Annotated in this window: 121 protein-coding genes (2 of these 121 cut by a window edge); 59 read left to right on the top strand and 62 right to left on the bottom strand. The window is 65.2% G+C overall.

The genetic code is table 11. The annotated features are described in order from the left end of the window. Positions 1-128: the end of a YidH family protein gene (locus GQO94_RS03930; RefSeq protein WP_156839829.1), read on the top strand. Its footprint begins 241 nt before the window's first position; only the last 128 of its 369 coding nucleotides appear in the window; the start codon falls outside the window, past its left edge; its stop codon occupies positions 126-128. Here GQO94_RS03930 and GQO94_RS03925 read toward each other — a convergent pair. After that, the gene (locus tag GQO94_RS03925) at positions 121-288 is read right to left on the bottom strand and encodes a DUF1289 domain-containing protein (RefSeq protein WP_156839828.1); all 168 of its coding nucleotides are present in this window, start codon (positions 286-288) and stop codon (positions 121-123) included. The genes GQO94_RS03930 and GQO94_RS03925 overlap by 8 nt on opposite strands. A gap of 261 nt (positions 289-549) precedes the next feature. Here GQO94_RS03925 and GQO94_RS03920 point away from each other — a divergent pair, with 261 nt between their 5' ends. The 12 genes from GQO94_RS03920 (at position 550) to GQO94_RS03865 (ending at position 12,979) form a co-directional block, all read left to right on the top strand. Beyond that, positions 550-1,962: a DEAD/DEAH box helicase gene (locus tag GQO94_RS03920; protein ID WP_156839827.1), complete on the top strand. Its 1,413-nt coding sequence runs from the start codon at positions 550-552 to the stop codon at positions 1,960-1,962. A gap of 127 nt (positions 1,963-2,089) precedes the next feature. Continuing rightward, positions 2,090-2,812: a sterol desaturase family protein gene (locus GQO94_RS03915; RefSeq protein WP_156839826.1), complete on the top strand. Its 723-nt coding sequence runs from the start codon at positions 2,090-2,092 to the stop codon at positions 2,810-2,812. After that, the gene (locus GQO94_RS03910; protein WP_332310825.1) at positions 2,779-3,228 is read left to right on the top strand and encodes a DUF2141 domain-containing protein; all 450 of its coding nucleotides are present in this window, start codon (positions 2,779-2,781) and stop codon (positions 3,226-3,228) included. The genes GQO94_RS03915 and GQO94_RS03910 overlap by 34 nt, the downstream gene beginning before the upstream one ends. 39 nt (positions 3,229-3,267) lie before the next feature. Continuing rightward, positions 3,268-4,530: an MFS transporter gene (locus GQO94_RS03905; RefSeq protein WP_156839825.1), complete on the top strand. Its 1,263-nt coding sequence runs from the start codon at positions 3,268-3,270 to the stop codon at positions 4,528-4,530. Between the two features lie 131 nt (positions 4,531-4,661). Further along, positions 4,662-6,011, top strand: coding sequence for a hypothetical protein (locus GQO94_RS03900; RefSeq protein WP_156839824.1), 1,350 nt, complete (start codon positions 4,662-4,664; stop codon positions 6,009-6,011). Between the two features lie 43 nt (positions 6,012-6,054). Further along, entirely contained in the window at positions 6,055-7,155 is a 1,101-nt protein-coding gene (locus GQO94_RS03895) for a phosphatase domain-containing protein (protein WP_156839823.1), read from the top strand. A gap of 11 nt (positions 7,156-7,166) precedes the next feature. Then, positions 7,167-8,528, top strand: a complete 1,362-nt coding sequence (locus GQO94_RS03890; RefSeq protein WP_232332756.1) for a M48 family metalloprotease — start codon at positions 7,167-7,169, stop codon at positions 8,526-8,528. Between the two features lie 9 nt (positions 8,529-8,537). Next, entirely contained in the window at positions 8,538-9,287 is a 750-nt protein-coding gene (locus GQO94_RS03885) for a DsbA family protein (RefSeq protein WP_156839821.1), read from the top strand. Between the two features lie 69 nt (positions 9,288-9,356). Next, positions 9,357-10,529, top strand: a complete 1,173-nt coding sequence (locus GQO94_RS03880) for a sensor histidine kinase (RefSeq protein ID WP_156839820.1) — start codon at positions 9,357-9,359, stop codon at positions 10,527-10,529. Positions 10,530-10,577: 48 nt separating this feature from the next. Then, positions 10,578-11,375, top strand: coding sequence for a LytR/AlgR family response regulator transcription factor (locus tag GQO94_RS03875; protein WP_156839819.1), 798 nt, complete (start codon positions 10,578-10,580; stop codon positions 11,373-11,375). A gap of 42 nt (positions 11,376-11,417) precedes the next feature. Beyond that, positions 11,418-12,278, top strand: a complete 861-nt coding sequence (nadC, locus tag GQO94_RS03870) for a carboxylating nicotinate-nucleotide diphosphorylase (protein ID WP_156839818.1) — start codon at positions 11,418-11,420, stop codon at positions 12,276-12,278. Further along, a complete protein-coding gene (locus GQO94_RS03865) occupies positions 12,275-12,979 on the top strand; it encodes a ribonuclease T2 family protein (protein WP_156839817.1) in 705 nt (234 codons plus the stop codon). Before nadC ends, GQO94_RS03865 begins: the two co-directional genes overlap by 4 nt. A 3-nt stretch (positions 12,980-12,982) precedes the next feature. Here GQO94_RS03865 and GQO94_RS03860 read toward each other — a convergent pair whose 3' ends face one another. The 3 genes from GQO94_RS03860 to GQO94_RS03850 all read right to left on the bottom strand — a co-directional run bounded on the left by GQO94_RS03860 (position 12,983) and on the right by GQO94_RS03850 (position 15,267). Next, on the bottom strand, positions 12,983-13,648 hold the full coding sequence (locus GQO94_RS03860) for a Fe2+-dependent dioxygenase (protein ID WP_156839816.1): 666 nt from the start codon (positions 13,646-13,648) through the stop codon (positions 12,983-12,985). Beyond that, on the bottom strand, positions 13,632-14,690 hold the full coding sequence (locus tag GQO94_RS03855) for a hypothetical protein (RefSeq protein WP_156839815.1): 1,059 nt from the start codon (positions 14,688-14,690) through the stop codon (positions 13,632-13,634). The genes GQO94_RS03860 and GQO94_RS03855 overlap by 17 nt, the downstream gene beginning before the upstream one ends. Positions 14,691-14,808: 118 nt before the next feature. Further along, a complete protein-coding gene (locus GQO94_RS03850) occupies positions 14,809-15,267 on the bottom strand; it encodes a nucleoside deaminase (protein ID WP_156839814.1) in 459 nt (152 codons plus the stop codon). 111 nt (positions 15,268-15,378) lie between these two features. Between GQO94_RS03850 and rpmB the strand changes: the two genes are divergently transcribed. After that, entirely contained in the window at positions 15,379-15,663 is a 285-nt protein-coding gene (gene rpmB, locus GQO94_RS03845; protein WP_156839813.1) for a 50S ribosomal protein L28, read from the top strand. Positions 15,664-15,770: 107 nt separating this feature from the next. Here the strand turns inward: rpmB and GQO94_RS03840 are convergent, their stop codons facing one another. The 3 genes from GQO94_RS03840 to GQO94_RS03830 form a co-directional block, all read right to left on the bottom strand. Further along, positions 15,771-16,658 (bottom strand): esterase-like activity of phytase family protein, encoded by an 888-nt coding sequence (locus GQO94_RS03840; RefSeq protein ID WP_232332755.1) that lies wholly within the window; start codon positions 16,656-16,658, stop codon positions 15,771-15,773. A gap of 230 nt (positions 16,659-16,888) precedes the next feature. Further along, positions 16,889-17,440, bottom strand: a complete 552-nt coding sequence (locus GQO94_RS03835; protein WP_156839811.1) for a hypothetical protein — start codon at positions 17,438-17,440, stop codon at positions 16,889-16,891. A gap of 100 nt (positions 17,441-17,540) precedes the next feature. Then, entirely contained in the window at positions 17,541-17,804 is a 264-nt protein-coding gene (locus tag GQO94_RS03830; RefSeq protein WP_156839810.1) for a hypothetical protein, read from the bottom strand. A gap of 150 nt (positions 17,805-17,954) precedes the next feature. On the opposite strand from GQO94_RS03830, the gene GQO94_RS03825 reads away from it, so the two are divergent. Then, positions 17,955-18,968: a hypothetical protein gene (locus GQO94_RS03825; RefSeq protein ID WP_156839809.1), complete on the top strand. Its 1,014-nt coding sequence runs from the start codon at positions 17,955-17,957 to the stop codon at positions 18,966-18,968. A 99-nt stretch (positions 18,969-19,067) separates the two neighbouring features. Here GQO94_RS03825 and GQO94_RS03820 read toward each other — a convergent pair whose 3' ends face one another. The 4 genes from GQO94_RS03820 to xseA form a co-directional block, all read right to left on the bottom strand. Further along, positions 19,068-21,971, bottom strand: a complete 2,904-nt coding sequence (locus GQO94_RS03820) for a TonB-dependent receptor domain-containing protein (RefSeq protein ID WP_156839879.1) — start codon at positions 21,969-21,971, stop codon at positions 19,068-19,070. A gap of 484 nt (positions 21,972-22,455) precedes the next feature. After that, positions 22,456-23,385: a M23 family metallopeptidase gene (locus tag GQO94_RS03815; protein WP_156839808.1), complete on the bottom strand. Its 930-nt coding sequence runs from the start codon at positions 23,383-23,385 to the stop codon at positions 22,456-22,458. After that, the gene (locus GQO94_RS03810) at positions 23,385-23,588 is read right to left on the bottom strand and encodes a DUF2093 domain-containing protein (protein WP_156839807.1); all 204 of its coding nucleotides are present in this window, start codon (positions 23,586-23,588) and stop codon (positions 23,385-23,387) included. Before GQO94_RS03810 ends, GQO94_RS03815 begins: the two co-directional genes overlap by 1 nt. A 26-nt stretch (positions 23,589-23,614) precedes the next feature. Continuing rightward, positions 23,615-25,090 (bottom strand): exodeoxyribonuclease VII large subunit, encoded by a 1,476-nt coding sequence (xseA, locus tag GQO94_RS03805; RefSeq protein ID WP_156839806.1) that lies wholly within the window; start codon positions 25,088-25,090, stop codon positions 23,615-23,617. Here xseA and purD point away from each other — a divergent pair. After that, the gene (purD, locus tag GQO94_RS03800; RefSeq protein WP_156839805.1) at positions 25,089-26,426 is read left to right on the top strand and encodes a phosphoribosylamine--glycine ligase; all 1,338 of its coding nucleotides are present in this window, start codon (positions 25,089-25,091) and stop codon (positions 26,424-26,426) included. The genes xseA and purD overlap by 2 nt on opposite strands. 6 nt (positions 26,427-26,432) lie before the next feature. Here the strand turns inward: purD and GQO94_RS03795 are convergent, their stop codons facing one another. Both GQO94_RS03795 and GQO94_RS03790 read right to left on the bottom strand, forming a co-directional pair. Beyond that, positions 26,433-26,948 carry a 3'-5' exonuclease gene (locus GQO94_RS03795; protein ID WP_156839878.1) on the bottom strand — a complete coding sequence of 172 codons (516 nt, stop codon included), beginning with the start codon at positions 26,946-26,948 and terminating at the stop codon, positions 26,433-26,435. A gap of 18 nt (positions 26,949-26,966) precedes the next feature. Continuing rightward, a complete protein-coding gene (locus GQO94_RS03790) occupies positions 26,967-27,962 on the bottom strand; it encodes an adenosine kinase (RefSeq protein WP_156839804.1) in 996 nt (331 codons plus the stop codon). Positions 27,963-28,084: 122 nt separating this feature from the next. Here GQO94_RS03790 and GQO94_RS03785 point away from each other — a divergent pair, with 122 nt between their 5' ends. After that, on the top strand, positions 28,085-28,528 hold the full coding sequence (locus GQO94_RS03785) for a hypothetical protein (RefSeq protein ID WP_156839877.1): 444 nt from the start codon (positions 28,085-28,087) through the stop codon (positions 28,526-28,528). 9 nt (positions 28,529-28,537) lie between these two features. On the opposite strand, the gene GQO94_RS03780 is transcribed toward GQO94_RS03785, so the two are convergent. From GQO94_RS03780 to GQO94_RS03740, 9 genes are read right to left on the bottom strand one after another with little or no spacing between them, the layout of a single operon-like run. Continuing rightward, a complete protein-coding gene (locus GQO94_RS03780) occupies positions 28,538-28,894 on the bottom strand; it encodes a HesB/IscA family protein (RefSeq protein WP_156839803.1) in 357 nt (118 codons plus the stop codon). Next, a complete protein-coding gene (locus tag GQO94_RS03775) occupies positions 28,891-29,391 on the bottom strand; it encodes a GNAT family N-acetyltransferase (RefSeq protein ID WP_156839802.1) in 501 nt (166 codons plus the stop codon). Before GQO94_RS03775 ends, GQO94_RS03780 begins: the two co-directional genes overlap by 4 nt. Continuing rightward, positions 29,391-29,906 carry an SUF system Fe-S cluster assembly protein gene (locus tag GQO94_RS03770; protein WP_156839801.1) on the bottom strand — a complete coding sequence of 172 codons (516 nt, stop codon included), beginning with the start codon at positions 29,904-29,906 and terminating at the stop codon, positions 29,391-29,393. Before GQO94_RS03770 ends, GQO94_RS03775 begins: the two co-directional genes overlap by 1 nt. Next, positions 29,903-31,138 (bottom strand): aminotransferase class V-fold PLP-dependent enzyme, encoded by a 1,236-nt coding sequence (locus tag GQO94_RS03765; RefSeq protein ID WP_156839800.1) that lies wholly within the window; start codon positions 31,136-31,138, stop codon positions 29,903-29,905. Before GQO94_RS03765 ends, GQO94_RS03770 begins: the two co-directional genes overlap by 4 nt. Then, positions 31,131-31,895 carry a SufD family Fe-S cluster assembly protein gene (locus GQO94_RS03760; RefSeq protein WP_156839799.1) on the bottom strand — a complete coding sequence of 255 codons (765 nt, stop codon included), beginning with the start codon at positions 31,893-31,895 and terminating at the stop codon, positions 31,131-31,133. The genes GQO94_RS03765 and GQO94_RS03760 overlap by 8 nt, the downstream gene beginning before the upstream one ends. Further along, positions 31,892-32,635: a Fe-S cluster assembly ATPase SufC gene (gene sufC / locus GQO94_RS03755; RefSeq protein ID WP_156839876.1), complete on the bottom strand. Its 744-nt coding sequence runs from the start codon at positions 32,633-32,635 to the stop codon at positions 31,892-31,894. The genes GQO94_RS03760 and sufC overlap by 4 nt, the downstream gene beginning before the upstream one ends. A gap of 2 nt (positions 32,636-32,637) precedes the next feature. Continuing rightward, the gene (locus GQO94_RS03750; protein ID WP_156839798.1) at positions 32,638-33,123 is read right to left on the bottom strand and encodes an endonuclease domain-containing protein; all 486 of its coding nucleotides are present in this window, start codon (positions 33,121-33,123) and stop codon (positions 32,638-32,640) included. Further along, positions 33,123-34,622 (bottom strand): Fe-S cluster assembly protein SufB, encoded by a 1,500-nt coding sequence (gene sufB / locus GQO94_RS03745; RefSeq protein WP_156839797.1) that lies wholly within the window; start codon positions 34,620-34,622, stop codon positions 33,123-33,125. The genes GQO94_RS03750 and sufB overlap by 1 nt, the downstream gene beginning before the upstream one ends. Next, positions 34,619-35,029 (bottom strand): SUF system Fe-S cluster assembly regulator, encoded by a 411-nt coding sequence (locus GQO94_RS03740; RefSeq protein ID WP_156839796.1) that lies wholly within the window; start codon positions 35,027-35,029, stop codon positions 34,619-34,621. Before GQO94_RS03740 ends, sufB begins: the two co-directional genes overlap by 4 nt. Positions 35,030-35,412: 383 nt before the next feature. On the opposite strand from GQO94_RS03740, the gene GQO94_RS03735 reads away from it, so the two are divergent. The 5 genes from GQO94_RS03735 to GQO94_RS03715 all read left to right on the top strand — a co-directional run bounded on the left by GQO94_RS03735 (position 35,413) and on the right by GQO94_RS03715 (position 42,538). After that, positions 35,413-36,441: a quinone-dependent dihydroorotate dehydrogenase gene (locus GQO94_RS03735; RefSeq protein WP_156839795.1), complete on the top strand. Its 1,029-nt coding sequence runs from the start codon at positions 35,413-35,415 to the stop codon at positions 36,439-36,441. Between the two features lie 11 nt (positions 36,442-36,452). After that, positions 36,453-38,231 (top strand): gamma-glutamyltransferase, encoded by a 1,779-nt coding sequence (gene ggt / locus GQO94_RS03730; protein ID WP_408636580.1) that lies wholly within the window; start codon positions 36,453-36,455, stop codon positions 38,229-38,231. A gap of 59 nt (positions 38,232-38,290) precedes the next feature. After that, positions 38,291-40,093, top strand: coding sequence for an AMP-dependent synthetase/ligase (locus GQO94_RS03725; protein WP_156839794.1), 1,803 nt, complete (start codon positions 38,291-38,293; stop codon positions 40,091-40,093). Positions 40,094-40,170: 77 nt separating this feature from the next. Beyond that, the gene (add, locus tag GQO94_RS03720) at positions 40,171-41,301 is read left to right on the top strand and encodes an adenosine deaminase (RefSeq protein ID WP_198045782.1); all 1,131 of its coding nucleotides are present in this window, start codon (positions 40,171-40,173) and stop codon (positions 41,299-41,301) included. Between the two features lie 121 nt (positions 41,302-41,422). Next, positions 41,423-42,538 (top strand): zinc-binding metallopeptidase family protein, encoded by a 1,116-nt coding sequence (locus tag GQO94_RS03715; RefSeq protein ID WP_156839792.1) that lies wholly within the window; start codon positions 41,423-41,425, stop codon positions 42,536-42,538. A 7-nt stretch (positions 42,539-42,545) separates the two neighbouring features. Here GQO94_RS03715 and GQO94_RS03710 read toward each other — a convergent pair whose 3' ends face one another. From GQO94_RS03710 to GQO94_RS03700, 3 genes are all read right to left on the bottom strand, one after another. After that, on the bottom strand, positions 42,546-43,073 hold the full coding sequence (locus GQO94_RS03710; RefSeq protein WP_156839791.1) for a hypothetical protein: 528 nt from the start codon (positions 43,071-43,073) through the stop codon (positions 42,546-42,548). A gap of 118 nt (positions 43,074-43,191) precedes the next feature. After that, positions 43,192-44,202: a sulfur carrier protein ThiS gene (gene thiS / locus GQO94_RS03705; protein WP_156839790.1), complete on the bottom strand. Its 1,011-nt coding sequence runs from the start codon at positions 44,200-44,202 to the stop codon at positions 43,192-43,194. Between the two features lie 16 nt (positions 44,203-44,218). Beyond that, positions 44,219-44,593, bottom strand: coding sequence for a MerC domain-containing protein (locus tag GQO94_RS03700; RefSeq protein ID WP_156839789.1), 375 nt, complete (start codon positions 44,591-44,593; stop codon positions 44,219-44,221). Positions 44,594-44,700: 107 nt separating this feature from the next. Here GQO94_RS03700 and GQO94_RS03695 point away from each other — a divergent pair, with 107 nt between their 5' ends. From GQO94_RS03695 to GQO94_RS03670, 6 genes are all read left to right on the top strand, one after another. Beyond that, on the top strand, positions 44,701-45,756 hold the full coding sequence (locus GQO94_RS03695) for a COX15/CtaA family protein (protein ID WP_156839788.1): 1,056 nt from the start codon (positions 44,701-44,703) through the stop codon (positions 45,754-45,756). A 223-nt stretch (positions 45,757-45,979) separates the two neighbouring features. Beyond that, on the top strand, positions 45,980-46,459 hold the full coding sequence (rplM, locus tag GQO94_RS03690) for a 50S ribosomal protein L13 (protein ID WP_156839787.1): 480 nt from the start codon (positions 45,980-45,982) through the stop codon (positions 46,457-46,459). After that, on the top strand, positions 46,459-46,977 hold the full coding sequence (gene rpsI, locus GQO94_RS03685; RefSeq protein WP_156839786.1) for a 30S ribosomal protein S9: 519 nt from the start codon (positions 46,459-46,461) through the stop codon (positions 46,975-46,977). The genes rplM and rpsI overlap by 1 nt, the downstream gene beginning before the upstream one ends. Before the next feature lie 382 nt (positions 46,978-47,359). After that, complete coding sequence (locus tag GQO94_RS03680) at positions 47,360-47,728, top strand: PadR family transcriptional regulator (RefSeq protein ID WP_156839785.1); 369 nt, start codon at positions 47,360-47,362, stop codon at positions 47,726-47,728. Further along, a complete protein-coding gene (locus tag GQO94_RS03675; protein ID WP_156839784.1) occupies positions 47,718-48,287 on the top strand; it encodes a DUF1700 domain-containing protein in 570 nt (189 codons plus the stop codon). The genes GQO94_RS03680 and GQO94_RS03675 overlap by 11 nt, the downstream gene beginning before the upstream one ends. Positions 48,288-48,302: 15 nt before the next feature. Further along, complete coding sequence (locus tag GQO94_RS03670) at positions 48,303-49,013, top strand: GIN domain-containing protein (protein WP_156839783.1); 711 nt, start codon at positions 48,303-48,305, stop codon at positions 49,011-49,013. A 183-nt stretch (positions 49,014-49,196) separates the two neighbouring features. Here the strand turns inward: GQO94_RS03670 and GQO94_RS03665 are convergent, their stop codons facing one another. The 3 genes from GQO94_RS03665 to GQO94_RS03655 are packed head-to-tail and all read right to left on the bottom strand — an operon-like array spanning position 49,197 to position 51,228. After that, on the bottom strand, positions 49,197-50,057 hold the full coding sequence (locus GQO94_RS03665) for a metallophosphoesterase family protein (protein ID WP_156839782.1): 861 nt from the start codon (positions 50,055-50,057) through the stop codon (positions 49,197-49,199). A 10-nt stretch (positions 50,058-50,067) separates the two neighbouring features. Further along, positions 50,068-50,925: a diacylglycerol kinase family protein gene (locus GQO94_RS03660; protein ID WP_156839781.1), complete on the bottom strand. Its 858-nt coding sequence runs from the start codon at positions 50,923-50,925 to the stop codon at positions 50,068-50,070. Positions 50,926-50,961: 36 nt separating this feature from the next. Then, positions 50,962-51,228 carry a hypothetical protein gene (locus tag GQO94_RS03655; RefSeq protein WP_156839780.1) on the bottom strand — a complete coding sequence of 89 codons (267 nt, stop codon included), beginning with the start codon at positions 51,226-51,228 and terminating at the stop codon, positions 50,962-50,964. A gap of 286 nt (positions 51,229-51,514) precedes the next feature. Here GQO94_RS03655 and GQO94_RS20740 point away from each other — a divergent pair, with 286 nt between their 5' ends. Next, positions 51,515-51,811, top strand: coding sequence for a UrcA family protein (locus tag GQO94_RS20740; protein WP_198045781.1), 297 nt, complete (start codon positions 51,515-51,517; stop codon positions 51,809-51,811). A gap of 75 nt (positions 51,812-51,886) precedes the next feature. Here GQO94_RS20740 and GQO94_RS03645 read toward each other — a convergent pair whose 3' ends face one another. From GQO94_RS03645 to GQO94_RS03635, 3 genes are read right to left on the bottom strand one after another with little or no spacing between them, the layout of a single operon-like run. Further along, a complete protein-coding gene (locus GQO94_RS03645) occupies positions 51,887-52,636 on the bottom strand; it encodes a LytR/AlgR family response regulator transcription factor (RefSeq protein ID WP_408636579.1) in 750 nt (249 codons plus the stop codon). After that, the gene (locus tag GQO94_RS03640; RefSeq protein ID WP_332310818.1) at positions 52,629-54,029 is read right to left on the bottom strand and encodes a sensor histidine kinase; all 1,401 of its coding nucleotides are present in this window, start codon (positions 54,027-54,029) and stop codon (positions 52,629-52,631) included. Before GQO94_RS03640 ends, GQO94_RS03645 begins: the two co-directional genes overlap by 8 nt. A 27-nt stretch (positions 54,030-54,056) precedes the next feature. Continuing rightward, positions 54,057-55,577, bottom strand: coding sequence for a fumarate hydratase (locus tag GQO94_RS03635; RefSeq protein WP_156839777.1), 1,521 nt, complete (start codon positions 55,575-55,577; stop codon positions 54,057-54,059). 231 nt (positions 55,578-55,808) lie between these two features. Between GQO94_RS03635 and GQO94_RS03630 the strand changes: the two genes are divergently transcribed. The 4 genes from GQO94_RS03630 (at position 55,809) to GQO94_RS03615 (ending at position 58,993) form a co-directional block, all read left to right on the top strand. Further along, positions 55,809-56,408 (top strand): protein-L-isoaspartate O-methyltransferase family protein, encoded by a 600-nt coding sequence (locus tag GQO94_RS03630; RefSeq protein ID WP_156839873.1) that lies wholly within the window; start codon positions 55,809-55,811, stop codon positions 56,406-56,408. 2 nt (positions 56,409-56,410) lie between these two features. Beyond that, positions 56,411-57,862: a TolC family outer membrane protein gene (locus GQO94_RS03625; RefSeq protein ID WP_156839776.1), complete on the top strand. Its 1,452-nt coding sequence runs from the start codon at positions 56,411-56,413 to the stop codon at positions 57,860-57,862. 26 nt (positions 57,863-57,888) lie between these two features. Further along, positions 57,889-58,395 (top strand): DUF2497 domain-containing protein, encoded by a 507-nt coding sequence (locus tag GQO94_RS03620; protein ID WP_156839775.1) that lies wholly within the window; start codon positions 57,889-57,891, stop codon positions 58,393-58,395. A 205-nt stretch (positions 58,396-58,600) separates the two neighbouring features. Continuing rightward, the gene (locus GQO94_RS03615; RefSeq protein ID WP_156839774.1) at positions 58,601-58,993 is read left to right on the top strand and encodes a (2Fe-2S) ferredoxin domain-containing protein; all 393 of its coding nucleotides are present in this window, start codon (positions 58,601-58,603) and stop codon (positions 58,991-58,993) included. Positions 58,994-59,029: 36 nt separating this feature from the next. Here GQO94_RS03615 and GQO94_RS03610 read toward each other — a convergent pair whose 3' ends face one another. Beyond that, positions 59,030-59,329 (bottom strand): hypothetical protein, encoded by a 300-nt coding sequence (locus GQO94_RS03610; RefSeq protein ID WP_156839773.1) that lies wholly within the window; start codon positions 59,327-59,329, stop codon positions 59,030-59,032. A gap of 133 nt (positions 59,330-59,462) precedes the next feature. Between GQO94_RS03610 and GQO94_RS03605 the strand changes: the two genes are divergently transcribed. Genes GQO94_RS03605 through xth form a run of 3 tightly spaced genes read left to right on the top strand, consistent with a single transcriptional unit; the run spans position 59,463 to position 61,129 of the window. Then, positions 59,463-59,891 carry a CBS domain-containing protein gene (locus GQO94_RS03605; RefSeq protein WP_156839872.1) on the top strand — a complete coding sequence of 143 codons (429 nt, stop codon included), beginning with the start codon at positions 59,463-59,465 and terminating at the stop codon, positions 59,889-59,891. Positions 59,892-59,942: 51 nt separating this feature from the next. Next, on the top strand, positions 59,943-60,302 hold the full coding sequence (locus GQO94_RS03600; RefSeq protein ID WP_156839772.1) for a HesB/IscA family protein: 360 nt from the start codon (positions 59,943-59,945) through the stop codon (positions 60,300-60,302). Between the two features lie 53 nt (positions 60,303-60,355). Then, positions 60,356-61,129, top strand: coding sequence for an exodeoxyribonuclease III (gene xth, locus GQO94_RS03595; protein ID WP_156839871.1), 774 nt, complete (start codon positions 60,356-60,358; stop codon positions 61,127-61,129). A 42-nt stretch (positions 61,130-61,171) separates the two neighbouring features. Here the strand turns inward: xth and GQO94_RS03590 are convergent, their stop codons facing one another. The 10 genes from GQO94_RS03590 to GQO94_RS03545 form a co-directional block, all read right to left on the bottom strand. Next, complete coding sequence (locus GQO94_RS03590; protein WP_156839771.1) at positions 61,172-61,810, bottom strand: cell wall hydrolase; 639 nt, start codon at positions 61,808-61,810, stop codon at positions 61,172-61,174. Positions 61,811-61,997: 187 nt separating this feature from the next. Further along, a complete protein-coding gene (locus GQO94_RS03585; RefSeq protein ID WP_332310829.1) occupies positions 61,998-62,312 on the bottom strand; it encodes a DUF1491 family protein in 315 nt (104 codons plus the stop codon). Positions 62,313-62,337: 25 nt separating this feature from the next. Next, complete coding sequence (locus tag GQO94_RS03580) at positions 62,338-62,856, bottom strand: PaaI family thioesterase (protein ID WP_156839769.1); 519 nt, start codon at positions 62,854-62,856, stop codon at positions 62,338-62,340. Further along, a complete protein-coding gene (locus tag GQO94_RS03575; RefSeq protein WP_156839768.1) occupies positions 62,831-63,292 on the bottom strand; it encodes a PTS sugar transporter subunit IIA in 462 nt (153 codons plus the stop codon). Before GQO94_RS03575 ends, GQO94_RS03580 begins: the two co-directional genes overlap by 26 nt. A gap of 116 nt (positions 63,293-63,408) precedes the next feature. Continuing rightward, complete coding sequence (hpf, locus tag GQO94_RS03570) at positions 63,409-63,993, bottom strand: ribosome hibernation-promoting factor, HPF/YfiA family (RefSeq protein WP_156839767.1); 585 nt, start codon at positions 63,991-63,993, stop codon at positions 63,409-63,411. A 24-nt stretch (positions 63,994-64,017) separates the two neighbouring features. Beyond that, positions 64,018-64,704 carry a DNA polymerase III subunit epsilon gene (dnaQ, locus tag GQO94_RS03565; protein WP_156839766.1) on the bottom strand — a complete coding sequence of 229 codons (687 nt, stop codon included), beginning with the start codon at positions 64,702-64,704 and terminating at the stop codon, positions 64,018-64,020. Between the two features lie 32 nt (positions 64,705-64,736). Continuing rightward, positions 64,737-65,357 (bottom strand): dephospho-CoA kinase, encoded by a 621-nt coding sequence (gene coaE, locus GQO94_RS03560; RefSeq protein WP_156839765.1) that lies wholly within the window; start codon positions 65,355-65,357, stop codon positions 64,737-64,739. Continuing rightward, positions 65,354-66,184 carry a shikimate dehydrogenase family protein gene (locus tag GQO94_RS03555; protein WP_156839764.1) on the bottom strand — a complete coding sequence of 277 codons (831 nt, stop codon included), beginning with the start codon at positions 66,182-66,184 and terminating at the stop codon, positions 65,354-65,356. Before GQO94_RS03555 ends, coaE begins: the two co-directional genes overlap by 4 nt. After that, positions 66,181-66,765, bottom strand: coding sequence for a Maf family protein (locus GQO94_RS03550; protein ID WP_156839763.1), 585 nt, complete (start codon positions 66,763-66,765; stop codon positions 66,181-66,183). The genes GQO94_RS03555 and GQO94_RS03550 overlap by 4 nt, the downstream gene beginning before the upstream one ends. A 10-nt stretch (positions 66,766-66,775) precedes the next feature. Beyond that, a complete protein-coding gene (locus tag GQO94_RS03545; protein WP_156839762.1) occupies positions 66,776-67,621 on the bottom strand; it encodes a pyruvate, water dikinase regulatory protein in 846 nt (281 codons plus the stop codon). A gap of 369 nt (positions 67,622-67,990) precedes the next feature. Here GQO94_RS03545 and hemE point away from each other — a divergent pair, with 369 nt between their 5' ends. From hemE to GQO94_RS03520, 5 genes are all read left to right on the top strand, one after another. Further along, positions 67,991-69,016, top strand: coding sequence for a uroporphyrinogen decarboxylase (hemE, locus tag GQO94_RS03540; RefSeq protein WP_156839761.1), 1,026 nt, complete (start codon positions 67,991-67,993; stop codon positions 69,014-69,016). Between the two features lie 44 nt (positions 69,017-69,060). After that, positions 69,061-69,504 (top strand): CopD family protein, encoded by a 444-nt coding sequence (locus tag GQO94_RS03535; protein ID WP_156839760.1) that lies wholly within the window; start codon positions 69,061-69,063, stop codon positions 69,502-69,504. Between the two features lie 14 nt (positions 69,505-69,518). Beyond that, positions 69,519-69,863 (top strand): hypothetical protein, encoded by a 345-nt coding sequence (locus tag GQO94_RS03530; RefSeq protein WP_156839759.1) that lies wholly within the window; start codon positions 69,519-69,521, stop codon positions 69,861-69,863. A 192-nt stretch (positions 69,864-70,055) separates the two neighbouring features. Beyond that, positions 70,056-71,312 carry a transcription termination factor Rho gene (rho, locus tag GQO94_RS03525; RefSeq protein WP_156839758.1) on the top strand — a complete coding sequence of 419 codons (1,257 nt, stop codon included), beginning with the start codon at positions 70,056-70,058 and terminating at the stop codon, positions 71,310-71,312. Between the two features lie 21 nt (positions 71,313-71,333). After that, positions 71,334-72,053, top strand: coding sequence for a TerC family protein (locus GQO94_RS03520; protein WP_156839757.1), 720 nt, complete (start codon positions 71,334-71,336; stop codon positions 72,051-72,053). A 27-nt stretch (positions 72,054-72,080) separates the two neighbouring features. Here the strand turns inward: GQO94_RS03520 and GQO94_RS03515 are convergent, their stop codons facing one another. The 3 genes from GQO94_RS03515 to GQO94_RS03505 are packed head-to-tail and all read right to left on the bottom strand — an operon-like array spanning position 72,081 to position 75,371. Further along, positions 72,081-73,049 carry a quinone oxidoreductase family protein gene (locus GQO94_RS03515; protein ID WP_156839756.1) on the bottom strand — a complete coding sequence of 323 codons (969 nt, stop codon included), beginning with the start codon at positions 73,047-73,049 and terminating at the stop codon, positions 72,081-72,083. A gap of 30 nt (positions 73,050-73,079) precedes the next feature. Continuing rightward, the gene (locus GQO94_RS03510; RefSeq protein WP_156839755.1) at positions 73,080-74,669 is read right to left on the bottom strand and encodes an FMN-binding glutamate synthase family protein; all 1,590 of its coding nucleotides are present in this window, start codon (positions 74,667-74,669) and stop codon (positions 73,080-73,082) included. Between the two features lie 3 nt (positions 74,670-74,672). Further along, entirely contained in the window at positions 74,673-75,371 is a 699-nt protein-coding gene (locus GQO94_RS03505) for a dienelactone hydrolase family protein (RefSeq protein WP_156839754.1), read from the bottom strand. Between the two features lie 110 nt (positions 75,372-75,481). Here GQO94_RS03505 and GQO94_RS03500 point away from each other — a divergent pair, with 110 nt between their 5' ends. The 6 genes from GQO94_RS03500 (at position 75,482) to GQO94_RS03475 (ending at position 81,346) form a co-directional block, all read left to right on the top strand. Next, positions 75,482-75,754, top strand: coding sequence for a DUF6489 family protein (locus GQO94_RS03500; RefSeq protein ID WP_156839753.1), 273 nt, complete (start codon positions 75,482-75,484; stop codon positions 75,752-75,754). A gap of 35 nt (positions 75,755-75,789) precedes the next feature. Next, the gene (gene mnmE / locus GQO94_RS03495) at positions 75,790-77,067 is read left to right on the top strand and encodes a tRNA uridine-5-carboxymethylaminomethyl(34) synthesis GTPase MnmE (protein WP_156839752.1); all 1,278 of its coding nucleotides are present in this window, start codon (positions 75,790-75,792) and stop codon (positions 77,065-77,067) included. 64 nt (positions 77,068-77,131) lie between these two features. After that, entirely contained in the window at positions 77,132-78,982 is a 1,851-nt protein-coding gene (gene mnmG, locus GQO94_RS03490; RefSeq protein WP_156839751.1) for a tRNA uridine-5-carboxymethylaminomethyl(34) synthesis enzyme MnmG, read from the top strand. Continuing rightward, a complete protein-coding gene (rsmG, locus tag GQO94_RS03485; protein WP_156839750.1) occupies positions 78,979-79,614 on the top strand; it encodes a 16S rRNA (guanine(527)-N(7))-methyltransferase RsmG in 636 nt (211 codons plus the stop codon). The genes mnmG and rsmG overlap by 4 nt, the downstream gene beginning before the upstream one ends. Next, positions 79,611-80,387: a ParA family protein gene (locus tag GQO94_RS03480; protein ID WP_156839749.1), complete on the top strand. Its 777-nt coding sequence runs from the start codon at positions 79,611-79,613 to the stop codon at positions 80,385-80,387. The genes rsmG and GQO94_RS03480 overlap by 4 nt, the downstream gene beginning before the upstream one ends. Then, a complete protein-coding gene (locus GQO94_RS03475; RefSeq protein ID WP_156839748.1) occupies positions 80,384-81,346 on the top strand; it encodes a ParB/RepB/Spo0J family partition protein in 963 nt (320 codons plus the stop codon). Before GQO94_RS03480 ends, GQO94_RS03475 begins: the two co-directional genes overlap by 4 nt. Positions 81,347-81,365: 19 nt before the next feature. Here the strand turns inward: GQO94_RS03475 and GQO94_RS03470 are convergent, their stop codons facing one another. Then, complete coding sequence (locus tag GQO94_RS03470) at positions 81,366-82,082, bottom strand: glycine zipper 2TM domain-containing protein (RefSeq protein WP_156839747.1); 717 nt, start codon at positions 82,080-82,082, stop codon at positions 81,366-81,368. Positions 82,083-82,215: 133 nt separating this feature from the next. Next, positions 82,216-82,698 (bottom strand): GAF domain-containing protein, encoded by a 483-nt coding sequence (locus tag GQO94_RS03465; protein WP_156839746.1) that lies wholly within the window; start codon positions 82,696-82,698, stop codon positions 82,216-82,218. 61 nt (positions 82,699-82,759) lie between these two features. Here GQO94_RS03465 and GQO94_RS03460 point away from each other — a divergent pair, with 61 nt between their 5' ends. Next, positions 82,760-84,241, top strand: coding sequence for a PQQ-dependent sugar dehydrogenase (locus GQO94_RS03460; RefSeq protein WP_156839745.1), 1,482 nt, complete (start codon positions 82,760-82,762; stop codon positions 84,239-84,241). A 15-nt stretch (positions 84,242-84,256) separates the two neighbouring features. Here GQO94_RS03460 and GQO94_RS03455 read toward each other — a convergent pair whose 3' ends face one another. Beyond that, positions 84,257-85,114 carry a DUF815 domain-containing protein gene (locus tag GQO94_RS03455; RefSeq protein WP_156839744.1) on the bottom strand — a complete coding sequence of 286 codons (858 nt, stop codon included), beginning with the start codon at positions 85,112-85,114 and terminating at the stop codon, positions 84,257-84,259. Between the two features lie 44 nt (positions 85,115-85,158). On the opposite strand from GQO94_RS03455, the gene GQO94_RS03450 reads away from it, so the two are divergent. After that, complete coding sequence (locus GQO94_RS03450; RefSeq protein ID WP_156839743.1) at positions 85,159-86,118, top strand: L-threonylcarbamoyladenylate synthase; 960 nt, start codon at positions 85,159-85,161, stop codon at positions 86,116-86,118. Between the two features lie 3 nt (positions 86,119-86,121). On the opposite strand, the gene GQO94_RS03445 is transcribed toward GQO94_RS03450, so the two are convergent. The 5 genes from GQO94_RS03445 to GQO94_RS03425 all read right to left on the bottom strand — a co-directional run bounded on the left by GQO94_RS03445 (position 86,122) and on the right by GQO94_RS03425 (position 90,676). Further along, entirely contained in the window at positions 86,122-86,454 is a 333-nt protein-coding gene (locus GQO94_RS03445; protein WP_156839742.1) for a hypothetical protein, read from the bottom strand. A 111-nt stretch (positions 86,455-86,565) separates the two neighbouring features. Then, positions 86,566-87,117, bottom strand: coding sequence for a CarD family transcriptional regulator (locus GQO94_RS03440; RefSeq protein WP_156839741.1), 552 nt, complete (start codon positions 87,115-87,117; stop codon positions 86,566-86,568). A 336-nt stretch (positions 87,118-87,453) separates the two neighbouring features. Then, positions 87,454-87,792 carry a ferredoxin FdxA gene (gene fdxA / locus GQO94_RS03435; RefSeq protein WP_156839740.1) on the bottom strand — a complete coding sequence of 113 codons (339 nt, stop codon included), beginning with the start codon at positions 87,790-87,792 and terminating at the stop codon, positions 87,454-87,456. A gap of 17 nt (positions 87,793-87,809) precedes the next feature. Then, positions 87,810-88,130 carry an RNA-binding S4 domain-containing protein gene (locus GQO94_RS03430; protein WP_156839739.1) on the bottom strand — a complete coding sequence of 107 codons (321 nt, stop codon included), beginning with the start codon at positions 88,128-88,130 and terminating at the stop codon, positions 87,810-87,812. Then, a complete protein-coding gene (locus GQO94_RS03425) occupies positions 88,130-90,676 on the bottom strand; it encodes a helicase-related protein (RefSeq protein WP_156839738.1) in 2,547 nt (848 codons plus the stop codon). The genes GQO94_RS03430 and GQO94_RS03425 overlap by 1 nt, the downstream gene beginning before the upstream one ends. Before the next feature lie 173 nt (positions 90,677-90,849). Between GQO94_RS03425 and GQO94_RS03420 the strand changes: the two genes are divergently transcribed. From GQO94_RS03420 to GQO94_RS03395, 6 genes are read left to right on the top strand one after another with little or no spacing between them, the layout of a single operon-like run. Beyond that, the gene (locus GQO94_RS03420; RefSeq protein ID WP_232332751.1) at positions 90,850-92,484 is read left to right on the top strand and encodes a M23 family metallopeptidase; all 1,635 of its coding nucleotides are present in this window, start codon (positions 90,850-90,852) and stop codon (positions 92,482-92,484) included. A gap of 60 nt (positions 92,485-92,544) precedes the next feature. Continuing rightward, complete coding sequence (gene hemB, locus GQO94_RS03415; RefSeq protein ID WP_156839736.1) at positions 92,545-93,540, top strand: porphobilinogen synthase; 996 nt, start codon at positions 92,545-92,547, stop codon at positions 93,538-93,540. Then, positions 93,537-94,091 carry a GNAT family N-acetyltransferase gene (locus tag GQO94_RS03410; protein ID WP_156839735.1) on the top strand — a complete coding sequence of 185 codons (555 nt, stop codon included), beginning with the start codon at positions 93,537-93,539 and terminating at the stop codon, positions 94,089-94,091. The genes hemB and GQO94_RS03410 overlap by 4 nt, the downstream gene beginning before the upstream one ends. Beyond that, positions 94,088-96,301, top strand: a complete 2,214-nt coding sequence (locus GQO94_RS03405; RefSeq protein WP_156839734.1) for a spermidine synthase — start codon at positions 94,088-94,090, stop codon at positions 96,299-96,301. Before GQO94_RS03410 ends, GQO94_RS03405 begins: the two co-directional genes overlap by 4 nt. Before the next feature lie 5 nt (positions 96,302-96,306). Next, positions 96,307-96,870: a gamma carbonic anhydrase family protein gene (locus GQO94_RS03400; protein WP_156839870.1), complete on the top strand. Its 564-nt coding sequence runs from the start codon at positions 96,307-96,309 to the stop codon at positions 96,868-96,870. After that, on the top strand, positions 96,870-97,148 hold the full coding sequence (locus GQO94_RS03395; protein WP_156839733.1) for a DUF167 domain-containing protein: 279 nt from the start codon (positions 96,870-96,872) through the stop codon (positions 97,146-97,148). The genes GQO94_RS03400 and GQO94_RS03395 overlap by 1 nt, the downstream gene beginning before the upstream one ends. Here the strand turns inward: GQO94_RS03395 and GQO94_RS03390 are convergent. The 7 genes from GQO94_RS03390 to GQO94_RS03360 form a co-directional block, all read right to left on the bottom strand. Further along, positions 97,135-97,665: a DUF1993 family protein gene (locus GQO94_RS03390; protein WP_156839732.1), complete on the bottom strand. Its 531-nt coding sequence runs from the start codon at positions 97,663-97,665 to the stop codon at positions 97,135-97,137. The genes GQO94_RS03395 and GQO94_RS03390 overlap by 14 nt on opposite strands. A gap of 83 nt (positions 97,666-97,748) precedes the next feature. Continuing rightward, positions 97,749-98,381 carry a YoaK family protein gene (locus tag GQO94_RS03385; RefSeq protein WP_156839731.1) on the bottom strand — a complete coding sequence of 211 codons (633 nt, stop codon included), beginning with the start codon at positions 98,379-98,381 and terminating at the stop codon, positions 97,749-97,751. Positions 98,382-98,420: 39 nt separating this feature from the next. Beyond that, positions 98,421-98,819, bottom strand: a complete 399-nt coding sequence (locus GQO94_RS03380; RefSeq protein WP_156839730.1) for a group II truncated hemoglobin — start codon at positions 98,817-98,819, stop codon at positions 98,421-98,423. An 81-nt stretch (positions 98,820-98,900) separates the two neighbouring features. Continuing rightward, positions 98,901-100,508, bottom strand: a complete 1,608-nt coding sequence (locus GQO94_RS03375; protein WP_156839729.1) for a cisplatin damage response ATP-dependent DNA ligase — start codon at positions 100,506-100,508, stop codon at positions 98,901-98,903. 162 nt (positions 100,509-100,670) lie between these two features. After that, positions 100,671-101,675 carry a ligase-associated DNA damage response exonuclease gene (locus tag GQO94_RS03370; RefSeq protein WP_156839728.1) on the bottom strand — a complete coding sequence of 335 codons (1,005 nt, stop codon included), beginning with the start codon at positions 101,673-101,675 and terminating at the stop codon, positions 100,671-100,673. Positions 101,676-101,742: 67 nt separating this feature from the next. After that, entirely contained in the window at positions 101,743-104,121 is a 2,379-nt protein-coding gene (gene clpA / locus GQO94_RS03365; RefSeq protein ID WP_156839727.1) for an ATP-dependent Clp protease ATP-binding subunit ClpA, read from the bottom strand. Positions 104,122-104,241: 120 nt separating this feature from the next. Then, positions 104,242-104,460, bottom strand: a complete 219-nt coding sequence (locus tag GQO94_RS03360) for a DUF1192 domain-containing protein (protein ID WP_156839726.1) — start codon at positions 104,458-104,460, stop codon at positions 104,242-104,244. Positions 104,461-104,549: 89 nt separating this feature from the next. Here GQO94_RS03360 and GQO94_RS03355 point away from each other — a divergent pair, with 89 nt between their 5' ends. The 3 genes from GQO94_RS03355 (at position 104,550) to GQO94_RS03345 (ending at position 107,064) form a co-directional block, all read left to right on the top strand. Continuing rightward, a complete protein-coding gene (locus GQO94_RS03355) occupies positions 104,550-105,551 on the top strand; it encodes an NAD(P)H-quinone oxidoreductase (RefSeq protein WP_156839869.1) in 1,002 nt (333 codons plus the stop codon). A gap of 55 nt (positions 105,552-105,606) precedes the next feature. Beyond that, complete coding sequence (locus tag GQO94_RS03350) at positions 105,607-106,221, top strand: glutathione S-transferase family protein (RefSeq protein ID WP_156839725.1); 615 nt, start codon at positions 105,607-105,609, stop codon at positions 106,219-106,221. Between the two features lie 135 nt (positions 106,222-106,356). Further along, complete coding sequence (locus tag GQO94_RS03345) at positions 106,357-107,064, top strand: DUF1013 domain-containing protein (protein ID WP_156839724.1); 708 nt, start codon at positions 106,357-106,359, stop codon at positions 107,062-107,064. A gap of 333 nt (positions 107,065-107,397) precedes the next feature. Here the strand turns inward: GQO94_RS03345 and GQO94_RS03340 are convergent, their stop codons facing one another. After that, complete coding sequence (locus GQO94_RS03340) at positions 107,398-107,820, bottom strand: bactofilin family protein (RefSeq protein WP_156839723.1); 423 nt, start codon at positions 107,818-107,820, stop codon at positions 107,398-107,400. Continuing rightward, complete coding sequence (locus GQO94_RS03335; RefSeq protein WP_332310816.1) at positions 107,807-108,898, bottom strand: M23 family metallopeptidase; 1,092 nt, start codon at positions 108,896-108,898, stop codon at positions 107,807-107,809. Before GQO94_RS03335 ends, GQO94_RS03340 begins: the two co-directional genes overlap by 14 nt. Before the next feature lie 315 nt (positions 108,899-109,213). Here GQO94_RS03335 and GQO94_RS03330 point away from each other — a divergent pair, with 315 nt between their 5' ends. After that, positions 109,214-110,232 carry the 5' portion of a glutamate-5-semialdehyde dehydrogenase gene (locus GQO94_RS03330; RefSeq protein ID WP_156839721.1) on the top strand. 256 nt of this gene lie beyond the right edge of the window, so 1,019 of the gene's 1,275 nt are visible here — the first part of the coding sequence; it begins with the start codon at positions 109,214-109,216; the stop codon falls past the right edge of the window.

Genomic DNA, 110,232 nt, shown 5'->3' with positions numbered 1-110,232 from the left:
CCAGCGCCGTGCTGGAAAGACTGTCCGCGCACCACGCGAGCCCGGTCAATTCGACGAATATCAACTTGATCGCGATCCTGTTGTCCGCGGCCAGTTTCGCCCTCATGGGCGGAATCTGGATCATGTAGCGCGCCGATCCGCCAAACGCGCAAGCAGGGCGCGTTTGCGGTCTCGCGACATCCTCGACCAGTCCGAGATCTCTTCGAGCGTGCGTTGGCAACCGCGACACCAACCCGTGGTGTCGTCGATGCGGCATACGCCATTACACGGGCTCGCCGGGTCCTGCATCAGCGCCTTGTCGCGGGTTTATTACAAAGCGCAACCGCAATTTTCTTGCGCCGAACCGCAATCGCGATTACATCCGCCGCCAGCAACCGGCGCGCGGACCATTTCCGCCGCAGTCCGCGAGCGGCGTGAGGTTCCCGAAACGGAACCGGCCCGGACGAGCGGTTGTGCCTCGAATTGCTTCCTTCTTCACGCAGGGTCGCTCGGTCGAACCCTCGCGACGCGTGCCCTTTCGGCGCGCCTCCCAACCGTATGAGAACATCTTTGTCCTATTTTTCCAAACTCGGCCTAGCCGAGCCTATCCTTCGCGCGCTCGGCGCCAAGGGCTATACCGATGCGACCCCGATTCAGCGCCAGGCGATCCCCGCACTGATGGAAGGTCGCGATCTGCTCGGCATCGCGCAGACCGGCACCGGCAAGACCGCGGCGTTCTCGCTGCCCTCGCTGCATCGCCTCGCCGCCAATCCCCAGCCGCGCAACAACGCGGGATGCCGGATGCTGGTGCTGTCGCCGACCCGCGAGCTTGCGGCGCAGATCGCCGACAACATGCGCGGCTATGCCAAGTTCCTCGATATGTCGGTCCAGTGCATCTTCGGCGGCGTGCCGGCCGGCAAGCAGGCGCGCGCCTTGGAGCGTGGCTGCGACGTGCTCGTGGCGACGCCGGGCCGCCTGCTCGACTTGATCGACCAGCGCGCGCTGACGCTGCGCCATGTCGAGATCTTCGTGCTCGACGAAGCCGACCAGATGATGGATCTCGGCTTCATTCGCCCGCTCAAGCGCGTTGCCGCGCTGCTGCCGAAGGAGCGTCAGAGCCTGTTCTTCTCGGCCACGATGCCCCAGGCGATCGCCGAACTCGGCAAGCAGTTCATCCGCAACCCGATCAAGGTGGAAGTGGCACCGCAGTCGACCACGGCCGAGCGGGTCGAGCAGTACGCGACGTTCGTCAATCAGGCCGAAAAGCAGGCTCTGCTTACGCTGCGGCTGCGGGCGGGACTGGCCGATGGCTCGATCGATCGTGCGCTCGTCTTCACGCGCACCAAGCATGGCGCCGACCGCGTCGTTCGCTTTCTCGCCGGTGCGCAAGTGCCTTCGGCCGCGATCCATGGCAACAAGTCGCAAGGACAGCGGACCGCAGCGCTGGGCGGCTTTCGCAACGGCTCGATCCGGGTCCTCGTCGCGACCGACATCGCCGCGCGCGGCATCGACGTTTCGGGCGTGAGCCACGTCTTCAACTTCGAGCTGCCCAACGTGGCCGAGCAATACGTCCACCGTATCGGCCGCACCGCGCGCGCCGGGGCGGACGGTGTCGCGATCAGCTTCGTCGCGCCCGATGAGCGTTCCTATCTCAAGGACATCGAGCGGCTCACGCGCATTCGCCTCACGCCGATGCCGTTGCCCGAGGATTTCCTTGCCGAAGCCGCGAAGTTGCCCAAGCCGGCCAGCCGCAGCACCGGTAGCGACAATGGCGGGCGGAACGCTGGCGGCGGCAGAAATGCCGGCGGCGGCAGAGGCGCTGGCGGTGGCAGGAATGCCGGCGGCGGCAACAAGCCGCGCGGCGATCGGCCGAAGACCGACCGCGGCCAGGAAGACGGCGAGCAGCAGCGCAAGCGGCGCTTCCGTCCCCGGGGCGCCAGCAACGTCGGCGCGCACAAGGGCGCGGTTCGCCGCACCGGTTGAGCCGCCCCGCGTCGCAAGGTTCGGCATCGCGGCGACAGTGCCGCGATGCCACGCCCTGCCCCAAAATGTAGGCTGCCTGATCAAAGTCTCTGGCCGGTGGCCTTCCGCATCGTCATAAGCGCTGCCCATGTGGGCAACTGTCGCCGCGATCGGAGCATCCGCGCTCGCCATGTCGGCGATCGTGGGCCTGCGCTATGTCGCGTCGAGCGGCTTCTTCGCGTGGCTGACGAAGCGCGTGCGGCCCGGCCAATATGACGGTCTCGGGCCCCAGATCGGCAGCGAAGTGCGCTGGTCCCTGCTTTCCGCGCTGATCTTCGGCATTCCCGCCGGCGTGGTCGCCTGGGGCTGGCAGGAACGCGGCTGGACCAAAATCTACACCGAATGGGATGCCCAGCCGCTGTGGTGGCTACCCGCCTCGGTGCTCCTCTACCTCTTCCTTCACGACACCTGGTTTTATTGGACGCACCGCCTGATGCACCGCCCGAAGGTGTTTCGCGTCGCGCATGCCGTCCACCACGCCAGCCGCCCGCCCACGGCATGGGCCGCGATGAGCTTCCATCCGATCGAAGCGCTGACCGGCGCCGTAGTGATTCCGGTGCTGGTGTTGCTGGTGCCGATCCACGTCGCCATGCTCGGTCTCGTCCTGTTCGTCATGACCGTGATGGGGATCACCAATCACATGGGCTGGGAAATGTTTCCCCGTTCCCTCGTTAACTCGCGGTTCGGCGGCTGGCTGATAACCGCGAGCCACCACAATCGCCACCATGAGCAGTATCGATGCAATTACGGGCTCTATTTTCGCGTATGGGACAGACTTTGCAAGACCGACGCCGGCCTCTCGGCGCCCTGAGCATCCTGCTCGCGGCTCCCATGCTCGTCGGCGGGATTCCCGCCGAGGGCGACGTGGTGGCGACCGTCACCAATTTGCGATCGAGCAAGGGTCAGGTGCTGGCCTGCATGACCGCGCAGCCCACAGCGTTTCCCGGGTGCGACGACGACCCTTCCGCGCGCACGATCATCGTCCCCGCCCACGCCAGGGTCGAGCTCGACTTCGGCGCAGTGCCGCGTGGTCGCTACGCGATCTCGATCGTTCATGACGAGAACGGCAACGGCAAGCTCGATAAGCGGCTGATGATGCCGCGTGAAGGCTATGGTTTTTCGAACGATGCCCCCGTGCGCATGGGGCCGCCCAGTTTCAGCAATGCGGCCTTCGATGTCACCGAATCGCAAGAGCGCTTGTCCATCCGGATGCGCTACATGTTCTGATCCCTTGCTAGGATGCGGCGCGCCACATAAGCGAAGCGTGTGGCAGACGCGAATCTCCGAGCTCCGGATCCCGTAACCGACGTTATCGAACACGGGGCCTTTTCTCCGTTCCGATACCCCGTGTTCCGCGCGATCTGGATCGCGAACCTCTTTTCCAACCTCGGCGCGACGATCCAGGCGGTAGCGGCGGCGTGGATGATGACCGAGCTGACCACGTCGCATCAGCTCGTCGCGCTCGTGCAAGCCTCGGCCACGGTTCCGATCATGCTGTTCGGCGTCTTCGCCGGGGCGATCGCCGACAACTTCGACCGGCGACTGGTGATGCTGGCGGCGCAAGTCGGCATGTTGGTGGTATCCAGCATGCTCGCCTTCCTCGCCTATCTCGGGATTCTCAATCCGACGCTGCTGCTCGCCTTCACGCTTTCGGTCGGGATCGGCACCGCGCTGAACTCGCCTGCCTGGCAGGCCTCGGTCCGCCAGCAGGTGCATCCGCGCGAACTTCCCCAGGCGATCGCGCTGAACTCGATCTCGTTCAACATCGCGCGCTCGATCGGCCCGGCGCTGGGCGGCGTGCTGCTGTCGCTGTGGGACGCATCGTTCGCCTTCGCGATCAACGCGCTCAGCTACATCGGACTGATCATCGTGCTGCTGTGGTGGAAGCCCGAGCCGCGCGCGATCGAACGGCGCGCGATCCTGCCGGCGGTCGCCGTCGGCTTTCGCTACTGCATGGGATCGTCGCCCTTGCGCCGCATTCTGATGCGCGGCGGCTCGCTCGGCTTCAGCCTCGCCGCTTTCCAGGCCCTGTTGCCGACGATCGTTTCGGATCAGCTCAACGGCAACGAGCTGGATTTCGGCATGATGCTCGGCACGTTCGGCATCGGCTCGATCTTGGCGGCGCCTTTTGTGGGCCGAATCCGCCGCAAGCTCCAGCTCGAGGGCATTCTCGCGGTCGGTACGCTGATGTTCGTCTTCGTGCTCTCGCTGCTGGCCGCAGTGCACTCCGTCTATCACGCGCTGCCCGCCGCCTTCGTAGGCGGGATGGGCTGGGTGATGATCCTCACCAGCATCAACACCGCGGTACAGCTGCGATCGCCCGACGCGATTCTCGGGCGCTGCCTTTCGATCTACCAGGCCGTGACATTCGGCGGGATGGCCTTGGGCTCCTGGTTCTGGGGCGCGATCGCCGACTGGCGCGATCTGCCCTTCGCGCTGCACGCGGGATCCGTCTTCCTGGTCGTCTCGTTCACGATCCTGCGGTTTCTCGCCCCGCTGCCCAAGCCCGGCGAAGGCGTGATCGACTAATGACCTCACGCGGAGCGCCCGCGCGTTCCGCCCGTCCCTGCGGCCCCTGCGTAAAGTTTACCCGCGCGACTTAGCGCTTTCTTTACCACGTTGCGCCAGAACGGTCGCGATAGGGACAGTGGAAAGACCGCATGGACAATCTGCACGGCCAATTTCCGGACTACGGCGGACCGTCGGAAGAGCCGAACCGGGGCGAAGACGAAGAGGCCCGCGATCTGCCGCCCGCGTCCATCGGCCGCGACGAGCGCCGGATGCAGGTGCGCGCCTACAATTTCTGGGCGAGCCTGCTGGAAGATCGTCAGATGCCGTCGATCGACGGCCTCAGGCCCGAATCGCTGGGGGACTTCGGCCCCTTCAGCGTGCTGCTCGACTTCTCCAAAGGCATCGAAAACCCCGGCGTCTCGCATCTCGGCGAGCGACTCGGCGCCGAATGCGGTGCCGACAGTGCGATCCGCTGCCTTTCCGACGTTCCGCCGCGCTCGTTGCTCTCGCGGATCACCGATCATTACATGGAAATCCTGGCGAATCAGGCGCCCATCGGGTTCGAAGCCGAGTTCGTCAATCAACGCGGCATCACCGTGCTGTACCGTGGGATTCTGTTGCCCTTCGCGGGCTCGAGCGATGCCATCGAGTACATCTACGGCGTGATCAACTGGAAGGAACTGGCCGACCAGCAGACCGCCGATGAGCTTCTGCTCGAGATCGACGATGCGCTCGAACCACGCTCCTTGCAGCGCCGAGATCCTGTCGAACTGAACAACTGGGCCGACGGCCCGGCAGACTTGCTGTCGATCGATGTGATCGAATCGGTCTTCGATACCGGTGGCGAAATCCCGATGCCGTTCGCGCCGGGGGGCGATTCGGCGACGGACAAGTCCGAGGATCTGGCCGACTGCCTCGCCGCCGCGCGCGAACTGGCGCGTCAGGCGGTCGCCAGCGAGGACCGCTCGCACCAGGCGCTCTACGCCGCGATCGGCCGCGCCCATCAGTTCGCGCTGGCCGCCGCCGACGCTCCGGACGATTTCGCCGCGATGATCGCCGATGCCGGGCTTCCGGTGCAGGACCGCGCGCCGCTGACTCCGCTGGTGAAGCTCGTGTTCGGCGCGGACTATGACAAGACGCGGCTGACCGAATACGCGACCGCGATCGCCCACGCCCAGCGGCTCGAGATCGCGCCCGGGTCTTTTGGCGAATACCTGGCGCGGACCGCGGGCGGCCTCAAGGCGATCGTCGCCGAGGAGCGTCGCTTGCGTCGTGCCGAGGCGGGACCGCAAGTGCAACCTCGCAAGGGGCCGCGCGGCACGCTGCTGCGCCGCTTGCGCGAGGCCGCTCCCGTCACGATCGAAGACTTGCCGCCCAGTGGCGAGGAATTCACGCTGCTCGTCGCTCGCCGGCTGGAGAATGGCGATGTCGTGCTTGTCGGTGAAGTTCCCGATCATCCGCAATTGCTCGAGAAGGCCGCCCGCCGGCTGCTCGACTGACGACAGGCTTGGAATGCCTGGGAGACCCCGCTAGGCGGGAACCATGGCTTCCGACGAAGCGGCCCTGCGGCTCCACCCCTATTTCGGCTACCGCAGCACACGGCAGCTGACGATCACGGTCCGCGCACTTCGCGGCGCCGCGACGGGCTGGGACCACCGTTCGACCTTTGCCCGCATGCGCGCCTTGTGGCGGCACTACGGTTCGCGCGAGGTCCCCGGCGTTCCGCTGACCATCGAGGCGGGCTCGGGCAGCCGGACCGCCCGCGCAACCTGCACCACCGACGACGAGGGCTACTGCCGCTTCGACATCGCGCTCGAACCCGAATGGCCGTTGCCCGCCCGCACCGCCTGGGAAGCCGTCACCTTGCACTGGGTGTCCGGGGGCGAGGCGCAGTCGCTCACCGGCTACGTGCTTGCGCCCGGCACGAACAATCGCATCGCGGTGATTTCCGACATCGACGATACGATTATCGAGACCGGCGCGCACGATCTGTGGCGCAACTGGCGCCGCGTGCTCGCGCAGATGCCGGCCGAGAGACAACCCGTGCCGGGCGCGGCGGAATTCTACGCCCGCCTCGGTGGCGACGTCGCCGGCGCGAGCTATCCGGCGAGCCGGCGGCCGTTCTTCTACGTCTCGTCGAGCCCCTGGAACCTGTTCGACTACTTGCTCGCATTCAAGTCCGCGCACGGGTTGCCGCACGGACCGATGCTGCTGCGCGACTGGGGCTTCAATCGCGCGACCCTGCTTCCGTCCAGTCATGGCGCGCACAAGACCGCTTCGGTCTCCTCGCTGCTGGGATTCTACGATGCCACCCGCTTCGCGCTGATCGGCGACAGCACCCAGTCCGACGCAATCGCTTATGCCGGAGCGGTGCACCGCTACGCCGATCGGATTGCCGGAGTTCTGATCCGCAAGGCTCCGGGAGCAGCGATCTCGGTCGAGGAGCGCGACGCGCTGCGCACGATCGACAAGGCGGGCGTACCTTTGTGGGTGGGCAGCGATTTTGCAGTCGAAGACGATTTCCTGCGTACTCTCGGCCTCGATGCCACGTCCGACGCGCGCGCGATCGTCGATACGATTCACGAGGCGGACCCCGCGCCCGAAACCGCCGCTTCATCGGCGGTTAATGCCGAGGAGCCCTAATGCGCACGCCCATGTCCATCCGACGCCTGTCCGTCGTCCTCGCGGCGTTCCTTGCTCTTTTCGCGCTTGCCGCGCGTCCCGCTGCCGCGCAATCGGTGTTGCGCGATGCCGAGACCGAAGCACTGTTCCGGGACATGTCGCGGCCGCTAATCGTTGCGGCCGGTCTGCGGCCGACGGATGTCGACGTGGTTCTGATCAACGATTCGTCGGTCAACGCCTTCGTCGCGGGCGGACAAGCCGTCTACGTCAACTCCGGGCTGATCAACGAGGCGTCCAGCGCCAACGAAGTGCAAGGCGTGATCGCCCACGAACTGGGCCACGTCACGGGTGGCCACGCGGTGCTGAATTCCGGCGCGCAAGCGGCGTCGCGGATCAGCCTGCTTTCGCTGCTGCTCGGCGCGGCGGCCGTGGCCGCCGGTGGTGGCGAGGCCGGCATGGGCGTGATGATGGCCGGCCAGCAGGCCGCGATGGGCAAGTTCCTGGCCTACAACCGCTCGCAGGAGGCCTCGGCCGACGCGGCCGGCGCCAGCTATCTCTCGCAGGCGGGAATCACCGGCAAAGGCTCGATCGCGTTCTTCAAGAAGCTGCAGAACCTCGAATACCGCTACGGCTACAGCCCGCGCGAGGGGGACGAGTTTTACAGCACTCACCCGATGACCGGCGACCGCATCGCGACACTGCAGGACACCTACCAGGCCGATCCGGCGTGGAACAATCCCAGCGATGCGGGCCTCGAAGAGCGCTTCAAGCTCGTGAAGGCCAAGCTGTTCGGCTATCAGGCCGAGCCGCGCGATGTGCTGCTGACCTATCCGGTCACCGACAATTCGCTTCCGGCCCATTATGCCCGCGCTTACGCCTATCACCGCGAAGCGCACCTCGACCGTGCGCTTGCCGAGGCGGACGCGCTGCTCCTGGCGCAGCCGGACAATCCGTATTTTCTCGAGCTCAAGGGCCAGATCCTGCTCGAGGCGGGCCGCCCGAACGATGCGCTCGACACGCTGCGGCGCGCCACGTCGATGACCGGCAATCAGCCGCTGATCGCGACGCTGTTCGGCCATGCGCTGATCGCCACCGAGGACCGGGCCAATTACAAGGAAGCCGAAGAAGTGCTGCGCGCAGCCGTGGCGCGTGACCGGGAGAACCCGTTCGCCTGGTACCAGCTGGGCGTGATCTACGCGGCCAATGGCGACATGCCGCGCGCGCGTCTCGCCAGTGCGGAACAGCAAGTGATGAACGGCAGTCTCGCCGAAGCGCTGATCAGCGCGCGCACCGCGCAGATCGGCTTGCCGCAGGGTTCGCCCGACTGGCTGCGCGCCCAGGACATCGAGTTCGAGGCCAAGGCCGCGATTGAACGCGCGAAGAACAGGCGTTAGGCCAAGCCGATGGACCCAAACGAACCGAAGGGCGGCGGCCCCATGCGCATCGCGCTGCTGATCGCGCTGGTGGTTCTGGCCGGTTTCGCCGGCTGGTACGCCGAGCGGCTTTTTTCGGGCCCCGCAGCGGGTGACCGCGCCGAAATCGAAGGTATCGTGCGGGAATACATCCTCGCCAACCCGGAGATCCTGCCAGAGGCGATGGAAAACCTGCAGCGCAAGCAGAACAGCGCCAATCTCGGCTCCGTGCGCGAAGCGGTGGAGCGCCCCTACCCCGGCGCGATCCTCGGCAATCCCGAAGGCAAAGTGACGCTGGTCGAGTTCACCGACTTTGCCTGCGGGTTCTGCCGCCGCAGCCTCGATGACGTCGATGCGCTGATCGCCGCCAATCCCGACCTGAAGGTCGTGATCCGCGAGATGCCGATCCTGAGCCCGCAAAGCGCCGATGCCGCGCGCATGGGCCTCGCCGCTGCCGAGCAAGGCAAGTACGCCGCGTTCCACCGTGCCATGTTCGAGGCGGGGCAGCCCGATCCCGCTTCCATCATGGCCGCCGCGAAAACCGCCGGGCTCGATCTGCAGAAGGCGCAGCAAGTCGCCAAGACGCCCCGCGTCGAGCAGGAACTGGCGGCGAACGTCAATTTTGCCGGCAAGATCGGCTTTTCCGGCACGCCAACCTGGATCGTGGGCGATCAGGTCATCAACGGGGCCGTTGGCCGCGAGCAGCTGGCCGCGGCGATCGAGGCCGCACGGGGCGCCTGACCCCCTGCGCGCAACGCCCCGATTCGCGCGATTTCCGCTTTCGATCCGTTTGGGTTAGGACAAGTCGCGATGGCAGTTCTTCCAATCCAGCCCACTCCGTTTTTCGCCAACAAGAACCAGGCCTTCTGGCGGCTGCAATGCGCCGGCTGGGGCGGCGCGATGCTGCTGCGGGCCATGTCCGCCATCGCCAACGATCAGCCCGCGGCCTTCCTCGTCCTCGTCCTGATCGCGACGATCACCGGCTTTTCGATCTCGCTGGTGCTGGCCGTCATCTTCCGGCAGCTGATCGGGCAGAAACCGCTGACGACCTGGGGCATCACCGCGCTGATCCTGCCCTTCGCGGCCGGGTTCCACGCCTTCATCGACGCCTGGGTCATCTCGCTTTACCGGGCCGAGAGCGAGGCGAGCTTCGCGCAGCTGTTCATCGGCGTATTTTACCTCGATGCGACGCTACTCGGCGCCTGGTCGGCGCTGTATTACGCGATCAACCTGTTCCTTCAGGTCGAGGTGCAGAACGACCAACTGATCGAGCTCGAGAGCCAGGCAACGCAGGCCCAGCTCGCGATGCTGCGCTATCAACTCAATCCGCATTTCCTGTTCAACACGCTCAATTCGATCTCGACGCTGGTGCTGCTCAAGCAGACCGAGCCCGCGAACGCGATGCTGAGCCGGTTGTCCTCGTTCCTGCGCTATACGCTGGTCAACAAGCCCTCGGCGCGAGTGACGGTGGCGCAGGAAGTGGAGACGCTGAAGCTCTATCTCGACATCGAGCGCATGCGCTTCGAAGAGCGGCTGCGCACCACTTTCGAGATCGATCCCGAAAGCGAAGCGGCGCTGCTGCCCTCGCTGCTGCTCCAGCCCTTGGTCGAAAACGCGATCAAATACGCCGTCAGTCCGCAGGAGAGCGGGGCCGAAATCAACATCGCCTCGCAGCTTGTCGGGCCCATGCTTCGCATCACCGTCTCCGATACCGGACCCGGCTTGCAAAACAGCGCGACCAACAACAGGCTCCTGGGGTTGTCCTATGATGGAGGTGAACCCGTCTCGACCGGCGTCGGCCTGTCGAACATCCGCGACCGGCTGACGCAGGCCTATGGCGACAAGCATAGCTTCGAAACGATCGAACCGCCCGACGGCGGCTTCGCAGTGATCATCGACATCCCGATGGAGGTGCGGGACTCGGTCGAGGACGATGCTGGCAACACGCGCCCCGTAGCCTCCGCCGTTGGAGCCAGCCGCTGAAACAATCCCTTTCAACCTGCGTTTTCCTACGCTGGAGACTTAGATCGAATGACCATCCGCACCATCCTCGTCGATGATGAGAACCTGGCGATCCAGGGGCTCAAGCTTCGTCTCGAGAAGTTCCCCGATGTCGAAGTGATCGACACTTGTTCCAATGGCCGCGAGGCGATCCGCAAGATCAAGACGGAAAAGCCCGACCTCGTCTTTCTCGACATTCAGATGCCGGGATTCGACGGCTTTTCGGTCGTAAAGGGCGTTATGGAGATCGAGCCGCCGCTGTTCGTGTTCGTCACCGCCTATCAGGAACACGCGGTTCGCGCCTTCGAGGCGAATGCCGTCAACTACCTGATGAAGCCGGTCGAGGAAGACAAGCTGGCCGATACGCTGGCGCGGGTACGCACGCGTCTGGTCGAAAAGCGCTCTGCCGAAGAGGCGGAAAAGCTCAAGTCGGTACTCGCCGAAGTCGCGCCCGACGCGATGGACCAGATGCCCGAAGAGCCCGACGCCAGTGCGGATCGGTATGAGAAGCTCATCAACATCAAGGATCGCGGCCAGATCTTCCGGATCGACGTCGATTCGATCGAGCACATCGAGGCCGCCGGCGACTACATGTGCATTCGCACCGCCGACAATTCCCTCATCCTGCGCGAGACGATGAAGGATCTCGAACGCCGGCTCGATCCTCGCGTCTTCCAGCGCGTGCACCGCTCGACCATCGTCAACCTCAATCAGGTCCGCCAGGTCAAGCCGCACACCAATGGCGAATGCTTCCTGGTGCTCGATTCGGGCCAGCAGGTGAAGGTGAGCCGCTCGTACCGGGACGTGATCGCGCGCTTCGTCCACTAAGCGAGCTTGTGGCGTCGCGCCAATCCCGCGATAGGGCCTCTCATGACCGATTTCGCCATCCCCGGGTTCGACCTGGCCGCCTTCGTCGCGGCCACTCTCGCAGAAGATCTGGGCGAGGGGCTGCCGGGGGGCGGGCATGACGTCACCAGCGAAAGCGTGATCGCCGCCGATGCGCGCTTCGCCGGCGTGATGGACTCGCGCGATCCGATCGTCGTGGCCGGTCTGCCGATCGCGGCGGCCTTCTTTCGCCATCTCGACGCGGCGATGACGATCGAGATTCTGGTCGAGGAAGGATCGTCGGTCCAGCCCGGTACCGATCTGATGCGGCTCAGCGGCAATGCGCGCGCCATGCTCACGGCCGAGCGCAGCGCACTCAACACCGTGCAGCACTTGTCCGGCATCGCGACGATGACGCGCAGCTATGTCGATGCGATGGATCCGGCGGCGACTCTTCTGGATACGCGCAAGACCATTCCGGGCCTGCGGCATTTGGAGAAATACGCGACCCGCATGGGCGGAGCGAGCAACCACCGCATGGGCTTGTGGGATGCCGCGATGATCAAGGACAATCACGTGATGGTCGCCGGCAATGTCGGCGAGGCGGTGCGCCGCGCCCGCGACGCCGGCGTTTCCCGGATCATTTGCGAGGTCGACCGGATCGATCAGATCGAGCCCGCGCTGGCGGCGGGCGCCAATCATTTGCTGCTCGACAACATGCCTCCCGCGCAATTGCGCGAGGCGGTCGCACTGGTCGCCGGGCGGGTGCCCACCGAGGCCTCCGGCGGAGTCAATCTCGAGACGATCGCCGCCATCTCGGCAACCGGGGTCGATTTCGTCTCGGTCGGCCGCCTGACCCAAAGCGCACCGGCCGCGGACATCGGGCTCGACTTCACGCCTCTGTGAGGGCGCTCGCGGCCCTCGGTCTGCTGGCCGCGACGCTATCCGGTCCGGCTTTGGCGCAGGCTTACCAGTGCGCCGTTCCCCGCACGCTGCCGCAGCTCCGCCCGATCACCCCTGATGGTCCCGTCCGCCGGAGTGCGGCGATCGGCGGTTATCTGCTCGCCGCGAGCTGGTCTCCGGAGTTCTGCCGGCGGCCGCAGGATGCCGGTACGATGCAATGCTCGGGACGCAACGGCCGTTTCGGCTTCGTCCTACACGGGTTGTGGCCGCAAGCCGCCAAGGGCGCCGATCCGCAATGGTGCGCGACCGGCCCGCGACTCTCTCCCGAACAGCTGCGCCGAAATCTGTGCATGACGCCGGTCCCCTGGCTGCTCGATCGCGAATGGCTGAAGCACGGCACGTGCCTCACGCGCGATCCGGACAAGTACCTCAAGGTGAGCGGCATTCTGTGGCGTTCGCTGCGCTGGCCCGATGCCGACCGGCTATCGCGCAAGCCCGATCTCACCGTGGCCGACTTGCGCAGCGAATTCCTGCTCGCCAACCCCGGTTTCCGGCGCGATCAAGTGGGCGTCTTCACCAGCCGCACCGGCTGGCTGCGCGAAGTCCGGATCTGCTACGGTCGACGGTTCCGCCCGTCACGCTGCGAGCGGCGCGAATGGGGCGCCGCCGATGCAGCCCCGCTCAAGATCTGGCGCGGGCTGTAGGGCTTACGACCCGATCGCCCAGCGGCGCAGCAGGGCCATCTGGACGCGCTGCAAGCGCACGTAGTTGTCCCAATCCATCTTCAGCCCCTCGAGCGCCGCCACTTCGTTGAGCTCGTACAATAGCTCGCGATTTTCGGGATCGACGATCCGGCTTTCGATGAAACTCAGCCCCACGCGCCGTTCGCCGCGCGTCACTTCGAGCACCTGGTGCAGCGTAGTCGACGGATAGAGCACCACCGATCCCGCCGACAGTTTGATCTTCACGTCCTGTTCGCCGAGCGAAATCTGCAATTCGCCGCCATCGTAGCTGTCGGGATCGGAGAGGAAGACGGTGCACGAAATGTCCGAGCGCATCAGGCTGTTGCCGAGCTGCATGAAGGCGGCATCGGGATGGAGGCCATACTTCATGCCGGGGCGATACGCCGTGATGATCGGCGGCGCGATCACGCGGGGAAAGGCGAAATTGCGGAATTCCTCCGAGCGCATCAGCGCTTCGATGATCATCCGCGCGGTGGTCTCGATCACTTTGCCGTCGTGCAGTTGCAGGTTCTGCTTGGCCTTGTTGTGCGGATTGGAAACCCGGCCGTCGACGAATTGCGAATCGTCGGCGATGCGGTTGAGCTCGGCGACTTCCGCTTCGCTGAGCAGGTCTTCAATGAGTTTGAACATGGTCGCTATCCGGTTCGAGGATGCGCGCAATGCGCGGGTAACGGGCGGCACCGGCTTCGAGCCAGGTCAGGGCTTGCGCGATGGCGGCGCGATGCTCTTGGGCGGCCTGTCGCTGCAAATCGTGGCGCAACTGCGGGGAATAGCTGTGTTCGGGCGCCTTGGAATAGCGCGTCATCAGCGGCCCTTCGACCAGACGCTGCGCCGCAGCCTCGTCCAGCGGCAGCGAGACATGGCGCGCCATCGCCAGCATTTGCCCAATCGGCTCCGCCAGAAACGCATCGAAATCGACCCGATGCACGCAACCGCCCGGCAGCTGGCGCGCGGCATCATCCAGAGTCAGCATCTCGACCAGCCAGCCCAGCGCGATCAGTTCGCCCTCGCGCATCGACCACAAGCGCCAAGGCATGTCCGGCAGCAACTGCTCCAGCCGGACCAGCCGCTTCGGCGCCAGCAGGACGGCTTCCTTGCGCGAGTTCTCGCCGGCTAGGATGGTTTGAAGATAGCTGGCCGCCGAAACCTGCAGGAACAGCGCTTTCGCATCGGGCGCGAGCAGACAGGTGGCGATCTGGCTGGCGAAGCTGGTCGCCTTGACGATCACGCGCTCCCCGGGATGGAAACGCCGTGCCAGCAGCCGGCGCAACTTCGCGATCCGCGCGTCGATCAGAGCCGGGTCCCAAGGGCATTCGACCCGGTGGCGCTGGCTTTCGATCTCGGCGAGACTGCGCAGGATCTGCGGTTCGCGCAGCGCCAGAACGCCCTCTACGGCGCCAAGCAGCCGCGCAATCAGTGTCGACCCGACATGGCCCAGGTGAAAGATGTAGTCCGCATCGTCGGGCGCCTTCGGATCGATCGCAGCCAGCACGGTCTCCAGGTCTTGCCAGGATCCGCGCGGTTGGGGCCCGACGCTGCGTTGATCGAGAAAGCTCGCCTCGCGCAGTGTCTGCTCCTCGAACTGCAGCAGCAGAATGCGCGCGCCGGTTTCGTCGAGCGCGTGCGGTAGCAGCTGCGGCGCGGCCAGCATCTCGGCAAGCGACGCGCTCATCGCGCGCGGCGTCCAAACGAAGGCACCGCTCCGCCAGTGTGTGTGAAGGAATCTGTACGCATCACGTGCCCGCGCATACCCTCACCCGGCGGACGCGTCGAGCCGCTGTGCCGATGCATCAGGTGCGGCGCGCGCGGAAGAATTCGCGCAGCTGGTTCGCCGCCAGGGCCTCGCCGATCCCGGAGTAGACCTCCGGGCGATGCAGGCATTGCGGCTGCTCGAAGACCCGTGCTCCATGCTCGACGGCACCGCCTTTGGGGTCGGACGCGGCGTAATAGAGCCGGGCGAGGCGCGCATGGGCAATGGCCCCCGCGCACATCGCGCAAGGCTCCAGCGTAACCCACAGCTCGCACCCTTCGAGCCGTTCCTGCCCAAGCGCCTGCGCCGCCTGGCGGATGGCCAGGATTTCGGCATGCGCCGTCGGATCCGGCAGCCGGCGCGTCAAGTTGTGCCCCGTCGCGACGACCTCGCCGTCCTTGACCACGACCGCGCCGATGGGCACTTCCCCCTCGCTCGCCGCGATCCGGGCCTGCTCGAGCGCGAGCACCATGGGCTGGGGAAGCGGCCATGCGGTCATTCCGGTCGCGCTAGCGCGTCCCAGGCCTGTGTACAACTTGACCTTGGCCGGGGGAATCGGTATGGGCGCGCCTTCCCGTACAAACGGCACAATTTTCGAGCGAGAAACAGCATGTCCCGCATCTGCGAACTGACCGGCAAAGGTCGCCAGGTCGGCTGCAACGTCAGCCACGCCAATAACAAGACGAAGCGCGTCTTTCTGCCCAACCTGCAGAACGTCACGCTCATGTCGGAAGCGCTGGACCGCAGCTTCAAGTTCCGCGTCTCGACGCACGGGCTGCGCTCGGTCGAGCACAATGGCGGCTTGGACAACTGGCTGCTCAAGGCAGCGGACGGCAAGCTCAGCCCCCGCGCGCTCAAGGTGAAGCGCGAACTGCGCAAGAAGCAGGCGGCCTGAACCGCTGCCGTCCCTCGCGGGGCGGTGCCTGCAGACCAGTCTGACGATGGAAAGGCGCCGGGGTTTTCCGAGCGCCTTTTGTCGTGCTTGCGGTCATGAAGGACGCATCAGCGCGTTAGGTCTTTTGGATCGACGGTGAGCTTCCACAGCAAAGTGCGCTGCAAGGCGCCTTTGTTGTCGTCCGAGATGATCCACACCGCGATCCGGCCCTTGCCCTGCGGCAGAATGGCCATTCCCTCGAAGTTGTCGACCGGAAGCGAGGAACTGAGCCGCGCCACGGCCCGCGCGCGCCAGATCCCGCCAGGACGAATCTCGCGCGGATCGGCGATCGCCAGCCTTCCGGCGAAACGCTGCGGCATCGGCCAGACGAGCCGCCGCATCAGGATGAGCACGCGGCCATCGGGCATTTGCGCCATGTCGGTGGGCGCGAACCGGGCGGGCCCGATGAACCGAAAGGTATGGCCTTTCGCGCCCTCGACCGGATTGCCGTCGAACATCACCGCCTCGTGCTCGTCCGAATCGAAGTAGCCGGCAAAGGCTTCACGCAAGAGGACGACACGGCCGTCCTGCAGCCAGGTCATGGCTTCCGCGCCGCTGTTTTTGCCCCAACCGGAAATCAGCGCAGGCGCGACCTCGCGCGCGCTGCGCCAGCGCCGATCGGTGCTCACAATCGTGTTCGCGCCTTCCAGCCCCATCAGCAGGACCTTGTGCGCGGGATCGAACGTGGCCGATTCGATGTCTCGCGCCCGACCCTTTGTGAACAGCCTGTTGGAGCCTCCGAACTTGGCGTTCGGTTCCCCCTTGCCGGGCAGATTGAAGAGCATGCGGCCACCCTGGTCGGAGATCGCCATCATCCTTCGCCGGTTCACCGGAACGAGCGCGGAATAACCGCCGAACCGCGGCACAGGGCTGTCGAGCTGCCAGATCCCGGCCAGGTGGAAGGCGCCCAGATGCGGTCGCAGGATGGCCGGAGTCGGCAGGGCCAGCGGCGTCATCGTCAGGATTCTGGGACCTGTGCGCGGGGGTGGCCGCTCCGCGTGCGCCCAGGTGAGTGCGAGCAGAACGCCAAGCCCCACTAGCGCGATCGGGCGCGCCCACCGCACCAACCGGTGCAGCGGTCCGGCGTGCCCGGTCGGTTCAAGCGACGACTGTCTCATCGCATCCATGTTAGAGATCGGACGGGCATCAGGTGGCCTTGGCAGAGCGCTGGCCCCCGAACCGGAGTCTATTGAACGCGCTTGCCTTTGACCGCACGTTGGCCTTCGAAGCGGACCCAATAGGACCCGAGCGCGGCGCGTTCGAGTTCGACTTCATCGCCGACCTTGGGCTTGCGCAGAGCCAGCGGGGCATCGGTCGTCTGCCAGGTCGCATCGCCCTCGGCGATCGTGAATTGGTACTTGCCATAAGGCAGCGCGCGGACGTCCGTGATCGTCGTATTGATCAGTTTGACTTCCTCTTGCTCGCCCTTTTCCCTGCCGCCGCCGAACAAGCCGATGCTCGGCAGCGAGAACCCGAACAGCGAGCGCCGGATCGTCTTGACCTCTTCGGTATCGACGACGCGGACCGTGCCTTCCTCGGTCGCGGCGATGAGCGCGGACGCTTCCTTGTCGTAGCAGGCGAGACGCGCAGCCGGTTCGGCGATCGCACGACAGCGCGCAAGTTCGCTCAGGGCCTCAGGCGCTTTTGGATCGGATTCGTCCCGGGCTTGAGCCGGGACGATGGCCATCGTCAGCGCGGCCAACGCTGCCAAGGGAACGCGGAAAAACTGCCGTATCATGTCACCCTCGTCGTCTCGGATCATGCCGAAGCAGGCCGCAGGAATAGGACCGCCGGCTTATCGCGGCGAGAGCGGTGCTTCGGCAATCACGTCCGCGAGGTCAAGGCCCCCCGAGCGAACGCGTCCGGGTGTAATCCTGCAAGTCGCGGGCATAGTCGCTGTTGCCTTCGCGCAGACGACGCCATTCCGCAATCGTGCGGCAGGTTTTGACCTTCTGCGTCAGGCTGCCGGTAACGGAGAGCCTCTTGCACTTGATGCGATCGTCGCCCGTCGGCTCCGCAGTCTCTTCGGTAGGCTGCTTGGTCGCGGGTTCGCCTGCCGCCGCCGAAGCGAAGATCAGGCTTGCTGCTAGGAGTTCGAGCATAAGACAAAAACTTCCTGGTTAGTGGTCTTTGTTGCAGTACATCATAACCGATTGTGTCGCGAATGTGTATGACCAAATCCGGTCTTTCGCTTTCGCCCAGCGGATCGAACGGTTTGCAACGGTGCCGCCGTTCATTAGGGATGACGGAGCATGACCGGAAATCCCGCATTCGCGCAGACCGACGCTGCTTGGCACGCCCACCGCTACGTGCCCGACACGGACAGCATCCAGTTTCGCCTCGTGCCACGCGCGCTTCGCAGTTCGGTGCCGTTTCTCACCGAAGAATGTCTCGGGAGCGAGGCGCAGCGCGTCGAAGTGCCGCGAAGCGGGCTGGAAGGAGCGTTTACCTCCGGGACGGCGTCCGGTCTGCACTTCCTGTTCCATTCGGCCTTCTGCAGCTCGACGATGCTGGCGCACGCCCTTGACCGGCCCGGCCGGACGGCAAGTCTCTCCGAGCCGGTCATCCTCAATGACGTGGTCGGCTTCAGGCGACGCGGCGCGCGGCCGGAGGCTGTCGAAGGCGTCGCTCGCACGGCGCTTCGCTTGTTGGCCCGGCCCTACCCCGGCGAGCAGGGCATCGTCGTCAAGCCTTCCAACATCGTCAATCCGCTGATCCCCGCGCTGCTTGCGATGGTGCCCGAGGCGCGAGCAATCCTGCTCTATGCTCCGCTCGAGGACTTTCTCGCATCTGTCGCGAAGAAGGGATTGTGGTGCCGGCTGTGGGTGCGCGAGCTGTTGCGCGGCTACCTGACCGACGGGTTCGGCAACCTCGGGTTCGGTCCGGAAGAGTTGTTCCTCCAGTCCGATCTTCAGATCGCCGCCGTAGGCTGGCTGGCACAGCAGCAGGCTTTCGGGAAGCTGCTGGAGACGCAGCCCGGGCGCTTGCGCAGCCTGGCGTCGAGCCACTTGATCGAGGAACCCGCTGAAGTGATCGCCGCCAGCATCGCTCATTACGGTTTCGATGCAGCAGAATCCGAGGCGAGTGGCGCGATCGGTCGCGACAGCAAGACCGGCGGCGCGTTCGATGCCGCCGCGTTCCAGACTCAACGCGAGGCGGTTCGCACCGCCCATGGCGACGAACTGGAAAAGGTTTCGCAATGGGCGACGCATATCGCCGGGACTTTCTCGATTCCGCTCGAACTGCCCCGGCCTTTGCTGCCCTGACCGGCGCGACCGCGCCGATCGCGCGTTCCGCCCTTCCTGAACAACAAAAAAAGGGCAGCTCCGAGGAGCTGCCCTTTCTCATGTCCGAAGACGCGATGCTTAGAAGCGGAGCTTCGCGGCGATCGCATAACGGCGACCCAGCGCGTCGTAGGTCGACGGGTAGGTGTTGCCGCTGTTGTAGGTGGTCGAGCCGACATTGCCACCGACGATCGGGGGCTGCTTGTCGAACAGGTTCTGGATCGAGAACGTGAACGAGAAGTGCTCGGTCGCGTTCCAACGCGTGGTCAGGTCGAAGTAGTCATAGGCATCGATACGGTTGAAGTTGACTTCCTTGCCGGCAACCGGACCCACGCTCGCGGGCAGGGTGCCTTCGAAGGCATCGCCGAACTCGTAATCGAAACCATCGATGTGGCGCCACAGCAACGAGACGTCGACCGCCTCGAATGCAAGCGTACCACGGACCGACCACTGCCATTCAGGGGCCAGCGATCCACAGTTCTCCGAGAAGATGCCGATGCAATCGAGCGGCGCCGCCGACGGGCTGGACTGGAACGTCTGGTTGTCGGTCCAGTTGCCGGCCGCGTTCAGGATCAGGTTCGCGAAGCCGATGTCACGCTGATAGCTCAGGTTGAAATCGACGCCCGAAGTCTTGATCTTGCCGAGGTTCGACAGGCTGAGGAACAGACCCGGCGTGGTGGCCGGATCGCCGCTCAGACCACCCGTGATCGGGTCGCGGCCAATCGCGAGACAGGCAGCGCTGGTCGGATCGAGGTTGTCGAAGCAAGCGCTGATCGCGTCACCCGGCGTCGGGGCCGAGATGTAGTCCTTCACCTTGATGTTGTAGTAGTCGACCGTAAGGGTCAGACCAGGAACAACGCGGGGCTGAAGGATGACGCCGGCAGTCCAAGTGCTTGCCGTTTCCGGACCGAGGTCAAGGTTACCACCGATGGTGGCGTTGGCCTGACCCGAGATCGGCTGCGCGATCGAATTGATGTTACCCGCATTCGCACCCTGGGCAAGACACACTTCCCGCAGTGTGCCGCTGGGAGCCGGACGTGGCACGCCATCGTCGAGAACCGGATTGCCCTCGTCGTTGAGCGTGGCGCAGGGGTCGTTCGACAGGTTGGTCAGCACCGTGTTGACCGGCGAGAACAGCTCCGAGATGTTCGGCGCGCGAACCGCGCGGCTGTAGCCACCGCGGATCTTGACGTCTGGCACCGGGGCCCACGAACCGCGAACCGTCCAGGTCGTGGTGTTGTAGGTCGGTTCGCTCGGCGAATCGACTTCATAGTGCGACTGACGGATGCCGGCGTTCAGGGTCAGCTCGTCGAAGAAGGGACGATCCTGAACCAGCGGGATCGCGATTTCACCGAACGCTTCGTAGACCTTGTAGCCGCCGTTGATGTCCGGAGCCGCGCCGCCGGCGCCACCGAGGTCACCCGCCTTGGCGAGCGAGTCGGAAACCTGGCTAGCGTTGTACTCGCGGAATTCCGCACCGATCACGAAGTTGATCGCATCGGACGCCCACGGCAGGGCATACCCAAAGTCGCCATCAAGGCTGGCACGCGCCTGCGCGAGCGAAGACTTGTTGGTGACCTGCGAGGTGTCCGACAGGAAGTCGAGCTGTTCGGGAGTGAAGACAGTCGCCGTCGGGGTGAAGAAGTTCACCGGCACACAGCCGTTCGACTCGTCGAGGCAGGTGTTGGGATTGGTGGCGAGCAGCGACTGGCGAATACGGCTGTTGAGCACGTAGTTCTGGATCTGCTGCGCATTTTCGGATTCGCCGTAGCTACCCGAAATGTCGAAGCCGATCGTGCTGGTGAGATCACCACGCACGCCCAGGCGATAGTCGAACAGCGTCGTCGTGTAGTCCGAGATACGCGGACCGACTTCGACCGCGCGACGGAACAGCGAGGTCGTGATCGTGCGGTAGGCCGGATCGTTCGGGTCGGTCGCCGCGGCGCCGGCGGCGCAATCGGCCGCGCTGATACCGAAGCCGCCGCAAAGCTGATTGCGGATGCCTTCGGTCAGGAACGGGTTCGAGAGCGGAATGTCGACACCAATGCCGAACGAGCCCGAAGGCGCGATGATCGTCGAGACCGTCTGCTTCGAGAACAGACCGCGCGAGTATACCTCGATGTTGTCCGCGACTTCATACTTCGCGCTGGCGAAGATGTTGTAGCGCTCGAACGGCGTGTTGAAGATGTTGAACGGGTTGAAGTTGAACGGCGCGTAGGTGCCGACCAGCGACTGACCGCTGGGCGAGATCTGCAGCGTGCCCGAACCGGGGACCGCGAGACGCGCGGGCACCGCCGTGCCCGAGCCGCCACCGCCGCCCGAGAAGGAATCGATGTTGAACAGCGAGAAGTCGCGCGCACCCTGATAGACCGGGTCCGATTCCTGGTAGCCGATACCAAGAATGACGTTGCCGCGACCATCGTCGAAGCTGGCGCCCGTGGTCAGGTCGACGCGGAACGTGCCGCCATCGCCACGCTCGGTGATCTGGTAGCCACCGTTGAGCTCGAGGCCTTCGAAGTCGTCGTTGATGATGAAGTTGACGACGCCGGTGATGGCGTCGGCGCCGTACGTTGCCGAAGCACCGCCGGTCAGAACGTCGACGCGCTCAACGAGGGCGACGGGAATATTGTTGAGGTCGACGCGGCCGACGATGTCGGACGGAACGATGCGCTCACCGTCGAGCAGGACGATGTTGCGGGTCGAGCCGAGACCACGAAGGTTGACGTAGCTGGCGCCGCCGTTGCCGTTGTTGACCGCGGAACCGATCGACGGGACGATACCCGGAATCTCGCGGAGAATTTCTTCGGCGACGTTGTTCTGCTGCAGTTCGATCGTGTCGGCCGTCGTGACGTTGACGGGCGCCGCGAGTTCAAGGTTCGGATTGGAAATGCGCGAACCGGTGACGATGATCGTGTCAGCGGGCAGCGTTTCTTCCGCAACCTGCGCGTACACCGGGCCAGACATCATGGCGACGCCTAGCACCATCGGCGCCGAACCGACCTTCAGAGCAGTCAGTGTGGTTTTTTTCACGTTTAAGTCCCTTTATAGAAGGGCAGCGGCTGTCGCCGCTTCTTGCCCCCGTGCCAGATCCCCGACTTGGCCTGAGCCAGCCCTCATCATGTGTCCCCTAGATGAGTAGCGCGCCGGAACGGATTGGCCTTTATTGGCGGAACGCCTCTGCCGCAGCAAAGCAAATGAAGGGAGTTCATGACGTTTTGCGGACGCTGTGTCCTTGGCGCAACAGCCGCTAATCGACCCAAACTTCTGGCGATTGAGCCGATGTGTTATTTCTTTGCACCATTACAGAAGCGGCGAAGCCTAAAGTTGCGCTTTGCGAGGAGACACCGAAACTTTCATTTCACAAGCAGATGGCTCGCGCTCCGGTACTCGGAGGCATCGGCCGCGGTTCGATGCAGGCTACTTTGTATGGGTGGCCGTAACTTGGGTTAGGTTGAGCGCCGCAAGCTGCCTAATTCATCGGGCCGGTGAGCAGGATCGGATCGATCCGCGCATCGTTCCATTTCATCGACCAGTGCAAATGCGGGCCGGTGGCACGCCCGGTGCTGCCGATCTTGCCGATCACCTGCCCCTGGCGCACGCTCTCGCCCTCACGCACCAGGATTTGCGAGCAGTGCAGGAAGGCGCTGTTGAGGCCATGACCATGGTCGATCATCAATAGATTGCCTTCGAGCGAGAAGGGGCTCTGGGCGGCCAGAATGACCACGCCATCGGCCGGGGCGACGAACGGCGTGCCGCTGGTCCCGCTCGAGATGTCGAGCCCCGAGTGGTAGCTGCCGGGCTCGCCGCGATAGATCCGCTGCGAGCCGAACCGACCCGAGATCCGCCCCTTGACCGGCCAGATGAAGTCCTGACGCCAGCCATCGGCGCCCGTCCGCTTGGCGCGGGCCGCGACGATCTGGGCCAGTTCGGGCCGGCGGATGCGCATGAAGGCCTCGCTCGGGCCGTCCGTACGCCGAGCGATGTTGACGCGTTCGATCTGCCAGTCGCGCGGCGCGACCGCGAGCGCGCGCGTTACGGTGCGGCCGTCGGCAAGACGGGCGACGAGGCTTGCGGTGGGCCCGGCATCGCGATCGAACGCGGCGAAGAACACGCCGTTCGCGTCGAACGGAATTTCCGTGCCGTTGAACAGCAGCGTCCGGGTCCCGCCCGGCACAGTGCCCTTGATCCAGCCCCCTTGCTCGATTTCGCCGGCAAAGGCGAAGACGGCGGGGCGAACCGGTTCAGGCGGGGGCGCGGGGGCCGGTGTGGCGGGGCCAGGTCGCGGCGCGGCACTGGTGCGCGCGCGCTCGGGTGTCGAGGAACCGCCGGAGACGCAACTGGCGAGCAGTGCGGCGATTCCGCCTGCGCCCAGCAGCCCAGCTAGCAATCCACGGCGCATCAGGCCTGGCCGAGCAGGCGCCTGGTCGCGATTTCGGCCGATGCATAGGCTTCCTGCCGCTCGGCGCTCCAGTAGCGGAGCATTTCCAGCGGAATCTTCTCGCCCGTCACGGCGCATGCGACGTGATCGCCGGTCACGAGAACTCGAAAAGCGTTGGGGCCATAGCTGAGCTTTGCGGCCCGATCTGGGGAGGACATGAGCATGGCGCAGTCTTAGCAGAGGCCTCGATTCAAAACAAATCGCCCTGCCGCGGCACGCTGGGCTTCGAACGCGGCGGCCGAGCCGGCGAACCCGCGGGCGCGACCGCGATCGACCCGTCGCCGAACTCGATGGTCAGCGCCGCTTCCCCGGCGGCCTCGGCGCGCGTACGCACCAGGTTTCCGGTGCCCGAACTGCCCGACCGTATCAGCGCGAAGCCCCGCTCGAGCGGCAGCCGCGGGTCCAGTTGCGGCAGCACGCGTCCGATTGGCGCCAGCGACTGCCGTGCCGTCTGCATCCGCCGTTCGAGCAGGACCGGCCGCAACCCCGCGCGCTCGAGCCGTTCGCGGGCAAGATCGGTGCGATGGCGCAGGAGCGGCATCGAAAGCTTTGCTGTGGTCGCGGAAAGTCGCTCGCGCTGGACGGCAGCACGATCGCGCAATGCCCGACGCAGCCGTTCCGACGCATCGTCGAGCCGCTGCGCGGCGTGCTGCAGCAGCGTTTCGGCTTTGGGCAAACGCTGAGCCCGCGCTTCCAGGCGTTCGCGACCGAGGCTCACCGGTCGCAGCGCGCAGCGCCGTTTGCGCAACGCGAGTTCGTCGAGCTGGTCAAGCAGGTCGGCGAGAACCGGCACCGCGATCTCGGCGGCGGCGGTCGGCGTCGGAGCGCGGCGGTCGGCGGCGTGATCGGCAAGCGTCGTATCGGTCTCGTGACCGACGGCGGAGATGACGGGGATCGTGCTTTCGGCGATCGCGCGCACCACCGCTTCCTCGTTGAACGACCACAAGTCCTCGATCGAGCCGCCGCCGCGCGCGACAATCACCAGATCGGGTCGCGGCACCGGTCCGCCGGGAGCAATGCCCGAAAAGCCGCGCACGGCCTGGGCGACCTGCGCCGCAGCGCCCTCGCCCTGCACCAGCACCGGCCAGACGAGGACGTGGCTCGGGAAGCGGTCATCGAGGCGGTGAAGGATGTCGCGGATCACCGCCCCCGTCGGCGACGTCACGACGCCGATCACGCGCGGCAGATACGGCAATTCGCGCTTGCGCGTGGCATCGAACAGGCCTTCAGCGGCGAGACGCAGCCGCAGTTTCTCGAGCAGCGCGAGCAGCGCGCCCTCGCCTGCGATCTCCATCGCCTCGATCACGATCTGGTATTTCGAGCGCCCCGGATAGGTCGTCAGCTTGCCGCTGGCGACGACCTCGATCCCGTCCTCGGGCCGGAATGCAAGGCGTTGAGCGCCGCCGCGCCACATCACCCCGTCGATGACGGCCTTCTCGTCCTTGAGCGCGCAATAGAGGTGACCCGAAGCCGCGCGCTTCACTCCCGAAAGCTCGCCACGCAGGCGCACGAAGCCGAATCGATCCTCGACCGTGCGCTTCAACAGCGCGGATATTTCGCTGACGGAAAGCGGCGCGGCGTTGTCGCCGCCACGCGCCTTCGCTACGAGCCCTCCTGCGGGACCATCGGCAGCATCGTCGTCATCGAAAGGCAGGGAACCGGGCATGAATATCCTTCTGCTGGGATCGGGCGGGCGCGAACATGCGCTGGCATGGAAATTGGCGCAATCCCCGCGCTGCGAGACGCTCTGGGCTTCGCCGGGCAATCCCGGGATCGACAGTACGATCGTCGAAGTGAACGCGCGCAGCCCCGCTGGCGACGCGATTACATCGGACGGCTTATGCTTCAAGGCCGATTTGAGCGATCACCGCAGCGTCTTCGAATTCTGCGAGATGTACAAGATCGGGCTCGTCGTGATCGGCCCCGAGGCCCCGCTGGTCGACGGACTGGCCGACACGCTGCGCGATGCCGGGATCGCCGTGTTCGGCCCCGGAGCGGCGGCGGCGCGGCTCGAAGGGTCCAAGGGCTTCACCAAGGACTTGTGCGAGAAGGCCGGCATTCCCACCGCCGGCTACGAGCGCGTGCGCAGCGAAGCCGAAGGCCTGGCCGCCATTGCCCGCTTCGGCGCGCCCGTCGTCATCAAGGCGGATGGGCTTGCCGCCGGTAAGGGCGTCACCGTTGCCATGACCATGGCCGAAGCCGAAGCGGCCGTGCGCGACATTTTTGCCGGGCGTTTCGGCGAAGCGGGCGCCGAGGCGGTCATTGAGGAGTTTCTCGAAGGCGAAGAGGCCAGCTACTTCGCGCTGACCGACGGCAGCACCATCCTCGCCTTCGGGTCGGCGCAGGATCACAAGCGAGTCGGCGTCGGCGATACCGGCCCCAATACGGGCGGCATGGGCGCCTACAGTCCCGCGCCGGTGCTGACGCCCGAGCTCGAACGCCAAGCGATGACCTCGATTATCGCGCCCACCGTGAAAGCCATGGCCGATGCGGGATGCCCGTATTCGGGCGTGCTCTATGCCGGACTGATGCTGACGACCGAAGGGCCCAAGCTGATCGAATACAATTGCCGCTTCGGCGATCCGGAATGCCAGGTGCTGATGATGCGGCTCGAGGCGGACCTCGTGGACGTGCTCTCCGCCTGCGCCGAGAACCGCCTCGCCGCGATCGAGCCGCCGCGCTTCTCTCCGGACACGGCGCTGACCATCGTCATGGCGGCGCGCGGCTACCCCGGCACCCCGGAAAAAGGCGGCGCCATCCACGGCATCGCCGCCGCCGAGGCAAATGGAGCCAAGGTGTTCCACGCCGGCACCGCGCTCGTCGAGGGCCAGCTCGTGGCGAATGGGGGGCGAGTGCTCAATGTGACTGCGCGCGGCCAATCGGTCCGCGAAGCGCAGGCCGCCGCCTACGCGGCACTGGACAAGATCGATTTCGAAAGCGGCTTCTGCCGCCCCGACATCGGTTGGCGCGAAGTGGACCGCGAACTGGACCGGCAAAGCTGACACCCCTCAAGGCGTGACGGGCGGGTTCGCTTCCTTCAGAAGACGCACCGTCAGAGCGAGCCGGCTCGCATCGTCGCGCGCAATATGCAGGTTCGGCAGGCGGCGCTCCGCCTCCTTGAGCGCCGCGACCACTTGCTCGCGCGTCCAGCCCTGCTCGAGCATGTATTCGCCGAGATAATGCACCGGAAACGGCATAGGCTCGCCTGCCGCGTCGGCGAGGGTTTCGAGCCAGTAGGCATCAAGATCGGCATCGGCATAGACCGTGCGTCCGCCGGTCATCGCCTTCATTTCCTCAAGCACTTGCGCGGGGGGCAGCCCCTCGCGCTCGAGCATGTCGCGGCTGATGCCGTGCAGCGCTTCGGCCTCGTCGGACCAGGTCCAGAATTGCCATTTTTCCGATGGCTTGATGAGCCAGGTGCGGCTGCTGCCGTCGACGAGGGCCAGCGCGACCTCGATCGGATAGGAAAAGCCGTCCTCCGGCAGGCAGCTTGCCTCGAAATCGATCAGAGCGGGCCAGACCATCGCCACGCGGTGCGCCCCTTAGCCCACCTTCTCGGCGACGAAAGCCTTGAGGTTCGCCTCCGCACGCGCACCATAGTGCGAGATGATCTCGCTGGCGCAGATCGCGCCCAGCCGCAGGCACTGTTCCAACGATTGCCCACGTACGTGGCCGTACAGGAAGCCAGCCGCGAAGAGATCGCCCGCGCCAGTCGTGTCGACGACCTTCTCGATCGGCTCCGCCGGCACTTGCGCGCGCTCGCCATTCGACACGGCGACGGCACCCTTGTCGCTACGCGTGATCACGAGCACCGGCACGTCGTCCGCGATCGCGGCAATGCCATCGTCGAAATCGTCCTTGCCGGTGAGCGTGGCCAGTTCGTGCTCGTTGGCGAAGAGGATGTCGATCTGCCCCTTGGCGATCAGGTCGCGGAAATCGTCGCCATGGCGTTCGATGACGAAGGATTCCGAGGGCGTGAACGCGACCTTGCGGCCGGCGGCGCGGGCGATCTCGATCGCCTTGCGCATCGCGGCGCGCGGTTCCTCGGGATCCCAGAGGTAGCCTTCGAGATAAAGGACCGCGGCGTTGGCGATCTGCTCGTCGCTGACCGAGGCGGGCGGCAAATGCAGCGAAGCGCCCAGAAAGGTGTTCATCGTGCGCTGCCCATCGGGCGTCACGAAGATCAGGCAGCGCGCCGTCGGCGGATCGCCAGCACGCGCCGGGACGGTGAAGTCGATGCCGCCGGCGCGGATGTCATGCGCGAAGATCGCCCCCAGCTGATCGTCGGCGACTTGTCCGACAAAAGCGCACTTCACGCCCAGCGCGGCCAGACCCGCCAGCGTGTTGGCGGCGGACCCACCCGAAATCTCGAGCGCGCTGCCCATCGCGTCGTACAGTTCGACCGCACGATCGGTGTCGATCAGAGTCATGCCTCCCTTTGCGAGCCCGAGCCGTTCGATCGCTTCGTCTTCGCAGCGCGCGATCACGTCGATGATGGCGTTGCCGATGGCGAGGACGTCGTATTCGGGATCTGGCATTCGGGAGGGTCTCCGGATTATCTGAGCTGATGCTGCGCTGCCGCAGGTACAGTGCCGTCTGGCGCGGCGCAAGGCGGGCCGAGTTGACAGCACCTTCGCCCCGCGCGATGGCCCCGCCACATATGGCTTCGTTCCGCGCCCACCTCGTTCCCGCTCGCGCCGTTCTCGGCGTCACCGCGCTGGTCCCGCTGCTGGCCGCGTGCGTCGCGACGACCGCGCCGGGGCCATCGACGCCGGGTGGCAGCGTTCCGGTTCGTCAGCCGGTGCGACCGCCCGTGCAGCAGGCCCTGCGCGAACCGGTCTTCCGGATGGAACCCGGGCTCGAAGGCGTGGTCGGGGTCGACGCCGGCTCGCTGACGCGGCTGTTCGGTCCGCCGCGGCTCGACGTGATCGAAGGCGATGCCCGCAAGCTGCAGTTCACAGGCACGGCATGCCTGCTCGACGTCTATCTTTACCCCAGTTCCCGCTCGCGCGAGCCGCTGGCGACATATGTCGATGCACGCCGCGCTTCTGACGGACGCAATGTCGATAAAGCCGCCTGCGTCGCCGCGCTCAAGCAGCGATAAAAAGAGCGATTAGACGGTGAAGCTCTCGCCGCAGCCGCAGCTGCCGGTGGCGTTGGGATTCTCGAACACGAAGCCGGCGGTAAAGTCGTCCTCGCGCCAGTCCATCACGCTGCCCACGAGATAGAGCACGCTCGCGCCGTCGATGTAGAACACGCCGCCGGGGGTTTCGATCTTCTCGTCGAACGTGTCTTCCGCCTCGACGTAATCGACCGAGTAGGCGAGCCCCGAACATCCGCGGCGCGGGGTCGAAAGGCGCACGCCGATCGCGCCTTCGGGCGCCTGCGACATCAGCTTCGCGATCCGCGCTTCGGCGGATGGCGTCAGCGTTACGGCTGCGGGGCGGGTTCTGCTCTTGGTGTCGGTCATGTCAGTTTCTTTTCCCAGAATTGGGCCGTGCCGGCCTCGGGATCAAGGGCGTAGGCGGCGAAACCGCAGGCTTCGTAGAGCGCCTGAGCCGTGCGGTTGCCGGTCAGGACTTCGAGCGTGACCTTGCAGGCCCCGCGCTTGCGGGCTTCGGCATCGACCGCGGCCATGAGCCGCCGGCCGATCCCCTTGCCGCGATGTCCCGATAGAACCGCAAGGTCGTGAATGTTGACGAGCGGACGCGCGGCGAAAGTCGAAAACCCCGTGAAGCAATTGGCCAGGCCGACCGCGTCCTCGCCTTCGCGCGCGATCAGCGAGAATGCGCCGGGGACCGCGGCCAGCCGCTTCGGCAGGACATCACGTACCGGTTCGTCAAGCGGCGCGCCCGCACCCATCGGATCGCGCGAATAGGCATCGAGCAATGCAACCAGATCGGCGGCATCGCGCGCGTTGCCGTAGTCGGCGAGCGTAATCGTGAGGGTGGGCGCGGCGCTGGCCATCACAGCATGCCGAGCTCGAGCCGGGCCTCGTCGGTCATCTTGCCCATGTCCCACGGCGGATCCCAGACGAGATTGACTTCGCACTCGCGCACGCCGGGGACCGCGGCCACGCGCAGTTCCACTTCGCCGGGCATCGATTCGGCCACCGGGCAATGCGGCGTGGTGAGCGTCATCATCACCGTGACCGCGGCATCCTCGCCGACTTCCACGCCGTAGATCAGACCCAGGTCGTAGATGTTCACGGGAATTTCCGGATCGAAGATCTCCTTGAGCGCCGCGATCACGCCATCGTAGATCGCGCCGCCCGGTTCGCCGGGATCATCCGACGCGGGCTTTTCGGCAAGGAAGCCTTCGAGATAGTCGCGCTTGCGCCCGAGCTTTTCGCTCGCGCTTTCCTCGGGCAGCTCGGCATCGGAAACCCGCGCACGCGGCGGCTTTTCCGCCATCTGCTGCTGCTCCCAAGGTGAGGGCGCCGCAACCGTCTCGGGCTTGTCGGAGCGGTCCTGGTCGTTCATCCGAAAATCCTCCTGGTGCGATCGATCCCGGCAAGAAGAGCCGCGATATCGCTTTCGTCGTTGTAGAGGCCGAAGCTCGCCCGCGCCGTCGCCGGCACGCCGAGCGCGTCCATCAGGGGTTGCGCGCAATGATGTCCGGCGCGGATCGCCACGCCTTCCTCGTCGAGAATGGTGCCCACATCATGCGGGTGAATCCCGTCGAGCGCGAAGCTGACGATGCCCAGGCCGTCGGCGGGCCCGAACACAGTGACGTCGTTGCGCCGGCCCAGTTCCTCGCGCAGCTTGCCCGCAAGGTGACGCTCGTGCGCTTCGGCGGCGTCGAGGCCTATGGCTTCGATCCAGTCGATCGCGGCGGCCAGTCCGACCGCCTCGATGATCATCGGCGTCCCGGCTTCGAACCGCTGCGGCGGCGGGGCATAGGTGGTCTTTTCGAAAGTCACGCGGTCGATCATCGCGCCGCCGCCCTGCCACGGCGGCATCGCCTCGAACAGCTCGCGACGCGCCCACAGCGCGCCGACGCCGGTGGGGCCGTAGAGCTTGTGCGCGGAGAAGACATAGAAGTCGCAATCGAGCGCCGCCATGTCGAGCGCAAGCCGCGGCGCGGCCTGACAGCCATCGACCAGCAGCTTCGCGCCGACCGCATGGGCCAGCTTCGCCGCATGTTCCACGTGGAGCACTGAGCCCAGAACATTCGAAACATGTGCCAGAGCCACCAACTTATGCGCGGTCGTCAGCATACGCTCCGCCGCAGCAAGATCGATCTGTTGGTCCTCCGTTAGCGGACAGACGTCGATTTCGACGCCGGTCCGCTCGCGCAGCATTTGCCACGGCACGATGTTCGCATGGTGCTCGAGCGTCGAAAGCAGGATGCGATCGCCCGCCTTGAGGTTTTCGACGCCCCAGGTCTGGGCGACCAGATTGATCGCTTCGGTCGCGCCGCGCGTGAAGACGATCTCGTCCTCGCGCCCGCCAAGAAACTGCGCCACGCGGCGCCGCGCGGCTTCGTAAGACAGCGTCATGTCCGCGGAGCGCGCGTAGACGCCGCGATGCACGGTCGCGTAGTCATCGCCCATCGCCCGCACCGTCGCATCGATCACGGCCTGCGACTTTTGCGCCGTCGCGGCCGTATCGAGATAGTGCCAGGGCGAACCATCGGCACGCAGCATGCCGGGAAACTGCTCGCGCAGCCTGGGGCTCACCCCCGCAGCCAAGGAGAGGGCCTGATCAGACATGGGCGCGCAGCCTTGCGTGATCGTAGCTGGCCAGTGCCTGCGAGATCATCGTCTCCTGCTCGCGGGTGTCTTCGATGGACCCGAAGGCATCGGCGATGAACGCGCGGATGAGAAGTGCGCGCGCCTCTTCGGGCGGCACTCCGCGAGCGGCCATGTAGAACGCCGCAGCCTCATCGAGCGCGCCAATCGCCGCGCCATGCGCGCATTTGACGTCGTCGGCGAAGATCTCGAGTTCGGGCTTGGCATTGGCCGTCGCGCCATCGTTCAACAGGATCGCGCGGAAGTTCTGCGCGGCATCGGTCTGTTGCGCATCGCGGGCGACTTCGATGCGGCCAAGGAAATTGGCAACCGACCGATCGGCCGCGACCGCACGAACCACTTGCTTGGACATTGCCCCCGGCTCGGCATGGATGACGCGCGTCACGAACTCCCGCGTCGCCTCGCCAGTCCCGAGCACGACGCCGCCGAATTCGAAACTCGCGCCTTCGCCCAGCGTCACTTCGATCTCGCGCCGCGCATAGTCCCCGGCATCGAGCACGGCGAAATGCGCATAGCAGCCACCGGCGCCGACATCGATCCGCCAGCGTTCGATCCCGCCGGTCGTCGGTTCGCCCAGGTGGCGCAGCGTACCGCCCGGCTCGATCTTGAACGTGCGCCATTCATCGACAGCGCCGGGATCGGCCGCCGCGAGCGCGGCACTATCGGCGTAACGCCAGGCCTCGTCGCGCGTGGTGGGAATGGTGACCGTCTGGTTCATGCGGTCACCGCCTCGTAGCCTTCTTCCTCGAGCTGACGCGCTAGGTCCGGCCCGCCAGAGCGGACGATCCGCCCGCCGGCGAGCACATGAACGAAATCGGGCTGCACGACATCGAGGAGGCGCTGGTAATGCGTGATCAGCAGCACCGCCTTGTCAGGGCTGCGCATGATCGTGTTGATGCCCTCGCCGACCACGCGCAGCGCATCGATATCGAGCCCGGAATCGGTCTCGTCGAGAATTGCGAGGCGCGGATCGAGGATGCCCATCTGCACCATCTCGGCGCGCTTCTTCTCGCCGCCCGAGAAGCCGACGTTCACCGACCGCTTGAGCATGTCCATGTCCATTTTCAGCAGCGCGGCCTTTTCCTTCGCGAGCTTCAGGAATTCCCCGCCCGACAGCGGCTCCTCGCCGCGGCCCTTGCGCTGGGAGTTGGCGGCTTCGCGCAGGAACTGCACGAAGGACACGCCGGGGATCTCGACCGGATACTGGAAGCCGAGAAACAGCCCCGCCGCCGCGCGTTCATGCGGTTCAAGCTCGAGCAGGTCCTGCCCGAGGAACGTCGCCGAGCCTTGCGTCACCGCATATCCGGGGCGCCCGCCGAGCGTGTAGCCGAGCGTCGACTTGCCCGCACCGTTCGGCCCCATGATCGCATGCACTTCGCCCGCGTTGATGGTGAGCGAAAGGCCCTTGAGGATCGCGTTGTCGGCGACGGTGGCGTGAAGATTGTCGATCTGGAGCATGGTCATCCTTCAGTGCTCTCGAAACGGGGCGCGCTCGTGGCTCTGCCGCGGCGAGCGGCGCGCGGGTCGAAAGGCTGGTTGGTTTCTTCGCCGATGGCGGCGACGACATCGTCGAGGTCGCTCAGCACATGCGCTTCGTCGAAGCGCAGCACCCGGATTCCGACGTCGGTCAACTTGCGGTCCTGCAGCGCGGCGACTTCGGCGTTGATCCCTTCCGGGCTGATCTGGACGACGATCCAGCGCGCGGGGCAGGCGAAATCGGCGATGGCCGAGCCGACCACGGCATGCCGCGTGAACTTGACGCCGCCGACTTTCGAATCGGACAACCGCTCCCACAGCGCCTGATGCGCGTCGCTGGGATTGCGGCGCAAGTCGCGGGCGCGTTCCTTGAGCTTGTCCAGCCGCGCGCCGGTCAGCGCGAAACCTTCGCGCGCATCCGCCTTCGGCGCGGCGGCGCGGCTGACGCCCAGCGTTCTGCGTTCGCTCATCAGCCGACACTCCCCTCGAGCGAGATGCCGAGCAGCTTCTGTGCCTCGACCGCAAATTCCATCGGCAGCTGTTTCAGCACTTCCTTGGCGAAACCATTGACGATCAACGACACCGCCGCCTCGGTATCGAGCCCGCGCTGCTGCGCGTAATAGAGCTGATCGTCGCTGATCTTGCTGGTGGTCGCCTCGTGCTCGATCTGCGCGGTGGGGTTCTTCACTTCGATATAGGGCACCGTATGCGCGCCGCACTCGGAACCAAGCAGGAGCGAATCGCACTGCGTGAAATTGCGAACGCCCGAAGCAGACGCACCCACCCGCACAAGCCCGCGATACGTGTTGTTCGACTTGCCCGCACTGATGCCCTTCGAGATAATCGTCGAGCGGCTGCCTTTGCCGTTGTGGATCATCTTGGTGCCGGTATCGGCCTGCTGGTAATTGTTCGTCACCGCGACCGAGTAGAATTCGCCGACCGAGTTCTCGCCGTTGAGCACGCAGCTGGGATACTTCCAGGTGATCGCGCTGCCGGTTTCGACCTGGGTCCAACTGATCTTCGAGCGCGCGCCTTGGCACAACCCGCGCTTGGTCACGAAGTTGTAGATGCCGCCCTTGCCCTCTTCGTTGCCCGGGTACCAGTTCTGCACGGTCGAGTACTTGATCTCGGCATCTTCGAGCGCAACCAGCTCGACCACGGCGGCGTGGAGCTGGTTCTCGTCGCGCTGCGGGGCGGTGCAGCCTTCCAGATAGGACACGTAACTGCCCTTTTCGGCGATGATCAGCGTCCGCTCGAACTGGCCGGTGTTCTCGGCATTGATGCGGAAATAGGTCGACAATTCCATCGGGCAGCGCACGCCCTCGGGAATGTAAACGAAGGTACCGTCCGAAAAGACCGCGCAGTTGAGCGCGGCAAAGAAGTTGTCGTTCTGCGGCACGACCTTGCCCAGCCACTTCTTCACCAGCTCGGGATATTCGCGGATCGCCTCGCTGATCGAGCGGAAGATGACGCCGGCCTGCTCCAGCTCCTTGCGGAACGTGGTGGCGACCGAAACCGAATCGAACACCGCATCGACCGCGACCTTGCGGGCGCCTTCGACCCCGGCGAGCACCTTTTGCTCCTCGATCGGAATGCCGAGCTTTTCGTAGACGCGCAGGATCTCAGGATCGACCTCGTCGAGCGAGGCGATCGCTTCCTTCTTCTTGGGCGCAGCGTAATAATACGCCTCCTGATAATCGATCGGCGGCACGTTCAGCTTGGCCCAGTCGGGCATCGGCATCTCGAGCCAACGGCGATAGGCCTTCAGCCGCCAGTCGAGCATCCATTCCGGCTCGTTCTTCTTTGCCGAAATGAAGCGCACCGTCTCTTCGGACAGGCCCTTCGGTGCGAATTCCTGCTCGATCTCGGAAGACCAGCCATGTTCATAGTCGGCGGCGCGCGCGGCGGCCTCGTGCGCAGCGCGATCCTTCAACTGATCGTCGCGGACGGATGTGGTGTCTTCGGTCATCTTGGCTCCTCGACGAGGCTGGTGAGCGCCACTCCGGCCAGGGCACCGCGCATCGCGGCGTTCACCTGGGGCCAGTGCGGGCGCAGAGTGCAAGCCTCTTCAAGCGTGCAGTCATGGCGTCCTTCTTGAACGCAGGCGGTCAGGGCGATCGGTCCTTCGACCGCCTCGACGATGTCCGCCAGCGTCACGGCTGCGGCGGGGCGCGCCAGCTTGAGGCCACCCCCGGCCCCGCGCGTCGAGCGCAAGAGGCCCGCCGCGGTCAGTCGCGAAACCAGCTTCTGCACCGTCGGGACCGGCAGCCCGGTTTCTTCTGCGAGTTGCATCGCGGACACGCGGGCGCCGCCGCAGTGGCGCGCGGCGGCCGCCATTACGAGGACGGCGTAATCGGCCATGCTGGACAATCGCATCGGAGGTGCTTTTCCCGTCGCAGTTCAAATCAGATCAATTTGTTCCGATTTCACTTAGGGAGGCAGCTCGGGTGTTGCAAGGCGCGTTTCGGCGCTTTGCGGCACGGCGCGGCCCCCACGCGCACGTGTCCGTCTTGTCCTTGTGACAAGAAAAAAGGCGACCCCTCGCAAAGCGCGAAGAGCCGCCAGGTGTAAGAACTCGTGCGAAATCGCGACGAGCCCTTCGGGTCGCGAGCGGGGGGATATTGGTGAAACCCCAAAAAGAATTGTAAAAAAGCGACACCCGCGTCATTTCAAACTCGGTTTTGCAGGTAGTGGCGCAAGAACAGCGATGTGTCGGGCCCGTTGAGATCATCGAACGTTGCGCCTAGGACACAGTCCTAATGATTTATCGCCTGCTTCGATCGCCCCTTTTCAAACTCGACCCCGAACGGTCGCACGGCCTCGCGCTGGCGAGCCTCAAGATCATGCCGCGACGGCCGGCAAGGCCCGGGGGACCCTTGTCCAGCGTGGTTGCGGGAATCGCGTTTCCCAACCCGGTCGGAATGGCCGCGGGTTTCGACAAAGACGGCGAAGTCCCTGATTCGCTACTCGGATTGGGCTTCGGATTCGCCGAAGTGGGCTCGCTCACGCCGTTGCCCCAATCGGGCAATCCGCGTCCCCGCCTGTTCCGGCTGGTCGAGGACCGGGCGGTGATCAATCGCATGGGATTCAACAACGGTGGAGCCCAGGCCGCGATCCGGCGGCTGGCGGCGCGCCACCATCGACCAGGCATCGTCGGCATCAATATCGGCGCCAACAAGGACTCCGCGGATCGCATCGCCGACTATGCGACGATGACGCGCCTGATGGCTCCGTTTTCGAGCTATCTCGCGGTCAATATCAGCAGTCCCAACACGCCCGGCCTGCGCGCGCTGCAGGACGAAGGTGCCCTGACCGCGCTGCTCGATGCAGTGCTCGCGGCGCGCGGGCCGGACGGCCCCCCGATATTCCTCAAGGTCGCGCCCGATTTGGAGCCGGCGGATATCGACGCGATCACGCGAATCGCACTCGACAAGGCGCTTGGCGCGCTGATCGTTTCCAACACGACGATCTCGCGGCCTCCGCTGCGCTCGCGCCATGCCGGTGAGACGGGCGGACTTTCTGGCGCGCCGCTGCGCGCGCTGGCACACCAGCGGATCGTCGAATTTCGCCGCGCGACAGGCGGTGCCATCCCGCTGATCGGCGTTGGCGGCATCGCGACCGCCGAGGAGGCCTGGGCACGGATCCGGGCGGGCGCCAACCTCGTACAGCTCTACAGCGCGATGGTCTACGAAGGCCCCGGCATCGCCCGGCGCATCTGCAAGGGGCTGGAGGCGCTGATGCGGCGCGACGGGTTCGGTTCGATTGCAGAGGCGGTCGGAACCGCCTAGCCTCGCCAGCAATGCTGCGACGCTTTCTTCTGGCCCTGACGGGCCCCCTCGCCCTTTCCGCCTGCGCGACCGTTCCGACCGCCGAAAGCCCGCGGCCGGATGCCGCTGCCTCGGCGCCCGGCACGACACAAGGCATGGTCAGCGCTGCCGATCCGCGCGCCGCCGAGGCCGGCATCGCGATGCTGCGCAAGGGCGGAAGCGCCACCGACGCGGCGATCGCGACGATGCTGGTGCTCAACATCGTCGAACCGCAAAATTCCGGGATCGGGGGCGGCCTGTTCCTGGTCCGGCACGACAGCGAGAGTGGCGCGATCGCCACGCTCGATGCCCGCGAGGCGGCACCTGCCGCGGCCGGCCCCGACTGGTTCCTGGGGACCGACGGCAAGCCGCTCCCGGGTCGAGAGATCTATCAGGGCGGACGTGCGGCGGGTGTCCCCGGCGCGCTCGCGGCCATGGCCGAGGCCCACAAGCGCTGGGGCAAGCTGCCCTGGGCCGACCTGTTCCAGCCCGCGATCGCTCTGGCCCGCGACGGCTTCGTCGTCTCTGCCCGCATGCACAACGGCTTGCGCCTTTACGGCAAGCACGTCACCGGCTGGGCGCGCGAAACGTACTGGCCGGCCGGCGAACCGCTCGCCGAGGGCGCGACTCTGCGGCTGCCTCTGGTGGCGAACACGCTCGAACGGTTCGCGAAGGAAGGCCCGGCGCCACTCTACACCGGCGATCTCGCGCGCGAAGCCGTCGCGGCGCTCAACAGCGCCGAGACTCTGCCCTCCAAAATGACCGCGGAAGATTTCGCGGGCTACACGGTGATCGAGCGCGACCCGGTCTGCGGTACGTATCGCGTCTGGCGTATTTGCGGCATGGGGCCGCCGGCCTCAGGCGGGATCAGCGTGCTCGCGATCCTCAAGCAACTCGAACGCTTCGACATGGCGCGGCTTGGAAAGTCGTCTCCGGTCGCCTGGCACCTCATCGCCGAATCCGAGCGCCTCGCCTACGCCGATCGCAATGCCTACATCGCCGATCCCGGCTACGTCGCAGTGCCGGTCGCGGGCCTCACTTCGCCCCACTACCTTGCCGAGCGCTCGCAGCTCATCTCCGAATCGGCGAGCCTCCAGTCGATCGAGGCCGGCAGACCCGAGGGCGCGCCCGCAAAGGTCGCCTCGCGCGGATGGGCCGATCAGGGGACGAGCAGTCTCACCGCCGTCGATGCCGAAGGAAACATCCAGCAGCTCACCACGACGATCAACGGCTACTACGGCAACGGCATTCCCGTCGGCGGGATCATGCTCAACAACGAGCTGCCCGATTTCGACATCGTGCCGCAAAAGAACGGCATCCCTGCGGCGAATCGGGTCGAAGGCGGCAAGCGCCCGCGCAGCTCGCTTTCGCCGACGATCGTCTATGCGCCGGACGGTTCGCCCCGGATCGCGATCGGTGCGGCGGGCGGATCGACGATCATCGCGCAAGTCGCCAAGGCGCTGGTCGGCGTGCTCGACTGGAACCTGTCGGCACAAGATGCGATCGCGATGGGCCTGATCTACGCGCCGGGCACCAAGAAGGCGACGGTCGAGGAAGGCACCGAACTGGCCGCGATGGTCCCTGCCCTGCGCGCGCTGGGCGAAGAAGTCGAAGTCGGCCCGCTCGGACTCAAGGCGAACGCGATCGAATGGGTCGACGGCCGCCTCGTCGGCGCCGCCGATCCCCGCAGCGAAGGCGTGGCCATGGACATTGCCGGCACCATCACCCAGATCAAGCGACGCGAAAACGACTTGAACGGCGCGCACGATTAGGCAGTCACGGGCCCGGCGCCCGGCAACGACGTAATAAAGCCAAAACAAGGAGGGGTTTCATGGACATCGGCGATTTCAGCGCGAGCCCGAACCTCGTCGCTCTGTTTCTCCAGCGCGCGGCGGAGCGCGGGACCCGGCCCATGCTGCAGGCCAAACGCGACGGAGCATGGCAGGCGCTGAGCTGGCGCGATGCGGTACGGCAGGTGTCGCTGCTCGCCGAATCGCTGCGTGCGCTGGGGCTGGAGCCGGGCGATCGCGTCATGCTGGTTTCGGAAAACCGGCCCGAATGGTGCCTTTCGGACCTGGCGATCATGGCCGCAGGCTGCGTCACCGTGCCGACTTACACCACCAACACGACGCGCGATCACATCCATATCCTCGAGAATTCCGGCGCGCGCGCGGTGATCGTCTCGAGCGCCAAGCTCGCCAAGACGCTGTTGCCCGCCGTGTCGCAAACCGATCTGTGTCAGCACGTCATCTCGATGGAGCCGCTGCGCCGGTCGCAGGGCAGCGGCTTCGCGCTGCATGACTGGGCGGACTTGCTGAAGGGCGATGCGACCGCTGCCGAGTCTGCGGTCGCCGCGCGCGTCGCGACGATCGGCCGCGAAGACCTCGCCTGCCTGATCTACACCAGCGGCACCGGCGGCGCGCCGCGCGGCGTGCGCCAGCACCACGGCATGATCCTGCTCAACGTCGAGGGCTGCGCGCGCATCATCGACGAGGATTTCACCTGGAAGGACGAAGTCTTCCTCTCCTTCCTGCCGCTCAGCCATGCCTACGAGCATACCGGCGGCCAGTACCTGCCGATCGGCCTCGGCGGGGAGATCTATTATGCCGAAGGGCTCGATAAGCTCGCGGCCAACATCGAGGAAGTGCGCCCCACGATCATGGTGGTCGTCCCGCGGCTTTTCGAAGTGCTGCGCACACGGATCACCAAGCAAGTCGCCAAGCAGGGCAAAGTGCCGAATCTGTTGATGGAGTGCGCGATCGGCATCGGCTCGCGCAGAGCCAAGAACAAGTGGCGGCCCGGCGATTCGGTGCTTTCGGCCCTGCTGGAGCGGACCCTGCGCCCGAAGATCCGCGCGAAGTTCGGTGGGCGGCTGAAGGCGATGGTCTCGGGCGGAGCGCCGCTCAATCCGGGCCTCGGCGGCTTTTTCCAGTCGATGGGGCTGACGTTGCTGCAAGGCTACGGGCAGACCGAGGCAGGCCCTGTCATCAGCTGCAACCGCCCCGGCGCGGGGATCAAGATGGACACCGTCGGCCCGCCGCTCGACGGCGTCGAAGTGAAGATCGCGGACGATGGCGAGATCCTGGTGCGCGGCGAACTGGTCATGCACGGGTACTGGGCGAACGAGGCCGCCTCGCGCGCGGTGCTGATCGATGGCTGGCTTCACACCGGCGACATCGGCCATTTCGATGCGCAAGGCCGGATCATGATCACCGACCGCAAGAAAGACATGATCGTCAACGACAAGGGCGACAACGTCTCGCCCCAAAAGGTCGAATCGATGCTGACGCTCCAGCCCGAGATTTCGCAGGCGATGGTGAGCGGCGATCGACGGCCTTATCTCGTCGGTTTGATCGTGCCCGACAGCGAATGGATGGATGTCTGGGCCCGCACCAACGGCCAGCCCCAGGATCTCGCGACGCTCGAGGGCGTTCCCGAGTTTCGCGCCGCACTGCGCGCCGCGATCGACCGCGTGAACCTCGATCTTTCGGTGGTCGAGAAAGTGCGCCAGTTCGTCCTCGCCGATGAGGCCTTCAGCATCGAGAACGAGGAAATGACGCCAAGCCTCAAGATCCGCCGACACAAGCTCAAAGCGCGCTACGGCGCCCGGCTCGACGCGCTTTACAAGAGCTGATGCGCGCGGTTCGCGGCAACGTGCCGTGCGGTTTTTGGCGTTTGCGGAGCCGATTCGGCGCCCTTAGCCTTTCACCGGTGATCCGTTTTCGAACTCTTGGCATTCTCGGCCGCCGTGCGACCGCGCTGGCCGCTGCTCTGCTCCCCCTGCCCGCGCTGGCGACAGACGCCGAGACGGAGAAGGCCTTCATCATGGGCCTGCCCAAGGCGGAATTGCATGTGCATCTCGAAGGCACGATGGAGCCTGAACTCTATCTGGCAATCGCCCAGCGCAACGGCATCTTCACGCCTTATGCCACCGGCGAGGATGTGCGTGACCGGCTTCGCGCCGCGCACGATCTGCCCAGCTTCATCGTGATCTACGAGGAACTGATCGGCGCCGCGCAGACCGCACAGGACTTTCACGACATCGCGCTGGCCTATTTCCGCAAGGCCCACTCGCAAGGCGTGGTCTACGCCGAAGTTTACTTCGACCCGCAACTTCACCTCGAGCGCGGCGTGCCGCTGGAAACGCTCTATGCCGGGCTCGCCGCGGCGCAAAGGGATGCGCGCGAAGAACTGGGGCTCGAAGCGCACTACATTCTCAGCTTCCTGCGTGATCGCAGCGCGGCGGACGCGGCGCACGTGCTCGAGGCGAGCCGGCCCTGGATCGGTGATCTCGTGATTGGCGTCGGCCTCGACAATCCAGAAGTGAAGGACTTTCCCGCCAAGTTCGAGGAAGTGTTCGAACGTGCCGGCGCGCTGGGCCTGCACCGCACCTCGCACTGCGATGTCGATCAGGCCGACACCATCGCCAACCATTGGGGCGTGATCGAGAAACTCAAGGTCGAGCGGATCGATCATGGTCTGAACGTGCCGGACGACCCGGCGCTGGTCGCGGCAGTCCGCGCACGCGGGATCGGCCTCACCGGCGCGCCGACCCTGTTCTACACCGAGATTCCGGGGCGAATGGCGTATCGCGCCGGGCGCATACGCCAGCTCCTCGATCTCGGCTTGCTGGTCTCGGTCAACTCCGACGATCCCGGAATGAAGCGCAGCCTGTATGTCGGCGATCTCATGGAACGCGTGCAGGAGGAGACCGGAATGAGTCGTGACGACATCGTCCGGTTGGCGCGCAACAGCTTCGCGATCGCCTGGATCGATGAGGCTGAGCGTGCCGCCTATCTCGGCCGCATCGATCGCTATTTGGCGGACCGGGAGCCGACCTAGGCGCTAGAGCAGGGGCCTCGACGGGAAACGGAACGCGGCGCCATGCGTTAGCCCGCGCAAGCCTCCGTCATTTCAGGGCCCCCGTCATTTCAGGGCCCCCTCATATCAGGATCGCCTCGTCATGCGTGCCTACGCCTGCCCCAACTGCTCCCGCCTCAATCATTTCGAGGTTCGCGTCTGCCCCGGTTGCAACGCGACCGTCGGATACGATCCGGTTCTCGACGGCTTCCGCTTCCTCGCCGACAAGGCCACGGTCTGGCGCGACGGCGCGGGCGAAACGGCCGACGTCGTCGTGTGCGCCAACAACAACGACTACGGCATCTGCAACTGGCTGGTCGAAACGGCAGATTCGACGCCGATGTGCCGGGCCTGCCGCCACAATCGCACGATCCCCGATATCACCCAGCCATCTGTGCCGCCGCGCTGGGCCAAAATCGAAGAGGCCAAACGCCGGCTGTTCCACACCTTGCTGCAGCTCGGCCTGCCGCTCGAGACCAAGGCGGAAGAGCAGCCGGGCCGCCAGGGCCTCGCCTTCGACTTTCTCTACGACCCGGCGGCCGAAGAAGCCGGAAAGCCGCAGATTTCCACCGGGCACGAGAGCGGACTGGTGACGCTCAATCTGATCGAGGCCGACGATGCCGAGCGGGAGCGGATTCGGCACAAGATGGGCGAGCCCTACCGGACTCTGCTCGGCCATTTCCGGCACGAGGTCGGGCACCATTTCTGGTCGCGGCTCGTCGAGACCGACGAGCAGGACTTGGCCGCGTTTCGCGAATTGTTCGGCGACGAACGCGTCGACTACCAGCAAAGCATGAACGCGCATTACGGCGATGGCGGCGGCAAGGTTTGGACCGACGACTACGTCAGCCAGTATGCGACCATGCATCCGTGGGAAGATTTCGCCGAGACCTTCGCGCACTATCTGCACATGGTCGACGTACTGGAAACGGCGCGCGCGTTCGATCTGACGCCCTCGTCTCCTTACGGTCGGCGGCAGGAGTTCAACGTCTCGCTGGATTTCGATCCTTATGCGGCCGATGCCAAAACTCTGGCGGAAACGATGGGACCGATGTCGTTCACGCTCAACGCGATGAACCGCAGCATGGGCCTGCCCGATCTCTACCCGTTCCACCTTTCCGACGCGATCGTGGCGAAGCTCGATTTCGTGCAGCGGGTCCTCGCCAAGGCCCGGCAGGGCGCGCCTCGTCCCGAACGGACGACTCAGCCCGCCCAGTAAGCGCGGTTCAGGCGGCTTCCTGGGCGATCCACTCGGGATAGAAACTGGGCTCGCGCTCGGACCAGCCCGGAGCGGTGGCCGCGGCCTCGCTGATCGAGTGGAGCAGCATCTTGCGACGATCCGGCCGGATCAGCGGCAGCGCGGCGGCGCCACAAAAAGCCCCCGGCAGCCACTGACGCGCACTGGCGCCCAGCAACCGTTCGTAGAGGAAGCGGTAGGCGGAAAAGCTTTCGAGCCGATTCTGCGACAAGTCGAACGCGGTCATCCGCACCAGCTTGCCCATGAACGGTTCGACGCCGTCGAAACCGTCGCCGTCCGGAATCGAGCACCGCAGCGCCTTGAGCTCCTGGTAAGCGACATATTGCGAGCGGATCGCGGCAACTTCGTCGGCATCGCGCGCCCAGAGCTTGAAGGCATCCTGCCGGCCCAGGCCGATATCGAGGCTGCGGCGAATATAGCGCTGTTCGGCGGGCGTGAAGCCGGCGAATTCGCGCAGCTCGCTGATCGTCAGGCTAGCGGTACCGATATATCCCATGGCATTGCCTTTCTGAGAAGCAGGGACCTGCCCGTCCCTGCAACACCAGAAGACCACAATGGCCTTGCCAACCCGTTAACCATCGAAGCGGATCAACCCGGGCGCTGGCAGTAAAGGCTTAGATAAGACCGGCCAGCGGGCTCGACGGATCGGCGTATTTGCGAGTCGCCATGCGTCCCGCAAGATAAGCGTCGCGGCCCGCTTCGACGGCAAGCCGCATCGCCCGCGCCATGCGAATCGGGTCCTTCGCCTCGGCGATGGCGGTGTTCATCAGCACGCCGTCGCAGCCGAGTTCCATCGCCACCGCGGCGTCGGACGCGGTCCCGACACCGGCATCGACCAGCACTGGCACGCTCGCGCCTTCCACGATCAAGCGAATCGTCACGCGATTCTGGATTCCCAGCCCCGAGCCGATCGGCGCGCCCAGCGGCATCACCGCGACCGCACCTGCCTCTTCGAGCTGCTTGGCCGCGATCGGATCGTCGACGCAATAGACCATCGGCGCAAAGCCTTCCTTCGCCAGCACTTCGGTCGCCTTGAGAGTCTCGCGCATGTCCGGGTAGAGCGTGCGGGCCTCGCCCAGTACTTCCAGCTTGACCAGATCCCAGCCGCCCGCTTCGCGCGCCAGCCGCAAAGTGCGGATCGCATCCTCCGCGGTGAAGCAACCGGCAGTATTGGGCAGATATGTGGTCTTCTTCGGATCGATGAAGTCGGTCAGCATCGGCGCATTGGGATCCGACACGTTGACCCGACGGACCGCGACGGTGACGATCTCGGCGCCGCTCGCTTCGAGCGCGGCGGCATTCTGGGCGAAGTCCTTGTACTTGCCCGTGCCGACGATCAATCGCGAGCGAAAGGTATGGCCCGCCACGGACCAGGTGTCGGCACTGCCGGCCTGCTCTGCCGTCGCGACGTGATCGCCGCCACCCACGAAATGGACGATCTCCAGCACGTCGCCGTCGGTCAGCGAGGCAGCGGCCAGCGTCGAGCGCGGCACCACGACGCTGTTGTGCTCGACCGCGACCTTGGCGGGATCGAGCCCGAGCTGCGAGACGAGTTCGGCGATCGTGGCACCCGGAGCGATCCGGCGCGCCTCGCCGTTGACGGTAAGCTGAAAATCCTGCGGCATACTGCGCAGATAGCGCTCAGGCTGAGCGGTGCAAGTTCCAGATGTGCGCGAAAGCGACCAGCGCGACACCGGCCACGGTCAGTACCGCTTCACCCACGCCGTGATGCGTGCCCACCGCGATGGCCATCAGCACAAGACCGGTCGCCCCGACCGCGATCGGACCCAGCCGGCCATGGCGTAGCACGCCATAGCCCAGCGAGATGGCCCCGATGACCAGAGCCAGTACCAGTCCGAATTCGTGAATCGCAGGATTGAGCAGAAACTGTCCGCCCACGCCGAGCAGCGAGACGAGCACGACCGTCAGCACGCAATGCACTGCGCACAGGCCCGATATCCAGACCCCGGTCCGGTCGAGTCGGTCGCGGAAACGGATGAGAGCGCGGCGCGTCATGGCCCCACATGTAATGTTGTATCATGCAATTGCAAGCGCCCTGTGCGCCGCTTCCTGGTCGCTCCCCCCCTTGCACTGGCGAGCCTGACGGAGCAGGGACTGGCCGCATGACTCTGTCCGACAGCCGCCCGATCATCGGGACCAGCGACGACTTGCGGCCCATGCGGCTATGGCTTTTGTGCGTCGCCTGCATGGTGATCGCGATCGTCGCGATCGGCGGGATCACGCGGCTGACCGAATCCGGCCTGTCCATCACCGAATGGAAGCCGGTGACAGGCGCGATGCCCCCGCTCAGCGACGCGCAATGGCAAGCCGAATTCGAGGCCTACCAGCGCATTCCCCAATATACCGAGGTCAACGGCCCGGCCGGGATGACGCTGGCGCAGTACAAATTCATCTACTTCTGGGAATGGCTGCATCGCCTGCTCGCGCGGCTGATCGGCCTCGCCTTCGCGCTGCCGCTGGCGTATTTCTGGCTGCGCGGGACCATCCCGCTCGGCTACAAGCCCAGGCTGCTAGCACTGCTGGCTCTGGGCGGTCTGCAGGGCGCGGTGGGCTGGTGGATGGTGTCGTCCGGGCTCTCCGCCGACGTCAAAGTCAGCCACTTCCGTTTGGCGGTGCATCTGCTGGTCGCGCTGACCACACTGGGCGGACTGGTGTGGACGGCTTGCGACGTTTCCCGGCTCGAACGCGGCCAATCCCCGTCCCGCCTCAGCGGGTTCGGCATCGTCGCGCTGGTGGTGCTGGCCGTGCAGATCCTGTTCGGCGCGCTGGTGGCCGGTCTGCGCGCCGGATATGTCGCGGGTGCGGGATGGTTCAATTTCGATGCCTGGCCGCTGATGCAGGGGCGATTGTTTCCCGAAGGCGTCGAAGGCGGCCTGGGCGCGCTTTTTTCCGACCCCTATCTGGTTCACTTCATCCATCGCTGGTGGGCGTGGGTCGTGGTCGTCGTGCTGGTGATGATGGGTCGACGGTTGCGGCTCGCCATGCGGCGCGACGTGTCGCTGGCGCTGCACTGCGCGTTCGGATTTCAGATCCTGCTCGGTATCGCGACTGTCTGGTCGGGCGTTTCGCTCTGGCTCGCCGTGCTCCACCAGCTTACCGGCGCGTTGCTGGTCGCAGCCACGGTCTGGGGCGCGCATGCGCTCGGTCGGCGGCTGTGATCGAAGGGCTGCTCGAACGGAACTTGATCGCCGGCTGCGCGCGCACCTAGCCCGCTCTCTCCAGTCCCTCTAAACCGGCGCGGTATTATTTTACCTCCGGCCAAATCGCCCGATTTGCTTGACTTGCGCGCGCATTTCCGCAATTGGCGCGCCTTCCCGACCGAGGCGTACGACAACGTGCGCGAGATTCGGTCGCGCACGAACACATAGGGATAGACCAGCCATGAAGGCGCTTACCAAGGTCACCCGGTCGATCAAACCGGCCGAGGTTGAGAAGAAGTGGCATCTGATCGATGCCGAAGGTCTGGTTGTCGGCCGCCTCGCGGTCGTGATCGCCGATCTGCTGCGCGGCAAGCACAAGCCGAGCTACACCCCGCACGTCGATTGCGGCGATCACGTCGTCGTGATTAATGCCGACAAGGTCCGTTTCACCGGCAAGAAGCTGGGCGAAAAGGTCTATTACAAGCACACCGGTTATGCCGGCGGCATCAAGGGCGTGACTGCCGCCAAGGTGCTGGAAGGCCGCTTCCCCGAGCGCGTGCTCGAGAAGGCTGTCGAGCGCATGGTTCCGCGCGGTCCCCTCGGCCGTGACCAGATGCGCGCGCTGCACCTCTATGCCGGTGCCGAGCACCCGCATGCCGGCACCCAGCCGCAGCCGCTCGACGTTGCTTCCATGAATCGCAAGAACAAGGTGGGTGCGTGATGTCCGACACCGATACCGTCCAGAGCCTGTCCGAACTGAAGGACCTCACCGGCGACGCGCCCGAGGGCACCGATGCCCCCGCCGTTCCCGCAACCCCGACGATGCCGCTGCGCGAGCAGGAAATCGATCCGCAGGGTCGCGCTTATGCCACTGGCCGCCGCAAGGATGCCGTGGCCCGCGTCTGGCTCAAGCCCGGCAGCGGCAAGGTCACCGTCAACGGCCGCGATCAGGAAGTCTATTTCGCGCGTCCGACGCTGCGCCTCGTCATCAACCAGCCGTTCGCGATCACCGATCGTGAAGGCCAGTATGACATCGTCGCCACCGTCAAGGGCGGCGGACTTTCGGGTCAGGCCGGCGCGGTCAAGCACGGCATCAGCCAGGCCCTGACTCGCTACGAGCCCGCGCTGCGCAGCACGGTCAAGGCCGCCGGCTTCCTCACCCGCGACAGCCGCGTGGTCGAGCGTAAGAAGTATGGCCGCGCCAAGGCTCGCCGCAGCTTCCAGTTCTCGAAGCGCTAAGACTTCGAGTTATCCGACTGCCGCTTCGGCGGCAAAGTGGGGTCGCGGGCAACCGCGGCCCCTTTTTCTTTGGGCTGCATGGATTCCGGCCCGTCGCTTCTTCGCATTTTCGTCATGCTGAACTCGTTTCAGCATCCATCGCGCGGTCGAGAGCCAAGCGCGCGGGGAGAGATGGACACTGACTCACGTTCAGGGGTGACGATCGGCGAAGGCCTGGTTCCTGGCTCAAAGGCCCATTTTCTGCCGTCCTGCACAACATCTGCATAGCCCAGTAGCTCGCTATAAGCAGGTACCTGTCACTGCATCTGAATCTTTCTTCGCATGGTACCTTGCATCGCACACTACCTTGCGATAGATAATCTCCCATCACAGGAGATGATTCGTGCCAGATCCTATCGAAACTCAGCTGAAGAAGGGGGTGCTCGGCCTTTGCGTGCTCGCTCTTCTGTCGCGCGGTAACAGTTACGCCTACGAGATCGCGAGCCGGCTCGCCGATGCAGTCGATATGGGCGAAGGGACGATTTACCCGCTCATGCGGCGCATGCAGGCCGAGGGCCTCGTCGCGACGTACCTCGAGGAATCGCCCTCGGGTCCGCCGCGCAAATATTACAAGATCACCGAAGCCGGCCACGATCGGCTCGCGGCGCAAGTCGCCGAATGGCGCGCGTTCACCGCGGCCGTCGATGGCCTGATTGTCCCAGACGCCGGGCCGACGCCCGCAGAACAAGCGGAGGAAACCCATGACTCGTAACGACTTCATCCGCCGCTTGAAGGCGGGCCTCAAGGGACTGCCCGCCGAGGACATCAGCGACATCGTCGCCGATTACGAAGAGCATTTCGAGGCCGGCGCCGCCGAAGGTCGCTCCGAAGAGGAGGTCGCCGACGCGCTTGGCAATCCGACCCGTCTGGCGCGCGAACTGCGCTTCGAAGCCGGCATTCGCAACTGGCAGACCGATCGCACCCCCTCGTCCGCGTTTGCCGCCGTCGTCGGCTTCATGGGACTGGCGACGATCGACATCCTCATTCTGCTGCCCATCGTGCTCAGCGTGATCGGGATCATCTTCGCGCTCTACCTGGCGATGTTCGCGCTCTTCATCTGCGGCGGTTTCGTGCTGTTCGTGGGGCCCTTACAGGGTTTTCCGGGAGGTATCGCGGCCGCCATCTTCGCCGGGCTCGGCCTGATGGCCGGATCGATCGCCGTGGGCGCGCTGCTCACGATCCTGTCGATCTGGGTGATCAACGCCCTGCTCTGGTTCGGTCGCCTGCACTACCGGGTGATCGAACCTGCCATCAAGTCCGAAGACGCCTGACCAGGAGGAATGGCCATGACCAAGAAGCTTCTCATCGTCTTCGCCAGCGGCCTCGTGCTGTGCGTGATCGCTTTCAGCCTCGCGTTCGCCACCGGCGGCGAGGAACTGCGCAGCGAGCTCAGCGGCGAAAAGGATTTCCACTGGACGATCGGCGAGGAATACGAGGGTCCCACGAAGGATCGCAGCTTCGCCGTTAACGGCGGGCAGACGCTGACCATGGAAATTCCCGTGGAACTGCATTTCACCCGCGGCGACAAGGCCGAAATGATCGTCAACGGGCCTGCCGAGGCGGTCGACCGGTTGGTGTTCGAGAATGGCCGGCTTTCGCTGCGCGGCCAGAAGAGCCTGCACGCGGGGCTCGACGTCACCATCGTCGCGCCCGAGCTGGCCGCGCTCGACATGGAAGCCCCCGGCGACGTAACTCTGTCAGGCCTCCAGCAGGACCAGTTCCGGCTGAAGTCCGCCGGCGCCATCGATCTCGATGCCGACGGCAAGGTCCGCGCGGTCTCGATCCGGACCGATGGCGCCTCTGACATCAATCTCGACAAGCTCGAAGTCGAAGACGCGACGGTCCTGGTCAATGGCGCGGGCGACGTCAGCATTGCCGCCACCGGCAGAGTCGATGTGGAGGTCAACGGTGTCGGCGCGGTGACGCTGCGCAAGAAGCCCGCGGCGCTGCGCACCCAGATGAACGGCATCGGCTCGGTCAAGCACGATTACGAATAGGAGAGTCGCTCGCCCATCTCGGCGAGCGACATCATGAGGGAGAAACCGCGCCGCATCCCGGCGCGGTTTTTTCGTCAAAGGTCTGGATGACGGATGCGGAAATGACCAAACAGGGGCGGCATGGGAGCGCGGATTTTCGCGATCGGGTTCTGACGATCGCAAGCCCCCTCCGGCCCTCCAGATCTAGTGAACCGGAGGATCGACCGGTGGCACCGAGCCGACGGGCGCGACGGGTTGGCCGGGCTTGCGCGGCGGCATGGCATCTTCGGGCACATCGTCGATCTGCATGTCGGGCGTGGCGACGTGCTCGAGATTGCGCGCTTCGACTTGGACGCCGCGTTCCGTCACCAGGATCTGGTTGAAGCTGGGCGGGGTGGACCGGATGCGCTTCGAAAGCGTGCCCGCGCCGATCATCCGGACCGAACCGCTCGGCGTCTGCTCGACCAGATCGAAGGGATCGTGCACGTGGCCCGTGAGCACGCCCATCACCTTGCGCTTCGCCAGCTCCTCGAGCGCCCGGCCGCCGCGCTTGGTGAGCACGTTGCCATGATGGTTGACCTCGACCAGCGGATGGTGCGCCGAAACCAGCACGCGCGTGCCCGCAGGCAGGGCGTCGATCTGAGCCAGGGTCTTTTCGAGCGCAGGCCGCGTGATCCAGCCTTTCGACCAATTGGTGCGCCATTGCGCGCGCGCCGTCGTCTTGAGCGGAACGATCGCGATATCGCCGAGATCGAGCTCGGCCTCCACGATCGAGCGAACGCCCTGAAAGCGGCGATAGGGATCGAAGAACCGCTCGATCAGATTGAAATAGGGCATGTCGTGATTGCCGATGACCATCGTCGCCGGCACGTCGAGCGCGCCGATCCAGGCGCAGGCCGCCTGATATTCGCGATGCCGCGCGCGCATCGTGAGGTCCCCGGTGATGACCACCGCGTCGGGCCGCTCCGAAGCGATGCAATCCTCGACCCAGGCCAGAGCGGCCGGATCCTCGAGTCCGAAATGAATGTCGCTGATGTGAAACAGCTTCACCGGGCCTTGCCGCATGTCCCGCACCCTACCGTGCATCGGCAGTGGCGACGATGTCGATCTCGCTGGGCACGAGCGCGAATTCTTCTTCCGATTCGCCGTCGAACGGCTCCCCATCGATCAGCAGTCCCATCGGCTCTCCTTTGAGACACGCGAGGCGAATCGTCATGTGCCGCCCCAGGTCGTCATGGGGACCGTTACGGAAATCGTGTTGCAGCAAGGCGACGCCCTGCTTGGCAAAGTCCCCGATCGTGTCGGCGTAGTAGCCGTTCGCCTGCAAGCCGTCGTCCTCGGGACTGATGGTGATCGCCGCATAGCCCTCGTCACGGCCGCAATCGGAATTGAGACACGCCACCTTGGGCCCATTGGCCGACCAGGCGATCGCCTCGGTCGTCGACGTGACGAGTTCGACCAGATCGATGTCTCGCATCGCCTCGCGAACCTCGTTCCACACGGTTCCCGGCCCGGCCAGCACGCCGGTGAGCCCGTCGCCATGGCGCGAGCGGATGATCGAGGGGCGCACTTTGCGGGAGATGCCGTTGCGCAGACGCGCGACGATCTCGGGCGCTTCAGCATCACCGTGCATCCGGCGCGAGAGCATGTTCATCGTCCCGCCGGGGAGCGGCAGGATCGCGCCCTGCCAACCGTAGCGGTCGGTGGTGATCGAACTGATCGTCCCGTCGCCCCCGAAAATTGCGAGGATCTGCACGCGTTCGCGATCGAGCGTGGCGATGTCGGGGGGCGTTTCGTTCGGAAAGCAGGTCTTGCCCGCCATCACGCAGCCGAGGGAATCGAACTTTTCCTCCAGTGCCGCGAGCGACTCCTCGTCGTTGCTGCCGCTGGCCTGGTTGTAGACCAGCCAGATCCGCTCGAATTCGCCCGTCATGGGGGAGAAAATGAGCCAGGAGAGCGCATGTTCCCGTCAGAACCGCCCGGTGAGCATCGCCCAGGCAAAAATACCGTTGAAGCCCGAATAAACCGCATAGGCCCAGACCCAGCCCGGTGAACCCTCCGCGGCAAGGATCATGGCGCCGAGCAGGACCGTGAACTCGACGATCAGGCTGAGCCGCCCGCCAAGCGCATCGAAGAACCATGGCGTCTGCGCCAACAACGGATGGTCGCTCTCGAGAACGGCCTTGTGGGCGGCGAAATTGACGATGCCGAGGCAGAACAGAAACGCAAGAGCCATGGAGCGCGGGATGCTAGCCAGCCGTGGATCGGAAGGCCAGCAGCTTTCACTCCAATGCGGCAGCCGGCCGAAATCGAATCGATCGCGAGCCAGCCCCCGTCACGCAACTTTCATCAAGTCGTTCGTCGTCCCGACACGTCGTTCGTCGTCCTTCGCCGCAGCTTGTCGACCGGGGACGGGCTTGGTCGAGGTCGACGTGAATCACCCGGCGTCCTCCTGCACAAGACAATCATCGAGACGGTCGAAACCCCCACCGACCGGGCTCATTCCAGAGGAGGAACCTACCATGATGAAGCAGACCCTGATCGCCATTTCCGCCGCCGCCGTTGCGCTGTCGGCCACCCCGTCCTTCGCCAAGGACATCGCAGTTTCCTACGGAGATCTGAACCTGTCGAGCATCGAAGGCCAGAAGACGCTGGAGCGTCGCCTCGATCACGCCGCCAAGAAGGCGTGCGGCTACGACGTTGCGATCACCAGCACCCGTATGGCTTCGCCGAAGACGATGGATTGCATGAACAAGGCCAAGGCCAAGGCGCAGACGACCGTCGCCACCCTGGTCGAGGACGCCCGGCTCGGCGGCTAAGGCCGCCGCCGGGGGCCCGGCCCCCCGCCTTTCAACGAGGTCCCATAAGAAGAAAGTGCCAGAAACCTGGTGGGCCTAACGGCCCGCCATTTTTTTTACGCTCGGAAGATACGTGCGGCCGATCCGCAAGGCCTCGCCTTCGCCGGTCTCCGCCGACCAGACTCCCAATCCCTCGTGCCGCAGTCCCTTGACGTGGTCGCGGCGCAAGATGGTCGAGCGATGGATGCGAATGAATTGTTCGGGATCGAGCCGCTCTTCGAGGCTGGTGATCGTCTGGAGCAGCAAATAGCTTTGCGCGCCGACGTGCAGCCGCACGTAGTCGCGCTCGGCATCGATCCGCTGCACTTGCGAGGCGGCGATGCGCACCAGTTCCGAGCGGTGCGGCACCCAGAATTCGTCGAGCCATTCGCTTTCGCCGGCAGCGCCCGCTTCTGGCGGCGTTTCCGCCGTCGCCGCGCGACGCGCGACGACTCGCGCGATCGCGCGCTGCAGGCGATCGGGCGATACCGGCTTCAGAACGTAGTCGACCGCGTCGAGATCGAACGCCTCGACCGCGAACTCGTCGTGCGCTGTGACGAAGATGATCGCGGGCGGACTTTCCTTGGTACCGAGCTGACGCGCAACGCCGAGACCGTCGGTCTCCGGCATGGTCATGTCGAGCAGCACCAGGTCGGGTTCGAGCGCCTCGATCAGACGCAACGCCTGCTGGCCATCGCTCGCGGTGCCGATCACCGAGATGTTCTCCATGCGGGCGCAGATGACTTGCAGTCGCTCGACCGCGAGCGGCTCGTCATCGACGATCAGGGCCTTGAGCGAATCAGCCACGACCGTGCACCATCGGCAGCCGCAGCGTCGTGGCATGGCCGCCCCCGGAGCGCGTGCCGGAAGTCAGCGTCGCGCGTTCGCCAAAGCGCGTCTCCAGCCGGTCGCGCACGTTGGTCAGCCCGATGCCGAAGCCCTTGGGATCGCCGCCGGATGTGCCGGGACCGTTGTCGGCGACGACGATCTCCAGCCATTCGCCATCGGCGCGCGCCTCGATCGAGATCGTCACCGGCTCACGCGTTGCCGCCACGGCATATTTCACCGAGTTTTCGACGATGGGCTGGAGGATCATGCCGGGCACCATCGCATCCGCGGCGGCAGCGTCAATATCGATTTGTATCAGCAGCCGCTTGGGAAAACGCACCGATTCGATCTGCAGGTACAGCTGCTGCAGCTCGATCTCGTCCGCCAGCGGCAAGTCGGTGGTCGGATCGCCCGACAAGGTGTGGCGATAGAAAGTCGAAAGTGTCTGGATCATTTCTTCGGCATCGTCCTGCCGGCCGGTCATCACCAGCGCCGACAGCGAATTGAGCGTGTTGAATAGGAAATGCGGATTGACCTGATAGCGCAGCGACCGCAACTCGGCCGCTTCCGCGGCGCGCCGAAATTCACCCTCGCGCCGCTCCGCCCCGCGCGCTTCCTCGGCCTTGGCAAGCGCGAAGTAGAGCGCCGCCCAGGCCAGGACGAGGAAGTATCGCCCGAACGCGGTATCCGCGATCATTTCGAGCCGCTTTTCGAGGCGTTCTGCGGGCTTCACGGTGATGCGCGGCGCCGTATCGCTCTGCCGCGCGGTCGCTTCGCCTGACGCCTGGTCGCCGCCCTCCGGCGACGGGGGCTGCGGAGGTGAGGGCGGGGCCGTCGGCTCCGGCAAGTCGATCAGGAGATTGCCGTCACCATCCTTGCGGATGCGCACGTTGCCTGAGCGATCGGCCTCATCGTCTTTGGCCAGCTGCTCGTTGATATCGGCGAAAACCGCCTGATTGATCGCCCCGAGCGCGAGACTGACCGGCAGCGCGCCGAGAACGACAATAATGATCTTCGACGCGTTCGAGCGATGATCGAGCAGTTGCAGCAGCGGCCACAGCGCCGCCATCAGCAGCATCGAGATGATGCAGATGGTCAAGCGCCGCGATACCACCGGCCACTCGAAGCCGTAGCCGAAGAAATACCATCTGAGCGTGGCTACGATGAAATAGCAGGCCCACAAAGCCATCAGCGACGCGAGGACCAGCCGGGCGGGCACCCGCGGCTGTTCGATTGTTTCGTTCATGACCTTCCGGAATAAAGTCGGACGAACGATCATGCCAGCGCGCCGGTCGAGGCGAGTCGGCGCTTCATCGAACGGGGTGCCGCCCGGCTCTCCCGCCATTCCCGAAAGATCGCCGGCCAGGCGCACGCCCCGTTCCCCTCGCTTGCCGCCACGTCAGGCCGGAATGCCCTCTTTGGCGATCTTCTCCTGCCACACCCGCGGCGCGAGCCGGTGGACGTTGTTGCCTTGCGAATCGACCGCGACCGTGACCGGCATATCCTCGACCGTGAATTCGTAGATCGCTTCCATGCCGAGATCCTCGAACGCCACGACTTTGGCTTCGCGGATCGCGCGCGCCACGAGATAGGCGGCGCCGCCGACCGCCATGAGATAGGCGACCTGATGCTTGGCGATGACCTCGGTGGCGCCCTGCCCGCGCTCCGCCTTGCCGATCATGGCGAGCAGGCCAAGGTCGAGCATCATGTCGGTGAACTTGTCCATCCGGGTGGAGGTCGTCGGGCCGGCGGGGCCGACCACTTCGCCCACCACCGGATCGACCGGGCCGACGTAGTAGATGGCGCGGCCCTTGAACTCGACCGGCAGGTCCTCGCCTTTGGCCAACATGTCCTGGATCCGCTTGTGCGCGGCATCCCGCCCCGTGAGCATCTTGCCGTTGAGCAGCAGCCGATCGCCGTGCTTCCAGCTCCTCACGTCTTCATGCGTCAACGCATCGAGATCGACCCGCTTGGCGTCCTGGTCGGGCGACCACGAAATGTCGGGCCATTCTTCGAGCTTGGGCCGCTCGAGGAAGCTCGGACCGGACCCGTCGAGCATGAAGTGCGCGTGGCGCGTCGCCGAACAGTTGGGAATCAGCGCGACCGGCTTTCCCGCCGCGTGGCAAGGCCAGTCCTTGATCTTGACGTCCAGCACGGTGGTCAGCCCACCGAGGCCCTGCGCACCGATGCCGAGCGCGTTGACCTTGTCGTAGAGCTCGACTCGCAGCTTCTCGATGTCGGTCTGCGGCCCGCGTTCCTTGAGATCGTGCATGTCGATCTCTTCCATCAGCGATTCCTTGGCAAGCGCGACCGCCTTTTCCGCAGTGCCGCCGATGCCGATGCCGATCTGACCGGGCGGGCACCAGCCCGCCCCCATCTGCGGGAGCATCTCGAGCACCCAGTCGACAATCGAATCGCTGGGATTCATCATCTTGAACTTCGACTTGTTCTCGCTGCCGCCACCTTTGGCCGCGACATCCACGCCCACCGTGTCGCCCGGCACCATCTCGACCGACAGCACGCACGGCGTATTGTCCTTCGTGTTGCGGCGGGTGAAGGCGGGATCGGCGACGATCGAGGCGCGCAGCTTGTTGTCGGGATGCATGTAGGCCCGGCGCACGCCTTCATCGACGACGTCCTGCAGCGACTTGTCCGACTCGAGCCGGCAGTTCTGGCCCCACTTGAGGAAGACGTTGACGATGCCGGTGTCCTGGCAGATCGGGCGATGGCCTTGCGCGCACATTCGCGAGTTGGCGAGCACTTGTGCCATCGCGTCCTTGGCCGCGGGATTGGCCTCGCGCTCCCACGCTTTGCCGAGCGCGCGGATGTAGTCCATCGGGTGGAAATAGCTGATGTACTGCAGGGCATCGGCAATACTCTCGACGAGATCCTGTTCGCGGATCGTCACCATCTCGGCCATGATTCGGGTCGCTCCTCGCGCCTTAGAAAACGATGTTCGGCCAGCCGGTAAACCACGGCCTCGGTCGAGGCCGGTTTGCCGCCGGTCGATCCACCTCTAGGCACAGCCGGAGCAATCCGTCAAAGCGCTTGGCCTCGACGGTGCTATGACCTAGAAGGCGCCGGTATCAAGAGATTGGCAAAAGTTTGGTCTGCCGCAAATAACGCGGGGCCCATGAGGGAACTGAGCAAGATGACCATGACCGAGGAGCGGCCGCTCGCCTCATCGGAAGCGGCGCGCCGCGCCATGATCGATAGCCAACTGCGGCCAAGCGGCGTGAATCAGCCGTGGGTACTTGCCGCAATGAGCACCGTGCCGCGCGAGGACTTCGTTCCCGAAGCGATGCGCGGCGCTGCCTACATCGATCGCGCAATTCCGCTTGGCGAAGGTCGCTGGCTCGCCGCGCCGCTGGTTCATGGCCGCATGCTCGAGGAAGCCGCGCCCCGCGCCGGCGAACGCGTGCTGCTGGTGGGCGACGGCGACGGCTATCTCGCCGCGCTGCTGCGCCCGGCGGTGGGCGCGCTCGACAGCATTGCCCCGGTCGCGGCGCTGGAAGCCGGCGATGGCGGTTACGATCTCGTGATCGTCGACGGCGCGATCGAAGTCCTGCCCGATGCCCTCGCGGACCGAATCGCGGCGAGCGGACGCATCGTGACCGGCATCGTCTCGCGCGGCATCACGCGTCTCGCCGCGGGGCGCAAGGCGGCAGGTGCCGTATCGCTTCTGCCGCTGGCAGAAATGGGCATCCCCGTCCTTCCCGAAATGGCTGCGCCGCAACGCTGGAGTTTCTGACCGTGGCTCGCGTGCCGCTTTGCGCCGGCCTCCTGGCCGGGGCCGGGCTGTTGGTTATTCACGCCGTACCCGCCAAGGCCGACACGCTCCGCGAGGCACTCGCGCTCGCCTACGAAACGAACCCGACGCTGGAAGCGGCGCGCGCGCAGCAACGCGCCACCGACGAATCCGTACCGATTGCCCGAGCGCAGGGCCTGCCCAGCGTGAACGCCCAGGCCGCGTATACCGAGTTCGTCAAGCCGAGCCCGAATTCCTTCACCGCGCCCGCGCGCGCCGTTCAGGCGACGGCTGACCTCGGCGTGCCGATCTACTCGGGCGGAGCGGTCAAGAACCGCATCAAGGCGGCGAAGAACCGTGTGGATGCCGGCCAGGCGGAATTGCGCGGCACGGAAAGTTCGCTCTTTTCGCAAGTCGTCGCCGCCTACATGGATGTGATCCAGAACGAGGCGATCGTCGGGCTCAACCGCAAGAACGTCGCCGTGCTGCAGGTCAACTTACGAGCAACCAGCGACCGGTTCGAGATCGGGGACCTCACGCGTACCGATGTCGCGCAGTCGCAGTCGCGGCTGGCGCTGGCCGAGAGCGATCTGCAAAGCGCCGAAGCCAATCTCGCAGGCGCGCGCGAGACCTATATCCAGCTGGTCGGCAAGGCGCCGGAGGATCTCCAGCCGCCGCCGCCGTTGCCGGGATTGCCCGAAACGCCGCAGCGCGCGGTCGAGATCGCGCTGGAGGACAATCCCGATCTGATCGCCGCGCGCGAGCGGGTCGATGCGGCGAAGTACGACATCGACGTCGCCGGTGCGGGCCGCCTGCCCACCGTGAGCCTGTTCACATCGGGCGCTTACAACAATTACCTCGATACGCTGGGCGGCGCGACCTCGGCGCAGTTCGCGCAGACCGAAACCACCGCGCAAGTCGGCGCGCAGCTGCGCGTACCGATCTTCCAGGGCGGACTGCCAGCGGCGCAGCGCCGGCAAGCGCAGGCCCAGGCGTCCGCCGCGCTCGAGTCCGAAATCGCGGCGGAACGCGACGTGATCGCGCAAGTTCGCTCCGCTTATACCGCCTGGCTCGCCGCGCGGGATCTGATCCGTTCGCAGCAAATCGCGGTGGATGCCGCCGACCTCAGCCTGGAAGGCGTCCGCGCGGAAAATTCCGTCGGCAACCGCACGATCCTCGACATTCTCAATGCCGAGCAGGAACTGCTGAACGCCAGCGTCCGGCTGGTTCAGGCGCGCCGCAACGCTTATGTCGCCGCCTTCACCGTGCTGGCCGCGATCGGCCGCGCCGAAGCGCGCGATCTCGATCTCGGAGTCGAGCGGCTCTACGATCCCGAGATCAACTACCGCCGCGTGCGCGGCAAATGGTTCGATTTCGACGACGATCCCAGTCCCGTGGCACGATCCACAAGCACCGTTGACACGCCGGTGCAGGACGGGGACATTCCGCAACAGTGAGCGAGCACGCGCCAGGGGACAGGGCCATGCGACAGGCGGGTGAACCGACGGTCGAGGAAATACTCGAATCGATCAAGAAAGTGATCGCGCGTGACAATCGCGCGGGCGCGGCAATCGAACGCCAGCGCCGCGCGGACGAAGGTGTCCGCGAAGCCCCCGAGCGCGAGGGGCGCGACGATCTGGTGCCCGATGAAGATGTGCTCGATCTTTCCGCGATGAGGCGATTCGAGGAGGACGAGCCGGTCTCCGAAGATGTCGTGGAAGACGACGAATCCGGCGAAACGGGCCACCTCGATCACCTCGTGAACGCCACGGCCCAGGAATCGATGCGCGAATCGCTGGCGGCGCTCGCCATGCTGGCCAAGCCCGGTGTGCCGCCGCAGATCGTTCGTTCGGGCGAGACCTCGCTCGAAGGGCTGGTGCGCGAGATGCTCAAACCCGCGCTCGCCGAATGGCTCGACAAGAACCTGCCGCCGCTGGTCGAGAAGCTCGTGGCCGCCGAAATCGCGCGGATCGTTGGCAAGAAAACCTGAACCGTGCGAGCGGGCTGGACCTCGGCCCGAGGCATTCCTAAATCCAAGCCATGGCAAAGCTCGATCCTGCCTCGTTTGCGACGGCGCGCTGCTTCACTTGCGATGACACGAGAACGTGATTCGGCGATCTCTCGGTGGACGTTTTCGCCGTTGGTGGGATACCGCGAAGGTATCGCGCTTCAGAAATCGAATGGATGATGGCGGGATGAGCACATCGGCCAAGGAACTCGAACAGGCTCGCAAGGCGCTCGCCAAGGCGGGCGGTTCCGGCATTCATCGACACATTTTTCTGTGTGCCGAACCTCGCAAAGGCAAATGCTGTAAGCCGGAGGTGGGCGCGGCCTCCTGGAACTATCTGAAGAAGCGCCTCAAGCAACTGGGGCTCGATGGGCGCGGCGGCGTTGCGCGCACCAAGGCGGACTGCCTGCGGATATGCGTCGCCGGGCCGACCGCGGTCGTCTGGCCCGACGGGGTTTGGTATCATTCCTGCACCGAGGACGTGCTCGAACGGATCATCACCGAGCATCTTCGCGACGGACGCCCGGTCGAGGAATATCGCCTCCGTCCGGCGCAGGACAGCGATCGCGACGAGAGCTGAAGCACGGCCGGATTCGGTGGTTTGCGCCGCCGGCCCTCAGTCGTTCTTGTGGTTTTCGTCCGAGAGGGGATCGATGATCGATTCGTCGTGGCCCGTCCCGCTCGACAGGAAGATCAATCCCATCAACGCCGAAGTCAGCAGCATGGTGAAGCCGATTCCCAGCGCAGTGCCGATGTAGAGGTGGATCGAGACCATCCCGTTGTTGCGATAGAGAATCCACATCGCCCCGCACACCAGCGTGAGCGTCAGCAGCATCATCCAGCGCATGATACGACGATAACGCGCCCAGGCGTAGGCGGCGTTGTGCGGATCGTCGAGCGGAGAACGCGGAATCATAGCCCTGAGTCTGGCGATGCAAGGCGGCCGCTGCAAGTCCGCGCTCGTCGAGACGCCACAACGCAAGGTCCGATTGGTGATATCGCGGCGGCGTGATACATTGTTGCCACATAGCACAGATGGGAGAGTTGATATGACGATTGGTCGTCTGATCGAAGGCCGCGACTCCACTGTTCACACCTGCGACGTGACGACAACCGTCAGCGACGCCGTCGGCATGCTCGCGGAGCGACGGATCGGCGCGTTGCCGGTGTTCGATGGGACCACCCTCGCCGGCATCTTTTCCGAACGCGACGTCATTTACCGGCTGCGCGATTTCGGCCCGTCAGTGCTCGATCGCCCGGTCGCCGAAGTGATGACAGCGCCTGCCATCACCGTCGAACCTGAAACCGACGTCCTCGAGGCGCTTTCGCTGATGACCCGGCGGCGGTTCCGGCATCTGCCGGTGATCGAAGGCGGACGCATGGTGGCCCTGGTTTCGATCGGGGATCTGGTCAAGTTTCGCATCGATGTGATCGAAAGCGAGGCCGAGGCGATGCGCACTTACATCCAGACCGCCTGATTCCGGCTGCGGCGGCTTGCCGGGAAGCGCAGCGGATCCTACATCGAAACCATGCAAACTTCCGCCACGCCCCCTTCCCCGGTCACGCCCAAGGTCACTCTCAGTCCAGCGGCGGCCGCGCGCATCGCGGCGATCGCGGCGAAGCAGGGGAAGCCTGCGAAGCTGCGACTTTCCGTCGAAGGCGGCGGTTGTTCGGGCTTCCAATACCGCTTCGGGCTCGCCGACAGCATCGAGGAAGACGATGCCGTGAGCACGACCGACGGCGTCGAACTCATCGTCGACAGCGTCAGCATGGACCTCGTCGAAGGCTGCACGGTCGATTTCGTGGAATCGCTCGGCGGGGCGGCGTTCAAGGTCGAGAACCCACAGGCGGCGGCCGGCTGTGGCTGCGGTGCCAGCTTCTCCGTATGAGTAGCCGGGCTGTCTGAAGCGTGGCGGACACCGGCGGTATTAGCAGCGGGGCGATCAAGGTCGCCTCTTTCAACATCAACGGCATCAAGGCGCGCTTGCCGCGCTTGCTCGAATGGCTTGAAGAAACCCGCCCGCAGGTCGCGTGCCTGCAGGAGATCAAGAGCCAGGACGAAGGCTTTCCCGCCGCCGACTTCGAAAAGATCGGCTACAAGGCGATCTGGCACGGGCAGAAGAGCTTCAACGGCGTCGCGATCCTCGCCGATGGCGAACAGCCGGTCGAAGTGCAGCGCGGCCTCGCCGGCGAGCCGGAGGACGATCACTCCCGCTACATCGAGGCCGACGTCTTCGGAATCCGCGTCGCCTGCATCTATCTGCCCAACGGCAATCCGCAGCCGGGCCCCAAGTTCGATTACAAGCTGCGCTGGATGGAACGCCTGCGCGATCGCATGCACGCCATCGCCGCCGAGGAAGTGCCTGCGATCGTCACCGGCGACTACAACGTCGTTCCCAATGACAGCGACGTCTGGTCACCGGCGGCGATGGCCACGGACGCGCTGATGCAGCCCGCCTCGCGCGATGCCTATGCCCGGCTCATGGCCGATGGCTGGACCGACGCCTTGCACACCCACAATCCGCGTGGCGGGGTGTGGACTTTCTGGGATTACCAGGCCGGCGCGTGGCAGCGCGATCACGGCTTCCGCATCGATCATGCGCTGCTCTCGCCCGAATTGGCGGACCGGCTGATCGACTGCGGCGTCGACAAGGCGCACCGCGGCCGGGAAAAGGCCAGCGATCACGCGCCCGTGTGGGTGCGATTGCGCGCCTGAGCGGAACGGCCTGCACTCAGCGGCAGGCCGACTCCTAAAAACTCAGCGATAAAAGACGTGATTGTCGACGCGGGCGAGGCGCGTCAGGCGCCAGTTGGGCGAAACGCGCGCGGCATGGAAGAACAGCGCGCCCTTGGCCGGGCTGTCCCAGCTGCCCTTGTCGGCGATGTGCGCCACCGCGACCGCGCGGCGCCAAGCAGCCGACGAGGTGCGGATCTGCGGCATCGAGCCGCCGCGCACGAAGGAAAACTGCGAACGCTGGTAGACGACGCCGCAATAGGAATTGGGGAAACGGCCCGAAGCAGCGCGATTGACGATCACGCGACCGACGGCGAGCTGACCCGGCAGCGATTCGCCGCGCGCCTCGAAATAGATCGCACCGGCGAGGCACTGCATCTCGCGGCTCAGCGCCGGAGGCACGTCCTGCCCCGAGACCAGCTCTCCCAGCGACGCAGCATCGACCGCGGCCTCGGATACCGGAGCGACTTCGTCCGCAGCTGCAGGCGCCTCAGGCAGAGCCTGAACGACAGGCTCGGCGACGAAAGTGGTGGTGGGTTGCTGTTGGACCGCCACGGGAACGTGTTCCTCGGCGGCCGCGCCCGAACCCTGGGCGCTGAAAAGTGCGGTGCACATCGTGGCAGCCAGCGCGCAGGCGCTGGCCCATGACAATTTCGTTCGCATCTAAACTTTATCTAATGCGGTGAACCGTCCGTCACAGGCGGGAACGAACTGCCTTGCTTAGGCGTATAGCGTTCGAACGTGCCTGCCGACGGTCCCCCGTCTGCGTGCTAGCTGGCGAGCCCCTACGCTGCGCCGGCCGCTTTCGCGTGAGCGAGCCGCCCCCTACGCCCAGTTGCATAACAGTCAACTACGAAGTGGCTATGGGTGCGATGAACCGTTCACCATCTGCGATATCCAGTTCAATCACCCATAAATCGGGGTCCTGAGCCCCGCGATTGGCCAGATAGTCCGAAAATTCATGTGGATTTTCAAGGCTTTGCGATCGGCTGAGAACCCAGGCGCGGGTCCCGTCGAGCTGCGGCATGCGCTCGTAAGCCCTTGAATTCCTTCCGCCTTCGGTAATCACGACCATTAGGGTTCCGGCATCGCGCTCGCCTTTGCTGAGCACCATCGCGAATCCCCCCGCAGCCTGAACCCGCCGCAGCAATCCACCGACTTCGATGTGGGCTGGCAGCCGCGCGTCCAGCTTACGAGCCTGCCGTGCCGGCGTCGGCGTAACCGGGAAGCCCGGAGAGCGCGATTCGCGATCGCATGAAAGTGCCCGTTCCGCGCCCCACTTCCTCGCCGTGCGAATCGCGCAGCACCGCTTCGGCCACCAGCACGCGGCGGCGCCCGCTGACCCAATGACCTTCCGCCGTGACCGGGCCGGCCTCGAGCGGAGACGAGAGATGCATGTTGAATGACGTGGTCAGCAAGAAGCGGTCCGTCACCAGTGTGTTCGCCGCGTAGAACGCCGCATCGTCGAGCATCTTGAAATAGATCGTGCCGTGAGCGGCCCCGGCGGCATGGAACACGCTGGGTTCGACCAGGAAATGAATGCGCGACTGCCCCTCACCCAGGATCTCGAGCCGCGAGGGAAACAACTGGTTGACCGGCGCGGAGGCATAAAGCCCTTCCAACGCCCGCCAGTGCGTCTGCGCGCCGCCGGGATGCCCTGCCGATACTTCCGACAAGGAAGAGTCAGGCGGCGTCGCGGTCGATGACATCGCTAAGGAGGCTATAGATCGCTTCCGGTCCGGGTGCTGCGACGAGCGCCTCGTGCATGCGTTCGTCGCGCATCGTGCGCGAGATCGCGGCGAGCGCGTGCAAATGGCTGGCGCCAGCGCCTTCCGGCGAGAGCAGCCCGAAGATGATGTCTACCGGCTGTCCATCGGCAGCGTCGAACTCGATCGGCGTGGCCATCTGCATGATCGCCGCGACCGGCCGCTTGAGATCGTCCAGCCGAGCGTGAGGGATGGCAAAGCGGCGGCCGAAGCCGGTGGATCCCAGTTCCTCACGCTCGAGCAGGGCCGCACGGACCGCATCGCGGTCCAGTTCATAGACTTCGGCAAAGAGAGTGGACAACCGATCGAGGATCGCATCCTTGCTGCTTTCCGTGGCCGTCATGATGGCCGCAGGATCGAGGGTAAAGAGAGCGTTCATCGTGATCTGACAGTTATCTGGGGTCGGTTGCCATTTGCTTACGCGCTATCCCGGTCCGTTAATCCGGACCGTTTGCCCCACCTCCGAACATAGAAAGCGAAAGGCTCAAACACGCCTCAGGACGGTTCGACCCAGCCGATCGTGCCGTCGCCGCGGCGGTAAACCATATTGTGGCGTCCCGTTCCAGCATTTTTAAAGAACAATGCGGCGGTATTGCGCAAGTCCAGCATCATCACGGCATCCGAAACCGTCGCCTCGGGAATATCGACACGCGTTTCGGCAATGACGACCGGAGCGTCGATCTCTTCCTCATCGTCTTGGTCGGCGCGTTCTTCGAAGATGGTATAGGCGGCATCGGCTTCGGCCATGGCAATGTCTTCCGCCATGGCATGCAAGCTCTGTTCGTGATGATCGTTGAGCCGGCGTTTGTAACGACGCAGCTGCTTGTCGATCTTCTCGGCCGCCTGATCGAACGCCTGATGCGCATCCTGCGCGCTGCCGGAAGCCTTCAACACCAGGTTCTGCATGACGTGCATGATGATGTCGCAGCGAAAGCCGTTGGCCGGCCCGCGGCCGAACGTCACATGCGAAGAAAGCGCGCGGCTGAAGTACTTTTCGACAATCGCGGCCAGTCGCTCGTTGGCATGCGTCTGCAGCGCTTCACCCGTGTCGACCTGATGACCCGAGACGCGAATATCCATGGCGAACTTCTCCTTATGGTAAAGTCATGCGCTCCAGAGCGGAGCTTCGACGGCCTGGGCAAGGAAAGCGGCATGCCGTGCCAGCTCTTCCGCGCTTGCCGTATGCGGGCGGGGTGCCCGGAATGGACGTTCGCGGACGATCCGTGTCCGCGAGGTAACCGTGACGGTCTCGCTGTCTTCGACCAGCTCCAGGCCGATCTGGCGCCCGCCACACAGCTCGACGTAGACTTGCGCGAGCAGTTCTGCGTCCAGCAAGGCGCCGTGCTTGGTGCGGTGGCTGCGATCGATCCCATAACGGGTGCACAAAGCGTCGAGCGAGAGTTTGGCTCCCGGGTGGCGTACTTTAGCCAGGGCCACCGTATCGATCATCCGCGAGCGACACACCGGATCGAGCCCGCACAGCGCCAGTTCGGCATCGAGAAAGCCGAAGTCGAAACTGGCATTGTGTGCGACTAGCGGGCTGTCGGCGATGAATTCAAGCAGTTCGGCGCAGCGTTCGGAAAAGCGCGGCTTGTCCGCGAGGAACGCGTCGCTCAATCCGTGAATGGCCTCCGCACCGGCCGGCATCGATCGCTCGGGATTGAAATAGGCGTGAAACGTCTGGCCGGTGGGCATCCGGTTGAACATCTCTATGCATCCGATCTCGACCATCCGATCCCCGGTCTTGGGATCAAAACCCGTCGTTTCGGTATCGAAGATGATCTCTCGCATCCTACCTCATATCTGCCTCTGCGCGCGTTGGTTCAAGGGCGCGGAAGCGAACCGTCACGATTGCCGAGCCGCGCCGCCAGATCTCGCACTGCCGAGCGTGTCGCGTCCATCGCGACACCCGTATCGATGACGTAATCGGCAAGCGCGCGCTTCTCGGCATCGGGCACTTGCAGCGCAAGGATCTGTTCGAACTTCTCCACCGTCATGCCGGGACGCGCCAGAACCCGAGCGCGCTGCATTTCGGCAGGCGCACTGACGACGGCCACGGCATCGAGCCCCGCCTTGCCGGTCTTCTCGAACAGGAGCGGAATGTCGAACACGACCAACGACGCTTGCGCGTTGTCTTCCATGAAGCGGGCGCGCATCGCCGCCACAGCCGGATGCACGATCGCCTCGAGCCGCGCCAGCGCCGCGCGATCGCCGAACACCGCCGCGCCGAGCTTGGGCCGATCGACGCCTTCGGGCCCGGTCGTGCCGGGGAACGCAGCCTCGATCTCGGGCAAGAGCGCGCCATCCGGACCTTGGAGCTGGTGAACCGCGGCATCGGCGTCGAACACCGGCACGCCGGCTTCGCGAAACATCGCCGCGACCGCGGATTTGCCCATGCCGATCGATCCGGTCAGACCGAGAATGAACGGGCGCGGCGGCGTCATGCCGTCAGGATCGCGCGCAGCCCGGCATCGTATTGGCGCGGGGCGGGCACGCCGAAAAAGCGCTCGAACGCAGCGGCGGCCTGGCCCACGAGCATGACGAGACCGTCCGCCCGCGCCCTGCCCACTTTGCCGGCGGCAGCGAGGAGCGCGGTTTCGAGCGGGGCATAGACCATGTCGAACACCACCGCGCGATCCGCCGTTCGCTCCAGTTGCTCGCCGATCCAGGTCGGCATCGGCGGCTGACCGTCCATTCCGAGCTGCGTGGCATTGATGACGATGTGCGCCCCGCGCATGCGATCGGCGTCAGGATCGAACGGCGCGGCAGTGGCAGTCAGACCGCATTCGTCCGCCACCCGCATGGCCTTCGCCGGATCGCGCGCGATGATCCGGACATCGCGGCTGCCGATTCTGGCGAGGTGCGCGAACGCGGCGCGCGCGGCCCCGCCGTTACCGATGACGACGGCCGAATCGGTGTCTTCAGCGCCGACGAGCGCTTCGGCAACACCCTCAATATCGGTGTTGGTGCCGATCAGGTCGCCGGATTCGCCGCGAAACACGGTGTTGACCGCGCCGATCGCCTGCGCGGCATCCTCCACCCCGTCGAGAAACGGCAGCACGGCTTCCTTGTGCGGGATGGTGATATTGCAGCCTTTCCAGGCCGGGATCGCACGCCGTTCCGCGAAGAACTCGCCGAGACCATCCGTCGTCACGCGGCAGCGCGTGTATTGCGCTTCCAGGCCCAGCTTTTCGAGCCAGAAGCCATGGATGAGAGGCGACTTCGAATGGGCGATCGGATCGCCGATCACTTCGGCATAAGGCAGGCTCATTGCGGCAGGGCTCCTTGTTCGCGCAAGGCCGACAGGACCCCCAGCAACGGCATGCCCAGCACGGTGAAATGATCGCCTTCGATGCTCCGGAACAAGCGTACGCCGCGCCCTTCGATCCGGAACACGCCCACGCATGCGGACACCGCGGGCCATTCCGCGTTGAGATATTCCTCGATGAAAGCTTCGGACAGCGGGTGGACTTGCAGCACTGCCCGGGCGGCTTCGCGCCACACGATTTCCCCGCCGCGCGCCAAGGCCGCCGCGCTGTGCAGCACCATGGCGCGACCGGAGAAGAAGCGCAGGTGCTCGGCGGCCGCCTCGCGGGATTCGGGTTTGTCGAAGCGCCGGCCATCGCATTCGACCAGGGAATCGCTGCCGAGCACCAGCGCTTCGGGCTCGCTCCGCGACACCGCGAGCGCTTTCGCTTCGGCCAGAGCCAGCGCCACCGCTTCCGGCCCCGCCCCTTGCAGCTCGCGCTCCAGCGCGCGTTCGTCGATATCGGCAGGCACCGCCCGATGGGCGACGTCGGCCGCTTCGAGCATCGCTCGGCGCGACGCGCTTTTCGATGCGAGTACGATCACGTCGGCTGAGTCATATCGGCTTCGAACCCGGCGTCGTCTCGCCCGCGGCCAGCCTGCGTTCGTTGTAGATATTGATCACTGCGGCAGCGGTTTCCTCGATCGAGCGCCGCGTCACGTCGATCACCGGCCAGCCGTTGTCCGCGAACATCCGGCGCGCGTACTTGAGCTCGTTCGCGACCCGGTCGCCATTGACGTAGTCGGTATCGGGCGACTGGCTGAGCGAGAGCAGGCGATTGCGGCGCACTTGAATCAGCCGCTCGGGCGCGGTGGTCAGACCCACCACCAGCGGCCGCCGCAAACCGAACAGGGCAGCGGGCGGGGGGCTCTCGACCACGATCGGAATGTTCGCCACTTTGTAGCCGCGATTGGCGAGGTAGATGCTGGTCGGCGTCTTCGACGTGCGCGAGACTCCGGCAAGGACGATATCGGCATCCTCCCAGTCCTCCCAGCTGATGCCGTCGTCGTGGCCGATGGTGTATTGAATCGCATCGACGCGCGCGAAATAGGCGTCGTCGAGCCGGTGCTGCCGACCGGGCCGGCCCGCCGCTTCCTGTCCGAGCAGATCCTCCAGAGCATCGGTCACGCCGTCGAGCACCGCGAACGCGGGCAACGAGAGCGACATGCACCGCTCTTCCAGCTTGGCGCGCATCTCGTTGTTGACGAGCGTATAGAACACGAGCCCCGGGTGGCTGGAGATCTCCCCCATGATCCGTTCGAGATGCTGCTGCGAACGTACCATCGGCCAAAAGTGGCGGATCACGTCGCTGTCGTCGAATTGCGCCAAGGCGGCCTTGGCGATCATTTCGAGTGTTTCGCCGGTCGAATCCGATAGCAGATGAAGATGATAGCGCGCCATCGGCGAGGCGGTCGCTCCTGTCGCTGACGGGCGGCACCGCGAACCCGTTTCGCGACCTTCCCAAACCCTGTGGATGGAGCGAGCATAAACCATGGGACGAACCCGGTGACAACTCGGATCGGCGATTCCGCACCCGCTACCGGACTCGCTCAGGGTAACTTACGGACAGGCAGGCTCGCCCGTGCACAGGCTGGGGATTAGGAGGATAACCCGTGCTTGACGGGTACCATCCGGGGAGTCGCACTCGCGAGCAGGTCTGTTCAGCCCGGGACAATTCGGGCATGGCAGCGCTGTCCCCAGTTTCCACAGGACCAACTACCTTCAGCTACCTTTCTATAAATACTTTATTTTTGTTTGATTGGACTCGAGATGCCCGGCCTTCTCCTCGAAACCCTGCGCGGTCAGCAGAGTGACCGGCGCCCGATCTGGCTCATGCGGCAAGCTGGACGGTACCTTCCCGAATACCGCGCATTGCGTGCCGAGAAGGGCGGTTTTCTGGCGCTCGTCTACGACAGCGACGCGGCCTGCGAAATCACGCTGCAACCGCTGCGCCGGTTCGGATTCGACGGCGCGATCCTGTTTTCCGACATCCTGATCGTACCTTACGCGATGGGCCAGGACCTGACTTTCCTGGCCGGCGAAGGCCCGCACCTCAGTCCGAAATTGGCCGATGCCGCGCTCGCTAGCCTGACCGCGGTGCCCGAACGGCTCGCACCGATCTACGAGACGGTGCGCAAGGTGCGCGCGGCGCTTCCCCCGGAACAGACGATGCTCGGCTTTGCCGGCAGCCCCTGGACCAACGCCACCTACATGGTTGCGGGTGAAGGCAGCCGTGATCAGCACGAGGCGCGCGCGATGGCTTATCGCGATCCCGGCGGCTTTGCCGAGATCATCGAAGCGATCACCTCGGTGACGATCACCTACTTGCGCGGCCAGATCGATGCCGGCGCCGAAGCGGTGCAGCTGTTCGACAGCTGGGCCGGCACGCTAGCGCCGGCCGAATTCGAGCGCTGGGTGATCGCGCCCAATGCCGAGATCGTCACAGCGCTGGCCGAGAGCCATCCCGATGTTCCGGTGATCGGGTTTCCCAAGGGTGCCGGCGAGAAACTGCCCGCCTATGTGCGCGAGACCGGGGTCGGAGCGGTCGGTGTCGACGAGACCATCGATCCGCACTGGATTCACGCCAACTTGCCGGAGGGTTTGCCGGTGCAAGGCAATCTCGATCCGCTGTTGCTGCTCGCGGGCGGTGAGGAGCTCGACCGCCGGGCGCGGCACGTGCTCGAGGCCTTCGCCGGGCGGCCGCATGTCTTCAACCTCGGCCATGGCATCGGCAAGGAAACCCCGATCGCGCACGTCGAGCAATTGTTGTCCACCGTCCGCGGCTGGCGTGGATAACTCCTTGCTGACTCGCACGGCCCTACGGCGCTAAAGTGGGCGTCATGGAACAGACCTTGTCGAACCTCTATCTCTGGCTGAAGGCCGGCCACGTGATCTTCGTGATCTTCTGGATGGCGGGGCTGTTCATGCTGCCGCGCTTCTTCGTCTACCACCAGGAAGCGGAGCCCGATTCGCCGGAAAATGACTTGTGGATTGAGCGCGAGGCCAAGCTGCGCAAGATCATCCTGACGCCCGCGCTGATCATCGTCTGGGTGCTGGGGCTGCTGCTGGCGATCACCACTGGCGCGTTCAGCCAAGGCTGGTTCCACGTCAAGCTGCTGCTCGTGGTGCTGCTGAGCGGCTATCACGGCTACCTCGTCGGTTATGCCAAGAAGCTGGCACGCGGCGAGCGCAAGCTGACCGGGCGCAAGCTGCGGTTGCTCAACGAGGTTCCCGGGCTCGCCGTCGCGCTGATCGTCGTGCTGGTGATCGTCCGCCCGTTCTAGGAGAAGAGCCGTTGATGCTGCTTTCGCTGCTGGCCGCGAGCGCGCTCGCCAAGCTCGAACCCGAAGCGGAAGCGGACTTGCGCTGCATGGCGGTGTTCGCGGCAGGCGCGGCCGAAAAGGAAGAACCCGACGCCGGAACGCTCGCTTCGATCATGTACTATCTGGGCCGGCTCGAAGGCCGACAGCCGGATTTCAATTTCCAGGTCTACATGATCCAGTTGCTGAAATCACCGCGCTACACGCTGGAAAGCGCGCAGGCCGATGCCGAGCGATGCAGCCGCGAAATGTCGGAACGTGCCTCGCAACTGGAGATCGTCGGACGGATGATGCAGGGCAGTGGCGAATCTCGCGGACACTGACCTGAGAATCGCCACTGGCGAGCCTGGCTTCAACAAGACGCGTTGACCGCGAGCGGGTCTACGCCTATCTGAAAGTCGTCTTCCGGCACCGGCTGTCGAAAATCTTCGCGCCCGGATCTGCTTTCCCCAAGCCCAAATGTCCCGCCGGAACGAAATTCTCTTGTTTTTCCATTCCATGCGGAATCCTGCGCGATGCACCTGAAAGAACTCAAAAAGAAAACGCCGGCCGAACTGGTCGAGATGGCGGAAGAAATGGGCGTCGAAGGCGCCTCGACCATGCGCCGTCAGGACATCATGTTCGGCATTCTCAAGGAAGTCGCTGAAGATGGCGAGGAAATCATGGGTCTGGGCACCATCGAGGTGCTGACCGATGGTTTCGGCTTCCTGCGCAGCCCCGAGGCGAACTATCTCGCCGGGCCCGACGATATCTACGTTTCGCCCAACCAGGTTCGTAAATGGGGCCTGCGCACCGGCGATACGGTCGAAGGCGAAATCCGCGCCCCGCGCGACGGTGAGCGTTACTTCGCGATCACCAAGCTGACCAAGGTCAATTTCGACGATCCCGACGTGGTGCGTCACCGGGTCAACTTCGACAACCTGACCCCGCTCTATCCCGACGAACGGCTGCGGCTCGATACGCTCGACCCGACCGTGAAGGACAAGTCGGCCCGCGTGATCGATCTGATCAGCCCGCAGGGCAAGGGCCAGCGCGCGCTGATCGTCGCGCCGCCGCGCACGGGTAAGACCGTGCTGCTGCAGAACATGGCGAAAGCCATCACTGACAATCATCCTGAAGTGTTCCTGCTGGTGCTGCTCGTCGACGAGCGACCCGAGGAAGTCACCGACATGCAGCGTTCGGTGAAGGGCGAGGTCATTTCCTCGACCTTCGACGAGCCCGCGCAGCGCCACGTGCAAGTCGCCGAAATGGTGATCGAGAAGGCCAAGCGCCTCGTCGAGCACAAGCGCGATGTCGTCATCCTGCTCGATTCGATCACGCGTCTCGGCCGCGCTTACAACACCGTGGTGCCGAGCTCGGGCAAAGTCCTGACCGGCGGTGTCGACGCCAACGCACTGCAGCGGCCGAAGCGCTTCTTCGGTGCGGCGCGAAACATCGAGGAGGGCGGTTCGCTCTCGATCATCGCCACCGCGCTGATCGACACCGGCAGCCGGATGGACGAAGTCATCTTCGAAGAATTCAAGGGCACCGGCAATTCCGAGATCGTGCTCGATCGCAAGGTCGCCGACAAGCGCATCTTCCCCGCGCTCGATGTCGGCAAGTCCGGCACGCGCAAGGAAGAGCTGCTGGTCGCCAAGGATCAGCTCTCCAAGATGTGGGTGCTGCGCCGTATCCTCATGCAGATGGGCACGATTGACGCGATGGAATTCCTGCTCGACAAGATGAAGGATTCCAAGACAAACGAAGACTTCTTCGACGCCATGAATCAGTAAGCGAGACACGCCATTTTCGACATGATCACGATGCTGTCCGCCGCGGCTGCCGAGGGCATGTCACTCGGCGGGCCGGCTGACATTTGGCAGCACATCGTCGCCGACTTCTCGAACATCACCGAACCGGCGGCGCTGGCTGCCTTCGGCCAAGTGCTGATGATCGACTTGTTGCTGGCGGGCGACAACGCGATCGTCGTGGGCGCGCTGGCCGCGGGCTTGCCGTCGGAGCAGCGGCGTAAGGTCATCATGATCGGCATCGGCGCGGCGCTGGTGTTGCGCATCGTGTTCGCCTTGATCGTGACCTGGCTGCTCGGCATCGTCGGGCTGATTTTCGCGGGCGGCGTCTTGCTGCTCTGGGTTGCCTGGAAATTCTGGCGCGAGCTGCGTCACTCGGGCCAGAGCGAAGGGTCGCCCGAAATCGAGGGCGATGAAGGCAGCGGGCTGCGTTCGGCGCGCTCGTTCGCCGGTGCGGCCTGGGCGGTGGCGCTCGCCGACGTATCCATGAGCCTCGACAACGTGCTTGCCGTGGCAGGTGCAGCGCGCGAGCATCCCGGCATTCTCATCGTCGGCCTGCTGCTGTCGGTAGTACTGATGGGCCTCGCCGCCAATGTCATCGCCAAATATATCGAGCGGCATCGCTGGCTCGGCTACCTCGGACTGGTGGTGATCCTCTATGTCGCGGGCAAGATGATCTACGATGGCTGGGTCGATCCGCAGCTCGGCATCGGTACGCTTTTCTGAGTAAAAATCGGACGTTGACCGGTTCGATCACACCCTAAGCAAGGTCGAACCGGTCGTTTCGCGTGCCTCCAGCGCGCGGTGGGCTTCGGCGGCATCGGCAAGAGCGTAGCGCTGGCCGATGCGAGGGACGATGATCCCGCGTTCGATCCGGTCGAACAGGCGGGACGCGGTCGTTGCCAGCATTTCCGGCGTCGCGATGAAGTCGCCCATCGTCGGGCGGATGACGAAGAGCGAGCCGGCTTTCATCAGGTCGGTCAGCAGGATCGGCGGCACTGGCCCGGAGGCATTGCCGAACGACACCATCAACCCGCGTGTCCGCAAGCACTGGAGCGAGGCATCCCAGGCATCGGCGCCGACGCCGTCGTAAACGACGTCCGCCGCGCGGCCCCCGGTCGCGTCGCGCAAGGCTTCGGGCAGGGCGTCCAAAGGGCATGAAAGCGCATGCGATGCCGTAACGCTTGCCGCCTTTTCCGGTGTTCCGGCATGCGCGACGACCGTCACGCCCTTGTCCATCAACCAGGGGACGAGGATGGAGCCAACTCCGCCGGCAGCGGAATGGACCAGCGCGATATCGCCGTGCTTCAGATCGATCAGATCTTCGGCGAGGTAGCTGGCAGTGAAACCCTTGAGCATCGTTGCCGCCGCGACATCCGCAGAAATCGCGTCGGGCAAGCGTACTGCATGCGCAGCCTGGATGGTGCGATGCGTGGCATAAGCCGCACCGCCCTGGACGCAGCCCACGCGATCGCCCGCTGCGAAATCGTCTACGCCGGGGCCGACCGCCACGACGCGGCCCGCGCTTTCCGATCCCGGGGTGAAGGGCAGGGGCAGCGGATAGAGCCCGGTGCGATGATACGTGTCGATGAAGTTGAGGCCGATGGCCTCGGTCTCGATCAGAAGCTCGCCTGGACCGGGATCCGGGAAGTGCATGTCCTCGCGTTCCAGGACGTCCGGCCCGCCGGTGGACCGCACGACGATGCGATAACCTTCGACCATGGCGATATTCTCCTGCCGGCCGCGCGGGCCTTAATTGAAGACCTTGCGGAACGTATCCGGGCGCGCACAGGACCAGGCCCGCGCGTAATGCGTCGAATCCGGATCTTCGAGCAACTGGCCCGGCTCGAGGAATTGATAGACATCGTCGAGCGGTCCTGCGCGGGCGCCATCGATACGTTGATACATCTCGTGCTGCGTCAGCTTCCAGGGATCGTCGAGCCCCATGGCGACGACGATCTCGTGGAGCGAATCCAGCGTGGCCTTGTGGAAACGCGCGACTCGCTCCGCCTTGTCCTCGACGATGAGGCCTTGCTGGCGCCATGCGACTTGCGTCGCCACGCCTGTCGGGCATTCGCCGGTGTGGCACTTCATCGATTGCACGCAGCCGAGCGAAAACATGAAGGCGCGCGCGGCGTTGCACCAATCGGCGCCGATCGCAAAGGCCCGCGCCATCCCCGCGCCGGAATGGACTTTGCCCGAAGCGCCCAGCTTGATCTTGTCGCGCAAATTGGTGCCGACCAGCGCGTTGCGCATCAGGATCAGGCCTTCGCGCAAAGGCATGCCCATATTGTCGGTCAGCTCCTGCGGCGCGGCGCCGGTCCCGCCCTCGGCGCCGTCGACGACGATGAAATCAGGCGTGATCCCGGTTTCATGCATGGCCATGCACAGCGCCATGACTTCGTGCGGCATGCCGACGCACAGCTTGAAGCCGACCGGCTTGCCGCCCGATAGTCGGCGCAAGTCGACGATCCATTCGAGCAAACCGACGGGCGTCGAAAAGGTCCGATGCGCAGCGGGCGAATCGCACGATTGCCACGGCTCCACCTTGCGGGCCTCGGCGACTTCGGGCGTGACCTTTGCCCCGGGAAGCACGCCGCCATGGCCGGGTTTCGCGCCTTGGCTCAGCTTGATCTCGATCATGCGGACTTGATCATCGGCACTTTGCTCGGCGAACAAGTCGGGATCGAACCCGCCATCTTTCGCGCGGCAACCGAAATAGCCGGTACCAAGCTCCCATATGAGGTCGCCGCCGTGCTTGCGATGGTATCTCGAGATCCCGCCTTCGCCCGTATCATGCGCGAAACCGCCCATTTCCGCGCCCTTGTTGAGCGCCTCGATCGCGCGGCCCGAGAGCGAACCGAAACTCATCGCCGATATATTGAGCAGTGATGAATTATACGGCTTCGCGCATTCCTCGCCCCCGATCCGCAAGTGCCAGCTTTCCGGTGCGGCTTCGTTCGGCGCAATCGAGTGGCCCAGCCATTCGTATTCGTCCGAATAGACGTCAAGCTCGGTGCCCATCGGGTGGGCGGCAAGATCGCCCTTGGCGCGGGCATAGATCAGCGCGCGCTCGTCGATGCTGAACGGCCGGCCTTCCAGATCGCTTTCGACGATGTAGCTGCGCAGGAACGGGCGCAGATCCTCGAAGAACCAGCGCGTCCGTGCGATCAGCGGGTAGTTGCGGCGGAGCGTGTGCTTGTTCTGGACGAAGTCGTACAGGGCGATCGCCAGAGCCGGCACGGCGAGGACCAGTCCCCATCGCAGCCACGGCACCAGCGCAAAGAGCGCGGTCAGGGCTGCGAGGAGGAGCGGTACGAAATAGCGGGGTGCGAGAGACAATGCTTACGCGAGGTGCTTGGCGAAAAATTCTTCGGTGCGCGAGTCCGCGAGCTGGGCTCCGGCTTGGTCGCGCCTCTGGCCTACTTCCTCGGCAAACCCGTGATCTAGGCCTTCGTAATCGTACAACGTGACCTTGGGATGATCGTCGAGGCCTTCGTGCATCTTCTTCTGCGCTTCGGCGTCGACAAACCCGTCATCCGTCGGAATATGCAGCATGAGTGGCTTGGCGATCGCGTGCTTTTCGTCGAGCATCTGATCGATCGTCACGCCATAATAGCCGACGGAGGCATCGATGTCGGTCCGCGCGGCCGTCATGTAGGCGATGCGCCCGCCCATGCAGAAGCCGACGAGGCCGACCTTGGATACGTTCTGCTCGCGGCGGATCCAGTGAATGACGGCCTCGATATCGCGAATGCCGAGCTCGAAATCGTGGCCCTGGGCCAGGGCGAAGGCCTTTTGCAGTTCCTCTTCGACGGCGGGATCGAGTTCGACACCCGGTTCCTGGCGCCAAAAGGTATCCGGCGCGACTGCAAGATAACCCTTTGCCGCCCACTTGTCGGCCTTCTGCCGGATGCCGGCGTTCACGCCGAAGATTTCCTGCTGCACGATGATGGCGGCCTTGGGGGTCCCTTCCGGCCTTGCGACATATGCGGGAATCGCATCGTCACCTTCGAGTGTCGGGATCTGGGTATCGCACGTCATCGGCCTCTCCTCATGATAGCAAGTCACCGTGCAGGTAAGCGCCCGCCATGGACTTTGCCAACCGCATGTGTCAGCAAAGGTGCAAATAATGGTTTTGGAGAGATTTCAACATGAAGGTCAATGTCGAGGTCGAATGCTCTCCTGAGGAAGCTCGTCGTTTCCTTGGCCTTCCCGACGTGACCAAGGCGAACGACGTCTATGTCGATGCACTGGCAAACGCGATGAGGGGGGTCGGCAGTTTCGACCAACTCAACGACATGGCCAAGCAGATAGCGCCGATGGGTCAGTTCGGCTTGAAGCTGTTCCAGCAGCTGATGGAAAGCGGAGCGGCGATGGCCACGTCGGCCAGTCCGTCGACCAAGGACACCAAACCCAAGAGCTAGCGCTAGCGCGCGCGCTTCGCCGGGCGCTGAACGACGTGACGGATACGATCTTCGCTTTATCGAGCGGCGCTCCGCCCGCCGCCCTGGCGGTCATCCGGATCAGTGGTCCCGATGCCGGATCTGCCCTAAGCCGACTGTCGGGCAGTCTGCCGCAACCCCGCCGTGCGAGCCTGCGCCGGTTGCAAGGCGCGGAAGGTGCTCTGCTCGACGAAGCGCTCGTCTTGTGGTTTCCCGGACCGTCCACCGCCACCGGCGAAGATCTTGCCGAACTGCACTGCCATGGGGGCAGGGCAGTCGTCGCGGCCGTCGAGGCGGCGCTTGCCGCCATTCCGGAATTGCGCCGCGCGACGGCGGGGGAGTTCACTCGCCGCGCGTTTGCCAACGGTCGTATCGATCTTGCCGAAGCCGAAGGTCTCGCCGACTTGCTGTCGGCGGAAACCGAATGGCAACGCGCCAATGCCTTGGCGCTCTCGCAGGGCCAGTTGTCGCGCCAGATCGACGACTGGCGACGACGCATTCTGATGCTGGCTGCCGGCGTCGAGGCCTTGCTCGATTTCGGCGACGAGGACGACGTGGGCGAGGCGGGCGATGTGGATCGCGCCGGTCTCGCCGCGCTCATCGCCGAACTGGATGACTGGTTGGCGTCCCCTCATGCGGAAGCCTTGCGCGAGGGTTTACGCGTGGTCATCGCCGGCCCGCCCAATTCGGGCAAGAGCACGCTGTTCAATGCACTGGTGGGCGAAGACGCGGCAATCACCAGCGACCTCGCCGGAACGACGCGCGACGTTCTGCAACGCCCCGTCGCGATCCTCGGTGCAGCCTTCCAATTCCTCGATACCGCCGGATTGCGCGCACCCGGCGCCGACCGGATCGAGGCGCTCGGAATGGAGCGCGCGCGGCAAGAATTGCTCCGGGCAGATCTGGTGCTGTGGCTCGGTCCGGAAGGGGAGGGGCCGGAAGGCGCGTGGGAAGTCGAAGCCCAGTGCGATCGGTCGGATCACGCTAAAAAGTCTTCGCCGCGACACCGCGTCTCTGCAATCACGGGCGATGGCCTTTCAAGTTTGCGCGAGGATCTTGTCGCGGCAGCCCGAACGCGAGTGCCGCGCCCTGGTCGTGTCGCTCTCAATGCGAGGCAGCGGACCATCCTGGCAGATGTGGCGGACGCGTTGAAAGACGCTCGAGCGGAATCGGATCTGCTTCTGGTCGCGGATGGCTTACGCGCGGCGCGGGCGGCACTTGATGCCTTGGTGGGCCGAACCACTACGGAAGATATGCTCGATGCTCTGTTCGGTCGCTTCTGCATAGGCAAATGATGTTTCACGTGGAACAAGCCTTGGCTTTTGACCGGCCGAGGCGATTTGATGTAAAGCGCGCGCCATGTCCCGTTTCGATGTCATCGTCATAGGCGGCGGTCATGCCGGCGTCGAAGCCGCAGCCGTGGCCGCGCGCATAGGCACGCGCGTCGCGCTTGTTTCTTTCAGCCGGGAGACGATCGGTGCGATGAGCTGCAACCCCGCGATCGGTGGCTTGGGCAAAGGGCACTTGGTTCGCGAAGTCGACGCTTTCGACGGGATCATCGCACGTGCGGCAGACGCCGCGGCGATCCACTATCGCATGCTCAACCGATCGAAGGGCAGCGCGGTGCAGGGGCCACGAGTCCAGGCGGACCGGCGCCTGTTCAAGCGAGCGGTGCAGACCCTCCTGCCACGGCAAGGCGATCTTACGATCGTCGAGGGCGAAGCAGCGGAATTGATCCTTGAAGGCGATCGGGCGCGCGGCGTCGTCCTCGCGGATGCGACGCGGATCACTGGCGAAACCGTGATCTTGTGCACCGGCACGTTTCTGGGCGGCACGCTGTTTCGCGGCGAGGAACGGCTCACCGGAGGCCGGATCGGCGAAGCATCGGCCCAACGTCTCGCAGAGCAGATGCGCGGCGCGGGACTGCCGATGGCGCGGCTCAAGACCGGCACGCCCCCAAGGCTCGATGGCCGGACGATCGACTGGGCGATGCTCGACGAGCAGCCGAGCGACCGGGAATTGTGGACGATGTCGCCTATGAGTCGACGGCGCGACGTGCCTCAGGTGTTCTGCGCGATCACTCGGACCAACACCCAGAGCCACGACGTGATCCGGGCGAACCTGCATCGCTCGCCGCTGTTCTCCGGAGCGATCGGCGCTGCCGGTCCGCGCTATTGCCCTTCCATCGAAGACAAGATCCATCGCTTCGCCGATCGCGACGGGCACCAGGTGTTTCTCGAACCTGAGGGACTGGATACTCATCTCGTGTATCCGAACGGGATCAGCACTTCGCTACCCGCCGATGTGCAGCTTGCCATGCTGCGCACGATGCCGGGACTGAAACAGGTCGATATGGTCGTGCCGGGTTACGCGGTCGAATACGATCACATCGATCCGCGCGCCTTGCGGCCCAGTCTCGAACTCAGAGCAATTCCCGGGCTCTATTGCGCAGGACAAATCAACGGAACCACCGGGTACGAGGAAGCCGCGGCGCAAGGCTTGGTGGCGGGCATGCACGCCGCTGCAGCCGTGCTGGGGCGCGACAAGCCCGCGATCGAACGGGCCAATAGTTACCTCGCGGTCATGGTCGACGATCTGCTGCTCCACGGCGTTACCGAGCCATATCGCATGCTGACCGCGCGCGCCGAATACCGCCTTCGCCTCCGCGCCAACAATGCGACGACGCGGCTGACACCGGTCGCGGCTGCTGTTGGGGCCGTCGGGACCGAGCGCTTGCAATGGTTCGAGCAACGACGCGAGCGCCGGGCATTCTGGTCGCGTCGCCTGGAAAAGACCGTCTCGTCTGCCGAACTTCATGGCCGGGGGCTCGATGTGCGAGCCGATACCGGAGTGCTGCCCCTGAACGAATGGCTGCGGTTTGGCGGGGTGGATCTTGCCAGTCTGGAACCCTGGCTTGGTGCAGATGCGCACCTGGAAGACGGGCCGGTGGTCGAGGAACTCGCGGAGGACGCAGCTTATGCGCCGTATCTGGAACGCCAGGAACGCGAATTGCGCGACTTGCGCGCGAGCGAAGCGCTCGGTCTTTCGGACGATTTTGCCTATGAAGCGGTGCCGGGTTTGTCGCGGGAAATGGTGGAGCGCCTGGTGGCGTCTCGGCCCGCGAACCTGGCGGCGGCGTCGCGTGTACCCGGCATTACCCCGGCGGCCTTGGCGGCCTTGCTAGTCCATGCTCGCCGCACCGCCGCATGAAGTGCGATGCGGACACGCTTGCTGCGTTGCAGCAAATACCCGAGTTCGATGACAAGGCCCGGGCGCGGCTCGTACAGTTTGCCGAGGCAGTGCGGGACGAGAACCGGGCGCAAAATCTGATCGCGGCGAGTTCGCTCGATCAGATCTGGTCGCGGCATTTTCTAGATAGCGCACAACTCCTGCATCATGTTCCACGTGGAACGGGACCTTGGCTCGACCTCGGTAGCGGTGCCGGGTTCCCCGGCCTGGTGGCCGCGATCCTGCGTCCCGAGTGCGACGTGAGGCTGGTCGAATCACGCCGGCGTCGAATCGAGTGGCTAGAGCGAGCCTCGGTGCGGCTCGGCCTCGATAACATCACCGTCATCGGCAGCCGCCTCGAAGCTGCCGAGGGCTTTACGGCGGGAGTCATTTCGGCCCGCGCATTTGCGCCTCTGCCGAAATTACTCGACATATCCGCACGGTTCTCCACAATCGAAACGATCTGGCTGTTGCCCAAGGGCCGGTCGGCGGCGCAAGAATTAGATGACCTTCGCGGATGGCGACATACGTTCCACGTGGAACAATCGCTCACTGATCCGGACGCAGGCATCATCGTTGGCACATTGGCGGGAAAAAAGGTGGCACGCGCGTGATTACCGTAGCAATTGCCAATCAGAAGGGCGGGGTCGGCAAGACGACATCTGCGATCAATGTCGGTACCGCGCTGGCCGCGACCGGCTGGCGGACTCTGCTGATCGACCTCGATCCGCAAGGGAATGCCTCGACCGGCATCGGTATTGATAGCGAGGCCCGCGATCGTTCGTCTTACGATGTCGTGGTCGATCAAGCTCCACTCGCAGAGTGCGTGTTGCCGACCAATATTCCAAATCTCGATATCCTGCCCGCGACTCAGGATCTCTCCGGCGCGGAAGTCGAACTCGTCAGTGCCGACGATCGCGCGTATCGGCTCAAGCAAGCGCTGTCGGTGCCGACTGCTTACGACATCTGCTTCATCGATTGCCCGCCATCGCTCGGTCTGCTCACGCTTAATGCGTTGACGGCGGCGGATACACTGTTGGTGCCGCTGCAGTGCGAATTCTTTGCTCTCGAAGGGCTGAGCCAGCTCCTGCAAACGGTCGACAGGGTGCAGCAACGCTTCAATCCCGATCTCGGCATCATCGGCATCGCGCTGACCATGTTCGATCGCCGCAATCGTCTGACCGATCAGGTTTCCGAAGACGTGCGGTCGTGCCTGGGCAAACTTGTCTTCGAAGCGACGATACCGCGCAACGTCCGGCTGTCCGAAGCGCCGAGTCATGGCTTGCCGGCGCTGATCTACGATCATGCCTGCGCGGGGAGTCGGGCCTACATGGCACTGGCGCGCGAACTGATCGGGCGGCTGCCCGAACGGAGAAAGGCGGCATGAGCGAAGAGCCGGTCACCCGCATTTCGGTCCCTCCGCCGCAAGAGCCCAAAGCGGCGAAGCCGCGCGGACTGGGTCGCGGGCTGGGGGCTTTGCTCGGAGAAACGCGCAGGGAAGAGCCCGTCGGATCTTCTGCCTCGGAAAACCGCGGCGGGCGAAGCGGTGAGGGGCTGATGACGATCGCCATCGCGCAGATCTCGCCACATCCCGATCAGCCCCGGCGTCACTTCGATGAAGAGGCGCTTGATGAGCTGGCCGGTTCGATCGGGCAACGCGGCGTGATTCAGCCGATCGTCGTGCGCCCGATCGACAATGGTCGCTTCCAGATCGTCGCGGGCGAACGCCGCTGGCGCGCTGCGCAGCGGGCTCAGCTCCACGAGATCCCGGCGATCGTGCGCAGCCTCAGCGAGCGCGATGTCATGGCGCTCGCGCTGATCGAGAACCTGCAACGCGAGGATCTCAATCCGATCGAGGAAGCGCGGGCCTATCAACGCCTGGCCGAAAGCGAAGGGCTGACGCAGGCCGAAATTGCCAAGATGGTCGACAAGAGCCGCAGCCATGTCGCCAATTTGCAGCGCCTGCTGGTTTTGCCCGAAAGCGTGATCAACCATGTCGAGCGCGGCGATCTTTCGATGGGCCATGCCCGCGCTCTGATCGGCGTCGACGATGCCGAGGACATCGCCGAAGATGCGATCGCCAAGCAGATGTCGGTGCGCGATGTCGAGAAGTTGGTGCGCCGCAAGACGCGGGGCGAAACGGTGCAACGTCGCGCTCGCGAAGCGCGCAACAGCGAGGACGATGCCGATATCGCGGCCGTGCAGGGCCACCTCGAGGAGTTCCTCGGCTTGCCGGTGCGGATCGATGCCGATGCCGATCCTCGCTCCGGCGCCGTGACGATCCGTTACACCACGCTCGATCAGCTCGATCTGATCTGCCAGCGGTTGACCGGCGGATCGATCTGAGCCGCCGGCCTGCCGGTTGCTACTTGGTGGGAACGATCTTGACGCGCTTGTCGGGAACGACCTTCTGGCGCTTCTGGGGAACGTAGCGCGGCCGCGGCGCGGGTGCCGGAACGTCCTCGTAGACGTATTCGACAGTCTCAGTGCATTCCGGTTCGGCGCGCTGAATCGGCACCATCATCATCGGCGCGCCGCCACAGCAACCGCCGCCGGCATAGCCGTATCCGTAACCCGGGTAACCGTAGCCGCCGTAGCCGCCATAGCCGCCTTGGGCATAGCCACCCTGGGCATAACCCGGATAGCCATACCCGGCGTATCCACCACCCTGATAGCCGTAACCGGACTGGCGATAGTTGGCATAGTAATTGTCGAGATAGGCTTCGCACTCGTCGCGCGGCCGATCGTCCTCGGCGCGATCGATCACCGCCCCGGCGACGGCACCGACGGCGGCACCCGCCACCGTTCCGGCCGTGCGATTGCCACGGCCCGCGATGCGGTTGCCGGCAATGCCGCCGACCACGCCGCCAATCAACGCGCCGCCGACGCCGTCGTCGCGCCGCGACACCCGCTCGCGACAATCGGCGAGCCATGCGTCACGCGGATCCATGCCGGCACCGTACCAGCCCGGCGGAGGCGCGCGGTCATAACCGGTTTCGTGAGCCATGACGGGCTGGGCGGCGAACAGCGCGGCTACGGGACCGAGCGCAAGCGCGACCCGGACAGATTTGCGGATACGCATCGGCGGATTCCTTTCGCGATAGGGGGCCGGGTTCATCCCGGCATCGTCGCGAAACCTAGCATTAGCCGCGTTAGCTAACCAAGCGTACAGACAGGGCCTGTCCTGTTTTGGTGCAAGCGCAAGCAACGCGGCCTCAGAGCGCCGCGCTGGCGATCCGCGCGAGCGCTTCGATGCCGCTAACATCGTCGTCGTCGAAGCGGGCGAGATCCGGACTGTCGAGATCGATCACCGCGATCACCTTCCCGTCGGACAGGACGGGCACCACGAGCTCGGAGCGGCTCGCGGCATCGCAAGCGATATGGCCGGGGAAAGCATGAACGTCTTCCACGCATTGGGTTGTCCCTTCGGCGGCGGCCGCCCCGCAGACGCCTTGGCCGAGCGGAATGCGGATGCAGGCGGGCTTGCCGATGAAGGGGCCCAGCACGAGCTCGTTTTCGATCACGCGATAGAAGCCCGCCCAGTTCAGCGAAGGCACGAATTGCCAGATCAGGGCCGCCAGATTGGCCATATTGGCGACGCCGTCCCGCTCGCCGTCGACGATTGCCGCGGCGGCGCTTGCCAGTTCGGCGTAGATCTCGGTCTTCGGCCGGTCGGGGTCGGGGCTAAAGTCGTACATCGAATCAGCCCTAGCTCGCTGCGCGCTTGCCGCAAGTGGGCGGGGAGCCTATTTCGACACCATGCGACCGATCCTGCGTAACACGCTCATTGTCCTGCTCGTCCTGGCCGTCCTCATCGGCGGTTTCGTGTTTTATGTCCTGCGAGGAAATCCCTCGGATCGGCCGCTTTCGGATACGGTTGGGCTCGATCCGGTGCTGGTCGAGCCGGAACCGCGCTGGATCCCCAGTGTCAGCCTCGCCGAACCGATCGGCTGGAAGGACGGGGAAAAGCCGATCGCGGCCAAGGGCCTTGCGGTCTCCCGGTTCGCGCAGGGGCTCGATCATCCCCGCACTATGCTGACGCTCCCCAATGGCGACGTGCTGGTGGCCGAAACCAATTCGCCGCCGCGCGATGGCGGCGGCATCGAAGGCATGGTCATGAAGCTGTTGATGGGCCAGGTCGGTGCGGCCGGGCCATCCCCCAACACGCTCGTGCTGCTGCGCGATGCCGATGGTGACGGAACAGCGGAACAGCGCTTCGATTTTCGCACCGCCGACATGCGCTCGCCCTCAGGAATGGCCTATCGCGACGGCAAGCTCTACGTCGCCAATCACGATGCGGTGCTGGAATTCGCGTTCGAGCCCGGCGCCACCAGCCTTACCGGCAAGCCGAAGAAGCGGATGGACTTGCCCGCGGGCGGCAATCACTGGATGCGCAACTTGCTGCTGAGCGAAGACGGCAAGCAGCTCTATGTCGCCGTCGGCTCCGCGACCAACATCGCCGATAACGGCATGGAGGCCGAACAAGGCCGCGCGGCAATCTGGGAAATCGATACCGACACCGGCCGCCGCCGTCCCTACGCCGCGGGCATGCGCAATCCCAACGGCCTCGCCTGGAATCCCTCGACCGGGGAGATGTGGGCGACCGTGCAGGAGCGCGACATGCTCGGGCCTGATCTGGTGCCCGACTATCTGACCAATGTGCCGGTGGGCGCGCAGTACGGCTGGCCCTGGGTCTATTGGAAGGACCATTTCGACGAGCGTGTCGAATGGCCGATGGAAACCTACATGCTCGAATATACCCGCAAGCCCGAATACGCGCTGGGCGCCCATGCCAGTGCGCTGGGACTGCTGTTTGCGGGCGAGGGCAATCGGCTGGGCCAAAGCTTCGCCAATGGTGCTTTCATCGCGCGGCACGGGTCGTGGAATCGCAAGCCGCCGGTGGGATACGACGTGGTGTTCGTGCCGTTCGACGGCAACGGCAACCCGCAAGGCAAGCCGGTTTCCGTGCTGTCGGGTTTCCTGATGAAATCGGGCGATACGCACGGCCGGCCGACCTGGCTGGCGTGGGACAAGACCGGCGCGCTGCTGGTGAGTGACGATACCTCGGGCGTGATCTGGCGCGTCGAAGCGCCGGGAGCGGCGCCTTCGGCCGCGCCCAAGCCGGTCGACACGGAAAGCCTCAAACCGCTCGAAGGGCTTCAGGATCCGACGCAGCAGCGCAGCTTCGAAGCCGATTTCAGCGGCGGGGCCGACCGGGTGCTCAATCGCGACGAGCCCTGACCCGCGCCTTTGAGATCAGAGCGGCTTCCCGGCGCGGCCGGCGAGCTCGACGACATATTGCCAGGCGACTCGGCCCGAACGGGCGCCGCGTCGTTTAGACCACTCGAGCGCGTCGGCTTCTTCCCAGGAAAGGCCATAGTCTTCGGCATAACCGGCGATGATCGCGAGATAATCGTCCTGGTTGCAGTTGTGGAAGCCGATCGAGAGGCCGAAGCGGTCGGCCAGCGCGAGCCGATCGTCGACGGCATCGCGTGGATTGATCGGATCGTCCTGCTCCGCCATCGTGCGGGCGACAATGGCGCGACGGTTCGACGTTACCGCAAGGCGGACATTGTCGGGGCGCGCTTCGACTCCGCCTTCGAGCCAGGATCGCAGCAGTCGTGGGCCCGAGCCATCGTTCTCCTCGAAGCCGAGATCGTCGACGAAGACGAGGAAGCGCCGCTCGATCGTACCCAGCGTGGCAAACAGGTCGGCGACTTGCGGCAAGGCATCCTGTGCGACCTGGACGAGCGCCAGCGACGCGGGATCGCGATCCTGTGCCGCGCGGACCGCGGCGCGCAGCAAGGCCGACTTGCCCATGCCGCGCGAGCCCCACAACAGCATATCATGCGCGGCATGTCCGGCGGCAAGACGCGCGACGTTGCCGACGACGCGCTCCTTTTGCGAATCGATGCCGCGCAACAAGGGCAGGGGCGGGGCGTCAAGATTGGCGATGCCGCGCACGCGGTTTTGCGACCAGACGTAAGCGGGATAGGCAAGCCAGTCCGCTTCCGCGCCGAATGCCGGGGCCAGACGCTCCAGCGCTGCCGCGATACGCGCGAGCGGATCACCCTGATCGTGGTTGGGCCTATCCGACGCTGCAGCTCGATCCATGGCTTTTCCTTGGCTTTTGACGCGGCGGGCTATAGCGGCGGCGCATGTCCGAGGCCAGTCGAGCGAACCGCGAGCCCCTCATCCGACCGGCGGATTCCGAGTCCGTGGCTGCTGCGGCGGAGCGCTTGCGAGCCGGAGGGCTGGTCGCGCTCCCGACCGAGACGGTCTACGGCCTCGCGGCGCGGGCCGATTCCACAGACGCGGTGGCCGGGATCTACCGCGCGAAAGGGCGGCCCTCGTTCAATCCCTTGATCGTCCATGTGGCCGACATCGAGCATGCCGCGAGGCTGGCCGAATTCGACGATCGCGCAATGCGGCTGGCGCAGCAATTCTGGCCCGGCGCGCTGACGCTGGTCCTGCCGCTGCGCGCCGAGGCCGGACTTGCTCCGGCAGTGACCGCGGGCCTTGCGACCGTGGCGCTGCGCTGCCCCGCGCATCCGATCATGCGCGCCGTGCTGGCCGAGACGGCGCTTCCGCTGGCGGCGCCCTCCGCCAATCGCAGCGGCGCGATCAGCCCGAGCCGGGCCGAACACGTGCTGGAATCCCTGGGGGAGGCGGCCGGGATGATCCTGGATGGCGGGGCGTGCCCTGCGGGAATCGAATCGACGATCGTCGCCTTGCGCAAGGCCGGCGGCTGGCAGGTGCTGCGGCCCGGCCCGGTTTCGGCCGAGGCAATCGCCGATGTGCTGGGGGAACCGGCGCTGGCGGAACGCTCAGACTCGATCGAAGCGCCGGGGCAGCTGGCCAGCCACTACGCGCCGGCAAAGCCTGTCCGGCTCGGGGTCGTCGAAGCGCAAGCCGACGAGTTCCATATCGGCTTCGGGGCCGTGGCGGGCGATGCCAGCTTGTCGGCCTCGGGCGATACCGCAGAAGCTGCGGCGCGGCTCTATGCGCTGCTGCACGATGCCGATGCCTCTTCGCGCAGGCGGATTGCGGTGGCCCCGGTTCCCGAAGCCGGCATGGGCATCGCCATCAACGACCGATTGCGCCGCGCCGCGTCCTGACCGTCAGCGCGGTTCGTAAGGAACGGTCGGCCTGATGTCCTGCATTTCGGCGTAGTCGTTGCGCGCCTTGTAGCAGGCACCCCGGTCGCCATCGTCGCAGCGTCGCATGTTCTTGTCGTAGCTGCGCTGCAATTGACCCAGTCGTTCCTCCCGCCGGCGCATTTCGCGCCCGCGCTTTTCGTCCGCTTCCGATTGGCTGGTGGTGGCAAGGTCGACGGCTTTGCCGGCAACGCGCACCGGGGCGGTCGCGACATCGAGCGCGGTCTTCGCCAGGCAACCGCCCAAGGTCGGTGTCAGCAGGAGGAGGGCGAGGGCGGCGGCTGGACGAATGGTCATGCCGGCAACTTGCCACCGGCCATTGCTGCCGACAACAAGGCATTGGCAGAATACGAAAAAGGCCGCCAATCCTCGCGGACGGCGGCCTTTTCGTGTTTGTTCCCGCAAAGCTTAGGCGGTTTCGGTGGTTTCCGCGCTTTCGGGGCTGTCGTAATACTTCGGCGCATGCTCGTTGAGGATCGCGAGGATCTTCTTGAGCGCGGTCGGCTCGTCGGTCTTTTCCATCGCCGCGAGTTCGCGAGCGAGGCGCGAGGAGGCGGCCTCGAAGATCTGCCGCTCGGAATAGCTCTGCTCGGGCTGATCGTCGGCACGGAACAAGTCGCGCGTGACTTCCGCAATCGAGACGAGATCGCCGGAGTTGATCTTGGCTTCGTATTCCTGGGCGCGGCGCGACCACATGGTGCGCTTCACCTTGGGCTTGAGCGTTAGCGTGTCGAGCGCTTCGCGAAGGGTCTTGTCCGAAGACAGCTTGCGCATGCCGATCGATTCGACCTTGTTCACCGGAACCCGCAGCGTCATCCGCTCTTTTTCGAAGCGCAGGACGTAGAGTTCCAGCTGCATGCCGGCAATTTCTTGCTTCTGAAGCTCGATGACCCGCCCGACACCGTGCTTCGGGTAAACAACGTAATCTCCAACATCGAAGGCGTTGGCTTTGGTTGCCATGTATCGTCCTTTCAACTGCAAGCCGGGAACGAAGTGGTGGGTCCGACCTACGGCGCTTCCACGCCGAAGCCACCGGTCAGAGATCTGTTCCAACCGTGCGTTTCCGAAACCTGCCTCTCAATGAAATTTCTGCCTCCCGGGCAGAACACCCCGGCAGTGAGTTGCATATATAGCATCAATGCAACGAAATTTCCAGAGGCAAGCGCAGGCAGAAGCGCGCTGCCAGGCAGTTTGCCGGAATGGGACACGTCATGCGTTGGCGCCCATCCAGAGCGGCGCTCGTAAAACACAGTCACCCGTCAAGACAGGCGACCGCCTCCGGCATGCGGCGAAGGATCAGTCGCCTTCGCCGGGCTCGGGCGAGAAGAACTTCTCGAACTTGCCGTCTTCGCCCTTGAATTCGTCGGCGTCGGGCGGCGAATCCTTCTTGGTGGTGATGTTCGGCCATTCGGCCGAAAACTTGGTGTTGAGTTCCAGCCACTGCTCAAGACCGTTCTCGGTATCGGGCAGGATCGCCTCGGCCGGGCATTCCGGTTCGCAGACGCCGCAGTCGATGCATTCGCTGGGGTTGATGACGAGCATGTTCTCGCCTTCGTAGAAGCAGTCCACCGGGCAGACTTCGACGCAATCCATGTACTTGCAGCGGATGCACGCGTCGGTGACGACATAAGTCATGGCTGCTTCTTTCCTTATCAGGCCACGTTTTGATTGGCCGCTGCTATGGGATTCGAGCGCAATCCGTCAAGCACTCTGTAACACGAGCGTGCCTCCAGCGCCGGGCCGCGCCGCAAAGGCAGCGAGACGATCTCGATGACCTGCACGGCGTTGCCGAGGGGCAGCGTCAGGACATCGCCCGTCGCGATCTTGGCGGAGGCGCGATCGATGCGGCGGCCGTTGAGCCGGATATGGCCCGTTTCCGCCAATTCCTGCGCCAGCGGGCGCGTTTTGGTCAGGCGCAGAAACCAGAGGACTTTGTCGATTCGCAGCGCGGCAACCGGAACGCGCTCGGCCATTAGCGGACGAGTTCCGCAAGGGCGGCAAAAGCGCTGTCCTCGCGGACCTGGGGCGTCGCTTCGCGGGGGGCTTCGCGGCGCGGCGGACGCCAGCGCCAGCGCGCGGGGGCGGGCGGGCCGTGCGCACCGTCGGCCAAGCGCCGGGGCAGCGTCGCCCGAAATCCACCGAGCTGGAGCAGGCGCGCGTAACTCGGCGTCGTCAGCCCGGTCGAGACCGCGCGCTTGGGATCGATGACGAAGGGCCGCCGCCCCGCCGCGATCCGGCGGTCGTGCGCTTCGCGCAGCAGTTTTTCCGCCATGTCGAGCCGGATCAGCTGCTTGCCCAAACTGCGGTACCCCGGCATGCGCTGCTTGCGAGTGGATGCCAGCACGGGCGGCATCGCGGCATCGGGCGGACCCTCGCGCGAGGGCTGGCCGATCACTGCAACGAGCAGACGCCAGGCCTCGATCGGGGCCGGGCGCAGCATCGCGGGCACGAAGACATCGAGCGCGCCGACGCGCACGCCCAGCCGCGTCAGCAATTTGCGTTGCGCCTTATCGAGCCGATCTAGGCCCGATTGTTCACGCGGCATCGCGCCGCCGGCTTCGACGAGCCGGATCAGCAGCGCCCGCAGCTCGGGTCCGCCGGCGCTGCTGCGCGCCGCTTCGTCGAGCTGCCGCAGCGGTTCGAGCGCAGCCATTTTCGTGGCAAGCCAGGTTTCGAGTGCATCAATCAGCTTTGCTTTGGTTGGCGCCGTCAGCATGTCGAGCGCGCGATCGGGATCGATCTTGGGCGTCAGCAAGGCGCGGCCGGGGACGAGCCGGGCGAGCGGCTCGTTGTCCCAGGTGATCGTCGTGCCATTGAGCGCGAGGACTTCGGGCGTGCTGGAAATCTCTTCCGCCAAGGCCGTCGCGCGCCGTTCGAGCAGCGCCGGCAAGTGCCGCTCCGCCGCCGCGAGCAGCAACTTGCGGTCCGAATGCCGCGCGCCGGGATCGACGCGAAACGCGAACCCGCGCAGCGATCCGATGTGCTCGCCTTCGACCAGGACTTCCTCGTCCTCGAGCCGGACCGAGAGCAGCCCCGCGTCGGGCCCGAGCTTTTTCATCAGGATCGCGGTGCGCCGATTGATGAAGCGCTCGGTCAGCTTGGCGTGCAGCGCATCGGACAAGCGTGCCTCGACCGCGCGGGCGCGAGCCGCCATTTCATCGCGCGCGAGAACCCAGTCGGGACGCTGCGCGATGTAGGCCCAGGACCGGATCGCGGCGATCCGGCCTTGCAACGTATCGATATCGCCGCTGAGGTTGTCGAGCTGCGCGATGGCCTGCGCCACGTAATCGGCACCGAGTTCGCCCTGGCGCAGATCCTGCCATAGCCGCGCGACGAACCGGGAATGCGTATCGGCGCCTTGCTGACGGAAATCTGGCAGCGAGCAGGCCTCCCAGAAGCGACGGACCAGCCCCGGATTGCGTACTTCGTCCACGATTGCGGGATCTTCGGCCAGCCGTTTGAGCACGGCGAGGTCGATCGCCTCGGGTGCGAGCACCAGTTGTGGTTCGTGCGGCGGCGTCTCGAGGTCGGCGATCAGGGTCGCAAGGCTGTCGAAACGCGGCTCGGGCTCGCGCCAGAAGAGCTTGGTCAGCGGCGGAAACCGGTGCTCCTCGATCGCATAGACTTCCTCGTCCGCGAACCCGGATCCCTCGCGATCGCCGGCCAGCGTGCCGAACGTGCCGTCCTTCTGGTGGCGCCCGGCGCGCCCCGCGATCTGCGCCATCTCGGACGTCGTCAGGCGCCGGTGCCGCATCCCGTCGAACTTGCTGAGGCCCGCGAAAGCGACATGCTCGACATCGAGATTGAGACCCATGCCGATCGCATCGGTGGCGACCAGATAATCGACTTCGCCGGACTGGTAGAGCTCGACTTGCGCGTTGCGCGTCTGCGGGCTGAGCGCGCCCATCACCACTGCCGCGCCGCCGCGAAACCGCCGCAGCATTTCGGCAATGGAATAGACCTGCTCGGACGAAAACGCGACGATCGCGCTGCGCGGCGGGATCCGGCTCAGCTTGCGCGCGCCGGCATGGCGCAGCGTCGAAAAGCGCGGGCGAGTTTCGACCTCGACACCCGGCACCAGCGCGCGGACCATCGGCTCCAGCGTCGAGGAGCCGAGGATCATCGTCTCTTCGCGGCCACGTGCGTAGAGCAGCCGGTCGGTGAAGATATGCCCGCGCTCGCGATCGGCGGACAACTGCGCTTCATCGATCGCGACGAAGGCGAGATTATCCTGGACCACCGGCATCGCTTCGACGGTGCACAGTTTCCAGCGCGCGTCGCGCGGCTCGATCCGTTCCTCGCCCGTGATCAGCGCGACGCTGTTCGGCCCCTTGATGGCGCAAACCCGGTCATAGACTTCGCGCGCCAGCAGCCGCAGCGGAAAGCCGATCGCGCCACTCGAATGTGCGCAGAGCCGTTCGATCGCCAAGTGGGTTTTGCCGGTGTTCGTTGGGCCAAGCACCGCCCTGACCCCGCCGGAGGGACCGTTACGCGAAGGGGCTGGTGGCTTGTGGACCATCGCTAGGGGAATGTGGCACCGCCTTCCATCGCGGGCAAGGGTCGGCCCGTCGACTATGCGACTTATCTTCCACAGGATTAGGTGACGATTAACCTTGATGCGGCAGGGACATATGGAACAAATCCAATGAGCGACAAATGGGTGGCCAAAAGGATGGCCAAAAAGGGTGGGTCGTGTTCAAGGCAGCTGATGATTGTGGGTTCGGCCCTACGGCCAGTGAGAGCGGGGAAACCGCCTCGCTCGCGCATGCGCAGATCCTCGATCGTGCCTCGCACCCTTCGGACGGAATTCCCCCCCGCGCAGGCCGGGATGGCCGCCTGAGCCGCGCGCGACAAGGCATCGAACGCTGGTGCGGCCGCGTCGAACTGGCTCCTGATCTGGCGCAGAACATCGGCAGTGTCCGCTGGCTGCGCGGCCTTGGGACGATGGTCGCGCTCGGCGCGGTCGCGCTTGCGTTCTGGCCCGATCTGTCCGCGCTGGAAGCCGCGACCTCGATGCCCAGGGACGACCGGGTTCGCGATGAATTTCGCAGTCAGATGATCATGCCGCTGGCGCTTGGCGCGGACAGTGGCCGCCGGATGGGCGCGACCGCGCTGGTCACCGAACTGCCAAATGCGCCCGAACGGCCCACGCTGGAACTGGCTTCGACGCTGGGGCAGGGCGACGGACTGGGTGCCATGCTGGCCCGCGCGGGCGTCGGCCCGGCGGATACCGATCGCGCCGTCCGCCTGATTGCCAGCGCGGTCGCGACCAGCGAGATCGCACCCGGAACCCGCTTCGACATCACGCTCGGACGCCGTCCCGCCCCGGAACAGCCGCGTGCCTTGCGCGCCATCGATTTTCGCGCGCGCTTCGATCTCGATCTTTCGGTGGTCCGCACCGATGGCGGGCTCGCCGTGGTGCGCCATCCGATCCGTGTCGACGAAACGCCGCTGCGCATTCGCGGCAAAGTCGGCTCGAGCCTTTATCGCGCCGCGCGCGGCAGCGGCGCACCGATCGCCGCGATCCAGGATTATTTGCGTGCGATCGACAAGCACCTCAGCCTCGAAAGCGATGTGCGCGCGGACGACGAATTCGATTTTATCGTCGCCTACAAGCGCTCCGCGAAAGGCGAGCGGCAAGTCGGCGAGCTGCTTTATGCGGGCCTCGAGCGCGGCGGCAAGCCGAAGCTGCAACTGGTTCGCTGGGGCAAGAACGGCGAAATGTTCGAGGCATCGGGCGTCGGCCGCACCACCAGTCGCGCACCGGGACAACCGGTCGCGGGCCGCATCACTTCGAGCTTCGGCATGCGGCGTCACCCGATTCTCGGCTACAAGCGGATGCATTCGGGTGTCGATTACGGCGCGCGGTACGGAACCCCGATCTACGCGGTCGCCGATGGCCGGGTGAGCTTCGCCGGGCGCCACGGCGGACATGGCAACTACGTGCGGCTCGAACATGGCGGCGGCATCGGCACCGGCTACGGACACATGAGCCGCATCGCGGTGCGTTCGGGTGCCAGCGTGCGGGCGGGGCAAGTCATCGGCTATGTCGGATCGACCGGCCTTTCGACCGGCCCGCATCTCCATTGGGAAGCGTATCGCGGCAATCGCAAGGTCAATCCGCTGAGCATCCGCTTCGTTTCGCAGCCGCAGATCGACGGCAAGGAGCTTGCCTCGTTCAAGCACCGGCTGGCGCAACTCACCCAGATCGAGCCCGGCGCGGCTCTGGGCGATATCGGCGGGGAAACCAAAGCGTCGGCCGAACCGGCGCGCGAGATCGAGCGGCTCTCCAACCAGCGCAAGGTCGTCCCGCCCGCCGGCACCTGATCGGTCGCGACCGCGAGCCAGGCGATTGATGCCTGCGGGGTTTTGCTGCAAGCAGCAGGCATGACCGGCAGCTATCCCCACATCCGCCTTCGTCGAACCCGCGCCACATCGTGGAGCCGCTCGCTACATCGTGAAACCCGGCTCGATCCGACGGATCTGATCTGGCCGCTGTTCGTGACCGAAGGCTTGGGGATCGAGGACCCGATCGGGTCCTTGCCCGGCGTCTCGCGCTGGTCGGTCGACGGGATTGCGGCGCGCGCCAAGGAAGCGATCGCGCTCGGCATCCCGTGCCTCGCGTTGTTCCCGCACACCCAGGCCGAACGCCGCAGCGAAGACGGGCGCGAAGCGCTCAACCCCGACAATCTCATGTGCCGCGCGATCCGCGCGATCCGGGACGCGGCGGGCGACGCCATTGGGGTCCTGACCGACGTCGCGCTCGATCCCTACACCAGCCACGGGCAGGACGGGCTGATCGACGATGCCGGCTATGTCCTTAATGATGCGACCGTCGACGTGCTGGTCGGTCAGGCGCTCAACCAGGCTCAGGCGGGCGCGGACATCATCGCGCCGTCCGACATGATGGATGGCCGTATCGGCGTCATCCGCGCGGCGCTGGAAGGCGATGGCCATGCCAACGTGCAGATCATGAGCTATGCCGCCAAGTACGCCTCCGCGTTCTACGGACCGTTCCGCGACGCGGTCGGTTCGAGCGGGCTGCTCAAGGGCGACAAGAAGACCTATCAGATGGATCCCGGCAATGCCGAGGAAGCGCTGCGCGAAGTCGCGCTCGATCTCGCCGAGGGTGCGGACAGCGTCATGGTCAAGCCCGGGCTGCCCTATCTCGACATCATCCGGCAAGTGAAGGACCGTTTTGCCGTTCCGGTTTTCGCGTACCAGACCTCGGGCGAATACGCGATGATCGAGGCCGCCGCCGCTGCCGGCGCCGGAGACCGCGATGCACTGGTGCTCGAAACCCTGTTGGCGTTCAAGCGCGCGGGTGGCTCGGGTGTCTTGACCTATCACGCAGCCCACGCGGCACGACTGCTGGGCGCATGATCGAAACCGCGCGGGTGCGCCTGCGGCCCTGGCGGGCCGACGACGTCGCGCCGTTCCAGCAGATCTGTTCGGATCCCGAGGTCATGGCGACGCTAGGCGCGCCTTTGAATCTGGCCGAAACCGAAGCGCTCGTGGCGCGGATGCAGGCGATGCAGCAGGAGCTCGGCCACTGCTTCTGGGCGATGGACCGCCGCGAGGACGGTCGCCTGATCGGCTGGTGCGGCGTGATCCGCGGCAGCGTCGGGCCGGTCGTCGGCAAACTCGAAATCGGCTGGCGCATGGCGCGCGAGTGCTGGGGCTCGGGCTACGTGACCGAAGCGGCGCAGGCGACGATCGACTGGTGTTTTGCCCATCAGCCCGACGATGCGGTCTGGGCGATCACGCACATCGGCAATCGTCGCAGCCGCGCGGTGATGGAGCGGCTGGGCATGCAATACTGCGACGGTCTCGATTTCGACCATCCCAAGTTGACGAAGGAGGATCCGCTCCTGCGTCATGTCGTCTACAGCTTGGCCCGCGAAAACAATGACGCCAGGCGGAGCCCCACATGACGATGTCGCGCCGGACGTTGTTCGTGGCCACGATCCTGGTCGGCAGTTTCCTGCTGTTTCTCGTCCAGCCGCTGGTGGCGCGCATGGCGCTGCCGCGTCTCGGCGGGGCCTCGAACGTGTGGAACAGCGCGATGCTGGTCTATCAGGCGCTGCTGCTCGCGGGATACGCCTGGGCGCACTGGCTCGCTCGGCTGCCGTTGCGGCGTCAGGCGGCGCTGCATTTGTTGCTCTTGGTGCTCGCCGGAACCGTGTTGCCGATCGCGCTCTATCCGCTGGCCGAGCCGAAGGCGGGCTGGGAAGTGCTGTGGGTTCCGCTGCTGCTGGTGATGACGATCGGCCCGGTGTTCTTCGCGATCTCCGCGCAGGCGCCGCTGATGCAGCGCTGGTTCGCCGCCGATCCCGAAGCGGGTGAGCCGTGGTCGCTTTACGCCGCCTCGAACATCGGCAGTTTCCTCGGCCTGATCTCCTATCCGATCGTGGTCGAGCCGCTGTTGTCGCTGCGGGCACAAAGCGTGGGCTGGAGCATCGGCTATGCCGTGCTGGTGCTGCTGGTGGCAGTGGCGGCATGGTCGAACCGCGACATGCGCATCCGCGCGGCCGACACCGCCGCGACGGACGCGGTACCCGAGCCGATCGGCTGGCGTCGCATTACCTTGTGGCTCGCGCTGTCGGCGGTGCCGTCGGGTCTGATGCTCTCGACGACCACGCACCTCACCACCGACATTTTCGCGATGCCCTTGCTCTGGGTGATCCCGCTCGGGCTCTATTTGCTGAGCTTCGTGTTCGCGTTCGCCGACAACCGCGTCGTGGCCAGCGCCATTTCATTCGTCACCCCTGCGATCGTGCTGTTCGCCGGCAGCTTCGCCATGCTTTCGTCGAACACCGGGACGCTCACGATCGCCGCGGGCAGCTGCCTCCTGCTGTTCGCGATCGCGGTCGCGCTGCATTCCCGGCTCTACGATGCGCGGCCCGGCCCTTCGCAACTCACGCTGTTCTATTTCGTGATGTCCGCGGGTGGAGCGCTGGGCGGGGTTTTCACCGCCCTGATCGCGCCCAAAGTTTTCGACTGGGTGTGGGAGCACCCGTTGCTGATTCTGTTCGCCGCCTTTCTGCTGCCGCTCCCCGAACGGCTAGACTGGCGGCGCTTGCCGGATCTCGATCCCGCGATGTCGCGGATCGCGCGCGCCGCGCTTTTGCTGCTGGTCGTGTGCTTGTGCTGGCTGCTGCTCGATGCCGCGACCGAAGAGGGGCAGGGGCTGTTCCAGGTGTTCCTGACCGTGATGGTGACGGGCGTCGGCTTGCTGCTGCTGCCGTGGCGCTGGGCTTTCGTGCTGGCGTTGCTCGCGATGATGCTCGTCCAAGGCGGGTTCCGCACGATCGAGACCAGCTATGAGGGACTGCGCACGCGCAGCTATTACGGCGTCTATACCGTGCGCGAATATCCCGATCACAAACTGCGGATGCTGGTGCACGGCACGACGCTGCATGGCCAGCAGTCGCTCGATCCCGCGCGGTCGCGCGAGGTGGGGAGCTACTACGGCCCGGATTCCGGTGTCGAGATCGTGCTCGATTCGGCGCCGCTGCTGTTCGGGCGCAATGCCAGCATCGGCGTGGTCGGGCTCGGCACGGGCACGCTGGCCTGTCTGGCCGCGCCGAGCCAGAGCTGGACCTTCTTCGAGATCGACCGCACCGTGCTCGAATTCTCGCGCGACGGCACCTTCACCTATCTCGACCAGTGCACGCCCGATGCGCGCGTGGTGCTGGGTGACGCGCGGCTCAAGCTCGCCGAGGCCGCGCCGGCGTCTTACGACGTGCTCGCGATCGATGCCTTCAGCTCCGATGCGATTCCGCTCCACCTCGTTACCAAGGAAGCGGTTGCCGTCTACTTGCGCGCGCTCAAACCCGACGGCATCCTGCTGCTGCACATCTCCAATCGATACATCGATCTCGAGCCGGTCGTTTCGGCCATCGCCAAGGCGCAGGGCGTGGAAGCGCGCGTCCACAACAACAATCCGCAAGACCGGATCAGCGAAACGCCGTCGTCCTGGGTCGCCATTTCCCGCGATCCGGCGCGCTTCGATGAACTCGAACGGCTGCGTCCGGGCGAACGCTGGGACTGGCTGATGCCGCCGTCCGGTCCGGCCTGGACTGATGATCACGCCTCGATCCTGCCCTATATCGAATGGGCCAAGCTGTTGGGAACGCCATGATGACCATGACCAATCGCACCGACGTGACCATCGCCGCGATCAACGGCCACGCTCCGCGCATCCATCCCAGCGCGTTCATCGCCCCGGGCTGCCGGATCATCGGCAACGTCGAGATCGGAGCCGAAGCGAGCATCTGGTACAACTGCGTGATCCGCGCCGACGTCAATCGCATCGTCATCGGCGCGCGCACCAACATCCAGGACGGCAGCGTGGTCCACTGCGACAGCCCCAAGCCCGGACGGCCCGCTGGCTATCCCACGCTGATCGGCGAGGACGTGCTGATCGGCCATATGGCTATGGTCCACGGCTGCACGCTCGCCGACCGAGCCTTCGTGGGTCTCGGGTCGGTGGTGATGGACGATTGCACGATCGAATCAGACGGCATGCTCGCGGCCGGCGCGATGCTGACGCCGGGCAAGACGATCGGAGCGAGGCAGATGTGGATGGGTCGTCCGGCGAAATTCGCGCGCGACTTGTCGGATGACGAAATCGCCGACCACCAGGCCGGCGTCGCCAGGTATGTACAAAATGGCAAGCTCCACGCCGAGGCGCTTGGCCCCGGCGCCTGATGGCCCGCCCGCGCCCGGCCTTGCCCGATCCGGACGCCTTGGAAGCCCTCGTCGACGAGACAGGTGCGATCAAGGTCCGCGTCACGCCCGGCGCGCGCGAGGAATCGCTCCAGATCGCGCAAGGGCGGTTGCACGCCAAGGTCCGAGCCAAGCCAGAAGCAGGCAAGGCGAACGTCGCCGTCGCCGCGCTGCTGGCGGCGGCTTTCGATTTGGCGCCGTCGCGGGTCGAGTTGTTGCGCGGCGCAACTTCTCGCGAGAAGTGCTTCAGGCTTCGCTGACGGGCACGCCCTTGGTCGCGTATTGCCACATGTACGGGACATAGTCCTTCTTGCCTAGGTCGAGCCCCTCGCTGCGCAGGATCGCGTAGAGCGCCATCAGATGGAAATAGAACTGCGGGATCGCCCAGTCGCGCACGTATTCGCCGGCGGTCATGGCGAAGCCGATGCCCATGGGCAGTTCGAACGCGACCTGCTCGTTTTCACCCAGGCATGCCTCGGGCGTCACTCCGTCGAGACGCGCGCGCGTCTCGGCGATCCGCTGGCGGGCTTCGCTCAAGGTCGCGGGATCGTCCTCACGACGCGGCACGTCGACACCGATCGCGGCGCAGCGCGCCAGCATTTCGGCGACTTGCCAATCGAGTACCATGACCTGATGCCCGAGCGGAAACATGTCCTCGGCAAGCCGCGCCGCCAGCACGTCATCGCCGATGTCAGCGGCTTCGGCCTTCGCGAGGCAGTCGTCGGCAACTCCCAGCATCTGGCGGAACGTGGTGAAGGCGAATTCGGCATAGTGCATCGTGGGTAATCCTGAGTCGGCCAAGGTCGGCCTCGGATTAGGGGCCTAGAGCGAAGTTCGCCAGTGCTTCGAAAGCCCTCGCATCAGCGTTTGGAGATTCCGAACGAACCCAGGCATAGCGCGGCCGATCCGAGCACGGCGAAGCCGAGACTGACCACGCCGAGCTCGACGAACGCGAAGGCGCCGCAAATCGCGCCGCCCGCCAGGGCGATCCAAAGTCCCAGGAAGAGCAGCCACCCGGTCGACCGGCGCCCGGTCACATGGTCGGCGATGCCTTGGCCGATCCTGACGAGGGCACCCGTCATGTAAGTGAGGCCGACCGGATTCTCGTCGCGCTGGAATGTGTTGTTGAGCGCTCCCATCGCCAGGACCATGCAGGCCAGCGCCGCTGTGGGTGATCCAGCAAGGCGCGCACCGTATGCGCCCGCGAGGAACAGCGTCACGGCGCCAAGAACCGAGGGTTTGCGATGCCGTCCGGTTTTGGCGGCGAGCACCCGGCCGAGCGCCACCCCGCCGACGAACCCACCGACAAGCAGCAGCGGCGTGAAGGCAAGCTGCGGGCTGCGGACGAAATCTGTCGCCAGGCGCGTCGTATTGCCCGACATGAACGATACGAAGTACCCCTCCGCCGCCAGGTAGCCGATCGCGTCCACATAACCGGCAAGGGCGGCAATCGCGAAGGCGAGAAGACGTCGTGGACGGTCGAGGCTCTGCACGCCGCGAGGCTACTGTGCCAGTGCGCGGCAGGCCAGCCTTCAGTCGCTGCTCATGCCCCGCGCGAGATCGGCGAGAATGCCGGACATCGCCGAGGCTAGTTCGGGGGGCTGCGGATCGACGTCCGCTATCGCGCACGTCATGGCATCCGCCCACTGCGCGGCGACCGCCTTATTCATCTCAAAGGGCTTGTGCACGCTCATTATGCAGCGGCCGGGGTTGGCTTCGAACCAGTCGCGCGGGCCGCCGGCCCAACCTGCGAGGAACAGCGGCAGCGATTCGCGCATGGGGCCAAGATCGGCAGCGTGCATCGCGCGCAGCTCGGCGAATTCGGGTTCACTCTCCATCAGATCGTAGAACCGGTCGGTGATCGCCTGGAAGGTTGCGTGGCCGCCGAGGCGGTAAAAGGGCGTGGCGGGGATCCGATCCTGCCTCGGCATGGGCGTGCTGCTCTCTGGTCGTGACTCTGGAACCTTCGGCATACGCAACGCGGATCTGAGTGCCTTGATCGAGATCAAGCTTCAGTCGCGAATCAGGCCCTTCAGCGTGTCCAGCCGGTCCGCCTCGTGCGCGGGCTTGTCGGTGCGGATGCGGCTGATCCGGGGAAAGCGCATGGCGACGCCCGACTTGTGGCGCTTGCTCGCGTGGACCGAATCGAAGGCCACTTCGAAGACCAGGCTCTTGTCGGTCTCGCGCACTGGCCCGAAGCGGTTGACAGTATGCGTGCGCACGTGCCGATCGAGAAACTTCAGTTCCTCGTCGGTGAATCCGAAGTAGGCCTTGCCCACCGGCAGCAGTTCGGCGCCCGCATCGGGATCGCCGTCCCAGCAGCCGAACGTGTAATCCGAATAGAACGAGCTGCGCTTGCCCGAGCCGCGCTGCGCATACATCAGCACGCAGTCGATCAGCAGCGGGTCGCGCTTCCACTTGTACCAGTACCCCACGCGCCGCCCGGCGATGTAAGGCGAATCGCGGCGTTTGAGCATCACGCCCTCGATCGCATCGTCGCGTGCGCGTTCGCGGATCGTAGCGAGATCCTCGAGGCTTTCCGCTTCGATCACTTTACTGATGTCGAACCGGTCGGGATCGAGGCGCTCGACAAAGGCTTCGAGCCGTCCGCGCCGCTCGCTCCACGGTTGCTCGCGCAAGTCCTCGCCTTCGATAATCAGCGCATCGTAGAGCCGCACGAAAGCCGGAGCCTCGGCGCGCAGCTTCTTGCTGACGGTCTTGCGGCCGAGCCGCTGCTGCAAGGCGTTGAAGCTCGCAGCGCCGCCTTCCTCGCCGCCCTGATGCGAGCCGCGCACCAGCAGTTCGCCGTCGAGCACGGCATCGATCGCCAGCGATTCGGCGATCTCGGGAAAGGTCGCGGAAATATCGTCGCCCGAACGCGAATAGACGCGTGTTTCGCCGACCCCGTCGCTGCCGGTGGCGCGGACCACTTGCACGCGGATCCCGTCCCATTTCCATTCCGCCACGTAGTCCGCCATGTCGACGACGGTCTCTTCGAGGGAATGCGCGAGCATGAACGGGCGGAACAGCGGCAGCCCTTCCGAAGAGGGCGGCTCCGCGCCTTCGGCGGCCCAGGCGAACAGCGCCGCGTAAGGCGGCTCCTGGCCGTGCCAGTGTTCCTCCACGTCTTCCACCGAAACGCCGAAAGCCTGCGCGAACGCGGTCTTGGCCAGGCGCGAGGAAATGCCGATGCGCATCGCACCAGTCGCCATCTTGAGCAGCGCATAGCGCCCTTCGGCATCGAGCCGGTCGAGCAGGTGCGGCAGGTCGACCATAACGTTCGCGCGTGTCATGTGCGACAGCGCGTCCACGGCTTCGGCGACGCTGGGCGGACTTGGCGGTGCCTCCGGCTCGGGCCAGAGCAGGCTGGCGGTCTCGGCACTATCGCCGACGTAGTCGCGCGACAGTGTCCACAGCACAGGGTCGATCCGCTCGGTCAGCAGGTTGCGGATCGTCGAACTTTTCACCGCGGGAAAATCGAGCCCGTCGGTCAGCGCCGCCAGCGCCCAGCCGCGATCGGGATCGGGGGTGCGCGCGAGGTAATCCGCCAGCAGCTTGAGCTTGGCATTGCGGCTGCGCGTATAGACCAGCGCATCGAGCAGCGCGGCAAAGTCCTCCACTACAAAACCTCCCCGAAACGGGGGGGGGGACCATGCGCAGCATGGTGGAGGGGCAGGTGCGTCATCTCCCTCCCGCCGCTTACGTCGAGATACGTCGCAGCGTGCCCCTCCACCCCCCTTCGGGCGGTCCCCCTCCCCGTGCCGGGGAGGATCCTGGCGCGCTCAATCATCTTCGTCCTCGTAGCCGACCAGCGCCAGCGCGCGGGCCTTGCGCTGGTGGAGCTGGCACCAGCGCAGCATCGCATCTTCGCGGCCATGCGTGATCCAGGTTTCCTGCGGATCGACATCGGTGATCGTCTGGGTGAGCTCGTCCCAGTCGGCGTGGTCTGAAATGACCAGCGGCAATTCCACCATCCGCTGGCGCGCGCGTTGGCGCACGCGCATCCAGCCCGAGGCCATGGCCGTGATCGGATCGGGCAGGCGCCGGCTCCAGCGATCGTTGAGAGCGCTCGGCGGGCTGACGACGATCTTGCCGACCAGCTCCAGCTTCTTCACTTCGCTCACCAGCGCGAGATCGCCCAAATCGACGCCGTGCTCCTCATAAAGGCGGCACATCTTTTCCATCGCCCCATGCAGATAGATCGTGTCCCGGTGCCCCGCCGCGCGCAATTCGGCGATCAGCCGCTGCGCCTTGCCCAACGCATAGGCGCCAACCAGCACGCAGCGATCGGGATTGTCGGCCAGCGCCTGCAGCAACTTGGCGATCTCGTGCTCGACCGGGGGGTGGCGGAACACGGGGAGCCCGAAGGTCGCCTCGGTGACCAGCACATCGCAGGGCGTCACGGCGAACGGCGCGCAGGTCGGATCGGGGCGGCGCTTGTAATCGCCAGTGACAACAATCCGCTCACCGGCATGTTCGAGCAGGATCTGCGCGGAGCCCAGCACGTGGCCCGCCGGCAGCCAGGTGGCATCGACGCCGCCGGCCAGCCGGATGGTTTCGCCGTACTGCACCGACTGCGCGCCATCCTCGGTCGCGTAGCGCAGCTTCATGATCGCCAGCGTTTCGGGCGTCGCCAAGGTCCGCGCATGCCCGCCGCGCGCATGGTCGGCGTGGCCATGCGTCACCAGCGCGTTCTCGACTGGCCGCGCGGGATCGATCCAGCAATCGGCGGGGCCGACGTGGATCCCCCAAGGCTCGGCGCGTATCCAGCTGAAATCCTGTCCCATCTCAGAAAAATGGGGCGGGAACCGCGTGGTTCCCACCCCATCCGTGCTTCACTTTGGTGTAGCTGGCTCAGTCGTCCGAGCTGGTCTCGGTCGAAGGCGGCGCTTTCTTCGCGGTCACCTTCTTCGCCGGCGCCTTCTTTTTCCGGCGCGACAGCTTGGGCGGTGCCGGGGTCAGCTCGAAATTGAGCGCGTCCTCGTCCTTCTTTTTCGAGACATGGACTTCGCCGCCGTGCGCCAGCTTGCCGAACAGCAGCTCCTCGGCGAGCGGTTGCTTGACCTTCTCCTGGATCAGCCGCGACATCGGCCGCGCGCCGTAGAGCTTGTCATAGCCCTTGTTGCCCAGCCACTCGCGCGCATCCGAATCGAACTGGATGTGCACGTTCTGGTCGGCAAGCTGCAGTTCCAGCTGCAGGATGAACTTGTCGACCACGCGGCTGACCGTGTCCTTGCCGAGATAGGCGAAGGGAACGATCGCATCGAGACGGTTGCGGAACTCCGGCGAGAACATCTGCTTGACCGCTTCGTCGCCCGCATCCGCCTTGGAGATGTCGCCGAAGCCGATCCCCTGGCGCGCCATGTCCGACGCGCCGGCATTGGTCGTCATGATCAGCACGACATTGCGGAAGTCGACCGTCTTGCCGTGGTGATCGGTGAGCCGGCCGTTGTCCATCACTTGCAGCAGGATGTTGAACAAGTCCGAGTGCGCCTTCTCGATTTCGTCGAGCAGGAGCACGCAGTGCGGATTCTGGTCGACTGCGTCGGTCAGCAGACCGCCCTGATCGAAGCCGACGTACCCCGGAGGCGCGCCGATCAGGCGGCTGACCGAGTGCCGTTCCATGTATTCCGACATGTCGAAGCGCTTCAGTTCGATCCCCATGATCGAGGCGAGCTGACGCGCGACTTCGGTCTTGCCGACGCCGGTGGGGCCGGAGAACAGGAACGAACCGATCGGCTTGTCGGGATCGCGCAGGCCTGCACGGCTCAGCTTCATCGCGGTCGAAAGAACCTCGATTGCCTTGTCCTGTCCAAACACGACGCGCTTCAGATCCTTCTCGAGACTGCCAAGCGCCTTCTTGTCGTCCGAGCTGACCGTCTTGGGCGGAATGCGCGCCATCGTCGCGATCACCGCTTCCACTTCACGCGCGGTGATGGTCTTCTTCCGACGGCTGGGGGGAACCAGCATCTGCATCGCGCCGACTTCGTCGATCACGTCGATCGCCTTGTCGGGCAGCTTGCGGTCGTTGATGTAGCGCGCCGAAAGCTCGACCGCGGTCTTGATCGCATCGGGCGTGTAGCGAACCTTGTGGTGCTCCTCGAAAGCGGTGCGCAGACCCTTGAGGATCTTCACCGTATCCTCGACCGTGGGCTCGTTCACGTCGATCTTCTGGAACCGGCGCAGCAGCGCGCGATCCTTTTCGAAGTGGTTGCGGAACTCCTTGTACGTGGTCGAGCCGATGCAGCGAATCGTGCCGCCCGACAGCGCCGGCTTGAGCAGGTTCGATGCGTCCATCGCTCCGCCGCTCGTCGCGCCCGCACCGATCACGGTGTGGATTTCGTCGATGAACAGGATCGCGTGCGGCATTTTCTCGAGCTCGGAGACGACTTGCTTCAAGCGTTCCTCGAAATCGCCGCGATAACGCGTGCCCGCAAGCAGCGAGCCCATGTCGAGTGAATAGATCACGGCTTCCTCGAGCACCTCGGGCACGTCGCCTTCGACGATTTTGCGCGCAAGGCCCTCGGCGATAGCGGTCTTGCCCACGCCGGGATCGCCTACGTAGAGCGGGTTGTTCTTCGAGCGGCGGCACAGGATCTGCACCGTGCGATCGACTTCAGGGCCCCGTCCGATCAGCGGATCGACTTTGCCCGACAGCGCCTTCTCGTTGAGATTGACGCAGAACTGGTCGAGCGCGGAGTCCTTCTTGTTGCCGCCCTTGGCTTCGGATTTCTCCTCGGCCTGCGGGGCCTGTTCCTCGTTGCCCTTGGGCGAGCGGTCCTCGATTCGGCGGCCGCCCTTGCCGATGCCGTGGCTGATGTAGCTGACGGCATCGAGGCGGCTCATGTCCTGCTGCTGCAGGAAGTAGACGGCGTAGCTGTCCCGCTCGGAGAACAGCGCGACGAGTACGTTGGCGCCCGTCACCGTGTCCTTGCCCGAGGACTGGACGTGGAGAATGGCGCGCTGGATCACGCGCTGGAAACCGGCGGTGGGGGCGGGATCGCCCTTTTCCTCGGTCTTGAGCGACTGGTATTCCTGATCGAGGTACTGGCGCACGACATCGCCGAGGTCGCCGAGATCGACACCGCAGGCCTGCATGACCTGGGCACCGTCGGGATCGTCGATCAACGCGAGCAGAAGGTGTTCGAGAGTCGCGTATTCGTGGCTCCGGTCCGACGCATGACTGAGCGCCGAGTGGAGCGTCTTTTCAAGGCTTTGCGCGAAGCTGGGCATCTTGCGGTCTTTCGTTGGAAGAGCACGGCCTTCCTTCTGGGGGAAGAGTTTGGTCCGTATTCGTTAATGCTTCCAATATAGGAAGCTCGGGGAAGCTTGCGAGATGGGTCTCTACGCCGTTCACGGCTGCTTGGGCCTGAACAGGTCCGCCGCGGCCTTCATGTGCGCGGCCGTTTTGTCACGGTGGGACTGGATCCGGTCGATCTCAGATTTGAGAAGGACGACACGTGCGTCGAGTTCGTCCAGCGAATAGCTCTCGAGGCTCTCGCTGGCGAGGAGACTAGCGGCCCCGAAACTCCCTTCGGGCAACCGCCGCCGCGGTCGATCGTCCTCGTCCATTGCAGTGCAGCATCGGACGGGAATTCGCGACTGTCAACAAGTCGTAAATTATGTTCCCCAAAGCCGTGGCGCTGTGGCAACACGGTCTCATGTCCGAGAATCTACCGACCGAAATCATGGCCATCGGCTTCGATCAACCGGGTGGCCCCGAAGTCCTCCAGCCCCGCCAGGTCCCGCTTCCGCAGCCGCGGGCCGGGCAAGTCCTGGTCAAAGTCGCCTTCGCGGGCGTGAATCGGCCGGACGTGATGCAGCGCCTTGGCAAGTATCCTCCGCCGAAAGACGCGTCGCCGCTTCCCGGTCTCGAAATCGCGGGCGAAGTCGTCGGGCTGGGCGAGGGCGTTTCGTCGGACTGGCTGGGCCGCAAGGTCTGCTCGCTGGTTTCGGGCGGCGGCTATGCGCAATACTGCCTCGCCGAGGCCGGCCATTGCCTGCCCGTTCCCGAATCACTCTCGCTCGCCGAGGCCGCGGCGCTGCCCGAGACGATGCTCACCGTATGGCACAACGTGTTCGAACGCGGCTGGGCGCGGCAGGGCGAGACGATTCTCGTGCACGGCGGCACCAGCGGGATCGGCACGATGGCGACGATGCTCGGCAAGCACTTCGGGATCACCGTCATCGTGACATGCGGCAGTCCGGAAAAATGCGCCAGGGCGCTGGAGATCGGCGCCGCGCACGCGATCGACTACAAGGCGAGCGACTTTGTCGAGGAAGTGGCACGCATCACCGGCGGCAAGGGCGTCGACCTCGTGCTCGACATGATCTCCGGCGATTACGTGGCGCGCAATCTCAAATGCCTCAGCGAAGATGGGCGGCATGTGTCGATCGCAGTCCAGGGTGGCGCCAAGGCCGAAGTCAACATGGCCGTAATCATGAGCCGCCGCTATACGCTGACCGGCTCGACCCTGCGTCCGCGATCGGTCGAGTTCAAGACGATGCTGGTCCAGGACGTGCTGGACAATGCGTGGCCGCTGGTCACCGCGGGCGACTTGCGACCGGTGATGGACCGGGTCTTCCCGCTGGCCGAAGCCGCCGCCGCGCATGCCTGGATGGAATCGGGCGACCACGTCGGCAAGATCGTTCTGGAGGTTTGAGCGGTCCGCGGTTACGCCCCGGACTTGGTCTCATCGGTGTGATCAGGAGGGCGCAATGGAACGACTGACGCTTCACGAGGACCCCCGCAGTGGCAACTGCTACAAGATCAAGCTGACCGCGGCGCTGCTCGGTCAGCCGATCGACTTGCGCCAGTACGACATCATGCAGGGCGATACGCGCCGCCCCGAATTTCTCGAGACCGTCAACGCCAATGGCCGTATCCCGGTGCTGCAGATCGGTGATCGCTTCCTGCCCGAAAGCAACGCCGCGTGCTGGTACCTTGCCGAAGGCTCGGCGCTGGTGCCCGACGACCGGTTCGACCGCGCCGATATGCTGCGCTGGATGTTCTTCGAACAATACAATCACGAACCCAACGTCGCGACGCTGCGCTTCTGGCTGCACTTCGTCGGCCAGGCCAACCTGACCGAGCACCAACGCAGCCAGATTGTCGCCAAGCGCGCCGCGGGCGAGGATGCGCTGGCGGTGATGGAGGAAAAGCTGGGGCGGAACGACTGGTTCGTCGCGAACCGGGTCACCATCGCTGACATCGCGCTCTATCCCTACACCCATGTCTGCGAGGCAGGCGGCTTTCGCTTGCGCGATTATCCAGCGGTGTGCGCCTGGCTGCGTCGGATCGAGGCGCTCGAGCGCTATATCCCGATGGAATAGACCGGGGCCAGGGGGCCATAACGCGCAAGTTCGGCCGCGAAGGCTTGTCGAAGCGGCCATGATCGCCTAAGTCGAGCCTGCAGTGGCCGCTCCGCAAAGGGGCGGCCCTTATTGTTTCCGCTGGAGAGAACAACCATGAGCCAGCCGACGCCGCTGATGCCTCACGCCACCGCATCCTGGCTTATCGACAACACCGGGCTGACCTTCGAGCAGATTGCCGAGTTCTGCGGCCTGCACATTCTCGAGGTTCAGGCCATGGCCGACGATCTCGCGTCGAGCAAGTACACCGGGCGCGATCCGGTGCGTTCAGGCGAGCTGACGATGGAAGAGATCGAAAAGGGCCAGGACGACGCGAACTATTCGCTCAAGATGCACAAGGCGCCGGTCACGGTCAGCCGCACCAAGGGCCCGCGCTATACGCCGGTTTCGAAGCGGCAGGACAAGCCCGACGGCATTGCCTGGATCCTGAAGAATCACCCCGAGGTTTCCGACGTGCAGATCGGCAAGCTGATCGGCACCACGCGCAACACGATCGGCGCGATTCGCGATCGGTCGCACTGGAACATCCAGAACATCCTGCCCAAGGATCCTGTGACGCTGGGCCTGTGCTCGCAGCGCGAACTCGACGCGGTGGTCGCCAAGGCGGCGAAGAAGGCCGGCATCGTCGACGAAGTGGTCGACGATTCGCGGCTGGGCGACGACAAGCAGGCCCTGATCGACGAACTGCGCAAGGAGCGTCAGGACGCGGTCCGCGCCGCGAACGAGGCGGCGCAGGAAGCCGAGGCCGCAGCCTGGCTCGAAGCGAAGCGCGCGTCCGAAGCCGCCGGCAACGACAACCCGTAAAGCCGCGCCGGCGTCTGCAACAGGACGTCGGCGAGACCTGGAGTGCATCGCGCGGATCGACAGTCGGTCCGCGCGCGTCGGTGCTCGGTGGCCGAAAGCCGGACAATCAGCCAATTCCGTCTTGCTGAACTCGTTTCAGCATCCATGTGCCCGTCGGCGAGACCTGACTGGGTGGCGAAATGGATGCTGAAACAAGTTCAGCATGACGAGACTGTTTGATGAGCGGCTTATCTGCGTCTCTACGAACCGACCCGGCAGTTCCCGAAGCAGCAAGCCCCGCGCCCTAATTCGCGCTCCCTCGCCGGTCGCCCGCAAGGACCGGCGCTAGACCGGCTACTCCGCCGGGCCGGCCAGAATCAGCTGCGCCTCGCCGGTTTCGTCGCGCCGGGCGATGCCGGGCGTCGCGCCATTGGGGCTCAGGCGTCCCTCCAGCTGCGCACCTTGCTCGATGGTCAGGCTTTCGTAGGCGATGTCCCCCTCGATTCGGGCGGATTTCAGCACCGTGACTTCGCGCGCGGCGATCGAGCCGGTCACATGACCCGCGACTCGCGCCGTCTCGGCCACGACCGAGCCGATGATCGTGCTGCCCTCGCCCTGGACGATGGACTTGCAGGCGATGTCGCCTTCGATGCGGCCGTCGATATGGATATCCGTGGATGCGGTGATGTTGCCTCGCAGAACGAGATCGCTTCCGAGGATCGAAAAGGTCGAGGCATCACTGCTGCCACGGCCCGAAAGGGAGCTAACTCTGGGCATCGTCCTTGGTCGTCTGCTGAACATGATGTGCTGCTGCCTCGAGGAATGGGCGCGGATTGACGGGGCGATCGTTGATCCGGACCTCGAAGTGGAGGTGTGAGCCGGTCGAGCGCCCGGTGCTCCCCATCGCGCCGATCGGAACGCCAAGATCGACTTTCTGGCCGACGCGGGCGCCGAAGCGCGACAAGTGGGCATAGCGCGTCATCAAGCCGTTGCCGTGGTCGATTTCGATGCAATTGCCGTAGCCCTGCTTGGTGCCGACGAAGCGGACCGTTCCGGCGGCTGCGGCAAAGATCGGCGAGCCGAGCGGACCCGGAAAATCGAGCCCCGCGTGAAACGCCGCGTCCCCGGTGAAGGGATCGGATCGATAGCCATAGCTGGAAGAGACATAGGCGACATTCGCGGGCTGCACTTGGGGGATGCCGGCAAGGCCGCGCTCCAGGGCGTCCATCCGGGCCAGACTCTTGCTCATGCGGCGAAACAGCGGATCGAGCGAACCGTCCTTCGCAGTGGCGAGTTTGAGGAGCGGACCACCCTGCGCGGCTTTGCCGGAGGCACTGGCCATCGTCTTGGGATTGAGGCCAAGCTGCGCGATCGCGCGCGACGCCGCGGCGGCGCGCTTGTCCGCATAACGCGTCAGCCGCTCGACGAAGCTGAGTTGTTCGGCTTCGATGCGCGACAGCGTTTTCGCTTCCGGCAGTGACGCATCGGCTTTGGCTGACCGATTGGCTTTGGTCTTGTCCGCCGTATCCACGCCATCGGAATCGCTCTCGGCCGGGTCGGGCAAGTCGCCGAGATGGGCTTCGACCATCTTCTCGATGAAATCCTGGCGGCGCGCGAGCGTCTCGGCCTGGCTATCGATATCGCTGCGATATTCGGCGACACGGTGTTCGGCCGTCAGCACTTTGGCTTCTCGGGCGCGCAGCGCCGCCTGATCGCGGCTGGCCGAATATTGGCTGATCGAGAGGCTGATCATGAAACCGATCCAGGCGGTCAGCAGCAATGCCACGATCGCCACCGCGGAAATCTGAAGGCGCGATGACACCTTGATGAAACGGACCTGACCCTGAGACCGCATGAAAAACTCGCGGTCAGGGAAAATGGTCCGCAAGCGCGTCCCGAACGCGCCGGCGGATGAATGTAGCAAATCGACAACCCCGCTTGTCGTACCCTTGTCTGCGGCGGCACCTAGCAACTGAGGTTGGCTAACGCGAATCGGGTCGTCCTGCCGATCTGCGGAATCGAGGTGAGCCGAGCCTTCGAAGCGTTGAGCTGAGTAAATTTACGGGAACCCTGCGAGCTTCCGTTCAGTTTGCCACACAACGCTGCGGAACTCTTGTCGCTGCGACGCGCCTGCGGTGACAACCCCGGGGCGCGGTGCTAGGCGGCGATCATGACCATTCACGACCCCAAGATCGAAACCCCCGACGCGCTCGTCCAGCGCCTCGGGAAAGCGGCGCGCGCCGCGCAGCGTGAGTTGGCGGCCATGTCCAGCGATGCCCGCGCGGATGCGCTGCGAGCGGTCGCCGAGACGCTGCGGCACGAAAGCGCCGCGATCCTGGAAGCGAATGCGCGCGATGTCGCGGCGGGGGATGCGAACGGCTTGTCCGGCGCGCTGCTCGATCGCTTGCGCCTCGATGCCGATCGGCTGGCGGGAATCGCCGATGCCGTCGGGAACGTCGCAGCGCTGCCCGATCCCGTCGGACAAGTGATCGACAAGAGCACGGCGCCCAGCGGCCTGGCGTTGTCGCGGGTCCGCATTCCGATCGGCGTCATCGGCATCATTTACGAGAGCCGGCCGAACGTCACGGTGGACGCCGCGGCCTTGTGCCTGCGCTCGGGCAACGCGGTGCTGCTGCGCGGGGGCAGCGAGGCGGTCCATTCCAACCGTGCGCTCCAGGCGGCGATCGCCAAGGGGCTCACCGCAGGCGGCGCGCCTGCGGATGCCGCGCAATTGCTGCCGACGCAGGATCGTGCCGCGGTCGGTGCGATGCTCACTGCTGCCGGACTGATCGACATGATCGTGCCGCGCGGGGGCAAAAGTCTCGTCGCGCGCGTCCAGGCCGATGCGCGCGTGCCGGTGCTCGCGCATCTCGACGGGATTTGTCACACGTTCGTTCACGCCGCAGCCGATCCCGAGATGGCGCGCACCATCGTGCACAACGCGAAGCTGCGCCGCACCGGAATCTGCGGAGCGATGGAGACCCTGCTGCTCGACGCCACGTTCCCGGATTGCGCCCGCGTGGTCGCCGATTTGCTCGACGGCGGCTGCGAATTGCGCGGCGATGCCCGCGCGCGGCTGCTCGATCCGCGGATCGGCCCCGCGAAAGACGAGGACTGGGACACCGAGTATCTCGATGCCGTTCTCTCGGTGGCCGTGGTCGACGGGCTGGACGGCGCGCTGGCCCATAT

Source organism: Novosphingobium aquimarinum, from assembly GCF_009746585.1.
In the GTDB taxonomy this organism is placed as follows: Bacteria; Pseudomonadota; Alphaproteobacteria; order Sphingomonadales; family Sphingomonadaceae; genus Novosphingobium; species Novosphingobium aquimarinum.
Note: the sequence above shows the minus strand (reverse complement) of the source record. Positions and strands in the feature narration are given on the sequence as shown.

Bases quoted from the DNA above. Each gene is read 5' to 3' on its own strand.
- GQO94_RS03665 (WP_156839782.1), bottom strand. From the start codon at position 50,057: ATGCGGCAAGGCCCGGTGAAGCTGTTTCACATCAGCGACATTCATTTC.
- mnmG (WP_156839751.1), top strand. From the start codon at position 77,132: ATGTCCCGTTTCGATGTCATCGTCATAGGCGGCGGTCATGCCGGCGTC.
- GQO94_RS03795 (WP_156839878.1), bottom strand. From the start codon at position 26,948: ATGGTCTGGCCCGCTCTGATCGATTTCGAGGCAAGCTGCCTGCCGGAG.
- GQO94_RS03830 (WP_156839810.1), bottom strand. From the start codon at position 17,804: ATGCTCGAACTCCTAGCAGCAAGCCTGATCTTCGCTTCGGCGGCGGCA.
- GQO94_RS03380 (WP_156839730.1), bottom strand. From the start codon at position 98,819: ATGCCGAGGCAGGATCGGATCCCCGCCACGCCCTTTTACCGCCTCGGC.
- GQO94_RS03725 (WP_156839794.1), top strand. From the start codon at position 38,291: ATGGACATCGGCGATTTCAGCGCGAGCCCGAACCTCGTCGCTCTGTTT.
- GQO94_RS03580 (WP_156839769.1), bottom strand. From the start codon at position 62,856: ATGTCATCGACCGCGACGCCGCCTGACTCTTCCTTGTCGGAAGTATCG.
- hpf (WP_156839767.1), bottom strand. From the start codon at position 63,993: ATGGATATTCGCGTCTCGGGTCATCAGGTCGACACGGGTGAAGCGCTG.
- rho (WP_156839758.1), top strand. From the start codon at position 70,056: ATGCACCTGAAAGAACTCAAAAAGAAAACGCCGGCCGAACTGGTCGAG.
- GQO94_RS03675 (WP_156839784.1), top strand. From the start codon at position 47,718: ATGACTCGTAACGACTTCATCCGCCGCTTGAAGGCGGGCCTCAAGGGA.
- GQO94_RS03715 (WP_156839792.1), top strand. From the start codon at position 41,423: ATGCGTGCCTACGCCTGCCCCAACTGCTCCCGCCTCAATCATTTCGAG.
- GQO94_RS03780 (WP_156839803.1), bottom strand. From the start codon at position 28,894: ATGACCGACACCAAGAGCAGAACCCGCCCCGCAGCCGTAACGCTGACG.
- GQO94_RS03735 (WP_156839795.1), top strand. From the start codon at position 35,413: ATGATTTATCGCCTGCTTCGATCGCCCCTTTTCAAACTCGACCCCGAA.
- GQO94_RS03395 (WP_156839733.1), top strand. From the start codon at position 96,870: ATGGCCCGCCCGCGCCCGGCCTTGCCCGATCCGGACGCCTTGGAAGCC.
- sufB (WP_156839797.1), bottom strand. From the start codon at position 34,622: ATGACCGAAGACACCACATCCGTCCGCGACGATCAGTTGAAGGATCGC.
- GQO94_RS03505 (WP_156839754.1), bottom strand. From the start codon at position 75,371: ATGACGTGCGATACCCAGATCCCGACACTCGAAGGTGACGATGCGATT.
- GQO94_RS03425 (WP_156839738.1), bottom strand. From the start codon at position 90,676: ATGGTCCACAAGCCACCAGCCCCTTCGCGTAACGGTCCCTCCGGCGGG.
- rpmB (WP_156839813.1), top strand. From the start codon at position 15,379: ATGTCCCGCATCTGCGAACTGACCGGCAAAGGTCGCCAGGTCGGCTGC.
- GQO94_RS03615 (WP_156839774.1), top strand. From the start codon at position 58,601: ATGAGCACATCGGCCAAGGAACTCGAACAGGCTCGCAAGGCGCTCGCC.
- rplM (WP_156839787.1), top strand. From the start codon at position 45,980: ATGAAGGCGCTTACCAAGGTCACCCGGTCGATCAAACCGGCCGAGGTT.
- GQO94_RS03655 (WP_156839780.1), bottom strand. From the start codon at position 51,228: ATGGCTCTTGCGTTTCTGTTCTGCCTCGGCATCGTCAATTTCGCCGCC.
- dnaQ (WP_156839766.1), bottom strand. From the start codon at position 64,704: ATGCGAGAGATCATCTTCGATACCGAAACGACGGGTTTTGATCCCAAG.
- GQO94_RS03900 (WP_156839824.1), top strand. From the start codon at position 4,662: ATGGACAATCTGCACGGCCAATTTCCGGACTACGGCGGACCGTCGGAA.
- GQO94_RS03590 (WP_156839771.1), bottom strand. From the start codon at position 61,810: ATGCGAACGAAATTGTCATGGGCCAGCGCCTGCGCGCTGGCTGCCACG.
- GQO94_RS03455 (WP_156839744.1), bottom strand. From the start codon at position 85,114: ATGGATCGAGCTGCAGCGTCGGATAGGCCCAACCACGATCAGGGTGAT.
- GQO94_RS03695 (WP_156839788.1), top strand. From the start codon at position 44,701: ATGACTCTGTCCGACAGCCGCCCGATCATCGGGACCAGCGACGACTTG.
- GQO94_RS03355 (WP_156839869.1), top strand. From the start codon at position 104,550: ATGTCCGAGAATCTACCGACCGAAATCATGGCCATCGGCTTCGATCAA.
- hemE (WP_156839761.1), top strand. From the start codon at position 67,991: ATGCCCGGCCTTCTCCTCGAAACCCTGCGCGGTCAGCAGAGTGACCGG.
- GQO94_RS03450 (WP_156839743.1), top strand. From the start codon at position 85,159: ATGTCCGAGGCCAGTCGAGCGAACCGCGAGCCCCTCATCCGACCGGCG.
- GQO94_RS03760 (WP_156839799.1), bottom strand. From the start codon at position 31,895: ATGAACCAGACGGTCACCATTCCCACCACGCGCGACGAGGCCTGGCGT.
- GQO94_RS03635 (WP_156839777.1), bottom strand. From the start codon at position 55,577: ATGGCCGAGATGGTGACGATCCGCGAACAGGATCTCGTCGAGAGTATT.
- GQO94_RS03835 (WP_156839811.1), bottom strand. From the start codon at position 17,440: ATGATACGGCAGTTTTTCCGCGTTCCCTTGGCAGCGTTGGCCGCGCTG.
- thiS (WP_156839790.1), bottom strand. From the start codon at position 44,202: ATGCCGCAGGATTTTCAGCTTACCGTCAACGGCGAGGCGCGCCGGATC.
- GQO94_RS03445 (WP_156839742.1), bottom strand. From the start codon at position 86,454: ATGACCATTCGTCCAGCCGCCGCCCTCGCCCTCCTCCTGCTGACACCG.
- GQO94_RS03340 (WP_156839723.1), bottom strand. From the start codon at position 107,820: ATGCCCAGAGTTAGCTCCCTTTCGGGCCGTGGCAGCAGTGATGCCTCG.
- coaE (WP_156839765.1), bottom strand. From the start codon at position 65,357: ATGACGCCGCCGCGCCCGTTCATTCTCGGTCTGACCGGATCGATCGGC.
- GQO94_RS03750 (WP_156839798.1), bottom strand. From the start codon at position 33,123: ATGAGCGAACGCAGAACGCTGGGCGTCAGCCGCGCCGCCGCGCCGAAG.
- GQO94_RS03670 (WP_156839783.1), top strand. From the start codon at position 48,303: ATGACCAAGAAGCTTCTCATCGTCTTCGCCAGCGGCCTCGTGCTGTGC.
- clpA (WP_156839727.1), bottom strand. From the start codon at position 104,121: ATGCCCAGCTTCGCGCAAAGCCTTGAAAAGACGCTCCACTCGGCGCTC.
- ggt (WP_408636580.1), top strand. From the start codon at position 36,453: ATGCTGCGACGCTTTCTTCTGGCCCTGACGGGCCCCCTCGCCCTTTCC.
- GQO94_RS03405 (WP_156839734.1), top strand. From the start codon at position 94,088: ATGACGATGTCGCGCCGGACGTTGTTCGTGGCCACGATCCTGGTCGGC.
- GQO94_RS03775 (WP_156839802.1), bottom strand. From the start codon at position 29,391: ATGGCCAGCGCCGCGCCCACCCTCACGATTACGCTCGCCGACTACGGC.
- GQO94_RS03880 (WP_156839820.1), top strand. From the start codon at position 9,357: ATGGCAGTTCTTCCAATCCAGCCCACTCCGTTTTTCGCCAACAAGAAC.
- GQO94_RS03545 (WP_156839762.1), bottom strand. From the start codon at position 67,621: ATGGCGCGCTATCATCTTCATCTGCTATCGGATTCGACCGGCGAAACA.
- GQO94_RS03815 (WP_156839808.1), bottom strand. From the start codon at position 23,385: ATGCGCCGTGGATTGCTAGCTGGGCTGCTGGGCGCAGGCGGAATCGCC.
- GQO94_RS03710 (WP_156839791.1), bottom strand. From the start codon at position 43,073: ATGGGATATATCGGTACCGCTAGCCTGACGATCAGCGAGCTGCGCGAA.
- GQO94_RS03610 (WP_156839773.1), bottom strand. From the start codon at position 59,329: ATGATTCCGCGTTCTCCGCTCGACGATCCGCACAACGCCGCCTACGCC.
- GQO94_RS03890 (WP_232332756.1), top strand. From the start codon at position 7,167: ATGTCCATCCGACGCCTGTCCGTCGTCCTCGCGGCGTTCCTTGCTCTT.
- GQO94_RS03925 (WP_156839828.1), bottom strand. From the start codon at position 288: ATGCAGGACCCGGCGAGCCCGTGTAATGGCGTATGCCGCATCGACGAC.
- GQO94_RS03895 (WP_156839823.1), top strand. From the start codon at position 6,055: ATGGCTTCCGACGAAGCGGCCCTGCGGCTCCACCCCTATTTCGGCTAC.
- GQO94_RS03500 (WP_156839753.1), top strand. From the start codon at position 75,482: ATGAAGGTCAATGTCGAGGTCGAATGCTCTCCTGAGGAAGCTCGTCGT.
- GQO94_RS03460 (WP_156839745.1), top strand. From the start codon at position 82,760: ATGCGACCGATCCTGCGTAACACGCTCATTGTCCTGCTCGTCCTGGCC.
- GQO94_RS03770 (WP_156839801.1), bottom strand. From the start codon at position 29,906: ATGAACGACCAGGACCGCTCCGACAAGCCCGAGACGGTTGCGGCGCCC.
- GQO94_RS03555 (WP_156839764.1), bottom strand. From the start codon at position 66,184: ATGAGCCTGCCTTATGCCGAAGTGATCGGCGATCCGATCGCCCATTCG.
- GQO94_RS03850 (WP_156839814.1), bottom strand. From the start codon at position 15,267: ATGACCGCATGGCCGCTTCCCCAGCCCATGGTGCTCGCGCTCGAGCAG.
- nadC (WP_156839818.1), top strand. From the start codon at position 11,418: ATGACCGATTTCGCCATCCCCGGGTTCGACCTGGCCGCCTTCGTCGCG.
- GQO94_RS03885 (WP_156839821.1), top strand. From the start codon at position 8,538: ATGGACCCAAACGAACCGAAGGGCGGCGGCCCCATGCGCATCGCGCTG.
- GQO94_RS03600 (WP_156839772.1), top strand. From the start codon at position 59,943: ATGCAAACTTCCGCCACGCCCCCTTCCCCGGTCACGCCCAAGGTCACT.
- sufC (WP_156839876.1), bottom strand. From the start codon at position 32,635: ATGCTCCAGATCGACAATCTTCACGCCACCGTCGCCGACAACGCGATC.
- GQO94_RS03860 (WP_156839816.1), bottom strand. From the start codon at position 13,648: ATGTTCAAACTCATTGAAGACCTGCTCAGCGAAGCGGAAGTCGCCGAG.
- hemB (WP_156839736.1), top strand. From the start codon at position 92,545: ATGACCGGCAGCTATCCCCACATCCGCCTTCGTCGAACCCGCGCCACA.
- GQO94_RS03620 (WP_156839775.1), top strand. From the start codon at position 57,889: ATGCGACAGGCGGGTGAACCGACGGTCGAGGAAATACTCGAATCGATC.
- GQO94_RS03875 (WP_156839819.1), top strand. From the start codon at position 10,578: ATGACCATCCGCACCATCCTCGTCGATGATGAGAACCTGGCGATCCAG.
- GQO94_RS03440 (WP_156839741.1), bottom strand. From the start codon at position 87,117: ATGGCAACCAAAGCCAACGCCTTCGATGTTGGAGATTACGTTGTTTAC.
- rsmG (WP_156839750.1), top strand. From the start codon at position 78,979: ATGAAGTGCGATGCGGACACGCTTGCTGCGTTGCAGCAAATACCCGAG.
- rpsI (WP_156839786.1), top strand. From the start codon at position 46,459: ATGTCCGACACCGATACCGTCCAGAGCCTGTCCGAACTGAAGGACCTC.
- GQO94_RS03810 (WP_156839807.1), bottom strand. From the start codon at position 23,588: ATGCTCATGTCCTCCCCAGATCGGGCCGCAAAGCTCAGCTATGGCCCC.
- GQO94_RS03345 (WP_156839724.1), top strand. From the start codon at position 106,357: ATGAGCCAGCCGACGCCGCTGATGCCTCACGCCACCGCATCCTGGCTT.
- GQO94_RS03605 (WP_156839872.1), top strand. From the start codon at position 59,463: ATGACGATTGGTCGTCTGATCGAAGGCCGCGACTCCACTGTTCACACC.
- GQO94_RS03785 (WP_156839877.1), top strand. From the start codon at position 28,085: ATGGCTTCGTTCCGCGCCCACCTCGTTCCCGCTCGCGCCGTTCTCGGC.
- GQO94_RS03535 (WP_156839760.1), top strand. From the start codon at position 69,061: ATGGAACAGACCTTGTCGAACCTCTATCTCTGGCTGAAGGCCGGCCAC.
- GQO94_RS03765 (WP_156839800.1), bottom strand. From the start codon at position 31,138: ATGTCTGATCAGGCCCTCTCCTTGGCTGCGGGGGTGAGCCCCAGGCTG.
- GQO94_RS03660 (WP_156839781.1), bottom strand. From the start codon at position 50,925: ATGACGGGCGAATTCGAGCGGATCTGGCTGGTCTACAACCAGGCCAGC.
- GQO94_RS03465 (WP_156839746.1), bottom strand. From the start codon at position 82,698: ATGTACGACTTTAGCCCCGACCCCGACCGGCCGAAGACCGAGATCTAC.
- GQO94_RS03855 (WP_156839815.1), bottom strand. From the start codon at position 14,690: ATGAGCGCGTCGCTTGCCGAGATGCTGGCCGCGCCGCAGCTGCTACCG.
- xseA (WP_156839806.1), bottom strand. From the start codon at position 25,090: ATGCCCGGTTCCCTGCCTTTCGATGACGACGATGCTGCCGATGGTCCC.
- GQO94_RS03530 (WP_156839759.1), top strand. From the start codon at position 69,519: ATGCTGCTTTCGCTGCTGGCCGCGAGCGCGCTCGCCAAGCTCGAACCC.
- GQO94_RS20740 (WP_198045781.1), top strand. From the start codon at position 51,515: ATGATGAAGCAGACCCTGATCGCCATTTCCGCCGCCGCCGTTGCGCTG.
- GQO94_RS03790 (WP_156839804.1), bottom strand. From the start codon at position 27,962: ATGCCAGATCCCGAATACGACGTCCTCGCCATCGGCAACGCCATCATC.
- GQO94_RS03630 (WP_156839873.1), top strand. From the start codon at position 55,809: ATGACCATGACCGAGGAGCGGCCGCTCGCCTCATCGGAAGCGGCGCGC.
- GQO94_RS03410 (WP_156839735.1), top strand. From the start codon at position 93,537: ATGATCGAAACCGCGCGGGTGCGCCTGCGGCCCTGGCGGGCCGACGAC.
- GQO94_RS03740 (WP_156839796.1), bottom strand. From the start codon at position 35,029: ATGCGATTGTCCAGCATGGCCGATTACGCCGTCCTCGTAATGGCGGCC.
- GQO94_RS03430 (WP_156839739.1), bottom strand. From the start codon at position 88,130: ATGGCCGAGCGCGTTCCGGTTGCCGCGCTGCGAATCGACAAAGTCCTC.
- GQO94_RS03470 (WP_156839747.1), bottom strand. From the start codon at position 82,082: ATGCGTATCCGCAAATCTGTCCGGGTCGCGCTTGCGCTCGGTCCCGTA.
- GQO94_RS03840 (WP_232332755.1), bottom strand. From the start codon at position 16,658: ATGACGCCGCTGGCCCTGCCGACTCCGGCCATCCTGCGACCGCATCTG.
- GQO94_RS03820 (WP_156839879.1), bottom strand. From the start codon at position 21,971: ATGGTGCTAGGCGTCGCCATGATGTCTGGCCCGGTGTACGCGCAGGTT.
- GQO94_RS03825 (WP_156839809.1), top strand. From the start codon at position 17,955: ATGACCGGAAATCCCGCATTCGCGCAGACCGACGCTGCTTGGCACGCC.
- GQO94_RS03370 (WP_156839728.1), bottom strand. From the start codon at position 101,675: ATGGGACAGGATTTCAGCTGGATACGCGCCGAGCCTTGGGGGATCCAC.
- GQO94_RS03400 (WP_156839870.1), top strand. From the start codon at position 96,307: ATGACCAATCGCACCGACGTGACCATCGCCGCGATCAACGGCCACGCT.
- GQO94_RS03915 (WP_156839826.1), top strand. From the start codon at position 2,090: ATGTGGGCAACTGTCGCCGCGATCGGAGCATCCGCGCTCGCCATGTCG.
- purD (WP_156839805.1), top strand. From the start codon at position 25,089: ATGAATATCCTTCTGCTGGGATCGGGCGGGCGCGAACATGCGCTGGCA.
- GQO94_RS03350 (WP_156839725.1), top strand. From the start codon at position 105,607: ATGGAACGACTGACGCTTCACGAGGACCCCCGCAGTGGCAACTGCTAC.
- GQO94_RS03575 (WP_156839768.1), bottom strand. From the start codon at position 63,292: ATGAACGCTCTCTTTACCCTCGATCCTGCGGCCATCATGACGGCCACG.
- GQO94_RS03475 (WP_156839748.1), top strand. From the start codon at position 80,384: ATGAGCGAAGAGCCGGTCACCCGCATTTCGGTCCCTCCGCCGCAAGAG.
- GQO94_RS03335 (WP_332310816.1), bottom strand. From the start codon at position 108,898: ATGCGGTCTCAGGGTCAGGTCCGTTTCATCAAGGTGTCATCGCGCCTT.
- GQO94_RS03515 (WP_156839756.1), bottom strand. From the start codon at position 73,049: ATGGTCGAAGGTTATCGCATCGTCGTGCGGTCCACCGGCGGGCCGGAC.
- fdxA (WP_156839740.1), bottom strand. From the start codon at position 87,792: ATGACTTATGTCGTCACCGACGCGTGCATCCGCTGCAAGTACATGGAT.
- GQO94_RS03360 (WP_156839726.1), bottom strand. From the start codon at position 104,460: ATGGACGAGGACGATCGACCGCGGCGGCGGTTGCCCGAAGGGAGTTTC.
- GQO94_RS03390 (WP_156839732.1), bottom strand. From the start codon at position 97,665: ATGCACTATGCCGAATTCGCCTTCACCACGTTCCGCCAGATGCTGGGA.
- GQO94_RS03700 (WP_156839789.1), bottom strand. From the start codon at position 44,593: ATGACGCGCCGCGCTCTCATCCGTTTCCGCGACCGACTCGACCGGACC.
- GQO94_RS03520 (WP_156839757.1), top strand. From the start codon at position 71,334: ATGATCACGATGCTGTCCGCCGCGGCTGCCGAGGGCATGTCACTCGGC.